General features: G+C 47.4%; 117 protein-coding genes and 3 tRNA genes (2 of these 120 only partly in view). 32 read left to right on the top strand and 88 right to left on the bottom strand.

Annotated features, from left to right (window positions below; all coding sequences use genetic code 11):
• The 4 genes from W04_RS03370 to yacG form a co-directional block, all read left to right on the top strand.
• A protein-coding gene (locus tag W04_RS03370) for an A24 family peptidase (protein ID WP_082342132.1) crosses the window boundary here: on the top strand, positions 1 to 94 show its 3' portion. 779 nt of this gene lie to the left of the window's left edge; only the last 94 of its 873 coding nucleotides appear in the window; its start codon lies beyond the left edge, outside the window; the stop codon is at positions 92 to 94.
• Positions 95 to 101: 7 nt separating this feature from the next.
• A complete protein-coding gene (coaE, locus tag W04_RS03375; protein ID WP_053909805.1) occupies positions 102 to 707 on the top strand; it encodes a dephospho-CoA kinase in 606 nt (201 codons plus the stop codon).
• Between the two features lie 88 nt (positions 708 to 795).
• Positions 796 to 2,475 carry a type IV-A pilus assembly ATPase PilB gene (pilB, locus tag W04_RS03380; RefSeq protein ID WP_053909806.1) on the top strand — a complete coding sequence of 560 codons (1,680 nt, stop codon included), beginning with the start codon at positions 796 to 798 and terminating at the stop codon, positions 2,473 to 2,475.
• A 77-nt stretch (positions 2,476 to 2,552) separates the two neighbouring features.
• Positions 2,553 to 2,792 carry a DNA gyrase inhibitor YacG gene (yacG, locus tag W04_RS03385; protein ID WP_053909807.1) on the top strand — a complete coding sequence of 80 codons (240 nt, stop codon included), beginning with the start codon at positions 2,553 to 2,555 and terminating at the stop codon, positions 2,790 to 2,792.
• 8 nt (positions 2,793 to 2,800) lie between these two features.
• Here yacG and W04_RS03390 read toward each other — a convergent pair whose 3' ends face one another.
• From W04_RS03390 to queA, 9 genes are all read right to left on the bottom strand, one after another.
• On the bottom strand, positions 2,801 to 3,580 hold the full coding sequence (locus W04_RS03390) for a YggN family protein (RefSeq protein WP_373432696.1): 780 nt from the start codon (positions 3,578 to 3,580) through the stop codon (positions 2,801 to 2,803).
• 123 nt (positions 3,581 to 3,703) lie between these two features.
• Positions 3,704 to 4,519 carry an ABC transporter substrate-binding protein gene (locus W04_RS03395; protein ID WP_053909808.1) on the bottom strand — a complete coding sequence of 272 codons (816 nt, stop codon included), beginning with the start codon at positions 4,517 to 4,519 and terminating at the stop codon, positions 3,704 to 3,706.
• 256 nt (positions 4,520 to 4,775) lie between these two features.
• Positions 4,776 to 6,590: a bifunctional diguanylate cyclase/phosphodiesterase gene (locus W04_RS03400; protein ID WP_053909984.1), complete on the bottom strand. Its 1,815-nt coding sequence runs from the start codon at positions 6,588 to 6,590 to the stop codon at positions 4,776 to 4,778.
• 69 nt (positions 6,591 to 6,659) lie between these two features.
• Entirely contained in the window at positions 6,660 to 7,178 is a 519-nt protein-coding gene (locus W04_RS03405) for a hypothetical protein (protein ID WP_053909809.1), read from the bottom strand.
• Positions 7,179 to 7,297: 119 nt separating this feature from the next.
• Positions 7,298 to 8,242 carry a protein translocase subunit SecF gene (secF, locus tag W04_RS03410; RefSeq protein ID WP_022945420.1) on the bottom strand — a complete coding sequence of 315 codons (945 nt, stop codon included), beginning with the start codon at positions 8,240 to 8,242 and terminating at the stop codon, positions 7,298 to 7,300.
• A gap of 9 nt (positions 8,243 to 8,251) precedes the next feature.
• A complete protein-coding gene (gene secD, locus W04_RS03415; RefSeq protein WP_045979228.1) occupies positions 8,252 to 10,111 on the bottom strand; it encodes a protein translocase subunit SecD in 1,860 nt (619 codons plus the stop codon).
• 18 nt (positions 10,112 to 10,129) lie between these two features.
• On the bottom strand, positions 10,130 to 10,468 hold the full coding sequence (gene yajC / locus W04_RS03420) for a preprotein translocase subunit YajC (protein ID WP_045979227.1): 339 nt from the start codon (positions 10,466 to 10,468) through the stop codon (positions 10,130 to 10,132).
• Between the two features lie 78 nt (positions 10,469 to 10,546).
• Positions 10,547 to 11,671: a tRNA guanosine(34) transglycosylase Tgt gene (gene tgt, locus W04_RS03425; protein WP_053909810.1), complete on the bottom strand. Its 1,125-nt coding sequence runs from the start codon at positions 11,669 to 11,671 to the stop codon at positions 10,547 to 10,549.
• A gap of 165 nt (positions 11,672 to 11,836) precedes the next feature.
• Complete coding sequence (queA, locus tag W04_RS03430; protein ID WP_053909811.1) at positions 11,837 to 12,874, bottom strand: tRNA preQ1(34) S-adenosylmethionine ribosyltransferase-isomerase QueA; 1,038 nt, start codon at positions 12,872 to 12,874, stop codon at positions 11,837 to 11,839.
• A gap of 143 nt (positions 12,875 to 13,017) precedes the next feature.
• On the opposite strand from queA, the gene W04_RS03435 reads away from it, so the two are divergent.
• Positions 13,018 to 15,519: an EAL domain-containing protein gene (locus W04_RS03435; protein ID WP_053909812.1), complete on the top strand. Its 2,502-nt coding sequence runs from the start codon at positions 13,018 to 13,020 to the stop codon at positions 15,517 to 15,519.
• Between the two features lie 243 nt (positions 15,520 to 15,762).
• The gene (locus W04_RS03440; protein ID WP_053909813.1) at positions 15,763 to 15,966 is read left to right on the top strand and encodes a hypothetical protein; all 204 of its coding nucleotides are present in this window, start codon (positions 15,763 to 15,765) and stop codon (positions 15,964 to 15,966) included.
• 13 nt (positions 15,967 to 15,979) lie between these two features.
• On the opposite strand, the gene W04_RS03445 is transcribed toward W04_RS03440, so the two are convergent.
• From W04_RS03445 to W04_RS03475, 7 genes are all read right to left on the bottom strand, one after another.
• Positions 15,980 to 16,900 (bottom strand): hydrogen peroxide-inducible genes activator, encoded by a 921-nt coding sequence (locus W04_RS03445; protein ID WP_053909814.1) that lies wholly within the window; start codon positions 16,898 to 16,900, stop codon positions 15,980 to 15,982.
• 107 nt (positions 16,901 to 17,007) lie between these two features.
• On the bottom strand, positions 17,008 to 18,276 hold the full coding sequence (locus tag W04_RS03450) for an inorganic phosphate transporter (protein ID WP_022945412.1): 1,269 nt from the start codon (positions 18,274 to 18,276) through the stop codon (positions 17,008 to 17,010).
• Positions 18,277 to 18,351: 75 nt separating this feature from the next.
• Complete coding sequence (locus W04_RS03455) at positions 18,352 to 19,029, bottom strand: TIGR00153 family protein (RefSeq protein WP_022945411.1); 678 nt, start codon at positions 19,027 to 19,029, stop codon at positions 18,352 to 18,354.
• Positions 19,030 to 19,299: 270 nt separating this feature from the next.
• The gene (phoU, locus tag W04_RS03460) at positions 19,300 to 20,001 is read right to left on the bottom strand and encodes a phosphate signaling complex protein PhoU (RefSeq protein ID WP_022945410.1); all 702 of its coding nucleotides are present in this window, start codon (positions 19,999 to 20,001) and stop codon (positions 19,300 to 19,302) included.
• 63 nt (positions 20,002 to 20,064) lie between these two features.
• Positions 20,065 to 20,889 carry a phosphate ABC transporter ATP-binding protein PstB gene (gene pstB / locus W04_RS03465; protein WP_053909815.1) on the bottom strand — a complete coding sequence of 275 codons (825 nt, stop codon included), beginning with the start codon at positions 20,887 to 20,889 and terminating at the stop codon, positions 20,065 to 20,067.
• Positions 20,890 to 20,918: 29 nt separating this feature from the next.
• Entirely contained in the window at positions 20,919 to 22,568 is a 1,650-nt protein-coding gene (pstA, locus tag W04_RS03470) for a phosphate ABC transporter permease PstA (RefSeq protein WP_053909816.1), read from the bottom strand.
• A 16-nt stretch (positions 22,569 to 22,584) separates the two neighbouring features.
• Positions 22,585 to 24,816 (bottom strand): ABC transporter permease subunit, encoded by a 2,232-nt coding sequence (locus W04_RS03475; RefSeq protein WP_053909817.1) that lies wholly within the window; start codon positions 24,814 to 24,816, stop codon positions 22,585 to 22,587.
• Positions 24,817 to 25,147: 331 nt separating this feature from the next.
• Between W04_RS03475 and W04_RS03480 the strand changes: the two genes are divergently transcribed.
• From W04_RS03480 to W04_RS03490, 3 genes are all read left to right on the top strand, one after another.
• Positions 25,148 to 25,648, top strand: a complete 501-nt coding sequence (locus W04_RS03480; protein ID WP_022945406.1) for a glycine cleavage system protein R — start codon at positions 25,148 to 25,150, stop codon at positions 25,646 to 25,648.
• A gap of 111 nt (positions 25,649 to 25,759) precedes the next feature.
• The gene (gene ppk1 / locus W04_RS03485) at positions 25,760 to 27,835 is read left to right on the top strand and encodes a polyphosphate kinase 1 (RefSeq protein WP_053909818.1); all 2,076 of its coding nucleotides are present in this window, start codon (positions 25,760 to 25,762) and stop codon (positions 27,833 to 27,835) included.
• On the top strand, positions 27,822 to 29,312 hold the full coding sequence (locus W04_RS03490) for an exopolyphosphatase (protein ID WP_053909819.1): 1,491 nt from the start codon (positions 27,822 to 27,824) through the stop codon (positions 29,310 to 29,312). Before ppk1 ends, W04_RS03490 begins: the two co-directional genes overlap by 14 nt.
• On the opposite strand, the gene W04_RS03495 is transcribed toward W04_RS03490, so the two are convergent.
• The 7 genes from W04_RS03495 to W04_RS03525 form a co-directional block, all read right to left on the bottom strand.
• Positions 29,298 to 29,753, bottom strand: a complete 456-nt coding sequence (locus W04_RS03495; RefSeq protein ID WP_026111172.1) for a hypothetical protein — start codon at positions 29,751 to 29,753, stop codon at positions 29,298 to 29,300. The genes W04_RS03490 and W04_RS03495 overlap by 15 nt on opposite strands.
• 109 nt (positions 29,754 to 29,862) lie before the next feature.
• The gene (locus W04_RS03500; RefSeq protein ID WP_053909820.1) at positions 29,863 to 30,585 is read right to left on the bottom strand and encodes a glutaredoxin; all 723 of its coding nucleotides are present in this window, start codon (positions 30,583 to 30,585) and stop codon (positions 29,863 to 29,865) included.
• Positions 30,582 to 33,701 carry an efflux RND transporter permease subunit gene (locus W04_RS03505; protein WP_053909821.1) on the bottom strand — a complete coding sequence of 1,040 codons (3,120 nt, stop codon included), beginning with the start codon at positions 33,699 to 33,701 and terminating at the stop codon, positions 30,582 to 30,584. The genes W04_RS03500 and W04_RS03505 overlap by 4 nt, the downstream gene beginning before the upstream one ends.
• Entirely contained in the window at positions 33,698 to 35,155 is a 1,458-nt protein-coding gene (locus tag W04_RS03510; RefSeq protein WP_053909822.1) for an efflux RND transporter periplasmic adaptor subunit, read from the bottom strand. Before W04_RS03510 ends, W04_RS03505 begins: the two co-directional genes overlap by 4 nt.
• A 65-nt stretch (positions 35,156 to 35,220) precedes the next feature.
• Positions 35,221 to 35,562 (bottom strand): hypothetical protein, encoded by a 342-nt coding sequence (locus tag W04_RS03515; RefSeq protein ID WP_053909823.1) that lies wholly within the window; start codon positions 35,560 to 35,562, stop codon positions 35,221 to 35,223.
• Between the two features lie 31 nt (positions 35,563 to 35,593).
• A complete protein-coding gene (locus tag W04_RS03520) occupies positions 35,594 to 36,220 on the bottom strand; it encodes a paraquat-inducible protein A (protein ID WP_053909824.1) in 627 nt (208 codons plus the stop codon).
• Between the two features lie 44 nt (positions 36,221 to 36,264).
• The gene (locus W04_RS03525) at positions 36,265 to 37,527 is read right to left on the bottom strand and encodes an EAL and HDOD domain-containing protein (protein WP_053909825.1); all 1,263 of its coding nucleotides are present in this window, start codon (positions 37,525 to 37,527) and stop codon (positions 36,265 to 36,267) included.
• A gap of 170 nt (positions 37,528 to 37,697) precedes the next feature.
• On the opposite strand from W04_RS03525, the gene W04_RS03530 reads away from it, so the two are divergent.
• The 3 genes from W04_RS03530 (at position 37,698) to W04_RS03540 (ending at position 39,912) form a co-directional block, all read left to right on the top strand.
• Positions 37,698 to 38,402: an ABC transporter substrate-binding protein gene (locus tag W04_RS03530; protein ID WP_231658011.1), complete on the top strand. Its 705-nt coding sequence runs from the start codon at positions 37,698 to 37,700 to the stop codon at positions 38,400 to 38,402.
• Positions 38,403 to 38,465: 63 nt separating this feature from the next.
• Complete coding sequence (locus W04_RS03535) at positions 38,466 to 39,032, top strand: alkylphosphonate utilization protein (RefSeq protein ID WP_022945395.1); 567 nt, start codon at positions 38,466 to 38,468, stop codon at positions 39,030 to 39,032.
• A 91-nt stretch (positions 39,033 to 39,123) separates the two neighbouring features.
• Positions 39,124 to 39,912: an META domain-containing protein gene (locus tag W04_RS03540; protein ID WP_053909826.1), complete on the top strand. Its 789-nt coding sequence runs from the start codon at positions 39,124 to 39,126 to the stop codon at positions 39,910 to 39,912.
• A 70-nt stretch (positions 39,913 to 39,982) separates the two neighbouring features.
• Here W04_RS03540 and W04_RS03545 read toward each other — a convergent pair whose 3' ends face one another.
• The gene (locus W04_RS03545) at positions 39,983 to 42,175 is read right to left on the bottom strand and encodes an EAL domain-containing protein (RefSeq protein WP_053909827.1); all 2,193 of its coding nucleotides are present in this window, start codon (positions 42,173 to 42,175) and stop codon (positions 39,983 to 39,985) included.
• Positions 42,176 to 42,317: 142 nt separating this feature from the next.
• On the opposite strand from W04_RS03545, the gene W04_RS03550 reads away from it, so the two are divergent.
• Together W04_RS03550 and W04_RS03555 are read left to right on the top strand one after the other, a co-directional pair.
• Positions 42,318 to 42,857, top strand: a complete 540-nt coding sequence (locus W04_RS03550) for an SRPBCC family protein (protein WP_171035370.1) — start codon at positions 42,318 to 42,320, stop codon at positions 42,855 to 42,857.
• On the top strand, positions 42,847 to 43,725 hold the full coding sequence (locus W04_RS03555) for a TIGR03899 family protein (protein ID WP_045979212.1): 879 nt from the start codon (positions 42,847 to 42,849) through the stop codon (positions 43,723 to 43,725). Before W04_RS03550 ends, W04_RS03555 begins: the two co-directional genes overlap by 11 nt.
• Before the next feature lie 43 nt (positions 43,726 to 43,768).
• On the opposite strand, the gene W04_RS03560 is transcribed toward W04_RS03555, so the two are convergent.
• The 7 genes from W04_RS03560 to W04_RS03590 all read right to left on the bottom strand — a co-directional run bounded on the left by W04_RS03560 (position 43,769) and on the right by W04_RS03590 (position 49,347).
• Positions 43,769 to 44,527 carry a TIGR04219 family outer membrane beta-barrel protein gene (locus W04_RS03560; protein ID WP_053909829.1) on the bottom strand — a complete coding sequence of 253 codons (759 nt, stop codon included), beginning with the start codon at positions 44,525 to 44,527 and terminating at the stop codon, positions 43,769 to 43,771.
• 12 nt (positions 44,528 to 44,539) lie between these two features.
• Complete coding sequence (locus W04_RS03565) at positions 44,540 to 45,526, bottom strand: DUF2333 family protein (protein ID WP_022945389.1); 987 nt, start codon at positions 45,524 to 45,526, stop codon at positions 44,540 to 44,542.
• Between the two features lie 8 nt (positions 45,527 to 45,534).
• Positions 45,535 to 46,020 carry a copper chaperone PCu(A)C gene (locus W04_RS03570; RefSeq protein ID WP_053909830.1) on the bottom strand — a complete coding sequence of 162 codons (486 nt, stop codon included), beginning with the start codon at positions 46,018 to 46,020 and terminating at the stop codon, positions 45,535 to 45,537.
• Between the two features lie 132 nt (positions 46,021 to 46,152).
• Complete coding sequence (locus tag W04_RS03575) at positions 46,153 to 46,359, bottom strand: PspC domain-containing protein (RefSeq protein ID WP_022945387.1); 207 nt, start codon at positions 46,357 to 46,359, stop codon at positions 46,153 to 46,155.
• Positions 46,360 to 46,504: 145 nt separating this feature from the next.
• The gene (gene dusA, locus W04_RS03580; protein ID WP_053909831.1) at positions 46,505 to 47,512 is read right to left on the bottom strand and encodes a tRNA dihydrouridine(20/20a) synthase DusA; all 1,008 of its coding nucleotides are present in this window, start codon (positions 47,510 to 47,512) and stop codon (positions 46,505 to 46,507) included.
• Between the two features lie 161 nt (positions 47,513 to 47,673).
• Positions 47,674 to 48,672 carry a substrate-binding domain-containing protein gene (locus tag W04_RS03585; RefSeq protein ID WP_231658013.1) on the bottom strand — a complete coding sequence of 333 codons (999 nt, stop codon included), beginning with the start codon at positions 48,670 to 48,672 and terminating at the stop codon, positions 47,674 to 47,676.
• A gap of 102 nt (positions 48,673 to 48,774) precedes the next feature.
• Positions 48,775 to 49,347 carry a manganese efflux pump MntP family protein gene (locus W04_RS03590; protein ID WP_053909833.1) on the bottom strand — a complete coding sequence of 191 codons (573 nt, stop codon included), beginning with the start codon at positions 49,345 to 49,347 and terminating at the stop codon, positions 48,775 to 48,777.
• Between the two features lie 191 nt (positions 49,348 to 49,538).
• Here W04_RS03590 and W04_RS03595 point away from each other — a divergent pair, with 191 nt between their 5' ends.
• Complete coding sequence (locus tag W04_RS03595) at positions 49,539 to 50,180, top strand: LysE family transporter (protein ID WP_053909834.1); 642 nt, start codon at positions 49,539 to 49,541, stop codon at positions 50,178 to 50,180.
• Positions 50,181 to 50,208: 28 nt separating this feature from the next.
• Here W04_RS03595 and W04_RS03600 read toward each other — a convergent pair whose 3' ends face one another.
• A complete protein-coding gene (locus W04_RS03600; RefSeq protein ID WP_053909835.1) occupies positions 50,209 to 50,817 on the bottom strand; it encodes a MarC family protein in 609 nt (202 codons plus the stop codon).
• Positions 50,818 to 50,932: 115 nt separating this feature from the next.
• Between W04_RS03600 and W04_RS03605 the strand changes: the two genes are divergently transcribed.
• The 4 genes from W04_RS03605 (at position 50,933) to W04_RS03620 (ending at position 53,266) form a co-directional block, all read left to right on the top strand.
• Positions 50,933 to 51,367: a transcriptional repressor gene (locus W04_RS03605; protein WP_022943883.1), complete on the top strand. Its 435-nt coding sequence runs from the start codon at positions 50,933 to 50,935 to the stop codon at positions 51,365 to 51,367.
• Positions 51,368 to 51,440: 73 nt separating this feature from the next.
• A complete protein-coding gene (locus tag W04_RS03610; RefSeq protein ID WP_053909836.1) occupies positions 51,441 to 51,908 on the top strand; it encodes a chemotaxis protein CheX in 468 nt (155 codons plus the stop codon).
• Positions 51,905 to 52,342 (top strand): secondary thiamine-phosphate synthase enzyme YjbQ, encoded by a 438-nt coding sequence (locus tag W04_RS03615; protein ID WP_045979204.1) that lies wholly within the window; start codon positions 51,905 to 51,907, stop codon positions 52,340 to 52,342. The genes W04_RS03610 and W04_RS03615 overlap by 4 nt, the downstream gene beginning before the upstream one ends.
• A gap of 381 nt (positions 52,343 to 52,723) precedes the next feature.
• The gene (locus W04_RS03620) at positions 52,724 to 53,266 is read left to right on the top strand and encodes a DP-EP family protein (protein ID WP_022943880.1); all 543 of its coding nucleotides are present in this window, start codon (positions 52,724 to 52,726) and stop codon (positions 53,264 to 53,266) included.
• A gap of 5 nt (positions 53,267 to 53,271) precedes the next feature.
• Here the strand turns inward: W04_RS03620 and W04_RS03625 are convergent, their stop codons facing one another.
• The 7 genes from W04_RS03625 to W04_RS03655 all read right to left on the bottom strand — a co-directional run bounded on the left by W04_RS03625 (position 53,272) and on the right by W04_RS03655 (position 61,547).
• Positions 53,272 to 55,827 carry a serine/threonine-protein kinase gene (locus W04_RS03625; protein WP_053909837.1) on the bottom strand — a complete coding sequence of 852 codons (2,556 nt, stop codon included), beginning with the start codon at positions 55,825 to 55,827 and terminating at the stop codon, positions 53,272 to 53,274.
• 9 nt (positions 55,828 to 55,836) lie between these two features.
• On the bottom strand, positions 55,837 to 56,820 hold the full coding sequence (locus W04_RS03630) for an FHA domain-containing protein (RefSeq protein WP_053909838.1): 984 nt from the start codon (positions 56,818 to 56,820) through the stop codon (positions 55,837 to 55,839).
• A 111-nt stretch (positions 56,821 to 56,931) separates the two neighbouring features.
• On the bottom strand, positions 56,932 to 58,017 hold the full coding sequence (gene alr / locus W04_RS03635) for an alanine racemase (protein ID WP_053909839.1): 1,086 nt from the start codon (positions 58,015 to 58,017) through the stop codon (positions 56,932 to 56,934).
• A 5-nt stretch (positions 58,018 to 58,022) separates the two neighbouring features.
• Positions 58,023 to 59,402 (bottom strand): replicative DNA helicase, encoded by a 1,380-nt coding sequence (gene dnaB / locus W04_RS03640; protein WP_053909840.1) that lies wholly within the window; start codon positions 59,400 to 59,402, stop codon positions 58,023 to 58,025.
• 130 nt (positions 59,403 to 59,532) lie between these two features.
• Positions 59,533 to 60,486: a DUF4097 family beta strand repeat-containing protein gene (locus tag W04_RS03645; RefSeq protein WP_053909841.1), complete on the bottom strand. Its 954-nt coding sequence runs from the start codon at positions 60,484 to 60,486 to the stop codon at positions 59,533 to 59,535.
• Positions 60,487 to 60,496: 10 nt separating this feature from the next.
• Positions 60,497 to 60,991 carry a hypothetical protein gene (locus W04_RS03650; RefSeq protein ID WP_022945635.1) on the bottom strand — a complete coding sequence of 165 codons (495 nt, stop codon included), beginning with the start codon at positions 60,989 to 60,991 and terminating at the stop codon, positions 60,497 to 60,499.
• The gene (locus tag W04_RS03655) at positions 60,984 to 61,547 is read right to left on the bottom strand and encodes an RNA polymerase sigma factor (RefSeq protein ID WP_053909842.1); all 564 of its coding nucleotides are present in this window, start codon (positions 61,545 to 61,547) and stop codon (positions 60,984 to 60,986) included. Before W04_RS03655 ends, W04_RS03650 begins: the two co-directional genes overlap by 8 nt.
• A gap of 196 nt (positions 61,548 to 61,743) precedes the next feature.
• Here W04_RS03655 and W04_RS03660 point away from each other — a divergent pair, with 196 nt between their 5' ends.
• Together W04_RS03660 and yidD are read left to right on the top strand one after the other, a co-directional pair.
• Positions 61,744 to 62,211, top strand: coding sequence for a hypothetical protein (locus W04_RS03660; protein WP_053909843.1), 468 nt, complete (start codon positions 61,744 to 61,746; stop codon positions 62,209 to 62,211).
• Positions 62,212 to 62,254: 43 nt separating this feature from the next.
• Positions 62,255 to 62,614: a membrane protein insertion efficiency factor YidD gene (gene yidD / locus W04_RS03665; protein ID WP_082342109.1), complete on the top strand. Its 360-nt coding sequence runs from the start codon at positions 62,255 to 62,257 to the stop codon at positions 62,612 to 62,614.
• Positions 62,615 to 62,708: 94 nt separating this feature from the next.
• On the opposite strand, the gene W04_RS03670 is transcribed toward yidD, so the two are convergent.
• The 23 genes from W04_RS03670 to W04_RS03780 all read right to left on the bottom strand — a co-directional run bounded on the left by W04_RS03670 (position 62,709) and on the right by W04_RS03780 (position 84,131).
• On the bottom strand, positions 62,709 to 64,454 hold the full coding sequence (locus W04_RS03670; RefSeq protein WP_053909845.1) for a hypothetical protein: 1,746 nt from the start codon (positions 64,452 to 64,454) through the stop codon (positions 62,709 to 62,711).
• Positions 64,451 to 64,975 (bottom strand): PilW family protein, encoded by a 525-nt coding sequence (locus W04_RS03675; RefSeq protein ID WP_022945630.1) that lies wholly within the window; start codon positions 64,973 to 64,975, stop codon positions 64,451 to 64,453. The genes W04_RS03670 and W04_RS03675 overlap by 4 nt, the downstream gene beginning before the upstream one ends.
• Positions 64,972 to 65,382 carry a prepilin-type N-terminal cleavage/methylation domain-containing protein gene (locus W04_RS03680; RefSeq protein ID WP_022945629.1) on the bottom strand — a complete coding sequence of 137 codons (411 nt, stop codon included), beginning with the start codon at positions 65,380 to 65,382 and terminating at the stop codon, positions 64,972 to 64,974. The genes W04_RS03675 and W04_RS03680 overlap by 4 nt, the downstream gene beginning before the upstream one ends.
• Positions 65,373 to 65,837, bottom strand: a complete 465-nt coding sequence (locus tag W04_RS03685; protein ID WP_053909846.1) for a GspH/FimT family pseudopilin — start codon at positions 65,835 to 65,837, stop codon at positions 65,373 to 65,375. The genes W04_RS03680 and W04_RS03685 overlap by 10 nt, the downstream gene beginning before the upstream one ends.
• 4 nt (positions 65,838 to 65,841) lie before the next feature.
• Positions 65,842 to 66,267 carry a type IV pilin protein gene (locus W04_RS03690; protein WP_053909847.1) on the bottom strand — a complete coding sequence of 142 codons (426 nt, stop codon included), beginning with the start codon at positions 66,265 to 66,267 and terminating at the stop codon, positions 65,842 to 65,844.
• Between the two features lie 659 nt (positions 66,268 to 66,926).
• Positions 66,927 to 67,379 (bottom strand): 50S ribosomal protein L9, encoded by a 453-nt coding sequence (gene rplI, locus W04_RS03695; RefSeq protein WP_022945626.1) that lies wholly within the window; start codon positions 67,377 to 67,379, stop codon positions 66,927 to 66,929.
• A 35-nt stretch (positions 67,380 to 67,414) separates the two neighbouring features.
• Positions 67,415 to 67,642 (bottom strand): 30S ribosomal protein S18, encoded by a 228-nt coding sequence (gene rpsR, locus W04_RS03700; protein WP_022945625.1) that lies wholly within the window; start codon positions 67,640 to 67,642, stop codon positions 67,415 to 67,417.
• A gap of 11 nt (positions 67,643 to 67,653) precedes the next feature.
• Positions 67,654 to 67,983 (bottom strand): primosomal replication protein N, encoded by a 330-nt coding sequence (priB, locus tag W04_RS03705; protein WP_022945624.1) that lies wholly within the window; start codon positions 67,981 to 67,983, stop codon positions 67,654 to 67,656.
• An 18-nt stretch (positions 67,984 to 68,001) separates the two neighbouring features.
• Positions 68,002 to 68,343 carry a 30S ribosomal protein S6 gene (gene rpsF / locus W04_RS03710; RefSeq protein ID WP_022945623.1) on the bottom strand — a complete coding sequence of 114 codons (342 nt, stop codon included), beginning with the start codon at positions 68,341 to 68,343 and terminating at the stop codon, positions 68,002 to 68,004.
• A gap of 235 nt (positions 68,344 to 68,578) precedes the next feature.
• Complete coding sequence (gene rlmB, locus W04_RS03715; RefSeq protein ID WP_053909848.1) at positions 68,579 to 69,316, bottom strand: 23S rRNA (guanosine(2251)-2'-O)-methyltransferase RlmB; 738 nt, start codon at positions 69,314 to 69,316, stop codon at positions 68,579 to 68,581.
• Between the two features lie 9 nt (positions 69,317 to 69,325).
• Complete coding sequence (gene rnr, locus W04_RS03720; RefSeq protein ID WP_053909849.1) at positions 69,326 to 71,728, bottom strand: ribonuclease R; 2,403 nt, start codon at positions 71,726 to 71,728, stop codon at positions 69,326 to 69,328.
• Positions 71,729 to 71,805: 77 nt separating this feature from the next.
• Entirely contained in the window at positions 71,806 to 72,429 is a 624-nt protein-coding gene (locus tag W04_RS03725) for a tetratricopeptide repeat protein (RefSeq protein ID WP_053909850.1), read from the bottom strand.
• A gap of 114 nt (positions 72,430 to 72,543) precedes the next feature.
• The gene (locus tag W04_RS03730; RefSeq protein ID WP_022945619.1) at positions 72,544 to 73,860 is read right to left on the bottom strand and encodes an adenylosuccinate synthase; all 1,317 of its coding nucleotides are present in this window, start codon (positions 73,858 to 73,860) and stop codon (positions 72,544 to 72,546) included.
• A gap of 114 nt (positions 73,861 to 73,974) precedes the next feature.
• Entirely contained in the window at positions 73,975 to 74,169 is a 195-nt protein-coding gene (locus tag W04_RS03735; protein WP_053909851.1) for a DUF2065 domain-containing protein, read from the bottom strand.
• Positions 74,170 to 74,237: 68 nt separating this feature from the next.
• Positions 74,238 to 75,116 carry a protease modulator HflC gene (gene hflC / locus W04_RS03740; protein ID WP_022945617.1) on the bottom strand — a complete coding sequence of 293 codons (879 nt, stop codon included), beginning with the start codon at positions 75,114 to 75,116 and terminating at the stop codon, positions 74,238 to 74,240.
• 2 nt (positions 75,117 to 75,118) lie between these two features.
• The gene (gene hflK, locus W04_RS03745; protein WP_022945616.1) at positions 75,119 to 76,297 is read right to left on the bottom strand and encodes an FtsH protease activity modulator HflK; all 1,179 of its coding nucleotides are present in this window, start codon (positions 76,295 to 76,297) and stop codon (positions 75,119 to 75,121) included.
• Positions 76,298 to 76,444: 147 nt separating this feature from the next.
• The gene (gene hflX / locus W04_RS03750; RefSeq protein ID WP_022945615.1) at positions 76,445 to 77,728 is read right to left on the bottom strand and encodes a ribosome rescue GTPase HflX; all 1,284 of its coding nucleotides are present in this window, start codon (positions 77,726 to 77,728) and stop codon (positions 76,445 to 76,447) included.
• A gap of 19 nt (positions 77,729 to 77,747) precedes the next feature.
• On the bottom strand, positions 77,748 to 78,008 hold the full coding sequence (gene hfq, locus W04_RS03755) for an RNA chaperone Hfq (protein ID WP_022945614.1): 261 nt from the start codon (positions 78,006 to 78,008) through the stop codon (positions 77,748 to 77,750).
• 78 nt (positions 78,009 to 78,086) lie between these two features.
• Positions 78,087 to 79,004, bottom strand: coding sequence for a tRNA (adenosine(37)-N6)-dimethylallyltransferase MiaA (gene miaA, locus W04_RS03760; protein ID WP_082342112.1), 918 nt, complete (start codon positions 79,002 to 79,004; stop codon positions 78,087 to 78,089).
• Between the two features lie 5 nt (positions 79,005 to 79,009).
• Positions 79,010 to 80,824, bottom strand: coding sequence for a DNA mismatch repair endonuclease MutL (gene mutL / locus W04_RS03765; protein ID WP_053909853.1), 1,815 nt, complete (start codon positions 80,822 to 80,824; stop codon positions 79,010 to 79,012).
• A gap of 9 nt (positions 80,825 to 80,833) precedes the next feature.
• Complete coding sequence (locus W04_RS03770) at positions 80,834 to 82,174, bottom strand: N-acetylmuramoyl-L-alanine amidase (RefSeq protein ID WP_022945611.1); 1,341 nt, start codon at positions 82,172 to 82,174, stop codon at positions 80,834 to 80,836.
• The gene (gene tsaE, locus W04_RS03775) at positions 82,167 to 82,637 is read right to left on the bottom strand and encodes a tRNA (adenosine(37)-N6)-threonylcarbamoyltransferase complex ATPase subunit type 1 TsaE (RefSeq protein WP_026111201.1); all 471 of its coding nucleotides are present in this window, start codon (positions 82,635 to 82,637) and stop codon (positions 82,167 to 82,169) included. Before tsaE ends, W04_RS03770 begins: the two co-directional genes overlap by 8 nt.
• A gap of 6 nt (positions 82,638 to 82,643) precedes the next feature.
• Positions 82,644 to 84,131: a bifunctional ADP-dependent NAD(P)H-hydrate dehydratase/NAD(P)H-hydrate epimerase gene (locus tag W04_RS03780; RefSeq protein ID WP_053909854.1), complete on the bottom strand. Its 1,488-nt coding sequence runs from the start codon at positions 84,129 to 84,131 to the stop codon at positions 82,644 to 82,646.
• Positions 84,132 to 84,142: 11 nt separating this feature from the next.
• Here W04_RS03780 and queG point away from each other — a divergent pair, with 11 nt between their 5' ends.
• Positions 84,143 to 85,312, top strand: coding sequence for a tRNA epoxyqueuosine(34) reductase QueG (gene queG, locus W04_RS03785; protein ID WP_053909855.1), 1,170 nt, complete (start codon positions 84,143 to 84,145; stop codon positions 85,310 to 85,312).
• Positions 85,313 to 85,338: 26 nt separating this feature from the next.
• Here the strand turns inward: queG and W04_RS03790 are convergent, their stop codons facing one another.
• The 7 genes from W04_RS03790 to orn form a co-directional block, all read right to left on the bottom strand.
• Entirely contained in the window at positions 85,339 to 86,463 is a 1,125-nt protein-coding gene (locus tag W04_RS03790; RefSeq protein WP_022945607.1) for a PleD family two-component system response regulator, read from the bottom strand.
• Positions 86,464 to 86,491: 28 nt separating this feature from the next.
• The gene (locus W04_RS03795; protein WP_053909856.1) at positions 86,492 to 88,477 is read right to left on the bottom strand and encodes an ATP-binding protein; all 1,986 of its coding nucleotides are present in this window, start codon (positions 88,475 to 88,477) and stop codon (positions 86,492 to 86,494) included.
• A 101-nt stretch (positions 88,478 to 88,578) separates the two neighbouring features.
• The gene (locus W04_RS03800; RefSeq protein WP_053909857.1) at positions 88,579 to 90,690 is read right to left on the bottom strand and encodes a methyl-accepting chemotaxis protein; all 2,112 of its coding nucleotides are present in this window, start codon (positions 90,688 to 90,690) and stop codon (positions 88,579 to 88,581) included.
• A 212-nt stretch (positions 90,691 to 90,902) separates the two neighbouring features.
• Positions 90,903 to 90,978 (bottom strand) — tRNA-Gly (locus W04_RS03805).
• Positions 90,979 to 91,046: 68 nt separating this feature from the next.
• Positions 91,047 to 91,122 (bottom strand) — tRNA-Gly (locus tag W04_RS03810).
• Positions 91,123 to 91,190: 68 nt separating this feature from the next.
• Positions 91,191 to 91,266 (bottom strand) — tRNA-Gly (locus W04_RS03815).
• A 131-nt stretch (positions 91,267 to 91,397) separates the two neighbouring features.
• Complete coding sequence (gene orn / locus W04_RS03820; RefSeq protein WP_053909858.1) at positions 91,398 to 91,943, bottom strand: oligoribonuclease; 546 nt, start codon at positions 91,941 to 91,943, stop codon at positions 91,398 to 91,400.
• Between the two features lie 145 nt (positions 91,944 to 92,088).
• Here orn and rsgA point away from each other — a divergent pair, with 145 nt between their 5' ends.
• Together rsgA and asd are read left to right on the top strand one after the other, a co-directional pair.
• Positions 92,089 to 93,147 (top strand): small ribosomal subunit biogenesis GTPase RsgA, encoded by a 1,059-nt coding sequence (gene rsgA / locus W04_RS03825; protein WP_053909987.1) that lies wholly within the window; start codon positions 92,089 to 92,091, stop codon positions 93,145 to 93,147.
• A 74-nt stretch (positions 93,148 to 93,221) separates the two neighbouring features.
• Complete coding sequence (asd, locus tag W04_RS03830) at positions 93,222 to 94,088, top strand: archaetidylserine decarboxylase (protein WP_053909859.1); 867 nt, start codon at positions 93,222 to 93,224, stop codon at positions 94,086 to 94,088.
• On the opposite strand, the gene W04_RS03835 is transcribed toward asd, so the two are convergent.
• A complete protein-coding gene (locus tag W04_RS03835; protein WP_053909860.1) occupies positions 94,077 to 94,565 on the bottom strand; it encodes a GNAT family N-acetyltransferase in 489 nt (162 codons plus the stop codon). The genes asd and W04_RS03835 overlap by 12 nt on opposite strands.
• A gap of 78 nt (positions 94,566 to 94,643) precedes the next feature.
• Here W04_RS03835 and W04_RS03840 point away from each other — a divergent pair, with 78 nt between their 5' ends.
• The 5 genes from W04_RS03840 (at position 94,644) to W04_RS03860 (ending at position 97,274) form a co-directional block, all read left to right on the top strand.
• Entirely contained in the window at positions 94,644 to 95,183 is a 540-nt protein-coding gene (locus W04_RS03840; RefSeq protein ID WP_157576273.1) for a glutathione peroxidase, read from the top strand.
• A 105-nt stretch (positions 95,184 to 95,288) separates the two neighbouring features.
• Positions 95,289 to 95,570 carry a peptidylprolyl isomerase gene (locus W04_RS03845; RefSeq protein ID WP_022945599.1) on the top strand — a complete coding sequence of 94 codons (282 nt, stop codon included), beginning with the start codon at positions 95,289 to 95,291 and terminating at the stop codon, positions 95,568 to 95,570.
• Positions 95,571 to 95,658: 88 nt separating this feature from the next.
• Positions 95,659 to 96,240: a glutathione S-transferase family protein gene (locus tag W04_RS03850; protein ID WP_053909862.1), complete on the top strand. Its 582-nt coding sequence runs from the start codon at positions 95,659 to 95,661 to the stop codon at positions 96,238 to 96,240.
• On the top strand, positions 96,240 to 96,596 hold the full coding sequence (locus W04_RS03855; protein WP_053909863.1) for a DUF2750 domain-containing protein: 357 nt from the start codon (positions 96,240 to 96,242) through the stop codon (positions 96,594 to 96,596). The genes W04_RS03850 and W04_RS03855 overlap by 1 nt, the downstream gene beginning before the upstream one ends.
• Before the next feature lie 3 nt (positions 96,597 to 96,599).
• Positions 96,600 to 97,274, top strand: a complete 675-nt coding sequence (locus W04_RS03860; protein ID WP_053909864.1) for a hypothetical protein — start codon at positions 96,600 to 96,602, stop codon at positions 97,272 to 97,274.
• On the opposite strand, the gene W04_RS03865 is transcribed toward W04_RS03860, so the two are convergent.
• The gene (locus tag W04_RS03865; RefSeq protein WP_053909865.1) at positions 97,271 to 98,155 is read right to left on the bottom strand and encodes a hypothetical protein; all 885 of its coding nucleotides are present in this window, start codon (positions 98,153 to 98,155) and stop codon (positions 97,271 to 97,273) included. The genes W04_RS03860 and W04_RS03865 overlap by 4 nt on opposite strands.
• 126 nt (positions 98,156 to 98,281) lie before the next feature.
• On the opposite strand from W04_RS03865, the gene W04_RS03870 reads away from it, so the two are divergent.
• A complete protein-coding gene (locus tag W04_RS03870) occupies positions 98,282 to 99,181 on the top strand; it encodes a phosphoribulokinase (RefSeq protein ID WP_022945594.1) in 900 nt (299 codons plus the stop codon).
• A gap of 7 nt (positions 99,182 to 99,188) precedes the next feature.
• Here the strand turns inward: W04_RS03870 and speD are convergent, their stop codons facing one another.
• From speD to rpe, 11 genes are all read right to left on the bottom strand, one after another.
• Positions 99,189 to 99,995 carry an adenosylmethionine decarboxylase gene (gene speD / locus W04_RS03875; RefSeq protein ID WP_022945593.1) on the bottom strand — a complete coding sequence of 269 codons (807 nt, stop codon included), beginning with the start codon at positions 99,993 to 99,995 and terminating at the stop codon, positions 99,189 to 99,191.
• A gap of 96 nt (positions 99,996 to 100,091) precedes the next feature.
• The gene (locus tag W04_RS03880; RefSeq protein WP_022945592.1) at positions 100,092 to 100,499 is read right to left on the bottom strand and encodes an OsmC family protein; all 408 of its coding nucleotides are present in this window, start codon (positions 100,497 to 100,499) and stop codon (positions 100,092 to 100,094) included.
• A gap of 101 nt (positions 100,500 to 100,600) precedes the next feature.
• On the bottom strand, positions 100,601 to 100,951 hold the full coding sequence (locus tag W04_RS03885; protein WP_022945591.1) for a DUF3802 family protein: 351 nt from the start codon (positions 100,949 to 100,951) through the stop codon (positions 100,601 to 100,603).
• Between the two features lie 157 nt (positions 100,952 to 101,108).
• Positions 101,109 to 102,578 (bottom strand): succinylglutamate-semialdehyde dehydrogenase, encoded by a 1,470-nt coding sequence (astD, locus tag W04_RS03890; protein ID WP_053909866.1) that lies wholly within the window; start codon positions 102,576 to 102,578, stop codon positions 101,109 to 101,111.
• Positions 102,579 to 102,588: 10 nt separating this feature from the next.
• Entirely contained in the window at positions 102,589 to 103,605 is a 1,017-nt protein-coding gene (gene astA, locus W04_RS03895) for an arginine N-succinyltransferase (protein WP_053909867.1), read from the bottom strand.
• Positions 103,606 to 103,723: 118 nt separating this feature from the next.
• Positions 103,724 to 104,923: an aspartate aminotransferase family protein gene (locus W04_RS03900; protein ID WP_045979171.1), complete on the bottom strand. Its 1,200-nt coding sequence runs from the start codon at positions 104,921 to 104,923 to the stop codon at positions 103,724 to 103,726.
• 328 nt (positions 104,924 to 105,251) lie between these two features.
• A complete protein-coding gene (locus W04_RS03905) occupies positions 105,252 to 106,409 on the bottom strand; it encodes an HDOD domain-containing protein (RefSeq protein ID WP_022945587.1) in 1,158 nt (385 codons plus the stop codon).
• Between the two features lie 62 nt (positions 106,410 to 106,471).
• Entirely contained in the window at positions 106,472 to 107,053 is a 582-nt protein-coding gene (locus W04_RS03910; protein ID WP_045979170.1) for an aminodeoxychorismate/anthranilate synthase component II, read from the bottom strand.
• A 67-nt stretch (positions 107,054 to 107,120) separates the two neighbouring features.
• Positions 107,121 to 108,125, bottom strand: a complete 1,005-nt coding sequence (gene trpS / locus W04_RS03915) for a tryptophan--tRNA ligase (RefSeq protein WP_053909868.1) — start codon at positions 108,123 to 108,125, stop codon at positions 107,121 to 107,123.
• 19 nt (positions 108,126 to 108,144) lie between these two features.
• Positions 108,145 to 108,804, bottom strand: coding sequence for an HAD-IA family hydrolase (locus W04_RS03920; protein ID WP_053909869.1), 660 nt, complete (start codon positions 108,802 to 108,804; stop codon positions 108,145 to 108,147).
• Positions 108,801 to 109,475 carry a ribulose-phosphate 3-epimerase gene (rpe, locus tag W04_RS03925; protein WP_022945583.1) on the bottom strand — a complete coding sequence of 225 codons (675 nt, stop codon included), beginning with the start codon at positions 109,473 to 109,475 and terminating at the stop codon, positions 108,801 to 108,803. Before rpe ends, W04_RS03920 begins: the two co-directional genes overlap by 4 nt.
• A gap of 253 nt (positions 109,476 to 109,728) precedes the next feature.
• Between rpe and W04_RS03930 the strand changes: the two genes are divergently transcribed.
• Together W04_RS03930 and W04_RS03935 are read left to right on the top strand one after the other, a co-directional pair.
• Positions 109,729 to 110,034: a hypothetical protein gene (locus W04_RS03930; protein ID WP_026111197.1), complete on the top strand. Its 306-nt coding sequence runs from the start codon at positions 109,729 to 109,731 to the stop codon at positions 110,032 to 110,034.
• Between the two features lie 15 nt (positions 110,035 to 110,049).
• Positions 110,050 to 110,229, top strand: coding sequence for a DUF2970 domain-containing protein (locus W04_RS03935; protein ID WP_022945581.1), 180 nt, complete (start codon positions 110,050 to 110,052; stop codon positions 110,227 to 110,229).
• Here the strand turns inward: W04_RS03935 and W04_RS03940 are convergent.
• From W04_RS03940 to sspA, 6 genes are all read right to left on the bottom strand, one after another.
• Entirely contained in the window at positions 110,185 to 111,063 is an 879-nt protein-coding gene (locus W04_RS03940; RefSeq protein ID WP_053909870.1) for a Dam family site-specific DNA-(adenine-N6)-methyltransferase, read from the bottom strand. The two genes, W04_RS03935 and W04_RS03940, sit on opposite strands and share 45 nt — an antisense overlap.
• 69 nt (positions 111,064 to 111,132) lie before the next feature.
• Positions 111,133 to 112,434 carry an SPOR domain-containing protein gene (locus W04_RS03945; protein WP_053909871.1) on the bottom strand — a complete coding sequence of 434 codons (1,302 nt, stop codon included), beginning with the start codon at positions 112,432 to 112,434 and terminating at the stop codon, positions 111,133 to 111,135.
• Positions 112,434 to 113,504 carry a 3-dehydroquinate synthase gene (gene aroB / locus W04_RS03950; RefSeq protein WP_053909872.1) on the bottom strand — a complete coding sequence of 357 codons (1,071 nt, stop codon included), beginning with the start codon at positions 113,502 to 113,504 and terminating at the stop codon, positions 112,434 to 112,436. Before aroB ends, W04_RS03945 begins: the two co-directional genes overlap by 1 nt.
• 21 nt (positions 113,505 to 113,525) lie before the next feature.
• Positions 113,526 to 114,044 carry a shikimate kinase AroK gene (gene aroK, locus W04_RS03955; RefSeq protein ID WP_022945577.1) on the bottom strand — a complete coding sequence of 173 codons (519 nt, stop codon included), beginning with the start codon at positions 114,042 to 114,044 and terminating at the stop codon, positions 113,526 to 113,528.
• Between the two features lie 219 nt (positions 114,045 to 114,263).
• The gene (locus tag W04_RS03960; protein ID WP_022945576.1) at positions 114,264 to 114,752 is read right to left on the bottom strand and encodes a ClpXP protease specificity-enhancing factor; all 489 of its coding nucleotides are present in this window, start codon (positions 114,750 to 114,752) and stop codon (positions 114,264 to 114,266) included.
• Positions 114,752 to 115,343, bottom strand: partial view of a stringent starvation protein SspA gene (gene sspA, locus W04_RS03965; RefSeq protein WP_022945575.1) — the 3' portion only. Its footprint extends 35 nt past the window's final position; the window shows 592 of its 627 coding nt (coding positions 36–627); its start codon lies beyond the right edge, outside the window; it ends in the stop codon at positions 114,752 to 114,754. Before sspA ends, W04_RS03960 begins: the two co-directional genes overlap by 1 nt.

Genomic DNA, 115,343 nt, shown 5'->3' on the forward strand with positions numbered 1-115,343 from the left:
TCCGTTTGGCCCTTATATTGCCATTGCTGGCTGGATAGCTATGCTTTGGGGAGAGCAAATCCAAGGCGCTTATTTCAGCGCTATTTTGGGTTAAAACAACGATGTGGACGCTTGGTCTAACCGGAGGTATAGGCTCTGGTAAATCAACCATTAGCGCCTTGTTTCAGCAGCTCGGCATAACGGTTGTCGATGCCGATGTTGTCGCTCGCCAGGTAGTACAGCCAGGCACTAACGGGTTAGCCGGCATCGTTAGCCGTCATGGCCGCTCGCTGTTGTTGGATGATGGTAGCCTTAATCGCGCTAAGCTACGTGACATCATTTTTGCAGACGAAAGCGAAAAGCAGTGGTTGAATGCGCTTTTGCATCCACTTATCCGCACTGAGATGCTCACCCAACTGGAGCAGGCACAAAGTGCCTATGCAATCCTTGAGGCGCCACTACTTTTTGAAAACAGCCTTGATAAGTATTGTCAGCGCACCTTATTGATCGATGTGCCTGAAACTGTACAAATAAGTCGTACTTGCGCTCGAGACCATATCACTGAGCAACAAGCACAAGCTATCTTAAAGGCACAAATGTCACGCCAATGTAAAGTCGCAAAGGCTAACGATATAATCTCTAATGCTGGAGTAATCGCTGACCTCAGTGCCAAGGTATCCCTGTACCACCAAAACTATTTGCACCTCGCCAATTTGCATTCCCGCTAAGATCGATAACACTTAATTTTACAGCTTGTAATGGCTTAAATCATTGAGCTTGCTATACATTATTGTTATTAACTTGGTTGCGGGACCTATGAATATTAACTCACCTTTGATTCGTAAATTTATTACCTTAGGACGTATCGATAGCGACACGGTAAAGGCGCACCAAGAGCAAAGCCGCTGCGCAGCAGAGACTATAGTCCGTAGCAGCAATATGAGTAATCAAGAACTATTGGCACAATGTGTTGAACTCTTTCGCACTCCGTATATTGATTTGAGCTCCTTTGATCCCAGAAGCATAGACAAGCACTTGCTAAATGAGCAGTTAATTCGTCGTCATCATATGCTGCCCATCTCTGCTAAGGGCAACAAGCTATTTCTCGCCGCCTCAGACCCTACTGACTACGGTGCTTTTGAAAATTACGAATTTAGTACCGGGCTTCAATGTGAAGTGGTGCTGGCTGATTATCGGCAGATTGATAACCTCATCGAGCAGCTATTCGATGCCACCCACACACTGAAGCTATCGCAAGAGGACAGCGACGAACTCAGCCACCTCGCCAAACAAGACTATGATAATCATCATCCGGAACAGGGGAATGAGGATGACGACGCCCCCATCATTGTCTACATCAATAAAATTCTTCGTGACGCCATACGCCGAGGTGCTTCAGATTTACACTTTGAGCCCTATGATGGCGACTACCGCATACGCTTTCGTATTGATGGTGTGTTACATGAGATGGCCAATCCACCTTATGCGCTGTCCACTCGCCTTGCAGCCCGCATCAAGGTAATGTCTAAACTAGATATTTCGGAAAAGCGCAAACCCCAAGATGGCCGCATTAAACTGACGATTTCGCCACGTAATAGCATTGATTTTCGAGTCAGTACGTTGCCAACTATGTGGGGAGAAAAAATTGTTATGCGGGTGCTAGACTCCTCCAATGCCACTTTAGGAATTGACGCGCTCGGTTATGAGGAGGAGCAAAAGCAACTTTATCTGCGCGCACTGCAACAACCTCAAGGTATGATTCTTGTCACCGGCCCCACTGGCTCCGGAAAGACAGTCTCTCTTTACTCAGGCTTAAGCATTTTAAATACACCTGAGCGGAATATCTCTACAGCCGAAGATCCGGTCGAGATTAACGTTAAGGGCATAAACCAAGTACAAATCAACCCTAAAGCTGAGCTGACGTTCGCAAACGCTCTTCGCGCCTTCTTACGTCAAGACCCAGATGTAGTGATGGTGGGCGAAATAAGGGACTTAGAAACCGCTGAAGTCGCCATCAAAGCCGCACAGACCGGGCACTTGGTGCTTTCCACCCTGCATACCAACTCCGCACCTGAGACTATCACACGACTGTTAAACATGGGCGTACCGGCATACAACGTGGCTAGCTCGGTGTCGCTGATCATCGCTCAACGCTTAGCACGCCGTCTTTGCAAATACTGTAAAGAGCCAGAGCAGCTGCCAACGGAAGAACTTATTAAACAAGGGTTTGATGCTAACTCAGTGGCACAAGTAAAACTGTATCAAGCAAAAGGTTGCGACCAGTGTACTGACGGGTACAAAGGCCGGGTGGGCATTTATGAGGTATTAGAGGTTTCAGCGGATATTGCCAAAGTGATTGTTTCCGGTGGTAGCTCGATAGATATAGCTGAAACAGCCAAGGAAGCTGGCTGTGCGACATTGCGTCAATCGGGGCTACGTAAAGCTGCAGAGGGCATTACCTCACTATCTGAGATTAATCGTGTTACGCGACTGTAGGTTGCACTTATAGGCCTTTTAAAGCGCCCTGCTCTCAGTTACACTGCCGCCATGAAAGTTTCACAGCCCCTAATACTATGCCTACCATTGTAAAATGCCCAACTTGCGAAAAGCAGGTGACCTGGTCTGCACAAAGCCCCTATCGCCCGTTTTGTAGTAAACGTTGTCAGCTGATTGATCTAGGCGAGTGGTCTAGTGAGAACAACAAAATCTCTAGCGCAATGAATGGGGATAGCGAAGGCGTCGATAAGGCTGAATTCATAGAAGAAATTGAAGCCATGCTCGCGCAAAATGATGATTCGTTTTTTAAAGACTAACGGCTGAGTTAGCTCGAGGTTTTAATATTCACCAAGTCAAAATCTGCTAATTCAGGTACAATCTGCTGGAGCTTTGATTCTGTTTTATCAAGCGCATTCAGACATCTGCAATATTCGACAGATTTTTGTTCAAGCTGCTGCGCTTTTTTCTGTAACGACTTATCGATTTCCGCTGTGATGATCTCCATGCGCTGACCCATATCGTTAATGCGCTCTTCAATATTTCCCTCTCGCGATTGGAACGCGTCGCCCAGTGACACCAGTATGGCTCCTAAAGAACCTTGGATTGCGGTGTGAATTTTTTTCGATACTTCTTGGGCAAAAAAGTCATCTAATTTGGATAACGATTGCGGCGCAATAAAGAAAAAGTCGTCACCACGCTTAAACTTGTCACGTAACGCTCGTTCCACATACTGTAACTGTGTTTTAAGAATTTCAGGCTCTTTGTCAGAAAGGCCCGTGACCACATCCTCAATGGCACTCAGGCCAATGTTAACGCCATCGGTGGCAAGGTCTACTAACTCAGGAACAGTATCGCGGATCATCATGCTATATTGATGCAGCACCGCTGTCTCTTGCTCGTTCAGTTCAATCCACTGCCCACGCACAACCAACTGCTGGTCTTGGTTTATTTGCACACGGGTTTGGTTGTTATCAACGATGCGGATAATGTCGTCAGTGATGATAAGCCCGTGGGTTAGCTCCACGTCACAATGAGTCTGGGCATGTACCTTGTGTACACCCACTATGGATAACATGACAGACAGACCCAACCAACGCAGTGACATAGCAACTCCCAAATAAGCTGCGCTAAGATTATCAAAGAGTGACCATGAAGCAAATAGGCAAATTTTTTGTTAGCCCTGCGCTTCATAAGTAAAACAGCGAGGAACTACCGCTTGTTCAACATGTTAAGGTGACTCAATGTAAAAAGGGTTGGCCAGCATAATATGTCGGCGTGACGCTAACGACAGCGTCTCTAGGTTGGCTGAGAAGTAGCGTGTAAATAGCGCATCAAACTCACCACGCTGGATAAGCTCATTCAACCCCTGTCGAAGATGCGTCGCTAACTTTGGCCTATTCTTAGAGACAAAGAAGTAAAATGCGCTCGGGTAATTAAGCACAACGTGATCTACAATTTGTAGCTGCATCTGCTGATGAGCTTGTAGTTCATCAACCACTTCAATCACGGAACGAGGAAAATAATCGACCCGCTGCTGCGCTGTTAAGCGAAACATTGTTTGATAATTTGCTACGGGTTTTACCGGTAAATTGTTAGCGGCGAGTATGTTGGTATCTGGCCAATCATGACCTTGCACAGCGCTGAACTGGCGTAGCTGCGACACTGATTCTACGCCACTGAGTGCCCTTGCCAGTTCCGGGTGTGCAACCAGTACTCGCTGACCAATGAGCCCCTTAAAAAGCGGTACCTTAACCGCAATAGCTAACTTTTCTCGTGCTGGACTGGTCATACTCCAGTGCACATCGACACGCTCACCATCCAGCATATACAAAATACGCTGTTGATGCGGATGCACATCAACATAACTGATAGTGTATGGCTTATCACTGATTGCTAATGCGCTTTGCAATAGCTCTTGTAAGTAATAATCACGGGGATACAGAGGCCGCATTTCTTGGGCAACACGAACTTGTTGCTGAGCGTAAACAGGGACACACAGCATAAGTAAAAACAGCAGTGCCCGCGTTAATAATCCCTCAACCATCACTCACCTCCTCAGCTTCTCTGCTTCTCTGCTTCTCTGCTTCTCTGCTTCTCTGCTTCTCTGCTTCTCTGCTTCTCTGCTTCTCTGCTTCTCTGCTTCTCTGCTTCTCTGCTTCTCTGCTTCTCTGCTTCTCTGCTTCTCTGCTTCTCAGCTTCTCTGCTTCTCAGCTTCTCAGCTTCTCAGCTTCTCAGCTTCTCAGCTCAGCGCTCAAACTACCGTCCATATTGACACAGTGCAACACAGAACTAATGTGACTTTATTCATGTAATGACAACGGTGAAAGCGAGTCCCGTGGCTCAGAGTGTAAACGAAATAACGGTGCGGCGGGCCCGCGTCGCTGGCAGCAAAAGAGGTGGCTCCCTTTGTGGCGCTTAGCCTCTTTTTTTGCATCGGTCGCTAATGTCGCAACTTGGTGACTATTATCGCAGCTACGTATATCTGGTGTAACTAACCCCACGGCCAAAGCCAATAACGGCACAAACTGACGCTGCCCTTCACGATTACAGCTCCAATAACCTTGCGCTGCGATATGCTCAGGGCTAAAAAACCGCCGAACCTGAGTATCAAAATCAGCGATCACAGCCTGGCAAGTAGCACTGGCATCCTCACCATCAAATACAACCATAAAGTCATCACCGCCAATATGACCAATAAAGCAGGGAACGGCTTGGCAGTGACTGCGGATGATATCGGCCAATAATTTAATCACACTATCGCCGCTGGCATAGCCGTATAAATCATTGAACTGTTTGAAATGGTTCAAATCAAAATAAGCAATCGAAAAGGCACGGTTGCTGCGCAAACGGTGCTCTATTGCATCGTTAATGGCGATATTGCCGGGTAACATGGTCAGTGGGTTAGCATGCTGAGCATGACGTACTTTTTCTTCGGTCATGTGCTTGAGAATTTGCCGCAGATGCACGACACCTAAATACTTACCGCCTCGAGTTACGATGATATAGCGACGGATATCAAAATCATTGTCGGTAATTTGCCGACTCACTCTATCAAGCTGTTCATTTTCATCAACCACGAGTGGCTCGGCGTCCATCAACGACGCTATCGGCTTTTTGTCATACAAAGCATGACCATAAGGTGAAGCAAACACTTCTGTTAGCTGCTCTTTGTATAGTAAGCCAACGGGCTGGTGATACTGATCAATAACAACCAATGAAAACAGCGCCTTATCGTTATCAAAAATACGCTGCGCCTCTCGACACAAAGTATGTTGGCAGATAGCTTGTTGCTCTATCGCTAACCATCCCACAGCCAGCGATGGCTCAACAAAGTGCTGATGGTGAGTGTGCCCTAAACTTTGCAAGCGTTGCGCCTCAAATTGCTGGCTAGGCTCTGCACTCGGGCGCTCGAATAAATATCCCTGTACCGTATGTAGCTCGAGTGTTCGTAACAATTGAAACTCTTCTTCTCGCTCTATTCCCTCGGCGACCACCCGAGTATGTGTGGCTTTTGCTAGCTCCGTTATAGATTTTAAAAACTCTTTTTTCACCGGACTTTGATCGCAATGGTCTATAAAGTAGCGGTCTATTTTGACAATATCGGGTTGTATTTCTGACCATTGTTTAAGCCCTGAATACCCCGCTCCTAAATCATCTATGGCAATGAGAAAGCCAAGCTGACGATAATGTGCAACCGCTTTGCGTAACTGCTCGGTATTATCCACTTTATCTTGCTCGGTGAGCTCAATGACTACTTGTTGCGCACCGAGGCCGTAATCGCGCAGTAGCTGCAGGGTTTGCCCTTTAGGGTGAGCCGGATCCGATAACGTGTTGGGGCTGACATTGAGAAACAACTTGCCAGCTAATTGCTGCTCAGCGAATGAGGCTATTGCCGTTTCTCGACACAGTAACTCTAATTCGGAAAGACGATGGTGCGCTACAGCACAGCTAAATAGAGCGTCGGGTCTATGCAAAAAGCTATCTTCAGGCCCCCTACTGAGTGCTTCATAGCCAATTATCGCTTCTTGGTAGAAGTCAAAAATAGGTTGAAAAACGCAGGTAACTTGGCGCTTTTCAATAATTTCGGCTAATTCTGCTATTAATTCGGCACTCACAGCTTTGTACACCCAATATTAAAATGGTGGCAAAGCCTAGCAAGGGATTATGACAGCGTCATGAATTGACTACTTTCTCTGCAATTGCTGCTGAATGATATTGAAATGGGCTTGCGCTTTGAGTGCATGTCGACGCGCCGACACAGTATTAACTGCGCCAGTTTGCGACTCTCTCACCATAGCTCTAATTAGCAGCGGAAGAACTGTCGCCTCCTTAATATGATAGCAAATCGGTGCCTCAAAGGTGGGTAAAGCATCGCCATTATGGTATTGCTCACTCAGCTCTACATACGTTAATTGCACTGAGCTATCAAAGCCTTGATATAAGCTCTGTAGGTACGCGTCACACTCGGGAAAGCGCAGCCTTAGATCTGGGATTTGCGCGTACATGGCAACGGCTAAGGCTGTACTTATATGCTCGAGCTCTGGTGCTCGTCCTTGCAAGCGTAACTCACTGAGGAGCTGCTCACTCATGCCTAGGTACACTTGGGCTGCTGAGTTCGGATCAGCAATTGGCTGTGGCTTGCCGACGCTGTCACCGCAAGCACTTATTGTTAGCAAAGCTAAGACCAGTAAAAACAACTTCATAAGACTGGGCCTGTATAACCGCTGTGACAACGAACTACATTCATTATCACAACCAGGGAACTGGATATATAAAAAATGCCGCATTAAAGCGGCATTTTCAACGTATTTACCTTTATTCTCTAAGGCATAGGATCGAGATCTGCGCCCTCTTTCTCTACTTCTACGGGGATCAAGTCCTCTTTACTAACCCCAAGGAATACCGCCACAGAGCTGGCAACATAGACCGACGAGTAAGTACCGATGAATACACCAAAGAGTAATGCCGTAGCGAAACCATGGATAGTTTGACCACCCCATACGAACAAGGCTATCAATACCAAAATAGTGGTAATTGAAGTAACCAAGGTTCGGTTCAATGTCTGTGTAAGAGAGAGATCGATAATTTCCAAGGTGTCGTCAATACGTACTTTACGGAAGTTCTCACGGATACGGTCTGAAACAACAATAGTATCGTTAAGGGAATAACCGATGACCGCAAGAATCGCCGCCAAGATAGTTAAATCAAACTCCAAGCCTAATAATGAAAACAGGCCCATAGTCAAAATAACATCGTGGAACAAGGCAAATACCGCACCTAGGGCGAAACGCCACTCAAAACGTAAGGCAACATAGAGCAAAATACAGATCAAAGCAGTCAGCATCGCTAAGCCACCTTGCTCTTTCAAATCTTCACCGACACTGGGACCAACAAACTCGATACGGCGCATCTGCGCCTGTGCATCGGCCTGTTTTAAGGCTGCCATAACCTGGTTACCAATGACCTCAGCTTTCACTCCCTCACCTTGTGGAGGAAGACGTACAAGTACGTCTTTACTGGAGCCAAACAGTTGTACAGAGGCATCAGCGAAGCCATTCTCTGCGAGCACTTTTCGTACTTGGGAGAGCTCAGCGGGCTGTGAAAAGCCCACTTCTACAGCTGTACCACCGGTAAAATCTAACCCAAAATTAAGGCCTTTAACCACGAAAGACGCCAGCGCGGCAATAATCAATAAAATTGAAAAGCCCATCGCTACTTTGCGTGCTTTCATGAATGGTAAAGTACCTTTCACTTTTAATAATTGCATGCTTCGCTCCTATATCGATAGCTTTTCAATGCGCTTACCACCAACAACTAAGTTGATAACCGCACGGGTACCAACAATGGCAGTAAACATTGAAGTTAAGATACCTATTGCCAGGGTTACCGCGAAGCCAGCTATTGGTCCGGTTCCCACTGCAAACAGAATAATCGCGGCGATTAAGGTGGTAATATTGGCATCAAAAATGGTACTGAAAGCACTGTCGTAACCGAAATGGATGGCCTGCTGTGGACTGCGTCCATCAGCCAATTCTTCGCGGATACGCTCGAAAATAAGTACGTTTGCGTCCACCGCCATACCGACCGTTAAGACAATACCAGCAATACCAGGTAAGGTCAGCGCAGCACCTGGGATCATCGACATCACTCCGACAATCATCACCAAGTTAGCCCCCAAAGCTAGGTTAGCAACCAAGCCGAAGCCTTTGTAATAAAGCAGCATAAAGGCTAAAACAAACGCGAAGCCAAGCACCACAGCGGTCATACCTGCTTCAATATTTTCTTGGCCTAAGCTTGGACCCACGGTGCGCTCTTCCACGATTTGGATCGGTGCAACGAGGGCACCTGCACGCAGCAGTAAGCTCAAGTTATGTGCTTCAGCTGGGTTATCTAAACCGGTAATGCGGAAACTACGCCCTAATCGTGCTTGAATCGTCGCCACGTTAATTACTTCTTCCACTTTGATAGGCGGAAGCGGCTTTCCGTTTTCGTCTACTTCGCCAGAAGGCTTGTATTCAATAAACACGGTCGCCATTGGCTTACCTATGGCGCGTTTGGTAAAGGCATCCATCTTGGCACCGCCTTTAGAATCCAGCTTAATGTTAACCTGTGGACGCTGATATTCATCCATGCCAGATTGTGCACCGGTAATATGGCTACCTTCCAGAATGACTCGCTTTTTCAGTACCACAGGACGGCCTTCGCGGCTCATGATCATTTCAGTACCAGGCGGTGTGCGCCCTTGCATCGCCAATCCTGGATCAGCATCTTGGTCAACCTCACGAAACTCTAGGGTTGCCGTAGCGCCTAAGATTTCTTTTGCACGCGCGGTGTCTTGTACACCGGGTAATTGCACAATAATGCGCTCTGCGCCTTGACGTTGAACATTAGGTTCAGCAACACCGATTTGGTTAATCCGGTTACGAATAATGGTCTCGTTTTGCTTGATCGCATAATCACGCAACTCTTTAATACGCTGCTCGCTCATTGAGGCAATAAAGCCATTGTCGTTGTTGCTGTCATCAACAAACAAGTAACCCGGGTAGCGGTCTTGCAAGAAGCGCTCAGCAGCGTCTTTGTCTTGCTCACTGCGCATCACCACTTGCACGCCATCGCTCCCCGCTACACGGCGGATAGTGCGGTAACGCAGTTTTTCTTCGCGTAAGTCTGAGCGGAAATCTTGCTCCATCTGGTTCAGGGCATTATCCATCGCCGTCACCATGTCAACTTCCATGGTGAAATGCACACCACCACTTAAGTCAAGACCGAGCTTCATTGGGTTACCACCAATGGCTTTTAGCCATTGTGGTTGAGCTGGCGCCATGTTAATGGCAGAGATGTAATCTTCACTTAAGTTGTCGCGCAAAATGTCCTGAGCTTTAAGTTGTTGTTCGACATTTTTGAAGCGGACCAGGATCTGGCCATCGGCGAGTTTGCTCGACTTGGTTTCAATTTTATTATCAGTCAGGATTTTATTTACTGTATCTAGCGCACTGAGATCGGCGTCGGTTCCCTTTGTTCCGGTAACCTGAATGGCCGGATCGCGGCCATAGATGTTCGGGGTGGCATAAAGCACCCCGACTGCCAATACAACAAGTACGAGTAAATATTTCCATAAGGGAAACTTATTTAACACGTATCTTTCCTTTTTGGTTTATAGCGACTTCATTGTGCCTTTGGGTAGTACTGCGCTAATCGCAGACTTCTGCACTGTTACTTCGGTTTGGTCGTTCAGCGAGATAAGCACAAAGTCTTTATCTTCAGACACCTTAGTGATCTTACCAACCATGCCGCCTTGAGTAAGCACTTCATCACCTTTGGCTAAAGCGCTCATTAGGTTTTTGTGCTCTTTTACTCGCTTAGCTTGCGGGCGGTAGATAAGAAAGTAAAAAACCAAACCGAAAATGGCCAGCATAATTAGCATTTCATAGCCACCACCAGCTGGTGCGGCGCCCGCTGTGCTTGCATGTGCGTTTGCAATAAATAAACTCATCAGGTAGTCCCCTTAAGTACTTAACTATTAATTTTAGTGTTGTAAATTACAGGCAAGCCCGCACAAAGCGGGCCGCAATTATTCTGTTTCTGCGAGCTCAGGAACCGCAGTATTACGGCGAGCATAAAAGTCTGCTACAAAAGCGTCAAGCTTGCCGCTGGCAATTGCCTCACGCAACCCTTCCATTAAACGTTGGTAGTAGCGCAAGTTATGAATGGTGTTCAAACGCGCACCGAGAATCTCATTGCACTTATCCAAGTGATGCAAATAAGCGCGTGAGTAGTTTTTGCATGTGTGGCAATCACATTCACTGTCCAGCGGCGCGGTGTCAGTCTTGTGCACGGCGTTACGGATTTTAACCACCCCACCGGTAACAAATAAATGACCATTACGTGCGTTTCGTGTAGGCATCACGCAGTCAAACATATCAATACCACGACGTACCGCTTCAACGATATCTTCGGGCTTGCCGACGCCCATTAAATAACGCGGTTTTTGCTCTGGCATTTTGTAAGCGCAATGGTCGAGAATATTGATCATGTCTTCTTTAGGCTCGCCTACAGAGAGTCCACCGAGGGCATAGCCATCAAAATCAATTTCCTCCAGCCCTGCTTGCGATTGTGCTCGCAGCTCTGGGTACATACCACCTTGAATAATACCAAACAGCGCTGACGGGTTATCACCGTGCGCTTCTTTTGAACGTTTTGCCCAGCGCAGTGACAATTCCATAGAGTCTTTTGCTTGCTTCTCTGTTGCTGGGTAAGGCGTACATTCGTCAAAAATCATGACAATGTCAGAGCCTAGATCACACTGCACTTGCATCGCTTTTTCAGGACTCAGCATTATTTTCTCACCGTTAACGGGAGAGCGGAACATGACGCCTTCTTCCGTTATTTTACGCATGGCGCCGAGACTGAATACCTGAAAACCACCGGAGTCTGTCAAAATCGGCTTGTCCCATGCCATGAAGTCATGGAGGTCACCGTGTTGTTTAATAATCTCGGTGCCCGGGCGTAGCATGAGATGGAAAGTATTTCCCAAGCAAATGTGCGCCCCCGTATCCTTAAGCTCGTCTGGGGTCATCCCCTTTACTGTGCCATAGGTACCTACCGGCATAAATGCGGGGGTTTCAACGACACCGCGTTCGAAAATTAAGCGCCCACGGCGTGCTTTGCCGTCGGTTGTATCTAGTTCAAATTTCATGTGGTCCTCAATAGGTCGGAAAAACAGTCCAACTCGAGCGCAAAATGCGCAGATTAACCGCCCGATTTTACCTGTTTTGTCGCAGCAATACTATGAATTGGGGCGAATCGAAGAAATAAAAGCAACAAATAAAAAAAGCCGCTTCTTGCGGCTTTTTCTTAGTCTTTATTTATCTTGGCGGGTTAAAAACATCGCATCGCCATAACTAAAGAAGCGATAACGCTCTTTGATAGCCTCTTGATAGGCCGACATAATATGCTCCTGCCCAGAGAATGCGCTGACCAGCATAATTAACGTAGACTCCGGTAAGTGAAAATTAGTGATCATGGCATCGACAACATTGAACTGATATCCAGGGTAGATAAAGATATCGGTATCGCCAACATAACTAATAAGCTCACCGCCACCGATTTTCGCTGCCGATTCCAAAGAACGCACCGAGGTTGTGCCCACGGCAATAACGCGCCCACCCTGGGCTTTAGTTTTCGCAATGGCATCAACAACATCTTGTGGTACATCAATGTACTCTGAGTGCATGTGATGCTCTTGAACGCTGTCTACCCGCACCGGCTGAAACGTCCCTGCACCAACGTGTAGGGTCACAAACGCCATAGCAACGCCTTTGTCCTTTAACGCAGCCATTAACGGCTCATCAAAATGTAATCCGGCTGTTGGTGCGGCAACTGCACCGGGTTTTTCACCATACACAGTTTGATAGCGCTGCTTATCTTCATCAGTATCAGGGCGGTCGATATACGGAGGCAAAGGCATATGGCCAATCTGCTCAAGGGTGTCTAACACTGACATATCCCCTTTGAGCTCAAGCTCGAACAGCTCGCCTTGACGGCCAATCATTTCCATCTGCGCTTGCTCTTCAAGAACCATCACCGTTCCCGGTTTAGGTGACTTATTGGCTCTCACGTGAGCAAGCACACGCTTATCATCCAGCACTCTTTCTACAAGCACTTCCACCTTGCCACCAGAGCGCTTTTGTCCATGCATACGGGCAGGGATCACTTTGGTGTTATTAAACACCAACAGATCACCAGGTTCGATGAATTCAATGATGTCCTTGAAGATATGGTGGGTGGTATTACCGCTGTTACCCTCTACTTTTAACAGGCGACTTTGGCTACGTTCCTTTTGCGGAAATCGAGCGATCAATTCTTCAGGTAGCTCAAAACTAAAATCGGCCACGCGCATGGGTTTTCTCCGGGGTGCTGAAAATCGCGCCAATTCTAGTTCCCCCCTTGACTGAAATCAAGCGCATAGCGCTTGTCTCGGGTGACAATTACCTATAATCTAGCGGATTCAATTTAGGTCTTAAACAGTTGGGTTGCGATACCATGGCTACGCCGTTGAGCCTCATGATAGTCAATGCCAGTGCAGTTGAGCGCAGCATCATTAAACGTACTTTGGGGCGTCTCGATATTTTCTCTGTGCTTGAGTTCGCAGACTCTCAAGAAGCATTGCAGGTGCTGAAAGAACGCGCGGTAAGTTTAGTGATTACCGGACTGGATGTAGGCACCATCGATGGCTGGCGCTTTTCACGAATGATTCGCTCCGGATTGCTGAAAACCCCTAAACACACCCCGATTGTACTGACTCCCCCTTTTTATTGTGAACGTATCGCCGAAACCACAGCTCGCAGCTATGGTATTGATGCCGTTGTGCCCATTGAGCGCCAAGATTTACTACCGCAAACACTGGCCAATGTTCTGTCCACGCAACTAGATAAAAGCAGTCGTTTAGGCCTGTTGTTACTCGAGGCCGATAACACCAAAGCAAAAGCGATGAGTGAGGCCTTAGCATTAAACTTTGCTGTTGAAGTATGCAGCTCTGTGCGCCAAGCATTAAGCACGTATTTGCAAGGGCGTTACGCCATCGTGTTGCTTGATGCCAGTATTGCCAATGCCGAGACTGCTAACGAATTGGTACAAAGCATCCTCACTCATAATGCCAGCCAAGCAATTGTCACTATTATAGATAGCCACGACGCTGACTATGCCGAGCGTTTATTGTTGAGCGGCGTCACCGACTTTATTCGTCGCCCTTACAATGACGCACTACTAATGAAAGTGTGTGATCACGCCGCGCGTCGTGAAGACTTTATAGCCAGCTACAGCGAGTTTGAGAAGAAAGTGGCGCAGCTAAGCCAAAGTCAAACACGCTATAAAGAGCTCTATTCAGCGCACCAACGCATTCTTATGCACCTTAATACCATCGTTATGGAGCTCGACGAGCAAGGCTGTATCCGCTTTATTAACCCAGCCTGGGAAGCAAATACCGGGTATGGTTTAAAGCAAAGTATTGGCAAGCCGCTTACCAACTACGCGTTAGCGCATGACCAAGCAAGGCTCCAGCAAGTATTGAGCGCTGTTGCTCAGGGTGAGCAAAAGCGACGCAAGATAGAAGTGCAACTGGTTACACAACAGGGCAATAGCACTTGGTTTGAATGCCGTTTCCAGCATGTAAATGAAGCCAATGCTGGCGCGGTGATCACCGCTTCCATCGACAATATTGAAGAGCGCAAGCAGGCGGAGTTACAGTTACAACACTTAGCATTACACGATACCCTTACAGGGCTTCACAACCGCTATTATTTTGACCAACAACTCTCTCAGTTGTGTCGCCAAACCCGTGCTGATGATGAGCACGCGCTGATTTATATCGACCTTGACCACTTCAAAATTATTAACGACAGCAAGGGCCACCAAGAAGGTGACGTTGTTCTTAAAGAGGTCGCCAACTTATTCCAAAAGCATATCGGCGATAGCCATTTAGTCTTTCGCATCGGCGGCGATGAGTTCGCTATTTTACTTAAAGACACCCCATTTTTAGACGCTCATATGGTGGCTGAAGGGGTATGTATGGCCATTGATAACTACCAGTTCCATTGCCAAGAGCAACTCTACTCTATTAGTTGCTCAATCGGCATTACACAAATATCGGCACAGAACAACGATGCGAACGAATGCCTTAAGCAGGCTGATATCGCACTGTATATTGCCAAAAGTCAGGGCCGTAATTTAGTGCATTGCTATGATGCACGTGACTCGCAAAGTAATACGATGCAAAGCGGCTTGGAATGGGGTCACAATGTGCGCTCGGCACTGCAGCAAAACAACATCGAGTTACACTATCAGGCCGTGTGGGACATTAAGCGCTCGCGTATTGCTTATTATGAAGCCCTATTAAGGCTGGTTGTTGATGATGAGCTTATCTACCCAAACCAGTTTATCCCAGCCCTTGAAATGCTCAATGACAGCTACTTGATGGACCAATGTGTAGTTCGCCGAGCGATTAGCGATCTCAGTGAAAACCCGCAGTTGCAGCGTGTCGCCATCAACCTCTCGGCGCAATCGTTTTTAGATGAACGTTTGTTGCCGCATATTCGCGCCATGCTCAATGATTATCACGTCGATCCCAAGCGCGTTATTTTTGAAATTACCGAAAGTGCCAGCATTGATAACCTGAGTGCAACCAGAGACATGATCTGCGCGCTTAACGAGCTTGGCTGTGACTTTTCCATTGATGATTTTGGCACTGGATTTAGTACCTTTGACTATCTCAAGCGCTTGCCAGCGCAGCATGTCAAAATTGACGGCTCATTCGTGCGCGATATGCAACATGACCCCATAGACTATGCGTTAGTTAAGGCCATCAACGATATTTCACGCTCGCTGAAAAAACATTCAGTAGCGGAATACGTTGAAAATAAAGAAATTTATAACTTACTTAAAGAAATTGGTGTTGATTACGCCCAAGGCTATTTTATCGCCAAACCCGCCCCGATAGCGTCACTGCAAAACAATCAAAAAATAATCTCTGCAAAAACATCTAGCTAAGTAATAACGAACGAAATTTAACAATTTAGCGCTTTTTCTGAGCGCTCATTTAGCTATACTCAAATTATTCAGTGCGCTGTGAGAGAAGCAGGTTAAGCACCTAATGTTAATCATTAACCTGCTGAAAAGACTAAATAAATCATAAAGCCCAACAATGGAATGTGGCATAGCCGGAGAGGTTATATCGGCTTAGAAGACATTGTCTATCAATGACATCAACAAGGCTCGTTAAGGAAAATCAACATGACTGCTTTAGTAACATTACTGCTGAGTATAAACATGCTCATCGCCAGCCAGTGCTACCTTCACGCCAAGCGCAAAGGGTACCCAGTGCGGCTGTTTTTAGCACTGGGTGTTATTCCGTATTTTAACCTTGTGGTCTGGGTCTATTTGCTGTTTTTACCAGCACTAGAAAAGCCCTTGTTTAAACCAAAATCAACCCCATAGCCAGCTAGGTTTATTAAGGCTCTTCGCTGCCCACAGTGCTGCAAGTACGTAGGAAGTCGCCGACTTTATCGCTGAATAGCCGGAAGTCACCGATTCTTCCTGTGGTCTTGCGCCAAATTAAACCAACATCGCGATGCGCATCAGCGCCGGAGCTGGTAGCAATCAGCGGCTTGGCATCAAGTATGCCCGCATTAATCGCCATTTGTGGTAAAAATGTAACGCCCAACTTATATTCCACCATCGACAACAAGGTGTGTAAATTCGCGGCTTCGAATGGGTTGATGCAACTCGCTCGCTCCAAATTACACGCGCTGAGCGCATGCCCAGTCATACAATGCTCACGTTCAAGGAGGAATACGCTGTGCTCTGGAAGCGCGTTGTAATCCACCGACTCATCAATGGGATAGTCTTTGTGTTTCACGAGGTAGAACTTGTCTTTTGCCAATATCTGCGTGTGAAAGCGTCCAGTTTCATAAGGCAGTGCTAGCAGCGCGATATCGATATGGCCATGCTCTAACTTATCGAGTAGGTTATCACTGGTGTCTTCTACCAGCACCAAATCTAAGTCTTTAAACGTTTCTTTGCAGTAACAATAAAGTGGCGCAGCGACAAAGCTAGCAATAGTCGGAATAACGCCAAGCGTTAGCGTACCGCTAAGCGGGTGCAGATGGCTACGGGTCAGCTCTTTCACACTCATGGTGTCGTTAATAATTTGCTTGGCCTTCGCCACAACTTCTTCGCCAATGCTGGTGAACATTAAACTGCGATTTTCACGCTCAATAAGTTGCACGCCGAGATTTTCTTCAAGGTTTTGAATCGCGCTACTCAAAGTCGACTGGCCGATATAACAGGCGCTAGCAGCGCGACCAAAGTGTTGATGCTGATGCACTGCGATTAAATATTGTAGTTGCTTGATACTAGGCAGGTTGGTCATGCTTATTGCTCACAAATAAAAAGACCCCAACACCAGGGGCGCTGAGATCTTTTCAAGCTAAAAGACGGTTCTGTCATGTGTTGCGGGAGGTCACTCCCGCAACGACGTTATACGCCGAATACTGTTCTTAATATGTAGAAGATTACAATAGCAAGAGCAGCACCAACAGGCAATGTTATTACCCAAGAAACCACAATGTTTCTAATCACACTCATATTCAGTGCGGCAATACCCCGTGCCATACCCACACCCAAAACGGCACCGACTAGCGTTTGAGTGGTCGAAATTGGCAAGCCAGTACCAGAGGCAATAACTACGGTTGATGCAGCTGCAAGCTCGGCTGCAAAGCCTCGGCTTGGTGTTAGGTGCGTAATTCCTTCACCAATGGTTTTAATCACTTTCTTACCTAAGATAGCAAGACCCATTACGATACCTAGGCCACCTAAAGGAAGAATCCACCATGCAAGTGCTGCTTTTTTCGCAAGCTCACCGTTATTTTCAACGATATTTACAACGGCAGCAAGTGGGCCTATGGCGTTAGCAACATCGTTCGAACCATGCGCAAAAGCCATACAACAAGCGGTCAGTACCATCAGTACGGCAAACACTTTCTCAACGTTGTTAAACTGCATCGCCTTATCGGCTTTAGGGTCCATTTTTAAGCGTTTAATGGCAAGCATACCAATAATGCCGATAAGCACAGCAATGGCTACCGACAAGGCATAACCTTCAACCGTTCCTAGGTTGATACCAATGTGCTTTAGGCCTTTTTTGATAGTCACCAAGGACATGACAAAACCAGCCAAACCCATATAGATAGGTACGTAGCGTTTAGCATTATCCAGAGGGTTATTGGTATCAAAAATAAGCTTTTGCGCGCTCATAAAGATAAGGTAAGCAATGAAGCCCGATAGCGCAGGCGTCACCACCCAGCTACCCACAATCCCCGCAACCTTGGTCCATTGAATCGCTTCGCTACCTACAGCAACGAGAGCAAAACCAATAATAGCGCCGATAATAGAGTGCGTTGTGGAAACAGGCCAACCTAAAAAGGAAGCAATTAATAACCAGCTACCGGCCGCGAATAACGCTGAAATCATACCCAACACCATCAGTTCGGGGATATCAGCAAACGGAGCGGCGTCAATAATGCCTTTACGTATGGTCGATGTAACCTCACCACCGGCTAAGTATGCGCCAGCGAATTCGAAGATCATCGCAATGATAATCGCTTGTTTAATGGTCAGTGCTTTAGAGCCCACTGACGTACCCATTGCATTGGCTACGTCATTGGCACCGATGCCATAAGCCATGAAGAAACCTACCGCAGCGGCAACCAACACCAGCACGGTACCGTAGGACGAAATAATATCCATCAGAATAACCTTATTGTCTTAACTTTGTTTGAGCCAGCAGTGTGTTCATGTTGTCTTTGCTGGATCTTGGCAATGTTAACGAGCTAGCAATACTTCTAAACGCGAACCAACGCGCTCAGCAATATCGGCTAAATCGCCCACCCACTCGATGATCTTGTACAAGAACATGACATCAACAGGGTTTAGTGTATCTTCAATGCGACGCAATTCTTGACGTAGCTTAATTTGCATATCGTCTGTGTCTTGCTCAATCGCATCAAGTTCGGCGAGCATTTTCTCAACCAGGGTTACTTCACGACCACGGAAGCCTGTTTCAAGTAATTCATCTAGCTCATTAATAGCTTTTGATGCTTGCTTGGTGGCGTCCACACAGCGTGATAGATACTGTAAGAAGTCGCTTTGGATGGTTTTTGGGATTGCCATCTCACGGCCAATAACGCGTCCAGCGATGTCTTTAGCTTTATTGGCTATCTTGTCTTGGTGGGTGATCAGTTCAAGCAAATCGGTGCGCTCAACTGGAAGGAACAGTCCACGTGGAAGATTAAGTCTAATCTCACGTTTAAGATCATCGGCCTCACGCTCTATGGAGCGTATTTTAAGACGTAACTCTTCCGCTTCTTGCCATTGAGACTCAAATACATGCTCAAAAAAGGGAATGAGTAGCGCACTTGCTTTGTGCACTTTTTTAATATGATCTTCAATTGGTTTAATAGGTGATTTTGCAAAAACCCCTAAAAACGCATTACTAGGCATAACTGACCCTTTGAATCTAAGTTTGCAATAAAACCGTCATAAATAGGTCATAAACATAGACTACATTGGTTTTGTAGGCTCGTTTCTTTGCTATTTTCCACGACTTAGTTTAACTATGCTTTCGAGCGCAATTTTACCCTATGTGCAGCTCAAACGCATCGAATTTCATGCCTTATTCAGTAAGCTTTTATACTCAACTGGCAATGATTATTTAACGTCATAAAAAAAGGGCAAATGTCCGTATTTGCCCATCTTTATTTTCTAAAATAATTACAGTGTCTTAGCGATATCTTCTTGGGAGATATGGCGAATATCCTTGCCGTTGACGAAATAAATCACATATTCGGAAATATTCTGACAACGGTCGCCAATGCGCTCCAAAGAACGTACCGACCAAATTAAGTCCATTACTTTGGGAATTGAACGCGGATCCTCCATCATATAAGTCATGATTTGGCGGGTGAGTGCTTCATACTCACGATCCACTTTTTCATCCGCTTTGTGCACTTCAAAAGCCTTCTGCGCGTCCATACGGGCAAACGCATCCAATACGTCATGTAACATGATTGACACTAAGCGACCCATATTTTCAATGTTATTGAGCAACCCTTGCTGATCTTTAGTGAAAGAGTCTAATGCCACTTTGGCAATGCGCTCAGCCTCATCACCAATGCGCTCTAAATCAGCAATAGTTTTGGCAATGGCAACAACTAACCGTAAATCACTGGCCGCTGGTTGGCGTTTAGCGATGATGCGCGTGCACTCCTCGTCAATGTTCACTTCCATGGCATTGACGCGGTAGTCATTAGCTTTGACCTTTTTTGCCAACTCAGCATCGTTTTTACTGACTGCATCAAGGGCACTGTTTAGTTGCTGCTCAACTAACCCACCCATGCTCAGCACATGGTTACGCACACTCTCTAGCTCTTCATTAAACTTGCCGGAAATGTGTTTGTTTATATTGTGTTCCATAATCGCCTTCTCAAAATTCTACTCTAGTAATCATAGCAACAAGCGTTGCAACATGCCGCGAGATTAACCGTAACGACCGGTAATGTAGTCTTCGGTTTTCTTCTTACTAGGGGTGGTGAACAGAGTATTAGTATCGGCATACTCAATAAGCTCACCCATATACATAAATGCCGTTTGATCAGATACCCGCGCCGCCTGTTGCATGTTGTGCGTTACAATCACCACGGTGAACTTGTTTTTGAGCTCACTGATCAACTCTTCAATAACCAGCGTTGAAATGGGATCCAGCGCCGAAGTTGGCTCATCCAGCAATAACACTTCGGGTTCGATGGCGATAGAGCGAGCAATCACTAAACGCTGCTGCTGACCTCCAGAGAGACCAAATGCACTGTCGTGTAGACGATCTTTGACTTCGTCCCACAATGCCGCGCCACGTAATGACTTTTCCACCACTTCATCGAGTTTACGCTTGTCTTTAATGCCTTGTAGGCGCAAGCCATAAACCACATTCTCATAAATAGACTTAGGGAATGGATTCGGACTTTGAAACACCATGCCAACATTACGGCGCAACGCTGCCACATCCACACGCTTGTTGTAGATATTCTCGCCGTGAAGCAGAATCTCACCGTCGATACGGCAGCTATCTACCAGGTCGTTCATACGATTGATACAACGTAGTAATGTAGATTTACCACAACCCGATGGGCCGATAAACGCAGTTACCTGACCTTTGGGAATATCCATACTGACATCACTCAGTGCTTGCTTCTCGCCATAGTAAAGGTCGAGATTTTTAATCTGCAATGCTGTTTGCTCTGGCTTTAGGTTATTCAAATCTAGCTTATCGCTGCTTGATGCATTTACCTGGGGTGCAACTGTAATCATAACTTTGTTACCTATCTCAATTCTTTACATTACTTATCTAGGGCGCGGAACTTTTCACGCAAGTGGTTACGAATACCAATTGCGGTGATGTTCAAGGTGATGATCACCGTCACCAGTAAAAACGCGGTTGCATAAACTAAGGGTCGCGCAGCCTCTACGTTCGGGCTTTGGAAGCCGACGTCATAAATATGGAAGCCTAAGTGCATAAATTTACGGTCTAAGTGCACATAAGGGAAGTTACCATCTAGCGGTAAGGTCGGAGCCATTTTTACCACCCCAACTAGCATCAACGGCGCCACTTCGCCCGCCGCACGCGCTACCGCCAGAATAAGGCCGGTCATAATCGCTGGGCTCGCCATTGGCACCACGATGCGCCACAATGTTTCCGCTTTGGTCGCCCCTAGAGCGAGTGAGCCTTGACGCACTGACCCCGGAATTCGAGAAAGTCCTTCTTCGGTGGACACAATCACCACCGGCAAGGTCAAAATCGCCAGGGTCAACGCCGACCACATTACCCCAGGCGTACCAAACACGGGGCTAGGCGCCGCTTCAGGGTAAAATAGCTGATCTAAACTGCCACCTAACATGTAGACAAAGAAGCCAAGACCGAATACCCCGTACACAATCGACGGTACACCTGCAAGATTAATCACCGCGATACGGATCATCTTCGTCACCGCATTTTTCGCTGCGTATTCGTGTAAGTAGATAGCGGCCACAACCCCAAACGGTGTCACGATCACGGCCATTAGCATCACCATAAACACAGTACCGAATATTGCTGGGAAAACGCCACCTTCGGTGTTCGCTTCACGCGGGTCATCGGCGATGAACTTGCCCAACTGACCAAAGTAATGACCGAGCTTGGCAAAGAAGCCCATGTTGTTTGGCTGCCAAAAATCAAGCACTTGATAAAGCGGTAAGGTCACCATTTCACCGCGCATGTCTCGCACGATCACTTTGTCTCGCTTGGCGGCATCACGCAACGCAAAGAGCTCTTTCTCATAGCCTTTATAAGCTTCACGCAAACGTTTACGCTCGGCTTCAAGCTCAGCCATGTGCTCGGGTGTTAGGTCATTATCAAGCTCATACGCACGCTCTTGCAGGCGTAATTGCTCAAGTTCATAGTTAATGTGACCGATTTCACCGTTTTGTAAATCAAGCGCTTGCTCATTAAGCTCAACCGCGCGCTCGACCAGCTCTTCCAATTTGGCGACCTTGTCGCCTTGTACCAGCTCACCTTGCTCATAGACCTGCTCAATATAACCATAGAAGTTACCGTTTTTAGAGCGTTCAAACACTGCGAGCGCTTTCGGCGTCGACTGTTTTTGGATGTCGGTTTCTAATAACCAACGGAAATCCAAATCAACATACTCACGGTTACCGGTTTTAATTAGGTAACGGGTGATCTCTTCGGCGCCATAGTTTTTTAACTCAACCCCGGAAGCCCGTACTCGACTCGCAGGCACCGCCTCGCGATCATAGATTTCACCAATGACCGTTTGCTGAGGTACAGAGCCTTGCACTTCAAACTGGTGTACTTCTGATGGCCAGAAAAAGCTCAGGCCTCGCCATGCAATTAGCGCTAACAAGCCAATTACAGAAATCAAACTGATGCTTACAGCACCACCGGTCATCCAAATCCAAGGAGAACCAGACTTAAACCACTGTCTTACCATGTCGTGTCTCCTCTAATTACAGTGAGCTGTATTTTTCACGCAGACGCTGACGAACAAACTCAGCAAGCGTGTTAAACACGAAGGTGAAAATAAAGAGCACAAAGGCTGCCAAGAATAGAATGCGATAATGTGAACTACCCACTTCAGATTCCGGCATCTCTACCGCAATGTTTGCTGCTAACGTACGCATACCTTGGAAGATACTCCAATCCATAATCGGGGTATTACCGGTAGCCATGAGTACGATCATGGTTTCACCCACGGCGCGACCTAAGCCCATCATAACCGCCGAGAAAATACCCGGACTCGCTGTCAGCAAGACCACCCGTACTAGGGTTTGCCACTGGGTGGCACCTAGAGCCAGAGAGCCTTGCGTAAGGTGACGAGGAACACTGAATACTGCGTCTTCGGCAATCGAAAATATGGTCGGAATAACGGCAAAGCCCATGGCAATACCTACCACCAACGAGTTGCGCTGATCGAAAGTCATACCCAATTCATTGGTAATAAACTGACGTGCATTACCATCGAATAACCAGTTTTCGACGCTGCCGCTCATAGCAAAGGAGACCCAGCCAACCAGTAGCACAACCGGCACCAAAATAATTGAGTGCGCTCCATCAGGGATGCGATGACGGATCTGCTCAGGCAGTTTTGTCCAAGCAAAGGCGGTGCTGATAATGGCGACGGGCAGCAATATCAACAACGCGACTATGGCGGGCAAGTTTTCCTCAATCAAGGGGGCTAACCAAAGGCCAGCAAGGAAGCCGAGAATAACGGTTGGTAAGGCTTCCATAATTTCAACGGTGGGCTTCACCACTTTGCGTAGTTCGCTAGACATAAAGTAAGCAGTATACACAGCAGCAGAGAGTGCAATGGGCACAGCAAAGAGCATGGCGTACATCGCGGCTTTAAGAGTACCGAAAGAAATTGGGATCAGTGAAAACTTAGATTCAAAGTCATCACTGGCCGACGTTGATTGCCAAATATAATCAGGCTCAGGGTAGCCTTCATACCAGACTTCCTGCCACAACCCAGACCAAGTTACCTCCGGGTGCTCATTCTCAATTTCTATTACCTTCACTTGGTTATCAGCCAAGATCAGCGCCGCATTTGAACGCGGAGCAATGGCAAAGTTTTTGATCATGCCATCGGCCACTTTGCCCTGCCATAGTTTCGCTTCACTGGTGGTGTAATACACCCCTAGCTCACCATTATCACCGGCAGTAAAGAAAGTGCGGCGATAAAATTCAGTGTAAATATCTATGGCTTTTTGCTTTGAGGTTGCAAAGGCGCGGATTTTCTTAAAGGCTTTGCCGTCATCGGTATTCACCTCAAACCACTGCGATACCTCGCCATTGTCGTTTGCCAGCATCAGTGAATTGGCGCCAGCAAGCAGCTGCGCGGAAATAATGTTGGCATTTTCTTCATTGGCAGCAAGTACTTGAGTCAGCTCAACGTCGCTGGCATAACGGCTGTTATAGATATAAATTTGGTTGGCTGAACGCACGAAAACGCGACTGCCGTCGGGCGAGATCAACAGCTCATCAATGCGGCCATCGATGTTAAGCTCGGTTTGTTCAGCCACCCACTCAACCTCGCCGGTCATGAAGTTTTCTTCACCGACATAGGCGTTAAATACCACTCGCTTGTCAGCGGTTAGGGCCACCATCACCACTTTTTCTTCGCTTTGCGAGAACGCAAAACGTGTAATGGCCTGACCTTGTGGGTCAACCTCTAGCGGCTTTTCGCCTAAGGGGTAAGTCAAACGTGGGGTCAACTTGCGCTGATTATTAGGGAAGCTCACCATAAAGCTTGGCTTGACGATAACCGCCTCACCATTGCTTAACCCATAGGCATATAAACCTTGGTGCGGTGCGCTAGACGCAAAGCTGGTCACGTCTGCAGGAAGAGCCGTTTTCAGCTCGGTCATTTGTTGACCAAAGCCTTGCTCTTGAATGTTGTAAAAGTCCACCGCCCCATCACGCTTAAGCAGATAGGCAATTTCGGTTTGTTCTTCAAGCCCTAAGCCGACAACATCCTGTTGTGCAACATCAAAGCTTGCACGCTCTTCGATGTGCGCAGACTCAAAAATAGGTTGCACCACATAGAGGAGATAGAAAAATATCAGCAACAGCGCCACGAGCACCATTACCCCGCCAGAGGTAATGCCAAACTGGGCTATTTTGTCTTTAAATAGACGGCTTCTATCCGTGCTAAATGTTAAGTTTTGCGGATTGGAAGTCATCAACACACCCTTATATCTTTACGATGCGCGGATTATATTTCATCAAAATGACAGTTTTGTTACATGACGGAAAAACTAGTAAGAAATGAGCAAAAAACAACCAATACCACCAAGACTGTTTTTACATCTGGTTATGACCTATAGCAAATTGCCATTGCGAAGAATTGGACAAACCCAGAAAAGGGGTCAATACTTGCTCATAGCGAGCACGTGAAGACCACCTTAACTTTTTAATAATTATACGTTTATCTATCTTATTTTAAGGCTGTGCTCGAAAAAAGCAGCCGCATGAGCTGACTAAATTTCCACAATAATAAAGAGACCGTTATTTATGCAGCAGTTAGTACTGACCGTATTAGGCCAAGATCGTCCCGGCCTCGTTGAAGAACTTTCCTCCGTCATCTTAGATCATCACGGCAATTGGCTAGCAAGCAACCTCTCACATCTCGCTGGTAAGTTTGCTGGTATTGTTCAGGTCGAGGTCGCTGAAGAGCACCTGAAAGAGCTTCAAGACGCACTACAACAATCCCCTCACTTAGAGATCCGTATTGAATCAGGAGATAAACTCGCCAATGACACGCCTGAATGTTTAAACCTTGCGATCACAGGAAATGATAGACCTGGTATAGTGCAAGAATTAGCTGCGGTGATCCGTCACAAAGGCGCCAACATCACGCATCTGACGTCGAAGCAACAAAGCGCGCCCAACTGGGGTTCGCCCTTATTCAGTGCGGTTGCTACGGTTACCTTGCCAGCGGGAATGCAGCGCGATGTCGTGATCGACGCTCTGGAATCAATCACCCCAGATGTTATCGTTGATATAGAAAGCTAAAAACAACTTGTATCTACTAAGAAGATGACAGCGCTGTTATGTCATCTTCTGGTCATACTGCGGTAATAAATTAATACACTCACGCAGACTCTCTTCTACACTGAGTGTATTATGAAACCGGAACACATTGTTATGCAGGCGAGCTACTACCCCAAAGAGCTCAGTTGGCTTTCTTTTAATGAGCGCGTACTGCAAGAGGCAAAAGATAAAAACAACCCTATCATTGAACGCATTCGCTTTCTGGGCATATTTTCCAACAATCTTGATGAATTTTTTCAAGTGCGCGTTGCTGACGTAAAACGCCGCATCCTGCTGAACAAACTTCCTGATGCAAACTTCGATGAAGATGAAGCCCTGATGCAGCAAATTCAGGACAAAGTACTTAAGCTAGGGCAAGACTTTAACGTTATCTATGATGATATCTTAGTGGCCCTCAACGAGCACAATATTCATGTTGTTCGACCCGAGCAGCTCAGTGAGTTTCACCAGCAATGGCTGTTAGCATATTTTAAATCTGAGGTATTAGAGCACCTGTCGCCCATTCTGCTTGATCAGAACAAAAACTATTCCGAGCATATCAACGACACCATGACCTATTTATTTGTCGAAATGCGTCATGAGAAAAGCCATTATGCATTGTTGGAAGTGCCGACCAACCGACTACCACGTTTTGTGCAATTACCTGCGGAAAAGACCCGCCGCCACAAAACTATCGTCCTGCTTGATGACATCATTCTCTATTATCTTGAACAGGTATTTGCCAGCTTTTTCAGCTTTGACGCCATTCGTGGTTTCGCCATTAAGCTCACTCGTGATGCTGAATATAACCTCGACGATGAAATCGAAGAAGGCCTGTTAGATAAAATGTCAAAAGGTCTAAAACAGCGGTTGCGCTCAGAGCCTGTGCGTTTAGTATACGACAGTGCCTTGCCCGGGGAGATGCTTAAAGCACTAAGACGACGCTTGGGGATCACTCGCTATGATGCCCTGATCCCTGGCGGCCGCTATCGCAACTTTCGCGACTTTTTAGCCTTTCCCAATGTCGGCCGGCGCTACCTTGAGAACCGCCCACTGGCAACCATTCGCTCACACACTTTTGATCATTTCACAAGCGTATTTGATGCCATTAGCCATCAAGACATTCTGCTGTATTACCCCTACCATACCTTCAATCACTTTTTGAACTATGTGCGCCAAGCATCTTTCGACCCTGACGTATTACATATAAAGGTCAATATTTATCGCGTTGCCAGTCAGTCGCGGTTAATTGGTGCGCTGGTGAATGCGGCAAAGAATGGCAAGAAAGTAACCGTTATGGTGGAGTTAAAAGCGCGCTTCGATGAACAAAATAATATCCAATGGGCAAAGAACTTGGACGAAGCTGGGATCAAGGTGATCTTTGGCATCCCTTCTCTCAAAGTGCACTCAAAACTGTGCGTGATTCATCGCAAAGAACACGGGCAAATTGTGCAATATGCACATATTGGCACCGGCAACTTCCATGAAAATACAGCAAAAATATACACTGACTTTAGCTTATTCACTCGCGATCCTGAGATATGTGAAGAGTGCGATAACGTGTTTAAGTTTATCGAGCACAGCTACAAACACTTTAAGTTTAAGCATCTGATGGTCTCACCTGTGAATGCGCGTGAACGTATCGATGAGTTGATTGATGAGCAAGTAACGCTAGGAAAGAAAGGTCACATTTTTATCAAGGTCAATAACTTAGTTGATAAAGAGTTAATTGATAAGCTGTATATCGCGGCCCAGGCAGGGGTTAAAATAAGGCTGATCATTCGTGGCATGTGCTCTTTGGTACCCGGCATCAAGGGGTTCAGTGACAATATTAAAATCATTAGTATCGTAGATCGTTTCCTAGAGCATCCTCGGGTGATGGTCTTTGGCAGTGCTGAGCATACCCAGGTATTTATTTCATCCGCTGACTTGATGACACGTAACCTTGATCACCGGGTAGAAGTAGGCGTCCCTGTTTATGATCGCAACTTACAGCAGGTAATCATCGATATACTCGAGTTACAGTGGCGCGATCGCAGTAAAGCCCGTGTGATTGACGCCGAGCAAAGAAATCATTACGTTCGTCGAGGGAACAAGAAAAAAATCCGCTCGCAAATTGCCATTCATGATTACTTAAAGAAATGGGAAAGCAATCGTGCACACCAATGATGTCACTACTTTCGCTGCTGTCGATTTAGGCTCCAATAGCTTTCACTTGTTGCTAGCAAGAGAGGTTGATGGTCGTTTAGAGGTGTTACACAAAGAAAAGCAGCGCGTATATCTTGCCGCCGGCCTTGATAACAACGACTGCCTGAGTGATGAGGCCATAGAAAGAGCGGTCAGCGTTTTACGGCAATTTGCTCGCACTCTCATCGATTTTCCTGCCGCCAACGTTAAGGTGGTTGCGACCTATACCTTACGCCGGGCGCGCAATATCAAAAGCTTCATGCGCCGTGCTCGTTCGGTGTTTCCATTTCATATCGATGTTATTTCTGGTCAAGAAGAAGCGCGCCTCATTTATCAAGGCGTTGCCCAACATATACATCACGAGGGGCTGCGTTTGGTGATTGATATCGGTGGTGGTAGTACCGAGCTGGCCATCGGAGAGCATCACCAACACCTGCGTTTGAGCAGCAGAAATATGGGCTGCGTGAGCTATTCGCAACAGTTTTTTGCTGACGGGCGTATCTCAAAAAAGCGCTTTAAACGCGCAATTGTTAAAGCCGAGCAAGAGTTAGAGTCTATCGCGAATAGCTTCACCCAATTAGGTTGGCAACATGTACTGGCCACCTCAGGCACAGCCAAAATGCTCAGCGCCCTGTGCCATCAAGGTGACTTAACCCAGCCACTTACCCAATCAGCATTGGCAACCTTGATTGAAGCGAGCTGCGACTCAGGCCATATAGAGCGATTGGAATTTGCCGAGCTCAGCGAAGAGCGCCGACCCACTTTTTGTGGTGGCCTAGCGATTCTTTACGCCGTGATGACGTTTTTTGATATTGATGCACTCACCTACTGTGACTTTTCACTGCGCGAGGGCATTCTTTACGAGCTCACAGAGCTGCACGCACACAAAGATATACGTGTTGCCACGATAGCCAATATCTCCACTCGATATGTGGTTGACAGTGAACATGCGGCCAATGTCAGTGCCACCTTGCAATGGCTCTTTCCTCATATTGAGCAGCCTTGGCAGTTAACCCATGAGGATGATCTTCCCGTGCTTTTATGGGCAGCTCAGCTGCATGAGGTCGGCTTAAGCATAAACTCATCTGGATTACATAAACACAGTGCCTACATTATTGCTAATAGCCAACTTCCGGGGTTTACCCAAGAGCAACAGCAGTTACTTGCATGTCTTATTCGCTTTTACAGAAAAAAAATTAAGCTTAAAGCGTTGCCTGAGTTTATTGCGCTTCCTTCACTAACGTTGAAGCGCATGATTGCCCTATTTCGCCTTGCTGTATTAATGAATCAAAAGCGCCAAGCCAAGCAAAAGCCTGACTATAAAATCAGCGCAGAAAGTCATGCGCTCACGTTGCAACTTGGCAAGCAGTGGCTGTCTGATAACACCTTGCTCGCTGCCGACCTTGAGGCCGAGCAGCAACAATGGAAAAAGCTAGGGCTAGATTTACACGTCTTTTAGGCGATTAGCGCTTTGCATCATTTGTTGTAGCGCATTTTGTTCAGTGAGCAGTATTTGCGAAAGCACGTCTTTACAATCTTCAATCTCTGCACGCTCGGTAAGGTACTGATACAGATCGATAACCTGTTGATGTTTTTTGGCTAGGTAGTTTTGTACTTGCTGCTCATCATGGGCCATATCGGCACTTAATGATTCGAAGTCAATCAGCTCTGGATTTTCGGCAAAGTACTCATAGCACCAAGTATTTAACGCGTTAGAGCTGGTTAATATTTTAAAACTAGCAACGTCAGCAGCAAGCTTACCCTCATACCCACTTAGATAATCTAACAGCATGGCACAGCGCTTATCGCTGCTTAAGCCGAGCTGTTCAAAATTGGCAGCAAGTCGGTTGTGAAATTCCACTGTCCAATCCAGTACATGATTAATCTTTTTAACTTGCATATAGCCTCCTTTAGATAGTGTTTTATACACAGCAAGTTTCATGCACAAAAAAAGCCCGCTGTCACACGGGCTTCTTAATACATTGGGCATCCACTGTTAGGTAATTATTTCACCCTAGGGTGTAAAAGATCCAAAGACCCATTACCAACATGATGGCGTTTTCAGAAAAGCTGACGGCCCCTAGAGGGACTGATTGATTACCACCAACACACGCACAGTTGAGGTCACGCTTATCGATATATACAGCTTTAAATACCGATATCCCGCCAATGAGGCCAGCAAAAGTCGCGATCACAGCCGTCGCCCATGGCCATAAGCCACTGAGCATCCCCAGTCCGGCAGCAAGCTCTAAAAACGGATAAATGTACCCATAAGCAGGGAGCTTCATGGTCAGTAGGTCATACTGTTTAAAGCCATTAACAAAACTGCCTATATCCATCAATTTTAACAGCGCCAATAAACACAGTGATGCGCCCATAAAGCTCATCACTAAGGTCGATAATTGCCATCCCATATGCCCAGCGCTTAGCGCAAGGGCGATAGCAAAAGCGGTGCTAAATACTGCTATAACGGGCGTATAGCTTTGCTCATCGTCTTGTTCATCGCTCTGTACACCAAAGTGCTGCTGCAAATCGTCGAAGCCGCCGATACGCTCACCATCCAAAATGATTTGCGGTGTAGTGCCAACATCGAAGCGAGATTTAAGTGCTTGCTCCTCTTCCTTATCGGCAAAAACATGATCTTCATAGTCAACATTCTGGCTATCAAGGAGCGCTATGGCCTTTTCACCAAATGGACAACTCGGTTTGCGATAAATATGATTATTACTCATCTCGACTCCTTGTTTGTGTGTTTTACCCGCCATAAGAAATACACAGCCGGGATAACGATCAGTGTCAGCAACAATGCACTTGCCATGCCACCGACCATGGGCGCGGCAATGCGGCTCATTACCTCACTGCCGGTACCGCTGCCATAGAGTACGGGTAACAGCCCAATAATAATGGTCGCAACCGTCATCATTACAGGGCGCACTCGCAATCCAGCACCGGTTTTAATCGCTTGGCGTAACTGAGCCGGTGTCAATGGCCCATGCTGGAGCTTGGCCTCATCATAAGCTTGATTTAAATACACCAGCATAATCACGCCAATTTCTACGGCGACACCGGCAAGAGCGATAAAGCCCACACCCACAGCCACCGACAGGTTGAATTGCATCAGGTAAAGCAACCACACCCCACCGATAAGCGCCAATGGCACCGTGCCCATGATAATGGCGACCTCAGCAAAACGGCGAAAGTTTAAAAACAACAAAATAGCGATAATAGCGAGGGTCAAGGGCACCACATAACTGAGCTTGGCTTTCGCCCGCTCCATATATTCATACTGACCCGCAAAACGCAGTGAGTAGCCAGGAGGTAACTCCAAAGACTGCTGCAGATAGGCTTTAGCTTCACTAACATAGCTGCCCATATCGACGTTATTGATATCGACAAACGTCCAGCCGTTAATGCGCGAGTTTTCGCTCTTGATCCCCGCAGGCCCCGAAGTGACGCGAATGTCGGCAACATCATCGAGCTGTAATTGCACGCCAGTAGGGGTAATAATGGGCAACCTCCCTAAACTTTGTGGCGAATCACGGTAGCTTTGCGGAAAGCGCAGGTTAATGGGATAACGCTGTTGCCCTTCGATAGTTTGCGTTAGGGTTTGCCCCCCTACCGCAGTGGCAATCATGCTTTGCACTTGCGCCATAGACAGCCCATAGCGGCCAAGCAGCGCGCGGTCAAAACGAATATCTAAATAGCGTCCTCCTGCCACCCGCTCAGAGTACACCGAGGCGGTGCCGGGAAAGTCTTTCAATAAACGCTCAATATCCTGACCAATTTCTTGAATTTTAATTAAATCTGGCCCCGCCACTTTGATCCCTACCGGGGTTTTAATACCGGTGGCGAGCATATCGATCCGGGTTTTTATCGGCATCACCCAAGCATTGGTTAACCCAGGAAATTTAACGAGGGCGTCTAGCTCTTCCTTAAGCTTATCGATGGTCATGCCCTCACGCCACTGGCTCTTTGGCTTAAACTGAATAAAGGTTTCAATCATGGTCAATGGTGCAGGATCTGTGGCGGTATCAGCGCGGCCTATTTTACCGAATACCGATGCCACCTCGGGCACGGTGCTGATCAATTTATCGGTTTGTTGCAGTAGTTCTCGCGCTTTACCGATTGATAACCCTGGATAAGTGGTGGGCATGTACATTAAGTCGCCTTCATCCAAAGGCGGCATAAATTCGCTCCCCAGCTTACTCAGTGGGTAGTAGGTTGCCCCACCCACTGCCAGTACCAATAACAAAGCAACCTTAGGGAAACGCAAAACGCCACCGAGCAGCGGCCGATAAAGCGCAACCAATAGCCGGTTTAAAGGGTTTTTATTCTCACTGACTACCTTGCCACGAATAAAGTAGCCCATAAGCACGGGGACCACGGTAATAGCAAGGCCGGCAGCGGCCGCCATGGCATAGGTTTTGGTGAACGCCAACGGCGCAAACAAGCGCCCCTCTTGGGCTTCAAGTATAAACACCGGCAAAAAGCTGACTGTGATAATAAGCAAGCTAAAAAATAACGCCGGCCCCACTTCGGCCGCTGACTGCGCAACAATACGCCAGCGGTTATCCTTGTTCAGCGGCTCTCGCTCCATGTGTTTATGCATGTTTTCTATCATCACAATAGCGCCATCGGTCATTGCCCCAATGGCGATAGCAATCCCGCCCAACGACATGATATTGGCGTTAATTCCCTGCATATACATGACGATGAATGCCACTAAGATACCCAGAGGTAAGGTGATCACCGCCACCAGCGAAGAGCGCAGGTGAAAAAGAAAAGCCGCGCACACCAATGCCACAATGATGAGCTCTTCAAGCAACTTATCAGCTAAGTTATCAATAGCGTTGCCGATGAGATTTGAGCGGTCGTACACCGGGACAATTTCCACGCCTTCAGGGAGGCTGCCACGCAGTTCATCTAGGCGCGCCTTAACACCATCAATCGTACGCTGAGCATTCTCACCAAAGCGCATCACCACAATACCGCCAACGACCTCACCTTGACCGTTAAGTTCAGCTATACCCCGGCGCATTTGCGGCCCCAGCGTCACTCGCGCCACATCGCGCAGCAGCAGCGGCACACCATTGTTTTGAATCCCCAACGGCGTTTGCGCTAGTGCGTCAGTAGATTGAATATAACCGGTGGCAGTGACCATATACTCGGCTTCGGCTTGTTCTATCACAGAGGCGCCAATCGCCTGATTGTTATCTTTTACCGCCCGTGCCACCATCGCCACAGGAATGTCGTAGGCGCGTAATTTTTGCGGGTCGAGCTCAATTTGATACTGCTTTACCATGCCACCGACCGTGGCCACTTCGGACACCCCGTGCACCGCTTGCAGTTCGAACTTTAGCAACCAGTCCTGAATACTGCGCAGTTCACTTAAATCATGGCTGCCTGTGGTGTCAGTGAGGGCATAAATGTACACCCACCCGACCCCGGTGGCATCGGGACCCAGGCGCGGCTGGGCGCTGCTCGGTAAGTCTCCCTCTACTTGTGACAAATACTCTTGTACGCGTGAGCGAGCCCAGTACATATCGGTGTCATCATCAAAAATGATGTAGACGTAAGAATCGCCAAAGAACGAAAAACCGCGCACGGTTTTTGCCCCCGGCACTGACATCATGGCGCTGGTAAGTGGAAAGGTGACCTGATCTTGTACCACCTGAGGGGCTTGACCAGGGTAGCTGGTTTTGACAATCACCTGCACATCGGACAGATCTGGAATTGCATCAACCGGGGTGTTCTTTAAGGTATATAAACCAGCCCCAGTGAGCATCAAGGTCATTAAAACCACTAAGGCTCGGTTTTTTATCGACCAATGAATAATTGCCGCGATCATGATGCACCTTCCTGCTCGCTTAGGATCTCAATATCGGTGATCACAAATTGCCCTGCGCGTATCTCAAAACGAAAGCGGATTTGCATACCTTCACTGAGAAAATCAGTGGCCAGCCCAGCATCTAATTTGAAATCCATAGTCGTCGCTTCGCGATTCCATTTTGCAATCGGACCTCGCGCGATACGCACGGTACGCTCAGCGTGATTAATGGCTTTTACTTCGCCGTTCACCCTAGCATGGGCATAATCGCGTTTATCTAAGCGGGCCAGCTCAGCTTGTTTATTCGACTCGGAATCCAGTAAGAACTGACCCGAGGTCACTATTTCTTGGCCTGGCTCTAAGCCGGCGAGAATCTCAACCCATGAATCGACCACGCGACCGGTGTGCACCGCGACCGATTTAAAGCGTCCATCGCCAAGAGCCAGCACCACACGCTGTCCTTGCGCGGTATTAATTACCGCTTGCTGGGGCACACTCAAGGTCGGGGCGTTATTGCTGGCATCAATGACAACTTTGGCAAACATATTCGCCTTGAGCGCACCATTTGGATTGGCAAAGCGCAATCTCACTTGGGCTGTGCGCGTCGTCGTATCAAGGCTGGGGTAGACGTATTCAACGCTGCCACGCCAGCGCATTTGTGGTAAGTAATCCAGCGTCATAACCGCGTCTGCGCCTTCGTTTAAATACGGCAATTGACGCTCATGGACATCGACAATCACCCATACTTGGTCGGTTGCAGCGATATCCATTAATGAATTTTCGGGCTTAACGTAAAAGCCTTCGCGCACATTAAGCTGCTCAATCACACCATCTTGTCGCGCATAATAGGTGATATTCTGCTGCACCTTGCGTGTTTCGGTGAGCTCCTCGATAAAGCTGGGAGCAATTTTAAACGCTTTCAGGCGAGCGACTGCGGCGCTGCGCAGCACCTCGTCTTGGCTATTAAGGGCAAGAATAAATTCCTTTTGAGCGTTGACTAAATCAGGACTATACAAAGTATATAAAGGCTGGCCCTGACTGACTCTCGCGCCTGCAGATTTGACATAAAGCTGTTCAACCCAACCAGCCACTCGCGGGTGCACATGAACCATGGCTTCTTCATCGTAGCGAATATTGCCAAATGATGTAATCGAGTTAACCAGTTGCCGCTTTGACACTTGCGCGCTGCGAACACCGAGGTTGTTCTCAACACTGGCGCTAATGGCAATGACGCCCGGCTCATCTTCAGGCTCGTCATAGACCGGCACCAAATCCATCCCCATAGGAGATTTTCCCGGACCATCGCGGCGATAGCTGGAGTCCATTGGCGCGACCCAGTAGAGCGGATGTTTCTCAGCGTTTTGTTGTTCTTCGGTTGATGATGCGGGTGCACCATCGTGACTTACTTGGGTCACACCCCAAGTAACTGCAGCCGCAATACCCATCGCGAGTGCATACTTCACTAATTGTTTCATTTTGCTTACCTAGAAATAGAGATATCAACAGTATGTTGCTGTGCGCCAGACGCACTGGTGCTAGGTCAAGCGATAATAGGGGGTCTAAATAGGCTGGTGGCGAGTCGCGTGGGGGCACGACTCGGTTGTAGATGTGACTTCGTCGCAACAACGGTACTTGCAACAACCATGCTGTTGGCTATGAAAGCTTGGGCATGACACAAACTATCTGGGCAGGTGCACTGCATATCCTGCTCGCAACAGTCATGTTGACTGGGCTGGCTATCGGCCATAACCACGTGATGCGCCATCATCGAACTCATAGCATCATTTTGCTGTTGCATATGAGTACACTGGCTTTGCACCGACGCACTCACCGGCGTGCTAGTTAAAACTAGCAGCAATAAGGTGATGATGTAATGCGTCACTTCGCCATAGTGAATGAAAGCCTTGGTTAGGTTATTTGCTATGTGTTTGCAGCTCGCGCTGCATCTCTTGATTAATCAGTATACTTGATATAATCGACATCAGGCAATACGCGAAAAACAACCAAAAACCAATGTGCAGTTGCGCGTTCATATCCACAAGCTGCCCAAAGTAGTCATCAGCATTACCTCCCAGGTAGGTAATAATTAGCGCTAAAACAAAGACATCGGCCATACTCCACTTACTTAGCAGAGCACTTAGCCAATGTAGCTTTAAACGCCATTGCCGTGTGTTTATCAGCATTGCTAATAATTGTAAGCAGGTTTTAAACAGCGGTATAAGCAGTGAAAATGCTCCCACTAATACTGCGACCAGCACGTTGTCATGGTGATAGAGTTCACTCACCGTCCCCCAAATACTACGCGTTTTGCCGTAGGCGTCTATTTGCCCCTCGAGCTTATCTAGTCCCAGCATTTGTGACAGCATACTGAGCATGCGCCGACTCTGCGAGTCGGATTCAGCTACCAAGGCATCCACTGCGGTGTTGGCTAGTTGTGACTTTTCAATTTTTGCCTCGATAGTCAACGCCGGCTGAGTAACCGCCACCGCAAGAAGCGCCAAGGACCCAAGCAAAAACAATACGATAACAATGCGACCCACAAACGCGCTCCAAATTTATAACTCAAGGTCAGCATACTGTGTCGCTAGTCGCTAAGCAATTCCATGGTTTTATCGCAGTAAATTCGCGATTGTGACAGCGCTGCATACAATACCTGCGGTTCACTGGCTGGGCGAATGGTTAGCAGAATTTCCTCGGCGAGTGGCCACTGGCATTGTTCGCATTCGTACGCCAAGTTAAGAGCTTGGCCCAGCATTCCTTGGGCATTAAGCAAGGCACCGCTGAGCGCCCCATCAAGAGAGAATTCCTTGGCCAAGTTTTCCAGCGACACACCCAACACGGCATCAAGTACAGATAAAAGCCCTAGAAGATAACCCTGCTCTACCATCGCCTTGCCCGCTGGCGACACTAATTCGGCAATAAGCTGGGCACGCATTAGCCCGAGCTTAGTCAGCTCTGCGGGTTTTTGGGCGCCTAGTTCTCCCAATGCGAGAACACGAATAAAGCGACGAATACTTTGCTCACCAAGGTAAGTCACTGCCTGTTGTAGGGAGCTAATATTGGCGCGCGTACCACTGAGGCCATTAGCCATTCTTAATATTCGCGCGGTCAACGAAACGTCGACACTAATGCGTTTGGCGATTTCTTTGAAATCAATTTCGGCGCTCATGGTTAATTGCAGTAATTCAATTATTACACGCTTGGCAGGGCTAATATTTTTAAATTCCAGCATCGCGGGTTTGGCAAAAAAATACCCTTGTAACAGATCGGCTCCGGCCCCCACTACTGCTTTTGCTTGCTCATGGGTCTCAATGCGCTCAACAATAATTTGTGCTTGTGGATACACCATGCGCAATTTTTTTATCAGCATCACTGTACTGATAAGTTTTGGCTCCATTTCAATTTTAATGTAATCCACCAGCTCTAACAGTGGCTGCCACTTGGGATCTTGATCATAGTCATCCAGTGCAAATCGGTATCCTTTTTTCTTCAAGGCACTGACGACATGAACAAGTTCAGAGACTCCTCGGCTGCGCTCAACAATCTCAATCACTGTGTTATCTTTAGGAAGTAGCTGGGGGATTTGCTCAAGTAGTGCGTCTGTGGCCAAGTTTAAAAAAGCAGGTAAGCCGGCACTGACTTTTTCGAGCCCTTGCAACAAAATAAGGTCGAAAAACATGCGACCCGTGGCTTTTGAGTCTCCCATCCCTTGAGGGAAGCAATTTTGTGGCGAATCCCGATAGAGAAGTTCATAAGCAACTAATTCGCCGGTGCTTGAGAATAGCGCTTGCCGGGCGACATATTGCGCCTCCAGCTGTGAAGGGGTCTGGGAGTCTGATTGTTGCATTTACCACCTGTCGCTAAACTCTTCGCTCTATTACTGATATAACGCTTAATCGGTGAGTTGTCACTGTAAACTTTCACTTTCTTCTTTTCACACCTGCGCAATAGTTAAATTACCACTATGCTAGTTAGTAAATAGCTTAATTTCTTAAAACGAATGCGGTTCTACGTAGTTTGCTTATCTGTCATGGCCTTGCTGATCTCTTCATTGGTCAGTGCCCAACCTTTAAAGTACAATGTCAACGCCAGTGGAAGTTGGTACCCCTATGCTACGCAAAGCACCCAGGCATTGTTCGCGAATACATCACGGCAGTGATGAGCGAAGCAGAGATTGCCAGCCAGCATGTCAGCTTGCCACCTAAACGCACCGTTCAGTCCATTCAAGCAAAGCAGCTGGATTTTGAAGTCATCAGTCCCAGTTGGCTTTCCCAAGCGCAGCGCCACGACGAAAAGTTTGTATTCTCTGCACCACTGTTTCCAGTCGATGAGTATCTAGTAGCCCTAACATCTAAAGTACATCAATACCAAACACGCGACAGCATTTTTCGCCAAACAGTGGGCACGGTAAGAGGGTATTACTATCATGATGATAATAGGTTCGAACGTATGGATTTTAATAGCGAACGAGAGTTGATTTTGGCTCTACATCGAGGTCGCATTGATGTGGCGATCGTCGGCGATTTACCGGCTAAATATTGGGCTCATCGTTTGAGCGTTGATATTGCTTTAGGGGCTCGCCACTCAAGCGGACAGATGCATATCCGCTTGCTGCGCGAACATCAGCCGCTATTACCTCGAGTGAATCAAGCAATTGAGGAGTTAAAAAGCCAAGGTTTCTATGAGAAGCTAAAACACCGATATATCGCGCTTTACCTGTAAAACATTACCTTTTGTAAGGTTATTTTGGTTATAATTGCCATTTCTCCCTACCAAAAGTTAACTATGAGTATTGAACAGACCCTCAAACAGCGTAGTAATAACACCTGCGAACTGTGTGCCAGTCAAGATAACCTCAGCGTCTATGCGGTACCACCTGAAGGCGAAGCCCATTCAGATAAAGCTATTTTAGTGTGTGCCACCTGTGCAGCGCAGCTTAATGGTGATGAGCAACTCAGCGCCACCCACTGGCATTGTCTAAATGACAGTATGTGGAGCCCAATCCCAGCAGTACAAGTTGTAGCTTGGCGGTTGTTGAATCAATTAAGTACCGAGCACGGCTGGGCCATGGACATGCTTGATATGCTGTATTTGGATGAGCCTACGCAGCAATGGGCTCAGGCTGCCATTGCTGAAGAAGAAGATGTTATTCACCTCGACGCCAATGGCGTGCGCTTAAATGCAGGTGATACCGTGACACTTATTAAAGATCTAGATGTAAAAGGCTCAAGCTTGGTGGCGAAACGTGGCACCGCCGTGCGCAATATCAGCTTGACCTCTAACCCTGAACACATCGAGGGACGTGTAGACGGACAACGCATAGTCATTGTCACGCAATATGTAAAAAAATAAAAAACCCTCAGTGTCATGGCGATGTACTACATTAAGTACCTATTAATGCATGTTTTCTTACACTTTCGTTAGCATTTAAGGAGTTTATGTAATGAGTATGAATGTCACTTTACCCGCCGTGGCTCTGACCACACTTCTACTTGGCGCTTGTAGCAGCTCAGTTGAGCCGCAACAGCAAAATATAGCTCCTGCGGTGCAGAGCAAAACCATGCAGGTTCAGGTTATGTACCGCGACCGCGGTTTGCTTCCGCCTGGGGCTGAGCTAAAGGTTACCTTGGCCGATGTTTCCTTGATGGACGCACCCGCAAAAGAACTGGCAAGTAAAACCCTGCCCTTGGAGGGAGCGCCTCCGTATAACGTTGAGCTCACCTTTGACTCTTCTGAAGTAATCGCCAATATGCGTTACAGTGTGAGTGCCAAAGTCACGCGTAATGGCGAACTACTCTACATTACCACTGAGCACAACGATCCCTTTGGCACCGTGCAGTCACAAAGCCCAATCAAAGTCATGATGGAAAAAGTTGCGAAGCCCGATGTGTCTCTGACGAATACCTATTGGAAGGCCATCACCTTGAAAGGTAACAAGGTACAAGTAACTGAACGTGAGCCGCATATGCAGTTTCACGATGATGGTAAAGTAAGTGGTTACTTAGGCTGCAACAACTTTACTGGCCAATATGTTAAGGGACAACATTTCGGCTTGCGTTTTAAAGCAGTCGCTAGCACCAAGAAAATGTGTGTGGACTCGATGGCGCAAGAAAGTGCAATGAGTGAAGCGTTAATGAACACGTTCAGCTACGACATCATGGGTGAAAAACTCGTTTTGCGTGACGAGCAAGGGAGCAACTTAGCCACCTTTCAAGCTGTCTATTTCAACTAAAAAAGCTACTGGGTTAACGCTTATGTTTTAGCACAGCGTTAGCCCTAAATCGCGGCCAGCCTAGTGAAGGTTAATTGCTCACCTTTAAGTAAGTATCAAGTTTTTTGCCATCTAGGGGCTGCGCATAGTAATAACCCTGCCCTTCGTGACAGCCAATGGATTTTAAAAATTCCAGCTGTTGTTCGGTCTCAATACCCTCTGCAATAACCCGTAAATTCATTCTGTTAGCTAACGAGACCACTAGCTCGGCGATTTCACCGTTATCCTGTTCGGGGATCCCTTTAACAAAAGCTCGGTCTATCTTGAGCCGATCAAAGGGTAACTTGTGTAAGTAACTTAACGAGCAAAATCCAGTGCCAAAATCATCAATCGCCACGTCAATACCGTAACTTTTGAGCTCATTAAGCATGCGTGTAACCTGCTCAACCTCGTCCATAACAACGCTTTCGGTGATTTCCAACTCTATTTTATCACTGGGTACGGCAAAGCGTGCCAAGGTTTGCGCAACGCTCTGAGCATAATCAGACGCTTTAAACTGTGGCACCGAGACATTCACCGATATTTGCATATCAACGCCATGCTGGGCTAGCTCTCGCTGTTTGGCACAGGCCTGTTCAAGCACCCACTGGCCAATCTCTATAATCATCCCCGCGTCTTCAGCCAAAGGCACAAATACGGCCGGAGAAATGAACTGACCTTGTCCTATCGGCCAACGCAATAGTGCCTCACAACCATAAGGCTGCGCCGTTGCCAAATCTACTTGCGGTTGGTACCACACCTCTAGTTTGCCATCTGCAAAGTCTTCCCGTAGGCGTCTTATCATCGCCAAGCGATGGCTCACCTGCTCTTCCATTTGTTTATCAAAGTAGCAGTAACTATGGCTAATATCGGCTTTAGCATGACTTAACGCGATCGACGCTCGCTTTAAGGTGCCCAGCGCACTGCTGTCAAAATGAGGCTGAGTGCACAATCCAAAGGTAAAATTTAAATGCAGCTGATGCTCAGCCGCGATAAAGGGCGCACGCAACAACTGGTGTAATTGCGCAAAGGGGAGTTGCTCCTCATTACTTACTACAGCGAAGAGATCTGCGCCAAGCCGCGCTACGACTTGCGTCTGTTGATGCTGCCCTTGCAAACGCTGCGCCACAGCAACTAACAGTAAATTACCAATATCGTGGCTGAGCCCTTCATTGATGTCGGCAAACCGGGCAATATCAATCAGTACTAAATAATCGTGGGCGTTGGTGTTTTTTTGTAAGCGCTCCAAAGCGGCGATAAAGCCGTTACGTGAACATAACCCCGTAAGTGAGTCTTTAAACGCAACATTGCGTAACCTATCCACCAACAGTACGTTGTCGAGGCCTACCCCCACATTGGTCAAAAGTAGGTCAATGTATTGCATCAGCGCATGCTCAATGATGTGTTCACCTTCAAGGCAAATGACATACTGCTGTTGTTTGGCACGAAAGAAAAAGCTCACCGAGTGTTCGTTGTGCTGATGCTGAGCTAATTTAAAGCTGGCTTTGATCTGCTCTTTTACAGAGGCCGTTAAAGCGCTTTCTTCGAGATGGTGGTGATGCACATTTTGATACTCACCGGTGCCCCCATAGACAATCTCCACGCCGTCATCATCTAAGCCACACACCACCCCTTGTTGCGGACCCGCTGTAAAATGAGCAAGGTGTTTAATCGCTGCGCGACTCAAAGGCAGTAACTGGCTGAAATTCAGTATTTGCTCGCTTGCCAGCAGCACTTGGGAAAGAGCATGACTTTGCAAAGATAATTGCGTTACCTGCTGGTGCGAGCGCAAGGCCGTTACCATGGTGGTGGCAAGCTTCGAGCGGGTCAGTTCAGTTTTAGTGCGGTAGTCATTAATATCGTATTGGCGGATGATCTGCTCTTCAGGGGCATAACCTGGCTGCCCTGTACGCAACACAATGCGTACCACGTGATTTTTTAACTCTTCACGCACCCGTTTGGCAACAATTAACCCGGCATCGTCGCTTTCCATAACAACATCAAGTAACACCACCGAAATAAGCGGATTGTTACGCAAAATATCAACCGCTTGCGTACCATTAAAAGCGTGATGAAAGCGCAACCCCTTACCGTTGAGCTCAAAGTTAGACAAGGCTAACTCCGTCACTGAGTGTATTTCAGAGTCGTCATCAACAATGAGCACATCCCAAAACTCTTGGGGTTTAGCCGGCTCCTCGTCAAATTCTTCATTAAGAAAAATAAAATCACTACTTGGCGAAGACATAGCCTTCCTTCGAAACCGTAAACAATCGAATATTCACTTACTTAGATGAGCAATATTCACAACTACGGAGATAGAAAATTAAGTTCTAACAGTATAGTCTAATCTTTTGACTATGCTTTTTGTGTTTCTGCGCAGAGGTACTGTGATAACCCTAGCACGCAATGTAATAAAAACTCTAGTTTTACTCGCGCTCATACTGGTGCTGATTGGCCTTGTCGCCAAGCAACATTATCGCGTTGAGCGCAGTATTACTCTGGATGTGCCGAGCGCAGCGATAAAGCCTTGGCTGTGGGATTTAACTCAGTGGCAACAATGGCTAGCGCTGCGCCAATTCGACCAACAAGCTCGTTTAGAAGTCCGTGCGCAAGCCCAGGGAGTTGGCGCTCATTTAGGCTGGCAAGGGCAACGCTCCCAAGGGGAGCTAAGTATTGTCAGCGACAGTGCATCTACTCTCAACTATCAATTACTGGTCAATAACGAATACCTCTCGCATGGCCAGTTTCAATTAATCAGTTCAGGGGAGCGGACCCGTATCTTATGGCAGCAACAAGGTGAAATCACTCTACCCGTCATTGGCCCCTATTTGGTCTGGTTTACCGAACATACCCTCGCTAATACCATGACTCATAGCCTAAATAATTTAAAAACAGTGGTGGAATTGGAGCACAAGGATGAGCAGTAAAACCTTCACTGCGCAAACCAAACTGGCGCAGCTTATTGCCCAACGAGTTGGTTTTAAAATAAAAAAACAGCGCAACTCTTTACCTGTCCCGGCCCAAGAAGGGGGCTATTCCCGCCAAGGAGCTCGCCCCAGTGGGTTTGTATTCGATCAACGAGTGCCTCTTGCAGAGCGAGCTCTCAAACGTGAAGAGCTCAAGCGTCTAAGGCAGCAACACAATATAGAGTCGATACTCGCCCAGGCCATGCAATACTGCCCAGACACTAAAACCGATGGCTATGTTGACCCTGATTGGTTTGAGCGCTTTATGTCGCTTGCCGAAGACTCCGCAACAGCGTCCATGCAGCAGTTATGGGCAAAAATTCTTGCTGGAGAAACGCTGGCTCCGGGGACCTTTAGTATCAAGAGCTTGCAAACCCTAAAGCAAATGACCCAGCGCGAGGCATTGGCTATACAAAAAGCCGCTGCATTGTGTGCTCAGCTCGACTTTGATCATTCTCATATTATTTTATTGGGTTATTACAAGCGCCCGTCGTTATTCGACTTACTGCGCAAAGGCAATAAGGAGCAACTCAACTTGGCCAAGGCGGGACTCAGTTACCCTCAAATATTGACCTTGATGGATTGCGCTGTGCTGTATCGCAAAGAAATTGAGTCAGCGAACTTTCGCGCCAAGCAGCAGCTAAAACTGCGCTTTTACGATACCTCATTAACACTCACAGCCAAAAACAGTGACTTAGTTCTGAGCTACTACAAATTCACCCAAACGGGCGATGAATTAAGGCGGTTGCTGCGTGCCACATTAAGCCCTACGTTTAAGCAAGCAATAGAGCAAGCACTGCAGCGTGACTTCGATTTAGAGTGGTCATAAATACAGAAAAAGCGGCCTGCACCGCTTTTTCAAAGTTTATTATTTAGAAGTGAACTTGTAGCCCTGCAAAGGGGCCTGAAACATCAATGTCAGTATTGATATCATCAACATCATCAAGTTCAATCATCATCGCTCGGTAGCCTGCACGTACAGCCACATCCACCGCTAGATTATCAATAAGTTCCCACTGTACGCCGACTTGGTAGTCATGCACGGTACTGTCGTCTAATGCGAAAAAGCTGCCCTCAGCAAATGCGCTCAAGCCAGTAAAAGGTAAGCCCACTTCACCGCGACCATACACTAGTGGCACAAACCCTGAGTAATCAACGCGCACAGACGAACTGTTGTCGGCCTGGGCAACATAAATATCGCCGTCAAACTGTTTCGCGCTCAAACCTAAATCAATCGACACCGCATCGTTATCAAAAATCTCATAGTAAAGCACATAATCGGTGTGACTAAGCTCTGCATTAGTCATGATGTTGCTGCCTACAGCAAAATCGACTCCCTCAAATTCAAAGGTTTGGTTAAGCAGTGCTCCGCCACTGATGTCCATCTCGGTGTAACGTAGCTTGACGTTAGGAACCAAAGGAACTGGATGCTCCAATGCTGCGTAGTAGCTGGTGAAGGTTTTATCATCGAAGTTGAAATCTTGCTGCGCATAGCCTTTGCTGCCAAAGCTACCTTCTGGCTCAGCCTGCCAACCTTCGGCCCCCACATAAAGGCCTAACACGGTATCGGCATGGGCCATTGGCGCCATCGCTGCAAGCGATAAACCTGCAGCCACAAAGTATTGTTTCATCATCTACCCTTTTTATCCTTGTGCGAGTAACTCGCTTAACTCAATTAGTGCCGCATTAGCACGAGAAATATAATTTGCCATCACTAACGAATGGTTAGCTACAAGGCCAAAGCCACTGCCGTTAAGCACCATAGGGCTCCACACAGGCTCTTGTGTTGCTTCCAGTTCGCGAATAATTTGCTGGACGCTTACCTTAGCATTTTTCTTTTCCAAAACATCGGCAAAATCGTGCTCAATAGCGTGCAGGAAATGCAGCAACGCCCAGGTAGCTCCCCGAGATTCATAAAACACATCGTCAATTTCCCACCAAGAGGTGCGTACCTCTTGCTGCATGGGTGCATATGTCGCTTGATGTGCTTCGCGATCGCCAGCCAAATCGGTATTAACACGCTCTTGTCCCACGCTGGCGCTGAGGCGTTGGCTGAGGCTACCCAAACGCTTTTCAGCCTCTTTTACCCAAGTACGTAAATTATCTGCACGGGCATAAAACTGACTTTGTCTGTCATTACTGTCCGCGATTTGACTGCGGTAGGCAATCAGGTAATCAATGCCTTTTTGATACTCACCTTCGGCACTGGGCCACATCCAAGCAGTGCTACTGATATTAAACTGTGGTTGCGCTTTTTTCAGTGACGGGTGCTCCGTGGATTGCGACTGTGAACGGCTAAAGTCTTTACGCATCGACAACGCTAAATCACGGGTCATCTCCAGCGCTCCGTATTCCCAGGCCGGCATGTTGTCCATCAACACGCTGGGTGGAGCCATATCGTTACTAAGGTAGCCGCCCGGTTTGTCGAGTAATGTTTGCGCGACGTTAATCAACGTCGACGTGGTCACATAACCTGTTACTAAGCGCTCATTTCGTTCGCTAGCTTGCTGTTTTGCCTTTTCTACGACATCGAAGCGATCGGGCTCAATGCTCCAATAAACGGCGATGAGATAAAATAATAAAAACAATGCAGCAATGGCTGCGGCAATCTTTCCTTTATGCTGAGACATAATAACTCCTAGTGATGATGGTGCTGATGTTCATCGCTGTTATTGTCTTGCGACTGTTCAAGCAAGTTATAGATGCGTGCCTGTGTGAACACACGGTCGCCATCGGCAAAATACAGGGTCATTTTCAGTTGCTCACCGACCACCAGTTTCTGACTTGGCGCAAATAGCATTAAGTGTAGTCCACCGGGTTGAAATACCAGGGTTTGGTGCGCAGGAACCTGTAACTCTTCAAGCTTACGCATTTGCATCATGCCATTTTTATGTTCATGAGTATGAATCTCCACACGCCCGAGGGTCTCGATCTCGACCTTTTTCAGTACGCGGTCATGATCGCTGTGGTTCATTAACGTAAGGTATCCCACCGAGCTCTCGCTAGCAGGTAAGAAGGTCCGCACCTTGGCTTCACTCACCATAAGTTCGCCATGAGCAGCACTGTGAAAACTGAGCAGTAACGACACTGCACAGATGAGGGTACCTAGGGTTGTACGCAGCATAGCGCTTCCTTGTTATGTTACTTTAACTGTACCCTAATATAGCTTAATGACGCCTGAGTGTCTGTAATAAAATCAGTGTACTAGCCGCAAATAGAGCGTTATTTGCAGCCATGGTTGTACGTGTTTATATGGCTAAACCACGATGTGCTCGTCAAACACGAAATGACAAATAAGGTAGATAGCTGCCACCAGCACTGGGGCATTTAAGAACAAGATCACCATCGCTACGCGGGTGAGCCAAACAGGTAGGTTATGACGTTTCGCAAACCCGGCACACACACCCGACAACTTCTTATCCAAGGCATCGCGATAAAAGCGTTGATAGCTAGAGTCTCGCATGGGAATACTCCTATTAGTTTAATTCACTAAGTGAGCATCAAGTTACATGCCAAAACTCATCACATTGAAAAATAAAGGGTTCTGATTTGAATCATCTTTATGTAATTAGCAAAATAGCTATTTTTTAGTGTATTTAGCAATAAAGTTAGCGGACAAAGCTCAGTGCTGTGACTAAAGTATCGGCCGTGGCATCTTGCTTGTGGCCATTTTCAGATAAATGACGACGGTAACCACGGGCACCTGGCATGCCTTGAAATAACCCCAACATATGCCGAGCAATATGCCAAAAGCGCGCGCCTTGGCGCATCTCGTCATCAATATAGCTAAGCATTTTTTCTGCTACTTGATGGCGGCTCAGTGTGCAACCCTCTAAGCCATATAATGCGGCATCTACTTCGGCCAGTAAGTAAGGGTTACTGTATGCTTCTCGGCCAATCATTACACCGTCAACATGCGCCAAGTGATGTTCACATTCAGCGATGGTTTTAATCCCCCCATTGATGCTGATATGAAGGTGGGGAAAATCTTTTTTAAGCTGATACACACGCGGGTAGTCAAGGGGGGGAACCTCACGGTTTTGCTTCGGGCTCAAACCTTGCAGCCACGCCTTGCGGGCATGAATGATAAAATCATCGCAGCCGACCTTGTGACTCGCCTCTATCAACGCCAACAAGAACTCGTAACTGTCTTGCTCATCAATGCCGATACGGGTTTTTACCGTCACGGGGACGTCAGTGACCGCCTTCATTGCATCCACCCCCTGTGCGACTAGCTCAGGCTCAGCCATTAAGCAGGCGCCAAAGCGACCATTTTGCACGCGGTCCGACGGACAGCCCACATTTAAGTTGATTTCCGCATAGCCTCGTTGTGCCGCTAACTTCGCGCAATGAGCCAACTCGTCAGGGTTTGAGCCACCCAATTGCAGCGCCACTGGCTGCTCATGCTGGTTAAAGTGCAAATAGTCACCCTTGCCATGAATAATAGCACCGGTCGTGATCATCTCGGTATACAGCACCGCCTCTTTACTCATAATACGATGAAAAGTACGGCAGTGGCGATCAGTCCAATCAAGCATTGGCGCGACACTGAAGCGACGAAAAGTCGATTGTTGCCAAGAAGGGGTGAGTTGAGTCTGTGTTGTCGCTTCGTTCATAAACCTGTGCCTGCATTACCAAGAAAACCAACGGGCTCTTTGCGCCGAGTTGTGGGCGCGCAATTATACGTCAATCACACCCTGATTGGTATTATCTAGGCCAATACCGACTTTCACAGCAACCCGCACCTAAAGAGGTTCACTGATTTTACCTTTGAGTATTAATGGTTTTTCGCGCAGCTCTGCGCGTTATCAGGGGTGCAGTAATGAAAAGGTAAGTAATATTGCTCTTGTTCAGGAAGGTGTTGGTGCTTTACTGCATCATAAAGTAGCTGTGCGCCCTTACGGCCCATTTCATAAGGATTTTGACCTATATTCATGGTGCCAAGGCCGCTCGCTAACGCTTGCAATTGCAGTGTTTCAGTATCGGCAGAGATAATCACTCGTTGCTTCTTAGCTAGCTGCTGTTTAAACTCTGTCATCACCTGTTGATAATCAGGATTAAACTGTGCAAAGCCAGCGACGGCAACAAAGATTGTCGGCTGCGGGTAACTGATAATGGTGCGTAATTGCTTGAGGGCATCATCGCGACGCCCAGCAGTGAAAAGCGGACAACGGGGATGCTCCAGCCAACCACTCTCACCGTTCAAACGTTTGGTACTCCCTGACAAGGCATAACGCACGCCGTCGATGCGCTTGTTTAAGTTCGGCGTAGTGTGATGTCCCGATTGAATACACAAGGTTTGTGGGTGCTCTCGTTTAAACTGCTTTGCCGCCTCACCAAGTGCCACGCCAAAATCAAAGTTGTTAGTGCCCACATAGGCTAAACGGTAAGTTTGATGTTGTGGTGCCAAGTCTGAGTCAAAAGTGATCACCGCAATCCCTTGCTCCTGAGCCTTTTTTAGCGCTCTATTGACCAAGTGCTGCGAGTCGGTGGTAGACACCAATATACCGTCCACACCTTGAGCAACTAAATCTTGCACTACCAGTGCTTGGGTACGAGCGTCTTGGTAGTCATAAGCGCCATCATAAATACAGCGCAAATCAGCTTGGCGCTGGGCAAAGTCTTGGCAACCTTTGAAGGATTGTTCATAAAAGCTGTCGCTCTTGGTTTTGCCTACGACGGCAAAGGTGTACTGGCCATAAGCAACAAAAGACAACATCGCGCAGAGCGCCGAAATAAGCACTAATGCTGATGAGCGAAGATTAAAACAGTGCAAAATAATTCCCAGTACAACTACCCAAGAAACTTTGGTTTAGAGTAGCTCATCCGGCATTAAAGGCAACATTTAGTTCACAAAACAAAAACAACTGCTGATTATTTAAGCCACTGTACTCAAATGTGAATATAGAATCCACGAGCCAATCACGATCAGCACAACACCGCCTAGGGTTTCTGCTCGTTTGCCGATAACCGTTGCTAAACGATGCCCAAGTAAACTGCCCATAGTTACCATCAGTGCTGTGGCTAAGCCTATCATCAGCGCTGCAAGGTAAATATTGACCGCAACAAAAGCTAGGCTCACCCCTACAGTCAGTGCGTCCAAGCTGGTGCCTATAGCAGTCAGTATCACTTTGGCAATAGAAGACTTTTGTGCTGCTTCGCTTTGAGTGTCGTCATCCTCCTTCACACTTTCCACAATCATGTGCGTACCAAGTAGCAATAACAAGATAAACGCCACCCAGTGATCAAATTCTTCGATGTAGTGGGCTCCAGCATTGCCAATCAGCCAACCGATAAGTGGTGTGGTGCCCTCGATAATACCAAATATCAGCCCCATTTTTATGGCACTGAGCAGGCGTGGATGGCGTAGGTAAGCGCCCTTACTGATCGATGCTGCAAACGCATCGGTCGACATAGCTAAAGCCAATAGCATTAACGCGAAAATACTCATAACAACGTCATAACTGTGTATGCATCCGGCTCTAATCTTGCTGTCACCGATATGCTTGCCCCTGAAAGCGCGAATTATGCGCGCTCTCTCAAGCAAGTGCAACTCAGTATCCAGCATAAGCGATGTTAGCCATGCAAACAGGCGTAATTCGAGATACAGTGTCAGGTCTAACCCGGTAAACGGAATAATCTATGGAACTGTCAGCCTATTTACCCCAGTTATTGTCCATCGCTACGCTAGCAACGATCATGGCTATTAGCCCCGGCGCCGACTTTGTCATGATCACCCGCAATAGCCTAGTATATGGACGTCGTGCCGGTGTTTATTCGGCGCTGGGCGTGGGGTTAGCGATTTGGATTCACCTTGCTTATTCCATAGCCGGCGTGGCGCTACTCATTGCCCAATCGGTGGTGCTATTCACGGTGATAAAATACATCGGCGCAGCGTACTTAATTTACCTTGGCTATCAAAGCCTGCAAGCAAAGCACCATATCGCCTCGGAGCTAGCGCACAAGGCAGCGCCCAGCAAAGCGTTATCCGCCTGCTCGGCTCTGCGTCAAGGTTTTATAACTAATGCCCTAAACCCCAAAACCACGTTGTTCTTTTTAAGTATATTTACTCAGCTGGTGAGCGCCGATACGCCCGTTGCCATCCAGCTTGTGTATGGGCTTATTATTTCTTTGGCACACTTACTGTGGTTCGTGTTGGTAGCCATGTTTTTTAGCCACTTTGCATTTGTACACGCCCTACAACGTTATCAACGGCTTATCGAAAAAACCTTAGGTGTCATATTAATGGGCTTAGGCGTTCGCATTGCCACACTCAGCCAATAAGTAGCTTAGTTTTGGCAGCGGCCGCGAGTTACAGCGCGAAGTAGTCTTTAATGCCACCGAGAATATTTGCCACCGCCACGGAGCTCAGGATCAACCCCATGACTCGGGAGATAATACTTGCACCGCCATCACCAATGAGGTTGTGTACGTAGCGCGCCAGCAAAAGTAGCAGTAACACCACACCTAAGACGCTAAGCATCATTGATGAGGTAATGGCCTGCTCGACCCAAGTATATTCATTGTTACGAGTCATCAGCACCGCCCCTAGCATAGCCCCTGGGCTGGCTATTGATGGGATGGCTAAAGGAAATATGGCGGTTTCTGTGGGGTCGCGCACACTTTTAATTTCTGACTCGGGCTTGCCTTCACCAAAAATCATGGTCAGCGCAAACAGCAGCAGTACAATGCCACCGGCAATCTGGAACGCCGCAAGCGGAATACTAATTGCGTTGAGCAGCAACTCACCGACAACGACAAACAGCAGCAGCACTAGCACCGATACCAGCACCGCTTTGTAAGCTACTTTGCGCTTAAATGCGGCATCTTCGCCGCGCGTAATGGCAATATATACCGGCACTGTGCCTATGGGGTCAATTACCGCAAAAAAGAAAATAAAGGTCGCCAGTAATTCGTGCACACTTGCTCCTGAAAATTAAAACAATATGATAACGCTCTCATGCAGACAGAGATAGTAATTTTTATGCGTCATAGTATGCTAGTATAGGTGGCGTTAAGATGAACGAAGGTTAGCTATGAATGTAGATGCGCTTGTCAGTAAAGCTAAAAGAATGTGCGACAGCAAAGGCGCCCGCTTTACTCCCATCCGTGAAAAAGTATTCCGTTTACTTGCCAGCACTAAAAGCGGTGTTGGTGCGTATGACTTATTAGAGCAATTAAAAGTGACAGAAACCAGCGCAAAACCCGCGACGGTCTATCGCGCACTGGACTTTTTAGCTGAACAAGGCTTTATTCATAAAATAGAAAGCACCAACGCGTTTATGTTGTGCCACCATTTTGATTCAATTCATCCGGTGCAGTTGCTTATATGCGATCAATGCGGCCATGTAGACGAGCTGCACTCGAGCGTGCTGTCGCATGAGTTAAGTGAGCTCGCCTCACAAAGCGGCTTTAGTGTAAGCTCGCAAACTATTGAAGCGCATGGCATTTGTAAACGCTGTCAATCTTAGTAACAACTTGCTAGGGTAAAACACGTGCTGCAAGAACAGCAAAATTCACCTTCTGCGAACAAAGGTATGGACAATGAACGTCGAGTTTATTAACCCTTTTCTTTCTTCTTTGGTCAATGTGTTGGCCACGATGGCACAAACTGAACTAAAACCGGGTAAACCTCGCGTTAAAAAGGACGAGGTCGCGGCAGGCGATGTGTCAGGGTTAATCGGTATGGTTGGCCCACAAACAAAAGGCTCACTCTCTATCACTTTCGATGAAAGCCTAGCGCTTACCATCATGGAACGTATGCTAGGCGAGCGTCCCAGTGCCATTAATGAAGACGTGACCGACATGGTTGGCGAAATCACCAACATGGTTACCGGTGGCGCCAAGAACTTATTGGGTGAAAAAGGCTACGACTTTGATATGGCGACTCCAGCAGTGGTATCAGGCACTGGCCACACCATTACCCACAAATGCGAAGGAACCACAATTATCATGCCTTTCACCTCAGGTGATGGCAATGCCCACATCGAGATCAGCTTCGACACCTTATGAGTTGGCAACAACACAGCATTACTTTAAGCGCAAAGCGCCGGGGCTTTCATCTAATTGATGAAGAAATTCTGCGCGCGCTGCCGCAAATTCAAGATTATCAGGTTGGCCTGCTGCATTTAATGCTGCAACACACCTCTGCAAGTTTGAGCATTAACGAAAACGCCGATCCCACTGTGCGCCAAGATATGGAAGCGCACTTTAACTGGGCCGCTCCCGAGCGCCAACCTTTTTATCGCCACACCTACGAAGGTGATGACGATATGCCCGCGCACATTAAAGCCAGTACTTTAGGGTGTGAACTCACCTTGCCAATCAGTCATGGCCAGCTGCAGCTAGGCACATGGCAAGGTATTTACCTGGGTGAGCACCGCGACCAAGGTGGTTCTCGTCGTATTGTTGCCACCTTGCAGGGACAGCTAATAACCTCTAGATAGCTTGTTTTTCACGCTATCTACACTGATATGCATTGGGCGCAGACTTTAGCCAAGGTTGGCATGACATAAAGCGGTGTGGACTTGTCACTGTGCGGCGAAGAAAAACGTCAAGGCTTCCCCAGTAATAGCTCTTCATCCTGAGCCCATAATTGCAACTAGGTGTATGCGTCGCTGTAACAGCGCCCGAAAGTAAAAATCACTCAGTACTTAAGAACGATAACGCCTTGAACCCTATGCAGCATGCGCCTTTCATTGCCTCAATAAGTTGTTGCCTTACAAGCGATTACAAAAACTATACTTTCCTCACTTACGCGCTATAGTTATAGCCATTCCCAGATAAAGTAATCAAAAACGGTCCATTATCTTAATAAGGAAATGATCATGTCTGAACAAGCCCCTGAAATCCAAGTTCCATGTGAGCCTGGTAATGTTTCGGTCCAAGAGCAGCTAGAGCTGATCCCAAGCGTTAACGAGCCTTGGCAAACATATGTTGTGGTTAATGGCAGTAAGCAAAATATCAACGGCCAAGACTACCCTATTCTATTCACTAACAACCCAGCTCATGCAGATTTACAACCGACTCAACATGCTGAATTAGTTGTCACCATCAGCGATAATGACTGGGAGTTTTTTGGCAACGGTGTGGAATACATAAAAAACTACAGCAACTGTAACTACAATGTCGACTCGTCTATCAGTGCCGATAAGAAGCAGCTGACTCTCAAGGTTCATCAAGTAGATACCACGTTTTGTTACGGTAAAGCAGACGACAGCCCTCTTGATCAAGTTATTGAGGTCGCCCCTTCGAGTACTGCTGAGCCATTGAGTATCGGTTTCCGCTTTACTGCGAAAAACACCGCGAACGGTAAGTACTATATGTCGCAAGACCCTCGCGTGATAGTTCGCCGTCCAGATGAAGATTAATTAACTCAGTTCACACAAAGCTGAGAGTGGGAGCTGACCATCGCTCTAAACTTTTCAAAATCGCAAAGTGGTTTAAACCAAGGCTGTAAAAACCAGTTTTGGTGGTAACCACTTTTTAAAGCCTCTTCCACATAGTAAAGGCTGGAGTTAAAGTCTCCGCCCAGTGCATGCACTAATGCCGCTGTATAACTTAACTCTGATTTGTCCTCTGCCAATTTGAAACTATGCTTCAATGACTTAATAGCTTGCTCGTTGTCACCCAATTGAGCATAGGCCTGCGCATTTTCAGACCACGCCAAGGCTGATTCACGCCCGTTATTTAGCTGTAATAAGCGCTGATATAGCTCTTTTGATTCCACAAGCTTACCGTTGAGCATATTTATGTCTGCCATATTGAGCATCATCCCGGTGTTTTTTGGGGAGCTCAACAGCGCTTGCTTGGCAAACTTCTCTGCCATAGGGTAGTTCTGTACCATCATGTAGGCGATAGAGAGGTTTGATAAATCAATACTGTCACTATTCTCATTGAGTGTTTTGCTGTAGCTTTCTATCGCAGAGATGAAGTCACCTTCAATTAAAGCAATATCAGCTAGGTACTGGTGAGTTCTTCTATCACTTGGAACTTTTTCAACTAAATCAGCGAGCAGGTTTTTCGCTGACTGAAAATCACCCAGCCAATACAAAACGAGCGCGAGCTTTCTTTGTAACCGCAAATTGGGCCTCAAGCTCAACGCTACTTCTAACTTATCTCTGGCCTGTTTATCTTCACCCTCAGCAAGCAGAATTGAAGCCTCCAAATTCAAAATAGCAGCTTGGTCATGACTCACTTTGGTTAACATATCCAAAGCATGCTTGGCCTCTTCTATTTGCACCAGCTCTATATTGAGCAGCACTAGGCTTTTGTAGTAGCTGGACAACTTTTTAAATTCACCTGGGGCATTATGGATTGCTGAAATTGCCTGCTTAAGATAAGTTTTTTCATGGGTTGAGTGATACAGCTGCAGCGCAATTTCACGTAGAAGGTTATAACCCTCGACACTGGTTGCACTCTCTTTGACCGTCGCCAGGCTTTTCTCAAACATCTCCGGCGTTGCTACGTTGTCGACATAAAACAACGTATACATCTCAAATAATGGAGTGTTACTTTTCATTGTCGATAGCGAGCGATACTGTTCACTATCAATGCCTGGGGAAATAAGGCGTGCAGTATTGTATTTCGCCACGTCATGTAAATTAGTTGTGCCTGCAATATCTGTCTGCCACTGCATACTCTCCTGCACTTGCCAGTTGGGAGCACGTAGCGTACTTATTTCAACGCTACAGTGGCGTTGCTGACAATCCAACGAGCTGCTAATCAGGGTATCGGCGCCGGTGTAGTCGGCCAGCATCTGAAAGTAGCTTTTAGGGTCTCTAAATTGATCACTATCTCGGCCTTGCGCCAACATATTCATTTCTGCACGGCTAACTAATTGCTGGTCTTGCTGGAGCAACTGCTGCCATATAGCACTTTGTACCGAGCCTTTCAAAGCGCTTTCATAATGCTTAAATTCATCAGGTAGGTTATAGATCTGAGTGGGTAGAATCGCGACCACAGGCTGGTGTAACAGGTAAGGGCGTAGCAAGTAGCCTCCCACCAACACTGCCGCACAGACAAAGGCCATCACAAGGTAACGCCAGCGCAACTTCTTTGCTCTTAATGGTGCGCTTTTCTGCGTGGTATTTGATGGTGTAACCGGTTCTGTTTGCTGCTCTAGAATAGCGGCTTGAACTCGTTGTTGCAGTAACTGCTCAAGCTGTTTGCTAAAAGGGCCTCGGCGCAGACTTAAGCGCGCCGCAGGTTTTACGCTAAGCGCTTGGCCTAATAGTGCTTGCAACTGCTGCGGTAATTGCGTGGTGCTGAGATCTAAGTGTTGCCCTTGCAATATTGCCGCGCTGATATCTTGGCCACCTTGTCCAGCAAAGGGGTGCTCGCCTGTTAGTAATTCAATTGCAACAACGGCAAACGAGAACCAATCGCTGTGGTGACTAAGTGCTTGCCCTTGCAACTGCTCAGGCGACATATAGCCCTTAGTACCTGCGCTTTGACTAACATGGCTGTTACCACCCACGAAGCCAGCAATACCAAAATCAGCCACTTTGACTTGCCCAGCTTCACTGATCAAGATATTGCTCGGTTTCAAGTCACGGTGAATAATGCTGTTGCGATGCGCATGCTCTAAACCCTTAGCAATATCCACCAGCATAGCCAGCTTTTGTTCAAGCGTTAACACATGCTGCTTCTGGTATTGCAGCAGGTTTTTACCGCGACAAAACTCCATCACTAAGTACTGCTGGCCATCGCTTTGGCCACAGTCAAATACTTGAATAATATTGGGGTGATTTAAGCGTGCCAGGAAGCGCGCTTCACTAAGGGCATCTTCGTCTAATTCACTATCACCGCTAGTATTAAGCACCTTGAGTGCCACGGTACGTTCTAGTTTAGTATCAAAAGCTTCGTAGATGGTGCCCATACCGCCCTGGTACACCACTTTATTCAATTCATAATGAGCAAGCGTGCGCATAGAGTTTACCTAGTTGGAGGATGCGCGTTTAACCGACTCTTCGAGTTGGTGGCCTTTATATATTTCGAAATTACTGGCGCTAAAGCGCACCTTACGTAGTTTACGCTCGATGATACTATCGGCATCCTCTATATGCGCAAGGGCATCGCTAAATTGCTTACGGGCGCGGTGAATTTGAATATTTAGATAGCGAGAATCGATACCCAAATCGCGGGCTATTACTTCAGTTTCGACCCAACCTTGACTGAGCTCATGTACCCCGTTGGCGGCATCTTGAGCCTTGTAACGGGCCAAATTTAACGTTAGATAATGATGGCAACGCTCGTGCAAATCAATTTCCTCACCTGGGCCTCTGACCGTGAGCTCTGCAGATTCTTCATCTAGGGTAAGGTGAAAAATAAAGTTTAAGTCGGCTAACTGGGTATTGCTTACATCACGCAGCGCTGTGGCTTCTTCCAAATGGCTTAAATGCAATTGATAGCTTCGCTGGCTATCACTGAGCTGATCGTTCTCTATTAAAATAGTGTGATCAAGCATCGGCCCATCCAGGTGCTCTAAGCACCAAAAACCACTCTCACGTTGGTTAAATACGGCTATTTCTGGGGACTCTTCAGGGATAAGGTTGTAATTTGCTAGGCAAATAAACTCCGAAGTAGGCTTGGCGTATTCATCAAGGACGATCAATAAGTCTTGCGGCTTATCTAAATTCGCAACTTTGAATTGCTTGCCATCATTTCCTGGCAGAGCAATCACATCATGAAGCTTAAGCGTTTGGCTGTGATCTTTATCTAAGCGTTTGCTATTAAGCCAAGTGCCGTTACGGCTGAGGTCACGAACCTGCCATTCATTCCCCTGCCATTCAATGATGGTATGAATTTTCGACACGCTAGGATCGCTGATCAGCGTGTCTACACTGTACTGAAAACGCCCAAAGCTATGGTGGGCGTGCAAATAGATCACATTGTCCGTATCCGCTTCGATAAGGTAAGCCATAATCGCTCCAAGCGCCTTTTGTACCTAATTATTATTATAAGGGATGAGTGGCTTATTCTCTGCTTTTTTCGAACAAAAATAAACAGCTGCTTAACAATTGTGGGAATAGTATCAGCTTGATGCGATATATTGGTAACTAACGCGCGGGGTAATATTGCATAGAAGTTCATAAGCGATGGTGTCGGCGCAGGCGGCAATTTCTTCAATGGCTAACTCGCGTCCCCACATAATGGCTTCATCACCTACTGCAACAGCGCTGGGGTCTGGGCCAATATCAACGGTGATCATATCCATAGACACGCGCCCAACCAATGGGTAACGCTGCGCGTTTATAAGCACAGGTGTGCCGTTTTGAGCATGACGCGGATAGCCGTCTCCATAGCCAATGGCCACCACCGCTAGGTAGGTATCTTTGTCGGCTCGCCAATGTCCGCCATACCCCACCGGCTCACCCTGGCGTACCGGACGCACGGCAATCACTTCGCTACTGAGGGTCATCACGGGGGTCAGCTGCAGTTGCGCAGAAAAAGTATTTTTCACGGGCGAGACACCGTACATCATCAACCCCGGGCGCACCCAATCACCGTGACTTTGCGGATAATTAATGATGGCGGCAGAATTCGCCAAACACAGCGGCTCAGGTTTATCGGCTACCAAGGTTTGAAATAACTGCAGCTGGGTCTCATTGTAGGCATCCTGATTGTCATCTGCACAAGCAAAGTGAGTCATTAGATTTACTTCACCTTGTACATATGGGCAATCTTTTAAGCGGCGATAGAAGGTATTGATGCTGTCTGGGTTTATGCCCAAACGATGCATGCCGGTGTCTACTTTTAACCATACTTTAATGGCCCCTGCTAACTGGGCTTGCTCTAGGGCTTCAAGCTGGTATTCGTCATGCACCACTGTTTGGAAGTTATTAGCCAGCATAATTTCGATATCGCTGGCTTTAAAAAAACCTTCCAGCAGCACGATGGGCTTAGTAATGCCACCGGTGCGCAAGGCCAGAGCCTCTTCAATGCGAGCAACGGCAAAGGCATCGGCATCGGCGAGCTGTTGCGCAATAGGCACTAAGCCATGGCCATAGGCATTAGCTTTAAGCACGGCCATTACTTGGCTATCAGGGGCAAGGCTTTTAACGCGCGCTAAATTAGCGCGCAGGGCACAAAAATCAATGGTTGCGGTTGCCAACGCCATAGTGGTTAATACTCGTCGTCCATCGCCGGGCCAGCGTAATTATCAAAGCGTGAGTATTGCCCTTGGAAGGTTAACCTGACCTTACCAATAGGACCATTCCGCTGCTTACCAATGATAATCTCTGCAGTACCTTTATCTGGACTGTCTTCGTTGTACACCTCATCGCGGTAGATAAACATGATTAAGTCGGCGTCCTGCTCAATTGACCCCGATTCACGCAAATCCGAGTTAACTGGGCGCTTATCAGCACGTTGTTCAAGTGTCCGGTTCAACTGCGAAAGCGCCACAACAGGACACTCGAGTTCCTTCGCCAGTGCTTTTAATGAGCGCGATATTTCGGCAATTTCTAAGGTTCGGTTGTCCGATAAGCTTGGTACCCGCATTAATTGCAGGTAGTCGACCATGATCATGCTAATGCCACCGTGGTCGCGAGCAATTCGCCGCGCGCGTGAGCGCACATCGGTAGGAGTTAGGCCCGAGGCATCATCAATGTACATTTTGCCTTTTTCAATCAACAAGCCCATGGTTGAGGACAAGCGTGCCCAATCCTCGTCGTCCAGCTGGCCCGTTCTCACCTTGGTTTGGTTTATGCGCCCGAGCGAGGCGAGCATACGCATCATGATTTGCTCTGAAGGCATCTCCAACGAGTAAATAAGCACCGGCTTATCTTGGGTCATCGCCGCATGTTCGGCCAAGTTCATGGCAAACGTGGTTTTACCCATGGATGGGCGCGCTGCAACAATGACTAAGTCTGAGGGCTGCAAACCCGCAGTCATCTGATCAAGATCAGAGTAACCGGTACTGACTCCCGTAACCCCATCTTGTGGCGACTGGTAAAGCTCTTCAATTTTATCCACGGTCTTTTCTAAGATAGTGTGGATATTTTGCGGCCCTTCAGTGCTTTTAGTGCGTTGTTCAGCAATTTTGAATACTTTGCTTTCTGCAAAGTCGAGCAAATCATGGCTGCCGCGCCCTTCGGGGTTAAACCCGGCTTCGGCAATTTCATTGGCAACACCAATCATTTCGCGGATCACCGCCCGCTCACGCACAATAGCAGCATAAGCGCTAATGTTAGCGGCACTGGGAGTGTTTTTAGCTATTTCACCGAGGTAAGCAAAGCCACCCACACTGTCGAGTTGATTGTTTTTCTCTAACGACTCGGAAATAGTGATCAGATCGATAGGCTGGCTGTCTTCAACCAAGCGCTCCATAGCCTCAAAAATCAGTCTGTGGGTACGCGTATAAAAGTCCTGAGCCACGACCAACTCAGCAACACGGTCAAAGGCCTCGTTATCGAGCATTAACCCACCAAGCACGGATTGCTCGGCTTCAATGGAGTGGGGAGGAACTTTTAGGCTATCAACCTGTTTATCTATTTTTGCCATACATACTCAAAAGGCGGGGTGAATGGCTTTATTTTATCGGCTTGGCATCGCAGTGCAACAACTGCTTCGCTTTTTTGCTGACTGGTAAACAAGAAAAAATAGCGAGCCCTAAGGGCTCGCCGAGGTTGGGTTAGTTTTTACGTAGGTGGGTGTTGCCACTAATGGTGGTTACTTGCACTTCGGCTTCGCCTTGGCCTAGTGTGAAGTGCAGGCTTTCACCCGTACCATACTTGGCTTCCACGGCTTTATCATCGCTCAGCTCATTGCGAATATCGCCGCCAGCATGAGCTTCTAAATCAAACCGTGCTGACAGATCGCTCGGTAGGTAGAGATCTAAATCACCACTGACGCTCTCGGCGCGGATTTGCCCGTCGGCATGAAGCTTCGCCACACGGACCTCAAGCTCGCCATTGACGGTATTAATTTTTAAGCTACCTAGGGCTTGGGCATTGAGCTGTAGATCACCGTTGACGTTTTCAAAGCGGATATCTTCAGCGCGGGTGCTCGATTCCACGTCGCCATTGACTAAGGTCATTTGTAATTGCCCTTGTGAATCAAGGTCGTTGATATCACCGTTGACGGTTTGATAACGGATCTCTCCAGCTAGGTTTACGCCATCAATATCGCCATTTACGGTCTCTAAATTGAGCTTGCCCTGTAACTGCTTGGCGTCAATATCGCCATTCACCGTTTCCACACGGGTATCATTGTGCAGTTCACTGACCATCACATCAACGCTCACCCCTTCCATCACTAAGGCACTGGCATGGGGCATGTATATGGTTAACTTAGACCCCTCGTCATTGTCATTATTATGCCCCCAACTTTGATTGTAGCGTTTGGGCATATCAACAATGAAATCAGTACGCTGACCACGGTTCTCAAGGGTATAGCCCTCGGCTTTGTCATCCAGCTCGCCGGTCACTTTAAAAGTGTTTTTATCCCAACCTTTGATAATGACTTCGCCACGTTGGTTATCGATATAAATACGGCCATCCTTTGGCACGTCGAGTTGCTCATCAATTTTTTCGCCAGCGAAGGCCAAAACCGGGGCTAGCGCTAATGTATATATAATTGCTTTCATTGTTATGCTCCTAAATACGCTGTAATACTGCGCCCTGCTTGGGCTGGTGTACGTTGTTAATTAAATTCAGTTGTTGTTGATAAACCTGCGCGAGCATATTAAGCAAAGCGCGGTTGTTAGGTTGTTCTTCAAGCGCGGTTTTGATTGCTTGCTCCGCTTGCTCGAGCTCTTGCAATTGCTGTTGCCAATTATCGGTCAGCGCCGGTTGTGCTTGATACTGCACCAGTAGGCTCTGCTTTTGTTGCTCGAATACATCGCTTATCACCGCGAATTGGTTACTCGGTTGCGAGCCTTGTTGGCTTGGTAAATTGAGCCCGATTACCGCGACTAAAATGGCAGCGGCGGCACTACCCAAGGCTGGTTTAAACCAGCTTTTATCGGCTGTATGCGTGTGCGCATTAATCCCCTGCTCAATACCGGGCCAAAGATCGCGCTCCGGGCTGATCTCTTTTTGCTGTTGTTGCAGCTGCTGGTTTAGAAACTGCTCAAAATCAGGTTTACTCATGCTCGTACCACTCCTTTAACAGCCCTCGGGCGCGATGGTATTGTGACTTTGAAGACCCCACCGCCATATTCATAATCTTGGCTATCTCTTCATGGCGATAGCCCTCTACTGCATGCAGAACAAAAACTTGCCGTGCCCGTTCAGGTAGCCGCACTATGAGTTTATCAAGGCCGTTAAGCTCATGGCATTGAGCCACTTGTTCATGCTCCATGCCCTGCTCTTCACTGCTCACGACGCGTTGCAGCCAGTTTTTTTGTTTGCGTAAATGGCTAATGGCAATATTGCTGGTTACGCGATGCAACCAAGTACTAAATTGCGCTTTGCCATCAAAGCTATGTATTTTTTGCCACAACTGCACAAACACCTCTTGGCTCACATCCTCCGCCTGAGTGGTGTCAGCCGCCAAACGCAAACACAAAGCGTAGACTCGCTTGATATGCTGCTGATACAGCTGTGCAAAGGCCTGCTGATTGCCCTTTTTCACCTGTTGTATCAGTTCTGCCTCGCTTGGCGGCGGTGGTGCGGTTACCCTTGCCTCTGCGGCATGACCCTGCATGCGATATATCCTGTTGTTGTTATTCGCTTTGTTAATGTATTAGACGCGCACTAAAGTACAAAGGGTTTAAATGGGTTTTAAATTTTTTTAATTTATTTTTATAGCGTGCACAGAAAGTGTAAGGACATTGGATTTTTAGGGCTTATAGGATAATCTTGTGGTGCAAGGAATACGCAGCAATAACGGAGATTCAAGGATGATAGACGAGATACAGCCCAACTATGCAAGCTATTCAATAGACGAACTTGAAGACGCATTAAGGCACGTGGACAGCGAGGCCTACCCGCAAAGAGTGCAAGCGATTAAGCAAGAGCTACAAATCAAACGCGCACAACATACTGCCGCTAAACAAGCTAACACTGAGCACTCAGATAATGAGCAGTTTTTTAAATGCCCGTCTTGCCTTAAGTCCATTAGCTTTTTCTCTAAAGCGGCAAACTCTTGGGGGAAAACCAAAACATGCCCGCACTGCGGCGCGCACTTCGAAGTTCGCATGAACTATGTTGCTTTAGCTATTGCCGTGGTGCCTTTGGTGTTCGTGCATCGCCTGCTATTCATACCGATTTTAGCGGCGATGGGGCTACCTGGCGCTATCGGCATGGGTATTGTCACCGGCACGGCTATGGCCTTGTCGATGCGCTTTAAAAAGCCCTCTCAGGATTAATTTATGGCAAACGCTCAACGGGAAAACTTATAAAGGTCGACATTTGAATAACATAGCAATCATAGTGATACGCCTATACCAACGCTTTGTCTCCCCTTACAAAGGATTTCGTTGTGCCCATGCGTGCTTACATAAAGGTGCATCTTGCTCTAACGCCGTCCTTGCCATAGTAAAGCAACACGGCTTTTTTCGTGGTTATGCCAATATCAAAGCACGATTGCATGCCTGTAAATTGGCCCACGCCACACTGCAACTCAACGCTCAAGAAGATAGCAACAAACGCAAAAAGAAAGAAAACCGCCATGACTGCTGCGACCCATCCGCAGCATGTGACGCAGCCAGCTGTGCCGGCAAAGGTAAGCATTGCGACTTAGCCGAGCTACCTTGCAGTTGTTGGCCTTAGATGCAAATACTGGCTTTTACCTCGCGCATAGATGCAATGCACTAAAAAGCCCCTTTATAGGGGCTGAGGTTGGTAGTAGGAATAGTTAAACTCGCTAAGGTGATAGCTCCTCAGGGGTTTTATACTGCCAACCAAGGAATATCACCCGGCGCTGACCACCTAAATTTCCACCTTGTGACTTTTTCAGCGCGGTGTCGTAATGAATATCACCATCACCACATACACTGACCCTTTTCCCCCGAATGGCGCCGTACAACTCACCACTGGCACCAAACTTTACATTGCTATAGGGTGCATAAATAGTTCCGTACATTTGTCCCGTGCCCGATAGCTCAACACCAAAGTCGCCCCCGCATTGGGTTGTTGTGGAGTTGTCTTGATACCCAGAATACAGACTGAAAGGCGGTAGCTTGTTGCTATTAAGTGTTTTCTTGAGCACGTTAACGGGTTGCTGAATTTGACTTTTACCTTGAACAAATAACGTCAAACTTGCACCTTCATTGATATTTAGTGCGCTATTACCATTGGTTGTAAGCTTGAAATCGCCATTAATGTAAAAAACGACATCTCCCTTTGCAATCGTCAATTCAGCTCCATTAATAATCAGATCATCTAGAAAGTATACCGATCCGTATTGCCGCCCCAATATAGAAGTTGAGGTTGGCATGTAGATAGAACCAAAAGTATCACGGCCTTGTTCGTCGTCGAACTGTGCATGATTACCCCATCCTGTCACATTGAGTCCCTGACGAGGCAACTTTTGCTGCAGCTTTGCTAACTCAGAGGGCAACGAGTAAGGATCACAGTTGGTGTCTGGGTCTTTAGGGTCGTGGTTAGGATCCTCGCTATTACTGGCAGGAACAGCGGGAACGGTAACAGTTTGGTGATAAGGCGCACCTTTATAATTAGTGCCGGCGATAGAGTCTTTATTATTTTCTTCCGTGGTATTGTTACCACCATACAGAACGGCTAACCCATTATTGTTGATATTTCTAACAGCAAATGAGGGAGTAAAATGAACATCTTGCTCGGCTCTTACCACCCCTAATATATGGCGCCCCTGATAAGTAACACTGCCTTTTGCCAAAATATCACCGCCAATTCGCGTTTTCACAGGAAAACCAGGCGGTATCGTATAATCTCCTGAGCTACCGCCACTGACATCAATATCGCCATTGGCATGAACAGTCCCGGATATAAATCCTGCTCCGGTAATGTTGATGTTTCCTGTTGCACGCACATCACCCCACGTGGAAGAACCACCACTGACAACGATATCCGCATTAGGTGAAATCGTTTTCACATGCGCCTGGGTTGAGGCGTTGTCGCGATCGTACTGGCCATCAAGCTGCTGCGAATCATAGCTATCTATGTTCCCACCCGCTGAATTTAAGACTCCATCACAGCCAACTATGGCGGTGTTAAAAGGCGCATAGCCACCGTTACTGGTAACAGCGTATCTGGCCACTAAATTAGCCTCTGCTTCACCAGCATAACGCTCTCCTAACGCAGCGATTTCCAGCTCACCCGCCCCATTTTTATTTAGTTGTGCACGATACTTTAGGTCTCCCTTATGAATGGAGCCACTGTGTGCTTGCTCAGTTTGCGCTACGAGATCGTCAATATCAGCATCAGGGTTTGCATGCAGTTGCTGCTGCACTTTCTCAGCCTGAGCAAAAACGGCTCGTTCAGACATCATCCGCGCATTAACTTTCTTCTGAAAGTTGCCACTGAGGCGCTCTTGCACGATGCTGTCTTTTAGCGAAGTAAATACCACCACGCCAGCGACCACGGTTAATAACATCACACTGACTAGAGTGAAGCCCTGCTGTTGCTTCATGAACTTGCTCCATATAGTTCACTTAAAATTAATCGCGACGCTGCAATATCGATTTGTACTTGGCCTCCAAACTGCTGCGGCAGTCCCTGAGGAGTAACATTAATGGTGGTGAGCTTGGTGGTCGCATCATAGCTAAAGCTGAGCGCTGTCACACCGGTCAGGATGTCTTCGCCACCAGCGCCCATATCGCACTGTATACGCCCATCAACCAAGCGGTATTGCTCAATATAATCAGCGCTAGGCGTGGTGCCCAAACACGATAAAACGCCCGCCTGTTGCTGAACCCGCAGCGTACTGCCATCAGCACTGACCACAGGCGCAAATGGGGTTTGTTTAAGGCTGCGAGTGAGCACCTGAGAAGTGAAACGAACCACCTCTTGGGCATTTTCTAGCTCTTTAGTCGCACTTACAGTGCCTTTGATAGTGGCGTAAGAAAGCCCAACGCCAGCGATTAAAAAGCTACCTACGGCTAAAGCAACCATTAGCTCAACCAAAGTAAAACCTAAATGAGCGCGTTTCATAAGCCACACTCCGCAGCCGAGAGCGTTGGATATTGAGCAAAAATGCGCAACTTAGATTGCAGGCCATCATCAAGGCGACTATCTGGCCACTGCACTTCAATGGCTAAATCGTCATTAAAGTTGGCGGGAAAGGTAATGCTGTAGTCATCGATTTGCGGTGCCAAGGTGGTGTTTTTGAAGTTGCCGTTAAAACCACCGCCATGCTTGAGCGCGCATAAGTTTGGCCAGATGCGCTCTGCGGCATTGTTAGCCTGTACAATGGCCATGGTGTAGTTGAAGCTGCTCGTCGCATACTGCAATGACTTGAGTTGTGCGCTGCCCAGCCCCAACAAGGCAATGGCTGCGATCGCCACCGACACCATAATTTCTAATAACGAAAAGCCTGACTGTATTGCTTTTACACGCATGCTTCACCTTCCTCAGCTAGCCAGCTTTGGCCGCTGCGTAGTACGCATAAGCGATAGTCCGTGGTACTGGCATCATTGTCAGTGATCAATATATTAGCGGCGTTGTTAAGCTCACCAGTGATAGCAACAATGCGGTTAGGCAGCGCAATCGTTAGCGAGCTATGTTGCTTGGTAAAAGCTCTTAGCACGGCTTCATTCGCTTCACCTGGATTGGCTATCACCTGCCACTGTTCGGCTTTAGCGCGCAAATTAATAGCTCGCTCACGCTTAACAGCTTCGCTGCGAGCGAACTTAAACACACTATGAAGTTGGTTCGCGTGATTGACAATGCGGTCTTGCTTTATGAACTGTATATACGACGGCGTGGCGATAATGGCGGCGATAGCGATGATTGCTACCACCACCATTAACTCAACTAAAGTAAAGCCTAGGGCTGAATATCTTCCTTGATGCATTGGGTTAGTTCCCCCAACAATCGTCGTCATCACCACCGCTAGCGTGTTGCTGACCGACTTCGTTGATACTCAGGGTGCCACACTCGTCGCCACTCTGTGCAGCTTTGGGAATAGCCCGCAAGGTAAACTTTTTAGCATCATAATGTGCGCCGCCGCTACTAGAGATAGCTGGCTGCGGCGCATACCGTAAGGTGTAATAATCAGATGTAGGGAGGGTAAAGTTGCTAGGGTATCCGCCCATACGAGAATATGTACGTTCAAGCACAGCAACAACTTGCAGCATATTTTGTTGCATATCCGCACGGCGACCTCTTTCCATATACTCGCTGTAGGCTGGCATCGCCACTGCATACAAAATACCGATAATAGCGACCACTATCATCATTTCTATCAGGGTAAAACCGCGTTGCAGCATTCCTTGTAAGCGCATTGTTTTGCCTAGAGTTTTATTAAGACTGGGTTAAGATATAATGACAACGCTGTCAAAGTCAACTTGTGCTATCGTCGCACATTGTCTGCCAATATATCGTGATGAAAAACTTTATTGAAAATATTTTTGTTACTAATCATAAGCTTAAATTAAACCTATTAACTTAATAAAGTAATCGGTAACAAGTAAAAGTTCCGGCTATTAATACTTTTCAACTTAATCGTCCCTAAATTAGATATTGGTAATACAATATCACAATAAATATTTAGTGCAATAACTCTAAATATACTTTTACAGGGTAATCATGCTAATTACGTCTAAACAAACAGGCCTTTCCCTCCACTATCACCTTTAAAGGTGGTCGCGGTAATAAATCAGTGTTCATTTTGGCCGAAACGAAAGAAATCGAGTAGATAGGCAGAGCCTGTCAGGTTGACACCTGACCTACAGAAGTCAGTCTTTTTGATTCGCGCTTTCGATCTAGGCTTTTTGTGGAATGCGCTTGAAACAACGAATAGGAGTGAAAGCGGGTATAAGAAAGAACAGCTTCACTGTCGCCGCTTGAGGATCACAAGTTCTGCGAGAAACGAGCAATGTCAACATCAGACAGGCATAAAAAAACCGCGCCTAAGCGCGGTCTTTATAAAGCTAATCGACGATTAAGCTTCAGCAATAACGATCACTTTGATAGAAGCCATCACTTCTGCGTGAACCTGGATTGCTACGTCGAATTCACCTGTTTCACGGATAGTACCGTTAGGTAGGCGAACTTCTGATTTAGCTACTTCGATGCCCGTTGCAGAGATCGCATCAGCGATGTCACGAGTACCGATTGAACCAAATAGTTTACCTTCGTCACCAGCTTTAGAAACTAGCGTCACTTCTGCAAGTGCTTCAAGTTTCTCAGCGCGAGCTGTAGCAGCAGCTAGCTCTTCAGCGATTTTCGCTTCAAGCTCAGCACGACGTGCTTCGAAAGTTTCGATGTTAGCTTTAGTTGCAGGAACTGCCTTACCTTTCGGGAACAGGAAGTTACGTGCGAAACCAGATTTAACAGAAACCTGGTCACCTAGGCCACCTAGGTTTGCGATCTTGTCTAGTAGAATAACTTGCATGTCTCTACACCTTTTAAAAACTGTTAATCCGCTGCTTACTTGTGTAAGTCAGTGTATGGAAGAAGGGCTAGGTAGCGAGCACGCTTGATAGCAGTTGCTAGCTGACGCTGATACTTAGCGCTAGTACCTGTGATACGGCTAGGTACGATTTTGCCACTTTCGGTAACATAGTTTTTAAGAGTAGCTAGATCTTTATAATCGATTTGTTTTACGCCTTCCGCTTTGAAGCGGCAGAACTTACGACGTCTGAAGTAACGTGCCATGAGTATTTTCCTCAATTAATTCTTTCAATTTGCTGAGCATGCAGTACCAGTTGACTGAGACCATTTCGGCCTTGGTGGCGGTTTAAAAACCCCCGCACTCGCACTGACTGCTCAACTTGCAAATATTGTGTTGCTGATTGATGCTCCGAACCACTTGCTACCACCTGAATACGCACATAACTTTGACGGTTTAGTTGCGCTTCAACCTGTATTGAACGGTGCTCTAGCACGAAAATACAGTGGGGTACACCGGCCGGGCTTTGACTGAACTTAGGGGCCTTACAAACAGTGCCACCTAATTCGACTAGATTGAGCGCTTGCTCACTAGGCGTTTCAGCCATTACAACCACGCAGAACGATTAAGCTTCAGCAGCTTCTTTTTTCTCTTCTTTTGCAAGAGGAGAAGCTTCAGTTACTGCATCTTTAGTGCGCATAACTAGGTTACGAAGCACTGCATCGTTGTAGCGGAAAGAAGTTTCAAGCTCGTTGATTACTTCAGTTGGTGCTTCAACGTTCATTAGAACATAGTGTGCTTTGTGAAGCTTTTCGATTGGGTAAGCCAGTTGGCGACGGCCCCAGTCTTCTAGACGGTGAATCTTACCGCCAGCTTCAGTGATAGAACCAGTATAACGCTCGATCATACCAGGAACTTGTTCACTTTGATCTGGATGAACCATGAATACGATTTCGTAATGACGCATGGGTATTCCTTACGGTTAATATAGCCTTCCACCGTTTCGGCCGGTCGGTTTAAGGCAAGGAATTAATGTTAAATGGCCGAAATGAGCGCGTATTCTACGCATTGTTGGCAAATTAAGCAACTTAAAAGAAGGCGAATACAGGCAAATTACACCTGATTGATGTGAGGTAATGACATAGAATATGGAGTCAGGCACACACCTTACAATATCAAGGGGGGTGCATGCCTAACTGGCGTTATGCGCTTCGCTGTCTGAGCACTTCAAACAAGCTAATGCCAGTCGCGACCGAGACATTTAGGCTAGATACCGTGCCCACCATAGGGATTTTCACCAGCACATCACAGTGTTCACGCGTTAAACGGCGCATCCCATCGCCCTCAGCTCCCATGACCATGGCGATAGGGCCGGTGAGGTTGGCATCAAACAAGGTGGTATCGGTCTCTCCTGCCGTGCCGACAACCCACACCCCCGCGTCTTTAATTTCGCGCAAGGTCCGTGCGAGGTTAGTGACTTGCACTAACGGCACCACTTCGGCGGCACCACAAGCGACTTTTCGTACCGTCGCATTTAATTTCGCCGACTTATCCTTAGGCACGATAACCGCGTGCACACCGGCAGCGTCCGCACTACGCAGGCAGGCCCCCAAATTGTGAGGGTCAGTGATGCCATCTAAAACCAATAAAAAGGGCGTTTGCTCTCGGCTGATAATGGCGTCTAAGTCGCGCTCGTTATATTGTTTGCCTTGGCGAACTCGAGCAATAATGCCTTGATGCTGTTCGCCTCGGGCTTTGTCATCCAGCGCTTTACGCTGCATAAACTGCACCGAAATACCGAATTGCCGAGCCTGATTGATCAACGCATTTAGACGCTTATCATCACGCCCTTTTAAAGCATACAGTTCAATGAAGCGCTCGGGCTCGCGGTTGAGGATGGCTTCGACACTATGAAAACCAAAGATTAATTCGTTACTCACTGGGACTCTCTACTTTTTCGTTTTCTTACGAGCATTTTTACCTGCTCGTGACTTTTTCTTGCTTTTACTGGCCTTTACATTTTTGCCAGCTGTTGCTTTTTTGTCTTTAGAGGCTTTCTTTTTACCGCCACTTTTCTTACCACCGGGTGTTGGCTTCTTGCCTTTTCCTGGGATATCGCCCGCTTTAAGCTTATCGCGTACCGAAGGCTTTTTAGCCTTGCGCCGAGCATAACGATCGGGCTCTTGTTGCGCCAGGGCAAGATTAATACGGCGCTCTTCTAAAGAAACCGAAGCCACTTGCACCGATATTTTATCACCCATGCGATACACAGTACGACTGTGCTCACCGACAAGGCAATGTTTAGCGCCATCGAAGTGGAAAAATTCATCACCCAGGTTAGCAATATGAACCAGGCCGTCTATTTGCAGGTCATCTAGGCGCACAAACAAGCCAAAATTAGTGACCGACGAGATAACCCCGCCAAAGTGCATGCCAACATGATCTTGCATATACTCGCACTTCAACCAATCAGCGACTTCACGAGTCGCATCATCAGCGCGGCGCTCGGTCATCGAGCACTGCTCACCGAGTTGATCCGCTTCATCATCGTTGTATTCATACTCACCACTGGTTTGCTGCCCTTGCGCTTTGAGTATGGCCTTGATAGCGCGATGCACGACCAGGTCGGGATAACGACGAATTGGCGAGGTAAAGTGCGCATAGGCAGGCAGTGCCAAACCAAAGTGACCAATGTTGTCAGGCTGATAAACGGCTTGCTTCATCGCTCGCAGCAACATCGTTTGAATCAGTCCCAACTCAGGGCGTTCGGCTAATTTGTCGATGGCAGCGGTAATCTCCGCTGGCTCGGGAGAATCCCCAAAGGGGTTCTCTATGCCTAGCTCACCCAGGAACTGGCGAAAGTGTCCAAGCTTCTCACTGTCCGGTTCATCATGCACACGATACAAGGCGCTGGCCTCGTGCTTTTCTAGTAACCGCGCCGCTGACACGTTCGCTAAAATCATGCATTCTTCGATAAGCTTATGGGCGTCGTTACGCACAACGGGTACTATAGACTCAATTTTGCGCTGCGCGTTAAACACAAACCGTGTTTCCAGGGTTTCAAATTCGATGGCGCCACGCTCCTGGCGCGCCGCTTTTAGCGCCATATACATCTGCTGTAAGTCTTGCAGATGACCCACTAGGGGCGCGTACTCTTCACGCAATTTTTCATCGCCTTCTAAAATTGCGTGCACCTTGGTGTAGGTAAGGCGGGCATGCGAGTTCATCAGTGCTTGATAAAAACGATAGCCTGAGAGCTTACCGGCTGCGGAGACGGTCATTTCCGCAACCATACACAGGCGGTCGACCTTAGGATTCAGTGAGCACAAGCCATTGGATAGTACCTTAGGGAGCATGGGAATAACTTGCTCGGGGAAGTACACTGAGTTACCGCGATTAATCGCTTCTTGATCTAAAGGGGAGCCTTTTTGCACGTAATGGGAGACATCAGCAATCGCCACCCATAGGCGCCAACCACCGGACTTTTTGCGCTCACAAAATACAGCGTCATCAAAATCTCGGGCGTCTTCGCCATCAATGGTGACCAAGGGCAAATGACGCAGGTCAACGCGCCCTTGCTTGTCTTGCTCTGCCACCTGTTCGCCTAAAGGAGCCACCTGCTCCTCAACCTCTTGTGGCCACTGATGAGGGATTTCGTGATTTCGCAGCGCCACCTCAATTTCCATACCCGGTGCTAAATGCTCACCGAGCACCTCTGTGACCTTGCCTACCGCATTCATGTGGCGGCTTGGGCTTTGGGTGATCTCAATTTGCACCATTTGGTTGTGGCGCGCACCTTTTTCTGCCCCAGGGACAATAATGATATCTTGCGTAATGCGTGGGTCTTCTGGCACAACCACGGCCATACCATGCTCAACAAAGTAACGGCCAATGATTGGCGCACGCTCGCCTTCAAGTACTTTCACAATGCGTGCTTCAACCTTGCCACCTTGGCCACGTGAGCCCGCTTTAGCTAACACCACATCGCCATGTAACACGGTGTTCATTTGGTGGCGAGCAATAAACCAGTCTTTAGGTTCACCTTCGACTTGCAAAAAACCAAAGCCATCACGGTGGCCAATGACCTTACCTTTGACTAAGCCACTGTCATCGGGAATAACGTAGCATTTGTGCTTATTGAAATGCAGCTGCCCTTCACGCTCCATGGCGCGCAGGCGGCGCTTAAAGGCAATTTGACGCTCACTGTCATATACATCCAGCTCGGAACAAAGTTGGCTGAAATTAGCAGGCTTAGCGCGTTTTTTAATGTGGTCGAGGATGAACTCGCGGCTGGGGACGGGGTTTTCGTATTTTTGCTGTTCTCTATCGAGGTATGGATCCTGTTTGGTCATTCAATAACTTATACGGTGACTTATGGTGTTATTTTAACCCATATCGGGAAAAGGCAACAGGTAAATACTGTTAAACTTTATTGATCAACGGGTAATCGTGCCCGTGCAACCACGCTATCGGGCATTTTTTGCGCCAATTTACTTAACTGCGCACCAATTTCCTTGTGTAGGTTGCGATCTGCAACTTGGGTATGAAACAGCCAGCGATAAGCATCTTCATAGTCGTGTGGACTGCCGTAGCCCTGATTAAACAGCTTTACTAAACGCATTTGCGCTGGCAGGTTGCCTTGTGCAGCGGCTTCACGCAAATACACGATAGCCATCGCTTTATCGGCCTGAACTAAGCGGCCAATATCATAGTAACGTCCCAGCTGCTCTAACGCCTCGGCTAAGCCCTGCTCAGCGGCTTGGCGCATGTAGTAAACACCTAAGTCCACATCTCTTTCGACACAAACATTGTAAGCAAGCATATCACCGTAGAGGAACTGATAACTGGGCAACTTCATTTTACTCGCGCGCGCGGCAATATCTTGCACAAGTTGGCAATCATCATCCTGCACCCGCTTTAAATGAGCGTTTTTACGTATCAACTTAACCAACTCATCCTGTGTATACAGCTGTACGGCCTCTAACGGCTCTGCCGCATGAGCTGTGGTGCTTAGCGCACTGGTCAGTAATAATATGGTTAACAAATGGCGCATGACGCTCCTTTGACGAATCAACTCTCTCATTAATCTATAGCAAAACCAGTGCCAAAATTGGTATATACAGGCACAAAAAAAGCTGCCGCAGCAGCTTTTTTTCACACCCTACGCTTATTCAGCAAATGGGTTGCGCACAATCATGGTTTCAACACGATCAGGGCCGGTTGAAATAATATCAACCGGAACACCGGTGATTTCTTCAACACGCTTGATATAGTCGATTGCCGCTTTAGGCAAGTCTTCAACACGAGTAACACCGAAGGTGTTATCGCTCCAGCCTGGCATTTCTTCATATACTGGCGTGACTTTTTCGTAGCCTTCAGCAGCAAGCGGTGTGACGTTAGTAACGGTGCCGTCTTCAAGCTGATAGCCAGTACAAATCTTAATAGTTTCTAGGCCATCAAGTACGTCCAGTTTGGTCATACAGAAGCCTGAGATGCTATTGATTTGTACCGCACGGCGCATGGCCACAGCATCAAACCAACCTGTACGGCGCAAACGGCCGGTCGTAGCACCAAACTCATGGCCTTTTTCGCCAAGGTGTTTACCTACTGGGTCTTGCTTATCAACGCCATCATAAAGCTCTGTCGGGAATGGACCTGAACCCACACGCGTAGTGTAAGCTTTAACAATACCCAACACATAATCTAGGTTCAGCGGGCCAAAACCAGCCCCTGTCGCTACCCCACCGGCGGTGGTGTTAGATGAAGTAACATATGGGTATGTACCGTGGTCGATATCCAGCAACGTGCCTTGTGCACCTTCGAACAGGATGTTGTCGCCTTTTTCACGGGTCTGATCCAATAGCTCAGTCACATCAACGACCATCGATTTCAGGATATCAGCCACAGCCATGGCATCATCAAATGTCTTTTGGAAGTCGACTGGCTCAACTTTGTAGTAGTTTTCTAAAGTGAAGTTGTGGTACTCAAGAATTTCGCGCAACTTATTGGCAAACTGCTCAGGGTTGAACAAGTCACCAACACGAAGACCACGGCGTGCAACCTTGTCTTCATACGCAGGACCAATACCACGGCCTGTGGTACCAATCGCTTTAGCGCCACGCGCCTTTTCACGTGCCATATCAAGCTCAACGTGATACGGCAGAATAAGCGGACACGCTTCAGAGATAAGCAGACGCTCGCGCACCGGCACGCCACGCTCTTCAAGCATGGTAATTTCTTTCATCAATGCGTCGGGGGCCAGAACTACGCCATTACCGATAACACATTTTACGTTGTCACGTAGCACACCCGACGGGATCAGGTGTAGAACTGTTTTCTCGCCATCAATCACCAAAGTGTGACCAGCATTGTGCCCACCTTGATAACGGACCACTAAAGATGCTTTATCTGTAAGGAGGTCTACGACCTTTCCTTTCCCCTCGTCACCCCACTGGGTGCCTAGTACAACGACGTTTTTACCCATTGCAAATTCACTTAGAAAAAATTAGGCGCAGATTTTATCAGAAAAGCCGGGGGCAGATCACCCCGTTTTGGTTATTTTTTCCGCTAATAGAAAATTCATTGCTAGCTCAGCAAGCTAGACGAGGTTAATAAGGTGGAATAGAAGCGCGCCAGTAAGGATTAAGATGATACCCACCACTTTCAAGGTGCGTTCATCACTGCCAGCTAGCTGCGCCATGTATGCACGCCACTTTTTTGGAAACAGTGCTGGGCCTAGCCCTTCAAAAATAAGCATAAGCGCAAAGGCGCTTACTAACAATTGCCAGCTCATTAGACTCTCTCAGTGACAAAAAAGCCCCGAGGCGATTGCTCTCGGGGCTATTACTGACTATAACGAGATTACTGTGGTTCTGCGTTCTTCATGTACTTGAAGAATTCACCATCAGGCTCAATCACCATCACGTCTTGCTTGTTTTTAAAGGTTTTCTTGTATGCATCTAAGCTACGCAAGAAACCAAAAAACTCAGGATCTTTGTTGTAAGCGTTGGCGTAGATTTTTGCCGCCTGTGCATCACCCTGACCACGTACAGAACGGGCATTACGCTCAGCATCGGCGAGCATAACCGTCACCCGACGGTCCACTGAGGCACGGATTTCTTCCGCTTTCTCTTGACCTTCAGAACGGTGCTCTTTCGCTACAGCGGTACGCTCAGCACGCATACGTTGGTAAATAGAATTACTCACCTCGTCTGGCAGGTTAATTTGTTTAACCCGTACGTCGAGGACTTCAATTCCGAGCTCGCGAGCGCTTTCAGAGGCTTGAACCAAGGCTTCTTCCATTAACTCACTACGCTCACCAGAAACAATTTCTTTGATCGTGCGCGCACCGAAGTTGGTACGAAGGCCATTGTTTACTTTTTGCTTTAGTAGTGTTTCAGCGTAATTTTTATCGCCACGGGTACGTAGGTAAAAATCACTGAAGTTTTGTACTCGCCACTTCACGTAAGAATCAACGATAAGGTCTTTTTTCTCACTGGTTACGAAGCGATCCGGGGTTCCGTCTAAGGTTTGAATACGCGCATCGAGCTTACGCACTTGCGCCACGAAAGGCACCTTAAAGTGCAAGCCTGGCTCATACACCACAGCGTTGTCGGTATCGTCTTTTTGTACTTTAGAGAATAACAACACAATAGCGCGCTGCCCTTCTGGTACTACAAACACCGAAGAAAACGAAAGTACTACTGCAGCAATAATGAGGATTATACTAAAATTTCTCACTGCTATCTTCCTCCGTTAAAGCGGTCTTTAGAGAAACGATCATTGCCAGAATTTACTTGGCTGTTACGCGATGCATTGGCACCTAACTTGTTACGTAAGTCTTGAATGCTATTAGCGCTAGGCAAGGTGATTTTTTGCCCTGACTGATGCTTATCTAGCAGCTTGTCCAGCGGTAGATACATCATGTTGTTACCACCTTCGACATCAACAAGCACCTTCGTGCTGCTGCCTAGTACTTGCTCCATAGTCTCTAGATACAAGCGTTGGCGGGTCACATCTTTCGCTGCTGCATATTCAGGCAATAGCTTTTCAAAACGAGCCACCTCACCTTGTGCTTCCAAGGTAACGCGTTCACGGTAGCCCTCAGCTTCTTGGGTCATACGCGTTACTTGACCACGGGCACGTGGCTCAATTTCACGGGCATACGCCTCAGCTTCGCGGATAAAGCGCTCTTCATCCTCTTGCGCAGCGATAGCATCATCGAACGCATCTTTTACTTCAGCAGGTGGGCGTGAGTCTTTAAAGTTCACGTCGGTCACTATCAGGCCAAGGTTATATGGTTCGATAATGTCGTTTAGCTCATCCCAGGTATTTTGACGCACAATTTCACGACCTGTGGTCAGTACTTGGTCCATTTGCGAATGGCCCACAACATAACGTAGAGCACTGTCCAATGCCTGCTGCAGGCTGTGATCAGCGTCAGTTACACTGTACTTGTATAGATAAGGGTCAACCACACGGTACTGTACTTCAAACTCAACGCTCACGACGTTTTCATCTTCGGTGAGCATAAAACCGGAAGCAGACAGCGAACGCACTGCCTCAATATCAACAGGGATAACACGCTCGATAAAGGTCGCTTTCCAGCGTAAACCGGGCTGTGCAATACGGTCAAACTTACCGAATTGTAGTACCACACCTCGCTCGGCTTCTTTGACGGTGTAGAAGCCACTTAGGCCCCAGATGATCGCAGCAATTACCAGCACGATAAGCAATCCAACGCCGCCTAAACCGCCGTTTTTATTGTTACCGCCTCCTTTTTTACCACCAAACAAGCCACCAAACTTATCGCTGTACTTTTTCAGTACTTCGTCTAAATCTGGCGGTCCTTGGTCACGACCACCTTTATTGTTCCAAGGATCTTTGTCGTTGCCATTGTTACCCGGCTCGTTCCAGGCCATAGCCATACTCCATAGTTATCAATGTTTGTTGCTAGGGGTAATGCTATCGCAGCATTACCGTTGTTGTCATACTTAGTCGACAGATTTATGCCCCCAAGTTGACGCAAGAAAATCATGGTTGACGCTACTTTAGCGCATTTTCATGCACTACGTAAGATAGCCATCAATTTGTTCACCAATTTCCTTTTTCAATTTATTCCATTCGCTCATTGGTACGTTAACGCTAAGCAGCCAGTTTCCTTGCTCATCGAAGTCCTCTGAGCTAATGCTATTGAGATTGTATAACGCGCCGCGCAGCCGCCCTTGTGAAGGGGGCACACGCAAGTCGGCATTGAGCATTTGCTTCGCGAGTAACTCACTAATAGCCTGCTTCAGTAGCTCCATTCCTTGACCTTGCTGCGCCGATAGCCAAACTCGCATCGGTTTGCCTTCATCATCGCGGTCAATGCGCGCCTCAACGTCTTCAAGCTGGTCAATCTTATTGTAGATGAGTAGCTGCGGTATTTCGTTCGCCTCAATCTCTTCTAGTACTTCTTGTACCTGCTCTATATTCTCTTTACGACGCGAGTCTGCCGCATCGATTACATGCAGCTGTAAATCGGCTTCACGGGTCTCGGTCAGCGTCGCTTTAAAGGCCGCGACTAAGTCATGCGGTAAGTGGCGGATAAAACCTACGGTATCGGCCAAAATAACACTACCGATGTCTGGCACTTCAAGCTTTCTAAGTGTTGGGTCTAAGGTCGCGAACAGTTGATCCGCAGCATATACCTCAGACTCGGTAATGCGATTGAACAACGTTGATTTCCCAGCGTTAGTGTAGCCAACCAGAGAGACACTCGGGATTTCGTTGCGGTTACGTGCACGACGCCCCTGCTCGCGCTGTTTAGCGACCTTATCTAAACGCTTTAAAATACTTTTAATGCGCCCTCGTAATAGCCGTCTATCGGTCTCCAGTTGCGTCTCACCGGGGCCGCGTAAGCCAATACCGCCCTTTTGTCTTTCTAAGTGCGTCCACCCACGTATTAAACGGGTGGAGATGTGCCGTAGCTGCGCCAATTCAACTTGTAATTTACCCTCGTGGGTGCGGGCGCGTTGAGCAAAAATATCAAGGATAAGTGCAGTTCTGTCGAGCACACGACATTGACACAACTTTTCCAAGTTGCGCTCTTGTGATGGGCTTAATTCGTGGTTGAATATAATGACATCTGCGTTGTGGGATTTGACAATCTCAGCTATCTCTTCTGCCTTCCCCGTGCCGACGAAAAGCTTCGGGTGTGGTGCCTGGCGACTGCCTTGCACAACCGCCAGACTGCTAACACCTGCAGAAGATACCAACATTTCCAACTCATGAAGATCTTCTCTATCGCCTTCATGGGGAAATTCGATGTGAACTAAGACTGCCTGTTCGCCGGCTTCATAACGGTCAAACAAGCATTATGCTCCTACTGATTTAATAATTCCCTTCTTCTGACTCCGGTGCGTCGAGTCCTTGCGCACCATGAAAATTCACTGCTCGGGCTGGCACAACAGTGGAAATTGCGTGCTTATACACCATCTGATTTACAGTGTTCTCTAACAAAATGACAAATTGGTCGAAAGACTGAATCTTGCCTTGCAGTTTTATGCCGTTAACTAAAAAAATTGAAACAGGAATACGCTCACGACGTAGCGCATTCAAAAATGGGTCTTGTAACGATTGGCCTTTTGCCATTGTTATTTTCCTTCGTTTTAGGTGTTATTATGTATCTAGTTTAGGACTGACTCTAAAGAAAAAAACGTCCCAATAATACTAGCTTAGCGAACTTACTATACGTTGCAAGTTTTCTTGGTCCCCGCTTTCAAGCCACGTTAGGTTCTGCCAACCTCGAAGCCAGGTTAACTGCCTTTTCGCCAACTGACGCGTAGCAGCTACTCCACGAAAAACCATTTCATCATAATCAATTTCACCCGCGATGTAATCCCACATTTGTCTATACCCTACGCAACGAATAGAAGGCAGATCCGGGTGCAAATCCTTCCTGTTATATAGGGACAAAACTTCGTTTTCAAACCCCTGCTCGAGCATTATTTGGAATCTTTTCTCTATACGCTGGTGCAAAACGCGACGATCGCTTGGCGCAATAGCAAATTGATGAACAGGAAACCCTAAGGATTGTGCCTTAGTTTGCTGTAGTTCAGTCATGCTCTTACCACTGATACGGTATACCTCTAAGGCGCGATTAATTCGCTGTGAATCATTGGCGTTAATTTTCGCCGCTGCCTGCGGGTCCACCTGTTGTAACTGCTGATGTAGCGCCGGCCATCCATGCTCTTTTGCTTCGACTTCGAGGGCAGCTCGAATGTCTGTATCAGCTTCAGGTAGTGGCGATAGCCCTTCGAGCAAGCCTTTGAAATACATCATAGTACCACCTACTAACAAGGGTACTTTGCCTTGATTGTGTAGCTGTTCGATGTGCGCCAGGGCGTCGCGGCGAAAGTCAGCCATGGAGTAGCTCTGTGCTGGGTCAACAATGTCAATAAGTCGATGGGGTGCTAACGCACGCTCTTGCGCATCAGGTTTGGCGGTGCCGATGTCCATCCCTTTATACACCAAGGCGGAATCGACGCTGATCACTTCGGTATCGAAGTGTTGGCATAAATCAATGGCTAAGGCGGTTTTTCCTGAGGCGGTAGGCCCCATTAAACAGATAACGGGCAATGAACTCACAAGGCTTAAACACTTAATTGACTGACGTATTGGGATAGCTCTATTTTAACGGCTTTTTGCTGTAATTGCTGAACAATTTCTGGAGTATTCTGTAACTGTGTCTGCCAAGTTGCAAAGTCATTACCATTGAAATAATTACTCGGCGTAGATGCCGCAAGCCACATGAGAAAGTCCTGCTGTGAACTTTCAGCCGTCAACTGCGCGCTGAGTATCTGTTCAATCACTCGCTTGGCATCGCTGGCATATAAGCTGCTGGGTAGACGCTTTACCATGGCAAATTGTTTTTCAAGCTGGATATCGAACCCTAACACCGAGAGCCAGGATTGCAGTCCCTGCAAACACGCCAACTCCTTATCTTGCAAGGCCACACGCACAGGCAACAACAATGCGCGACTACTTAGCTGCGCTTCAGCTTCGAGTTGCTGCTGCCAAGCCAGCGGTAACACCTGACGCCAGTGGCTAAGGTGCAACTTCCCTTGCACACTCACTGCACAGTGGCCATCTGTTAAGGGCAAAAGTGACACACTCTCAGCGGCTAACTGCAGCGCAGGGGCTGACTCAGCCACATGATTAAACTCATGAGCCTGTACTTCACTGATCCCTTGATAAAACTGATTCGCTTGAGCAATACGTTGGGCATCAACAGGGTGCGCACGCGTGCTCGCTGGCGCTGAGTCTCGATAGCTTGCACCAGAGCGACTAGCCGTTCCCATAAACTGCCCAGTTTGCTGATTATCAGGACTAGGACGCAATTGCGACTTGGGGTAAGCAGGACTGTCACTGTGAGCTGCGGTTGCTGGAGGTATCGAGGGTTGCGGTATGAGTGTTTGCTCACTAGCCACCAGCTGTTGCACCGCCTGTAAAATAAAGTCATGGACTAATCGCGCCTGATGGAAGCGCACCTCATGCTTGGCCGGATGCACGTTAACATCAACCTGGCGGGGGTCGACTTCTAGATAAAGTACAAATGCCGGCACTTGCGCTTGTTGGGTATGTTCTTCAAAGGCTTGGCGAATAGCGTGTAAAATCAATTTGTCGCGCATCATGCGGCCATTAACATAGGTATACTGCGGCTCTGTTTGCGTGTGCTGAGGCATAATCCAGCCATGCAAATACAGCCCTTGGTCACCACTTTGTAAATGCATACCCTGGCTGGCAAAGCCTTTGCCCGCGACCTGAGCAATACGCTTTACTGCACCCGCGTCGTCGGCCGACACTGGCCGATATTGGCGCACTACTTTAGCGTTGTGGGTTAAGGTAATGGCAATATCGAAGCGGCTTAAGGCAATGCGTTTTAGCAGCTCATCAATATGGTTGAACTCAGTTTTTTCGGTTCGTAAGAATTTGCGCCGTGCGGGGGTATTGAAAAATAAGTCTTTTACTTCAATGGTGGTGCCATCAGGATGCGCTGTTGGTTGCACCTGCACGGCCATATCGCGTCCCTCAGCAAAGGCTTGCCAAGCTTCATTTTGCTGGGCAGGCTTAGACTTCAACGTTAATCGCGATACCGAGCTTATGGAAGCCAGCGCCTCGCCACGAAAGCCCAAGGAGTTAATACATTCTAAATCATCCAGTGTTTTTAATTTACTGGTAGCATGGCGTGAGAGCGCGAGGGTAAGCTCATCTTTGACAATACCCGAACCATTGTCGGTAATGCGGATCAGTTTATGGCCGCCGCGTTCAATATCAACGCGAATACGTGTCGCTCCCGCATCTAAGCTGTTTTCAACCAACTCTTTCACTACAGAAGCGGGACGCTCAACTACTTCACCGGCAGCGATTTGGTTAGCTAATCGCGCCGGTAATATCGCTATACTCATATACGCTCGTTAGGTATTAGGAATGGTTAACACTTGGCCAATATAGACAGTGTCTGTTTTTAGCTTATTGACGCGTTTAATAGCCCCGACAGAGACGCCATAACGACTGGCCACGACACTTAACGATTCACCGCGACGAATTTTATGTCGTGTTGGGTTTTGTGCCTTAATCGTTGCAAATAGCGAGTCATCAGGGGGGTTATTACGGTAATAACCACGAATTGATCTGAACACCGCTTTCGCTAGTTTTTCTTGGTGCGCCGCTGTTTTCAGCAACCGCTCTTCTTGAGGATTGGATATAAACCCCGTTTCCACCAAGATAGAGGGAATATCTGGCGATTTCAGCACTGCTAAACTCGCCGCTTGCGGATAGCGTTTATGCATTTTCGCCACTTTTCGTAATTCTTTGATGGCCTCTTCAGCCACTTTAAAGCCGGTTTTCATGGAGTGATCCATGGACATGTCGAGTAGCGTCTGCGCTAAATACTTTTCGCTGGCCGTGTCGCGAATGGCATCCGCAGCCCCCCCAAGTAATTCAGAGTGCTTTTCCCTATCCTCAATCCATTTACCTATTTCTGAATTAGCCCGGCGCAGAGACAAGACCCACACCGACGCTCCTCGCGGCTGTGGGCTGGTAAAGGCATCAGCGTGAATTGACACTAAAAAGTCAGCTTTGCGTTTGCGCGCTTTGGTGCTGCGGTTATTGAGTTTGACGTAATAATCTCCGCTGCGCACCATATAGGCTTGCATGCCCCGCTCGGCATTAATCAATCGCTCTAAGCGTTTAGCTACTTGCAACGTGATGTCTTTCTCATAGGTGCCGCTTGGACCTATAGAGCCGGGGTCTTCACCGCCGTGACCCGCATCGATCGCGATAACAATGTCACGATTGGTTTCTAATACTCTATTTTTTGGTATGTTTTGGGCTTGTTGACCGTCACTTTTATCGTAAAGGTCAATGACTAATCGGTCTTTATACGGCCCGGTAGGAGCCAAAGAAAAAATAACCGGCTTAGTGGCTTTGAGTAACTCAAACACCACTCGCGTAGAACCCGACTTTTTCGGCGTGCTAGGACGGATTTTATCAACAATTTGGTGCTTCTTTTCAATTGCCGGGTAGTCTTTACGGTGCGCAGTATTATTGATATCAACGACTAGGCGTAATGGATTCTTCAGCATGAAATAGCTGAAGTCTGGCTTTTCTTGCATATCAAACACCACCCGCGTGCTATCGGGTGATGGCCATACACGCACGTTTTCTATGGTGTTTTTAGCTGCCGCCACTGTTGCCCATACGAGCAACATGGCGCACAAGGTTGCCTTGCTTGCGGTTATGATTATTTTAAGCATTGCCTTTTAACTTTGTTACTACATCAGCGCCACGCTCAGATTTTGCGTCGATACTGATCTCACGCGCTTCCCCTGTATACTCTAGCGTGATTTCTAAATCAGCGCGAGGAATTACCCCCTCACCTTTACTAGGCCACTCCAAAATACACACCGCGCGGTTATCGAAATAATCCCGAATGCCCATGAATTCGAGCTCTTCTGGGTCAGCTAATCGATATAAATCAAAATGATATACTTTGACCTGCGCTAGCTCATAAGGTTCAACTAAGGTATAAGTTGGACTCTTAACCTTACCTTTATGACCCAGCCCTTGCACGATTCCACGCGTGAGCGTGGTTTTCCCCGCCCCTAAGTCACCGTACATATAGATCACCGCACCGTCAGCGATGAGTGGAGCTAGTTGCGCCCCGAATGCGACGGTTGCTTGCTCATCCGCTAAATATTGGTCAAACCGCATGGTCATTATTGCTTACCCTATTAAAGCTCGTACTACTGGAAATAAATCACTGGCGAGCAACCCTTTGCTGCCCTCACTGCTTGCTTGCTGGGCTGCTAAGCCGTGCACATAAGCCCCCACACAGGCACTGTCATGTGGGCTAACGCCCTGCGCTAGCAACGCGCCAATTATACCAGATAATACATCACCCATGCCGCCACTCGCTAGTGCGTTACTGCCACTGCTGTTAATTGTTAATTTATCAGCGCTACAAATAAGTGTACCCGGACCTTTCAATAGTGCTGTTGCTTGGTATGAACGCGCCAACTCCTGCACCTTGGCAAAGCGATTGGCTTCCACCTCAGTAACGGAGCTTTGCAATAATCGCGCAGCCTCTTTGGGGTGCGGCGTCAAAACACAATCAGTGAGTCGCTGTGGATTCTGTGCCAATAGGTTTAATGCATCCGCATCCAGCACTTTTAATCGTTTATGTTCATAGCCAAGAACCGTGCTGAGCATCTGTTGCGCCCACTGACATTGCCCTAATCCAGGTCCAATAACGACGACGTTGGCTTTTTCCAATAGTGCTGTGAGTTGCTGAGCAGTTGTTACCCCGTGAACCATAAGCTCATAGCAACCTTGGCTTATGGTTTGCACATTCTCTGGATGGGTCGCCACACTCACCAAACCGGCCCCTGTTCGTAGTGCCGCTTCACTGGCTAATCGCGCTGCGCCCGCCATTCCTAGCCCCCCTGCGACAACTAAGACATGACCGGCATTGTTTTTGTGACTGCCTTGGCCTCGAACTGGCCGCTTGCGCATCATCGATGCATGATCATTCAAGCAAGCCACTGCACTACATTGGCGGTAAAAAGCCTGTTCTATTGCCAATGGCGCAAACCATAAGTGACCACATTGGGTTTTAGCTCGACCGCTCAATAGACCCTGTTTTAGGGCAATAAACGTCAGTGTATGGTGGGCATTAAAGGCATTATTATGTACCTGCGCACTGTGAGCATCGACCCCGCTGGGGACGTCAATGGCGATACGCATCACCTTAGCGGCATTCACTTTCGCCAATACATCAGCAATAGGCTCCGGCAAAGCACGATTAAGGCCAATGCCAAAGATAGCATCCACCACTATATGATAATGATGTAGACTTGGGTCCTGAACACACTCCCCACCGCTTTGTTTAAAGCGCTCATACATGGTTGCGGCATCTCCCTTTAGAGTATGCACAGCGACCAGCGGCCAGACCTTAACATCATAGCCTTGTTGGCGTAATTCAGTGGCGACCACAAAGCCATCACCGGCGTTGTTACCGCCTCCACTAAGCACAATAACGCGTTTTTTTTTGTCGTAGTGTTGTTGTATCCAATGAGCCACGGTGCTGCCCGCTCGGTGCATTAGCTCCAGCATACTCACTCCGCTGTGCTTGGCAGCGGCACCTTCATATTGCTGCAATTGTTGGGGAGTAAATACCTGCTGTGGTAAATTAGTACTGTAATGACTATCCATGGTTTTCACTTTTGCCGAATAACACCATTAATTATCCTGAACTAGCACAGCAAATTAAGCAATGGGCGAGCGAGCTTGGCTTTGCCGATGCAGCTATTTGTGACATAGATCTCAGTGCTCATGAAGCACAATTACAACGTTGGCTTGAGCTTGGCTATCATGGCGAAATGAACTTTATGGCCGAGCATGGCACCAAGCGGTCGCGCCCAGACGAACTGGTACCGGGTACCCAGCGCATCATCGCGTTAAAGATGCACTATTTACCCCCAGACGCGGGCTTTGCCCGCACCCTGAAAAATCCTCAGTTGGCTTATATCAGCCGTTACGCTCTGGGCCGCGATTATCACAAGCTGATGCGTAACCGTATAAAGAAGCTCGGCCAGCGTATTGCACAAGTTGCTGAAGGTTTGGGGTTTCGCCCTTTTGTTGACTCCGCCCCGGTGCTCGAGCGCCAGCTTGCGGCGAAGGCTGGCTTAGGCTTTACCGGAAAGCATAGCTTATTGATAGACAAACAAGCGGGGTCATGGTTTTTCCTCGGGGAGCTGTTTGTGGATATTCCGCTGCCAGTTGATGACCCTGACACCCGACAAGCCACCCAAGGAGAGTGCGGCAGTTGCGTCGCATGCATGACCATGTGCCCCACTGGGGCTATCGTTGAGCCCTATGTGATTGATGCGCGAAAATGTATTTCCTATTTAACCATTGAGCTTAAAGGCGCTATTCCTGAGCAATACCGAACAGCGATGGGCAACCGTATTTATGGCTGTGACGACTGCCAGTTAATTTGCCCATGGAACCGTTATGGCGAGATCACCGCAGAGTCTGACTTCCATGCCCGCGCCCAGCTTAAAGATCAGCCACTATTGACGCTATTTAGCTGGGATGAAGAGACGTTTTTAACTAATACCGAAGGCAGCCCCATCCGTCGTATTGGCCACCAACGCTGGCTTCGTAATATTGCCATTGCCTTAGGTAACGCGCCCTACGATAGCGCTATTGTTGAGGCGTTAATGGCTAGGTTGAAAGGGGCTAGTGACTTGGTTGCAGAGCATATTCATTGGGCACTTGCGCAGCAACAACAAAAGCGTGAGGCATTGAGCGTGACAGTTACGGCACACACAAAGAAAACTCAGCGATTGATCCGCGCCGTACAAAAAGGGCTTCCCAGAGACGCAGAGTAATCTCAGAGCGCTCACTTTTTACCACCTTAGTTGAGCAATTTAGCGAGATCTTGCTCGATGCGAGAGAATGCCGCCTGCAAGTTCTCCACCGACTCCTCTCGGGCCACCGAGCGTTGGATGGTGTCGTCTACCTTTTGATAGATAAAGGCTTCTTGGTCATCGTCTAAGCCCATAGTGGGAATACGCTCCTCAAGCTCCTCTTGTAACGCGCGAAACACTTTTTCATTATCGCTGCGCGTTTGATTCACCGCACTGATGAGTTCACGGAATTGTGCTTCAATACGCGATACCGCCTCCCCCAACTGCGCTTGGCGCTTTTGCAGCGCTTGTTTGGTCATAATGGCGGTGAGTTGCTGCTCAGTCACACTGACTAGAAAACATACATGATCGCGAATGCGACCATGCTTCTCGGGTTCTTTCTCTGGCATATTCAGGATCAGTAAGCTCACTTTCTCATAGTTCACCAACAATCGCTGCGAGAACTCGTGTAAGCGCCCCCGGGTTTTTAGCATGTCAAAAAGCTCAACAACAATGGGGGAGCACCCTCCACTTAATGAGAAGTGCTGTACGCCGTCATCCAATCGCAACTCAGCATTACTCTGTAAGCCAAAACGATTTAAACAGCTGAGCAGTTCTTTGCCTAACTCTTGGGGCTCCCAAATTTGCCCAATACGCTCAACAAAGTTGACGATTTCGCCCATTTCGCTGCTATTAGCCATAGCGTTAAAAGCGGTGGATGTGGCATCGTCAACTTGCTTTTGTAGGTCTTCTTGCTCATCAAGATACCCTTTGAGCTTCATCAATTTTGATTTGAGTTCATCGTGACTGAAAGGTTTAACAATGTAGTCCTCTGCGCCTACAGCGTAACCCTCCATGCGCTCTTCTACCGTGCCCCGCGCAGATACAAACATGACCACAATATCTTCGGTTTCTGGGTTCGCTTTAAGTTGGCGACAAACATCATAGCCGTTCATATCTGGCATACTGACATCAAGCAAAATAATATCCGGCTTAAACTCCCCCACCACCGCGAGGCAGGCTGGCCCACTGTCTACCATTTTCAGCTCAAACCCTTGATCATCGAGAATTTCTTCAATGATTTCTAGATTATATTCTTCGTCATCTACTGCTAATACCCGTTGCACTGTCATCGTATTGACCTTCCCTTATTCAAGCTTGTTATTCTACCGGCTTATGCGGCGGCGCCTGAGTTTCTTGTGCTTGCTGAACTTTTGGCAAGCTTATTTCTATAATAGTGCCTCCTTTAGGATTTTGCTTAGCATGAATGCGGCCATGATGCAGCGCCACAAACTCACGGCATATCGCCAATCCTAAACCTGTTCCCCCGGCCCCTCGATTGGTTTGGCTACTTTGGGAGAATTTATCAAAGACATGTTCTAGCTCGTTTTCTGGGATACCCACTCCATGATCAACCACTTGAATTGCCAAGTTGTCACTATCCTCATGTAAGTAAATGTCTATGTCACTTCCCTCGGTGCTAAATTTAAGCGCATTTCCTAAGAGATTAGTTACTACTTGAGTTATTTGCGCACCATCGCAGTCAATGTGACTATTCACATCGTTATCATGGAGTTTTATGTTGATGTGTTTTTCCATCGCCGTGCCAGACACATCCGTAATGCTCGATTCAATCAACTTACAAACATCAGCTCGGCTCGGGCAAAAAGGAAATTTGCCAACGTCTAATTTCGACAAATCAAGTAAGTTATTAAGTAATGACAGTAAGCGCTCACCGCTGGTATGAATACGGTTGAGATACTTGCTTAACTTATCAATGGGCGTTTCGCCATTGCTCAACTTGTCGAGCCCAAATCGCGAAAAGCTGAGTATTGAATGCATCGGGGTGCGCAGTTCGTGGGACATATTGGCCAGGAACTCTGATTTACTGCGGTTTGCGGCTTCCGCCTGGTCTTTTGCTAACTTCAGCTCCCGAGTGCGCTCCTTGACGCGGATTTCGAGCTCATCTCGCGCCTCTTCAAGTAATACTTGGCGCTCTTTTAGGTTAGTCACATTTTTAAAGATTACGGCGTAGGCAATCGCACCGTGATAGTCAATTTCACTAAAGGAGCCGACCATAGGGATCAGCCCACGCTTCGAGGTTTGCACTTCAAGCTCACAGCTATGTTGGTTTAAGCTTGTTGTCGAACGCATCGTTTGCAGTAAAGTTTGCTCTGAGCTTGAGCTCAAAAATTGAAACAAGGTATGCTTTGCGAGCTCAGTTTGATTTAAGTTCAGTAACTTCGCCGCTGCATCATTGGCGTCAATCAAGCTGCCATTACGGGCAAACAAAATGACTGCGTCAGGGGTGTTTTTGAATACTACGCGTAACAAACTGTCTTTTTCAATGAGCGCATCGACGGTGTCTTGTAACCGCTCAAGTAGCTGCGCGTTGTTACGTTTGAGGAGCTCTGTCTGCCATGCTTTATGCACCGATTTAAGGACAATACTTTGATCCGCTGGCAGCTCAATGACATCATCCACACCGCTGCGGATCACCTCCAGTAAATTTGCTTTATCTCCTTGGTTTATAAGCAAGATACAACGGCAATGTGATTGTATCCTCTTAACTTGTAAATACACATCACTGCCACTATCCCCTTGCACTTGGTAATGACAGAGCAAAATATCGATATGTGTTCCGTTGGCAATTTCCAACGCCTGAGTAAGAGAGTGAGCTCCTAGTACACTAATGTGCGCGCCTGTCAGCCACTGCTGGATATGTGCCTGGCTATCTTGCGGACTCACATGAAGCACTTGCGGCAAGGCGATCGACTGCGGTCCGTCAATCTCTAAAATGCTTTCTAAAAGCGCACTGATTTCTTTGTTTTCGTAAAAGGGATAAATAACTTGAGCTTGTATAAACAGCTTATTAAGCTCGGCGAAGCTTGCAAATACTTCACCTTGTTCAGCCTTAGGCGCCAACAGCGCGACATTACAGCCGCTGAGGGCTTGTTTGAGGTCACAAGCAAGCGCCATAGGAATGCCATGGGCAAGGATATACATATCATAGTCACTGGGCTCAATGGCCTCTAAATTAGCAAAGTGCAGCAGCTCGACCTCACAATCGAGCAGCTCTAGCAGTACCTTAATGCGCATAGCAAGTACTGTTGTCGCATCTATGATCAATATCCGTCGCTTCACCATGCTTTCACCAAGCCCTCTACCCTAGTTTAAACGTAGACGTACTTTTGCCTAGTTGGCAACTTTATATTCAACTTAAGCCATTGAACCTAAAGAGGAAACGCTTAGGTTTTCAAACGACTCAGTTGCGAATCTTGCTCTTCAACCAAGGCAATAAGCTCTTTCGATCCCGACCCTGTTTGCTGAGCCAAGTCGGCCAGGTGCGAGGCAGCATCGGAAATGAGCGTCAAATTACGATTGATTTCTTCAGTGACCGAGCTTTGCTCCTCAGCAGCTGTGGCTATGTGAGTCACTTGATTGGTAATTTCATTCACTTTTTCGACCACTTCATGAAGCGCATCAAACGCGGATGAAGTTTGCGATACAGCGGTATCGGCGCGTGAGACACCCTGCTCTATGATGGTTGATGCACTGCCCACTTCTTGCTGCAAGCGGGTAATGAGCTCGCTGATGTCGTCTGTGGAAGCACGTGTTTTCGACGCCAGTGCACGAACTTCGTCAGCCACCACAGCAAAGCCTCGTCCTTGTTCACCCGCTCGAGCCGCTTCGATAGCAGCATTCAGTGCAAGCAGATTCGTTTGCTCGGCAATGGTGCGGATCACATCGAGTATCTGGTTAATGTCATTACTGCGTGAAGCGACCTTACCTACCGCCACATTGGCATCATTGATCTCCGTAGACATGGTTTGTACTTGGTCAACAGCTTGCGACAAACTGTGCTCACTGGCTTGCACTAATTTATTAATTTCTTCCGTTTGTTGTGCTGATTGCTCTGAGGCGCGGGCCACTTCCAACGCCGTGGAGCTCATTTCGTTCATTGCCGTCACCACACTCTCAATTTCAGCAAACTGTTTCTCTACATTTTCTTGGGTTTGTGTGGCCACTTGTGAGGCACTGTCGGCCTGCTCCATGGTTTGTGATGAGAGTTGCTTAAGCTGAGAGATAAGAGTACGTAATTTGTCGATAAAGGCATTAAAACCGCTCCCCAAAGCGATAAGTTCGGCGTGCGTATCGACATTCAGCGACTGTGTTAAATCTCCCTCGGCGCTGGCCAAGTTTTCCATACGCATACGAATGGCATCAATAGGGCCTACAATGGTTCGGGTAAGCCAGTACATCATGGTCGCAGCGCCTGCAAGTACCACAATGGCAACGATAATAAGTACTGACTTCAGCGCATCAGCATTATCTTCCAAGTTCTGCTGTAACTCTTGAGCGCCCGCCATAGCCAGTGACTCAGGTACTTCGACGACCAAACGCCAAGTAGAGTCGGCTAGTTTTACATCCAGGGGGTAATTAACAACGAATGTGTCATCCACCAGCTCAACGCTTGCTGTGCTGCTCTTTATAGCCGCCATCAGTGGTTTATCCACCACCTCAGCAAATGGTTTTCCTAACTGTTCGGTGTAATGGCTACTGCCCACCACCAAGCCCATTGAGCTGATTAGCGACACCTTGCTTTGGCCTTGATAGAGGTTCGCCGAGAGCTGCTCAGTGATTTTCTGAAAAATAGGTAGGTTTAAATCAACCCCGGCTACGCCTAAAAAACGTCCTTGGTGAACGATGGGAGCGGTCAGCGAGGTCATCATCTCGGAATACCCTGGCGAAATCTCATAAAGATAGGGCTCCATTAAACAGGGTTTGAGTGTATCTTTCGCACATAGATACCATTCGGCCTCGCGCAGCCCCATATCATTGATAGTATCGACATGCTTTTCGCTTGCATCTTCCACCACTTGTTGTTCAATAGAGCCGTCTTCATTGCGGATCATGTAAATCTCTAAAGAACCATGTCCGGGTACGGAGTGCTGGTGGCCGCTGGTAAATTGATTATCTAAACCATCATAAGCGTTATCTTCAAACTGCGTGTAAATGGATGATACCAGTTCATTTTGAGCCAATACCGCTCGGTCTATTTGCTCGACTGCACTTCGATCCAAAGGCTGATTTTTGGTGCGCCCAAGGATCCCAGCTAGGGTATAAGGAATTCGATAGGCTTCATTGATAAAACCGAGGATTTTCTCACCATCTAAGCCGGCCTTAGCCAACAGCTTATCCTCAACCTCTTGGCGCACAAGCACCCTGGATTCACTGGAAACGGCGCTATTACTTTGCTCCAACTGCCACCATAAAATACCAATAAGCAGCAATACAGTGACCAATAAGGCACCACAACTAGCAAGTAAGAGTTTTTTAGCAAGGGACTGATTTCGCATTACTTCTTTACCTTTTGAACGAACCTGAGATAAAGCTTAGTCGAGCCAGCCAAAATAGGAAACCGCCATCACGAGGTGATGCACAAAAGAGCACCAAAATACATGCAGTCATGGCCACTGCGGTTTAATACATCAACAATGCCAGCTTGGCTGCATGCTTTATACGCGATACATGTGGGAATAAAACTGAGTTTTGAGAGTGTTCAGTGAATTGGAGCGGCACACGAGGTTCGAACTCGTGACCTCAACCTTGGCAAGGTTGCGCTCTACCAGCTGAGCTAGTGCCGCTTCATAGTTTGCTCGGGGTTGCGCAGCTGAGCTTGGGCTGCAAACTGTTAGTAACAACAGTAAAAGTTTGGAGCGGCACACGAGGTTCGAACTCGTGACCTCAACCTTGGCAAGGTTGCGCTCTACCAGCTGAGCTAGTGCCGCTTCATAATTTGCTCTGGATTGTGCAGCTGAGCTTGGGCTGCAAACTGTTAGCAACAACAGTAAAAGTTTGGAGCGGCACACGAGGTTCGAACTCGTGACCTCAACCTTGGCAAGGTTGCGCTCTACCAGCTGAGCTAGTGCCGCTTCATATGCAACAGCGAGACTGCTACACAGCGCTTAGTTTAAGCACACCGACTAGTGCGGGGTGTTCGTCTTAAGCGGGGCAGGATTTTACAAGAATACCTTGTCTTTGCAAGCCCTTTTTTGCTGTTTTTTTAAATTTTGAACACTTCTGTACGATAAACCTGCAATTCCATAATTGAGTCTTTGATATCGTCCAATGCTAAGTGCGAGCCCTTTTTCTCAACTTTATCCAATACCTCAGGCTGCCAACGTCGGGCCAACTCTTTAATGGTACTGACATCGATGTTGCGGTAATGGAAGAAATTATCGAGCTCAGGCATGTAACGCACTAGAAAGCGACGGTCTTGACCAATGGAGTTCCCACATAAAGGCGATGCGCCTGCGGGGACCCACTGCTCTAAAAACGCCAAAGTCTCAGCCATGGCTTGATGCTCGCTAACCTCGCTTTGTTGGCAGCGTTTAGTCAATCCCGATTTACCATGTTGGTTAGTACACCACGCGTCCATACTGTTGAGTAACTCGTCGCTTTGGTGAATAGCAATCACTGGGCCCTGAGCGAGGATGTTTAACTCGCTGTCGGTAACAATGGTGGCAATTTCCATAATGCGGTCGTGATCGGGATTCAAGCCGGTCATTTCCAAGTCTAACCAGACCAGGTTTGTTTTGCTTACAGCCATAGTCGTGCGCCCTGCTTCTCTTTCGGTTTGCTGCGATTAGTTATATCATATTAGCTTCATACGCAGACCTAAAGCCTTTTTTACACCGTCCTTATTTACTGCAAATAAGGCAGTGCCAAAGATGGGCATGAACGAAAGAGATTCCGTGGCCAAAAAACAGAAATTGTCGAAAGGGCAAGCGCGACGTATACGCGCTAATCACCAGAAACGCTTACAGCGGGTAAAGTCCGATGCCAACAAGGCGGCTGAGCTGGAACTTGATAGCCAGAATTTAGGCGCAGCTGAACCGGCTCTCGTTGTCAGCCGCTTCGGTCAGCATGCCGATGTGGAAACAGCGGATGCCGAAGTATTACGCTGTAATATTCGCCGCACGATATCTAGCTTGGTCTGTGGTGACAAAGTGATGTTCCGCCGCGCAAAAGTCAGTGAAGGCGATATCGCCGGAGTGGTTGAGTTAGTAGAAGAGCGCCATTCGCAACTAACCCGCCCTGATTTTTACGATGGTGTCAAAGTGGTGGCTGCCAATGTCGATCAAATTCTGATGGTCTCTGCGGTGGTGCCGGAATTTAGCACACAAATAATCGACCGTTATATCGTTGCGTGTGAGGACATGGGTATTCCCCCTGTGCTGCTTTTGAATAAAGTGGACTTACTCGATGATGAAGACCGTGAGCTATTTGCCGATTACCTCGCTGAGTACGCTCATTTAGGCTATCAGGTGATGATGGTCAGTAGCGAAAGCGGTGAAGGCATGGATACACTAAAGGCAATGTTGGCGGATAACAACAGCATCTTTGTTGGCCAAAGTGGGGTCGGCAAATCAAGCTTAGTCAATGCCTTGTTGCCTGATGCCGATATCCTTACCAAGACCGTATCGAGCAATAGCGGGTTAGGTCAACACACCACAACCGTGTCTCGTTTACATCACCTCCCCAGCGGCGGCAATTTAATCGACTCCCCAGGGATCCGCGAATTTGGCCTTTGGCATTTAGAGCCCGAGCGCGTCGCTTGGTGCTTTAAAGAGTTTCGTCAATATTTAGGCGGCTGTAAGTTCCGTGATTGTAAACATTTAGATGATCCGGGCTGTCTACTGCGAGAGGCTGTAGAACAAGGCGAAATTGCCGATTTTCGCTTTGAGAACTATCACCGCATAATAGAATCAATGGCCGATGGCCGTGCTGGCGCTCGTAATCCACGAGTGTAGCACCCAAAGGCCGGTAACTGGCCTTTAGTCTTTGGTTTCGTTACCATTTAACAAATTACAGTGGAATCTACTCAGTGAATTTAGACAAAGTAAAAATCGCTTTTCAATATGCGCTACCAAAACACGGCGTATCACGCTTAGTTGGTAAATTAGCCGCAGCAAAGGCGGGCAAGCTTACCACCTCGCTCATTAAGCTTTTTATCAAGCAATATAAAATTGATATGAGCGAAGCGCAGCATGAGGACCCAAGTCACTACCAAAGCTTTAATGAGTTTTTCACTCGCCCACTCAAAGCCGGTATCCGCCCGCTTTGCGAAGACGACAATATTATCGCTCACCCCGTTGATGGGGCCATTAGCCAACTTGGTGATATTAATGAGGGTCAATTACTGCAAGCTAAAGGCCATCATTATAGTGTGCAGACTTTACTTGGCGGCAACCAAGCCGATTCCGAGCCCTTCTTAGGCGGTAAGTTCGCCACCATTTACCTTGCACCGAAAGATTACCACCGCATCCACATGCCAGTAGACGGTACGTTAAAACGGATGATCTATGTACCTGGCGATTTATTCTCTGTAAACCCATTAACGGCGCAAAACGTGCCTAACTTATTTGCTCGCAACGAGCGCGTAGTGGCGATATTTGATACAGACATTGGCCCGCTCGCGATGGTGCTGGTAGGCGCCACCATTGTTGCCAGCATCGAAACTGTTTGGGCTGGGACAGTCACGCCACCAGCAGGTAAAGATGTATTCAGCTGGGATTATCCAAGCGAAGGAAACCGCGCAGTGAAGCTGAAAAAAGGTGAGGAAATGGGGCGCTTCAAGCTTGGCTCCACTGTCATTCTAGCGTGGGGTGCTAACCAAGCTGACTTTCTTGACGATCAAGTTCCCGAGGCCACCACGCGCATGGGCACAGCGTTTGCGAAACTACGTGACTAGCGACTTACCAAGGATGGTCAAGCTGTATAATTGACCATCCATTCTCGCTACATCTGGCAGTTGCCCCCACACCGAAAATCCCGCCGAGGTGAAAAGCCCGATACTGGGTTTATTATGACTGAATATAAAAGCTAAGAGGTTCTCAATTGCCAGTGTATGGGCATGAGCTTCAACGAAGTTAAGCGCTTTTCGCCCCAACCCCTGTCCTCTTACCGATTCACATAAATAAATAGCAACCTCTACGGTGCCGTCGTAAGCGGGGCGGCCATAAAAAGATTTAAAACTCAACCAACCCACAACTCGCTCACCTTGTTTGTAAACGAAAATGGGCCGCTTAGGCGTATGACCTAGAAACCACGACCGACGCTCTTCAACAGTGACCGGCTCAGTGTCTGCGGTCACCATGCGACTGGCGATAGTCTGGTTATAAATATCTACGATACGAGGCAAGTCACTTAATTCAGCGGTTTCAAACATAAATAATGGTTGCTAAAAATGATCATTTACATTGATAGTATCGTACTCTGCGAGACAAACAATGAAAAGGCGATGGTCATGATCCGATTCACTCTCAGTACCTTAAGCGCTGCGTTATTACTGCTTAGCTCTACAGTCCAAGCCAGCGAATGTGGCGATTTCACCGATGTTGAAGTGCGTAAGCTACGTTCAGAGCAAAGCATTGATCTTTGCCAATTTAAAGATAAGCCTTTGCTTATTGTTAATACGGCCAGCAACTGTGGTTTTACACCACAGTTCAAAGAGCTCGAGCAGCTGCATCAAAAATACAAAGACCAAGGCTTGGTGGTGTTGGGGTTTCCATCTGACGATTTTTTCCAAGAGGAAGATGACGAAAAAGACACTGCTGAAGTGTGCTACATCAATTATGGTGTAACCTTCACTATGCTCGCACCCACGCCGGTGAGGGGCGACGATGCTCATCCGGTTTTTCAATTTTTGAACGAGCAAACCAGCTCTCCAAATTGGAATTTTTACAAGTACTTAGTGTCAAAGGATAGACAACAGGTGCAACGCTTTAACAGCCGCACAAAACCAATGTCAGAAACGCTTACCCAAGCTGTTGAGCAAGCGCTATAATGACAAATCATTATGTTTGTCTAAACTTAATGGCAGTAAAAAAGGTCCGGCTCACCCACAGCGAAGGGCCTAACAGAATCATGATATTAACAAATGGAGTAACTTATGGCTTTGGCAAGTGCGCGTCATATATTGGTGGATAACGAGGCCCTGTGCCTGGATTTAAAAGATAAGATTGAACAGGGAGAAGATTTCGCAGAACTGGCAAAACAACACTCCATGTGTCCGAGCTCACAAGACGGTGGAGCGCTTGGAGAGTTTGGTCCAGGAATGATGGTACCAGAGTTTGATAAAGTGGTGTTTTCAGCCCCATTAAACCAAGTACAAGGCCCGGTACAAACGCAGTTTGGTTATCATTTACTCGAAGTGACCAGCCGCAGCGATTAAGCTCGCCAAATTTCTATTGCATTGCTTGTAAAGCCTGCTATTTTGGAGCTCAGTTATTGAGATTGTTGCTCACAAGGCAGGTTTTACAATGCAATTGTATGGCTCTGATACCTCCCCCTACGTACGCCGCCTGCGTATTTGGTGCGCCCAGCATACACTTGATGTTCCTTACCAACATATAGATATTTTCTCCCCCGCAGGGCGAGAACTGCTATTACAGCACACCCCAGTGGCGAAAATTCCAGTATTGGTCGATGGGCAGCAAAGTGTATATGACTCCACTGTAATTTTTGAATACTTAAGCCAAGCCCATCAGCTCAAACCATTACATTGGGATGAGCGTAACCAACTAACAACTATCAACGCGGCTAATGATTCCGGTGTTGAGTTGCTTTTATGCCAGCGTTCAGGGTTTGACACTACACAAGATACGTTATTTTTTAACCTGCAACATCAGCGCATTAGCCAATGTTTAGGGGTGTTAGAAGAATTACTTAGCAGTGGTAAAATAACGCATGCTTATGTACTGACTAGCCTGTTTTGCCTGTTAGATTGGTTGGCGTTTCGTCAACTCACCGATTTTAGCGTTTATTCGCAATTACATGCGTTTTGGCAACAGTACAGCCGTGAACAACTGGCCCAACAAACCGATCCAAGAAAGGCCGAATAATGAATGATAGCAACGATATAGAAATAGAATCACAACTTGATAGCTTTTGTGAGCAGGTCCGTAAGCAGCAAACATTATGGCTATTGAGCGCCCCTGACGGCGGTGTAGCCAGTGTGACCTCGGCATACGATGATAACAAAGATGTGCTGCTACTATGGCACAGCGAAGCGCTGGCACAGCAACAATGCATCAATGAGTGGCAAGACTACACAGCCATTGATATATCGCTTAGTGAGTATCTTGATGAATTAGCTCCCGCTTTACATGATGATGGCGTGTGGGTAGGTGTTAATTGGGCTGAAGGTGCTTGCAGTGAGTTAAGTGCCCAATCATTAGTGAATGCACTGACCGACTAAGCTGTGAAAACCCATTTAGGACGGCGGCCATTTTCTGCTATGGAATTACACACCCTGTTTTCAGGATATGTGTACGGCGACGAAAAACAACCACGCGAGCAAGCCAAGCATTGGCATTTCTGGCTGCCTCTACTGGCTTATTATACCGGCGGCTTTAGTGATGAACTTGGCAGCCTCACTTTGGAAGATGTGCATTTAGGCACTGGCACCGCTTACTTACATGTGCATACTCATGGCAAAATCAAAGCGCGTAAAATCCCCATCCATCCACACTTATTCTCCTGTGGATTACATGAATATGTACAATGGTTGAAAGATCATGGACATCAGCGTTTACTGTTTGATTTACCTGCAAAATCTGGTCGTTACAGTGAAAAGGCACGAATTTGGTTTTCCGGCGAGGGAGAGCGCGCTGGCTACCTACAGAAATGTGCTCTGCCCACCGTGGATCAGCACGGTCATAAAACCGCTTTGAGTAGTTTACGTCTAAACTTCGAGCAGCAGGTCCGTATTAGTGCCATGCAGTTAGGCAGTAAAGCTGGGTTTTGTTATCTGCTCGGCCTCAAAGAATACCCACAACGAGAGTTCGCCGATATGCGCTTATTGCAAAAGATAGTCCGAGGGGTGCGCGTTGTGAATACCCACACCCACTGGCAACGCTTTTGCAATCGCCATTAACTCTCTTTAGCTTTGGCATTACATACCCATGCCAAGGTCTTCTCTGTAGCTAGGTAGCTCACGCGTGTAATGGTGCCTTGGCAATGAGTGCTTAAGTCGTGCCATAGCTGCGCTGGCTGAGCATTACCCAACTGTTTCTTATATAATCGATTTTGATTTGCATAAATCACCGTCTGCGCGTCAAACCAGGTGTAATCTTGGACACCTTGTGGCAGGCGAAAGGCTTTGCTCGATACATCATCATCAACTGCATAGGTGGCGAACCAACTCTGCCCTTGTTCCTCAAAGGTGTAAGTGTAAACCCGCAGTGCCGAGTTATAGCTCAGTGTGCGACCAGGGTTATCAACGATGTGCTTGCCCTTTTTGGGGTCTTTAAGAGGCAGATAATGAATGCTATGTGGCTCGCCTAAGGCAAAGACCAACACGCCTTGCGGCCCCCAAGCGTGATAGCCTATGGTCATGCCGTTGTCGAAAATTCGCTGTGGCGCCGTGCCATCTAACGGATAATGCCATAACTTTTGTGCCGCATTCGCCTCGACTACCACGGCAGAGATTGCATCGCCATCGGGCATCATCGTTGGTGAATACTCACTACGATTTTTGCTTTGTGTAACGTTCACTCGGCTGTTGGTGGCAAAGTCGTAAAAGAAGATATCTGTTTGTGATTGCTGTGCTTGAGTCACCGCTTGGGTGTAATACACCCCCTCGGCGGTAAGCCAAGGTTGATTACTGTACCCTGCTTTATCACTGATGGCGGAAACATCAATACCTTGCGAGTGCTCTCGCAAAAGCAATACTTGGCTATCTAACGCCCAAGCTGGCGCCGAGGCAGTGGCGATAAGAGCGGCACTACCAAGCAGTAGATTTTTGAATTTACGCATAATTTTTTATTGTTATTGGCAATCTCCCTATACTAACGTGAATTCACCGTCTCGCAAGTAACTAGGCTTGATTTCACTGCACTGCACCTTTATAAAGGGTATTCTAATTAACAAACGGTTAATCTTATGTCGGCGAAACACCCTATTGTGGCAATTACTGGCTCTTCAGGCGCAGGCACAACCACAACAACCAATGCAATCAAGCACATTTTCCGTGCACTAGACATAAATGCCGCGTTTATTGAGGGTGATAGCTTTCATCGCTATACCCGCCCAGAAATGGACAAGAAGATTCGTGAAGCGGAGCAACAAGGACGCCATATTAGCTACTTTGGCCGTGAGGCCAATGACTTTGAAGCGCTAGAGTCGCTGTTTGCCAATTACGGCGAGACCGGTAATGGTAAGGTCCGTCGCTACCTCCACACCTTTGACGAAGCCGTTCCCTATAATCAGTTACCAGGCACATTCACCCCTTGGCAAGAACTTGAGCAAGGCACAGATCTGATGTTCTACGAAGGCTTGCACGGTGGGGTTGCTGATGAAGACTACGACGTTGCCAAGCATGTGGATTTGCTCATTGGCATGGTACCGATCATTAACTTAGAGTGGATCCAAAAGCTGATCCGAGACACATCAGAGCGCGGTCATTCTCGCGAGGCGGTTATGGGCTCGATTATTCGCAGCATGGATGATTACATTAACCACATCACCCCGCAGTTTTCCCGCACCCATATCAATTTTCAGCGAGTACCAACGGTAGATACCTCTAACCCCTTTAGCGCCAAAGATATTCCATCTTTAGATGAGAGTTTTGTGGTGATCCGTTTTCGCGGCATAGACGATGTCGACTTTCCTTATTTTCTGCAAATGATTGAAGGAAGCTTTATGTCACGCATGAACACGCTGGTCGTTCCTGGTGGCAAAATGGGCTTGGCCATGGAGTTGCTTTTAACGCCTCTGATCAAGGACCTGCTAGTGAAAAAGCGGGCCCTTGAACATTTAGCGCCGGTGGATTTACCTATCTGAGTTATCGCTACGCGTCAGGCAGGTTACGACCGTAAAAGATTTCTTGAATCTCACGGTTAAGACGCGTGCGGATCTCTTCAGTCTCTTGTTGCTCTAACTCATCGGTGGTAACGCCGAATAGATAGGTATTCAGGTCTGTCTCTTTAAGCATCATTTTGGTGTGAAACAAGTTTTCTTGATACACATTCACATCCATCATCTGATAGAGCTCTTTGGTATCCTCTGTCATGTAATTTTGGATAGAATTAATGGCATGGTCGATATAATGCTTCACACCATTAACGTCGCGAGTAAAGCCTCGGACGCGATAGTCTATGGTCACAACATCGGATTCTAACGAATGGATCAAGAAGTTGAGCGCTTTTAATGGCGAGATCACGCCACAGGTCGATACTTCAATATCGGCCCTAAAAGTGCAAATCCCATCATGAGGATGAGCTTCCGGATAAGTGTGTACACATATATGGCTTTTATCCAAGTGCGCCACGACAGAGTCCGGTAACGGGCCCGGTGTTTCCTCGCTATCAAAGCTTTGTTCATGCACTGGCTCTTCAGAAACCAAGATAGTCACACTCGCGCCCTGTGGGTCATAATCCTGACGCGCCACGTTAAGAATATTGGCGCCGATTATGTCTACGACTTCACCTAAAATATCAGTGAGGCGGTCAGCACTGTATTGCTCGTCAATGTACTCAATGTACTCTTTACGCTGCTGCTCTGTTTTGGCATAGCAGATATCGTATATGCTGAAGCTTAAACTTTTGGTTAAGTTATTGAAACCATGAAGTTTAATTTTATCGAAGGGTTTGTTCACTATAAACCAACCTTAAAACCTAGTCGCTAAAAGCCGCATCGGGGCCATAAAAGAGCGCGGATTTTAGCCCAATTTGGCCCCTTGAAAAAGCACTTTTTAAGCGATTTCTTGTACTTCAAAACTATGCGTGATTTGCACTGATTTTTCCAGCATCAATGCTACCGAGCAATACTTTTCCGCAGACAGTGAAACAGCACGCTCAACATGCTTCTCACTGACCTCTTTGCCACTTACAACAAAGTGTAGGTTAAGCTTAGTGAACACTTTTGGGGCTGATGGCGCGCGCTCGGCACTGAGCTGAACTTGTACGTCACTCACTTGCTGTCGGGCTTTTTTTAGAATACTCACCACATCAACCGAAGAGCAAGCTCCAGCTGACATAAGAACCATTTCCATCGGTGAAGGGGCATGGCTATCACTGCCAGTATCGAATACTACATTGTGGCCAGAGTCAGATGTGCCGATGAAGGTATCACCCTCTACCCATTTTACTTTCGCTTGCATGTAAACCTCTTATTGGTAATAAGTTTACAGCGATTGTAAATGAGGCTACCGGCAATGCAAAGTTTAAACGATGCTTGCCCTTGGTACGTAAAGTTGACGGCTTAGGCCGATACGCGAGCGACGGCGTTATCAAATAAGTTTTTAATCAACCCGGCAAACTCGTCAATAAACTCGCGCTGCTCTTTGGTTACAGGTTGATTAGTGACACTACTGAGAACTTCTTGAAGGTCGTACACAATGCCGTCGACTTCACGTACGATTTGACTGCGCTGCTCGGTATCGAGCTCGGTGTGCTGCTGACAGATGAGCATTACATGCTCGGCGATCACATCTTCTATAAGCTCCATGACCGTCGGCGCATCAGGAGCGACCTCACCGGACTTCTCAAACAACGAGAGGTTTTGCGTGAGGTACATGATGAGATCATCATAGCCTTGTCTGTCGAGAACCATTAAACACCATTAACTTCTTATAAATCTTTCTAGATTTAAGCAGAAACTTAGCCGAAAAGCTAGGACTTACGATGCTTTTATAGCCACTTTGAAGTGCTTGCTTAGCACTAAAAAAAGCAGCCGAAGCTGCTTTTTTATGACCCAAATAAAGTCGCTATTAGTCGAGACTCAGCCCTGGGCTCAACTTTTCAGGAAGCGTTACTTTCTCAAGCTCCACAGAAGAAACTGGGTAGGCGCAGTAATCTGCTGCGTAGTAAGCACTTGCACGGTGATTGCCTGAAGCACCAATACCCCCGAAAGGTGCAGCGCTCGATGCGCCCGTAATTGGGCGGTTCCAGTTAACAATACCGGCACGGATGCGACGCAAGAAGTATTCATAGTCTTGCTCACTGTCGCTTAACAAACCAGCAGATAAGCCATAGGCAGTATCATTGGCTTTGTTAATGGCGTCATCAAACTCCGTGTAACGGAACACTTTCAAAAGTGGTCCGAAATGCTCGTCGTCAGGGAAATCACTCACATTGCTACATTCCAAGATTCCTGGAGTCACAAAGCCCGTGCCCGCTGTATGTTTAAGCTCGACTAACACTTCTGCACCAAGCTCAACCAGCTGTTGCTGCGCTGCAACCAGGCCCTTTGCCGCTGCTTCGGAAATCATCGACCCCATAAACGGCTGCTCTGGTGCGTCATAGACGTCCACTTTAATGTTCTTAGTCGCCGTAATTAACTGAGCAAGAATCGCATCGCCTTGCTCACCTGCAGGCAAGAATAACTTACGGGCACACGTACAACGCTGTCCAGCAGAGATATAGGCTGATTGCAAAATATCATGTACTGCTGCTTTTTCATCGCTTACATCCTTAACAATGAGAGGGTTATTACCACCCATTTCCAACGCTAAGATTTTACCTGGCTGACCTGCGAATTGCTCATGCAGCACGTGACCTGTGCGCGATGAACCGGTGAAGAATAGACCGTCGATGCCTGGGTGAGAAGCTAAGGCTTTACCCGTTTCAACTTCACCCTGAACGAGGTTAATCACCCCTTGTGGTAACCCAGCTTGCTGCCATAATTTTAAGGTGAATTCCGCCACTGCTGGGGTCAGCTCTGACGGTTTAAAGATCACCGTGTTACCCGCTAACAGTGCTGGGATGATATGTCCATTTGGTAGGTGACCCGGGAAGTTATATGGGCCAAATACAGCAACCACGCCATGTGCTCGGTGGCGAATAACAGCCTTACCTACTGGCATTGGGTTTTCTACTGTGCCAGTGCGTTCATGATAGGCGCGCTCTGAGATGCCTGCTTTGCCAATCATTGCGGCTGCTTCTGTGCGCGTTTCCCACAATGGTTTTCCGGTTTCTTGAGCAATAATCAGTGCCAGCTCTTCGCTGTTTTCTTTAAGTTGCTCAACGAAGGCTTTAACCACCTCTAAGCGCTGCTCTACGGTTTTATCTGTCCAAGGAATAAACGCTTCTCGCGCCGCCTTTACCGCTGCATCAACTTGCTGTGGTGTGGCACTGTTCGCTTGCCAAATCACGTCGTTGTTCGCTGGGTTAATGGAATTGAAGGCCTGACCTTCACCTGCTGTCCATTGACCATTAATGAATTGAGCTAAATGAGACATTGCTTGCTCCTTATAATGCTGCCACGCTAACGTGCTCGCCTGCTTTAACCTTTAAAGCATCCGCCGTTGCTTGGCTTAGTGTGATATGTTGTTCGCCGTCGTTGTATTCACATTCAATAACCACAGCACGATAGTCTTGCAGGCCTTGGTTCGCTACTAATACCGCTTGTTCACCTGGTTTATCTGCAATAACCACTTCACGTAACGAGCTGTTTGCGATAGTACGAATGTTATCAACTTTCGCTTCAACCGTCGGTCCGGCATCGAAAATATCGACATAACCATTAAAAGTGAAACCTTCACTTTTTAACAACTCAATGGCAGGGCGAGTATTGCTGTGCACTTCCCCTACCACCTGTTGTGCCTCTTTACTCAATAAGTTGACGTAAATCGGATATTTTGGCATCAACTCAGCGATGAATACTTTCTGGCCAATGCCGGTGAGGTAATCAGCAGTCGGAAAATCCATTGAGAAAAAATGCTCTTCCAACCACTGCCAAAATGGGCTATCGCCATTTTCATCAGACACGCCGCGCATTTCTGCAATAACGGTATCGGCAAAGCGCTGTCTGTGCTGATTAATAAACAGCATACGTGACTTCGATAATAGTTTGCCGTTGTATTTTTGTCGGTATTTTTCCTTCAAGAACAGCGTACACAGCTCTGTTGCACCGGTATAATCATTACATAAAGTAAGAATATCAACGGCTTTATACACTCCCAAAGTGCGTGAAGAATGAATCACTTTGCTGAGATGGTAGTGGTAAAATGCATCGTCTAGGCCCACTGCAGCTTCAATGCCACAGGTTCCCGCAATTTCACCGGTTTCACTGTCTTCCAATACGAATAAATAGCCCTCGTCTCCAGCCTTTTCAGTCGGCTTCGCGAATGACTGTACGGAGCGTGCGATTTTATTCTGCAGCAACTCTTCATTTAACGGCAAGGATGTAAAACCATGGCCCGACTCTTCGGCCATGATCAATAAATCCTGATAATCATCTTGTTGGATTGGGCGAAGAATCATCATCGACTCGCTTACTCCCTAAAGGTTAAATACCAAAGGAGCCCGCAACCTCACCGAGAAGGCAAAGTGGAACTCCAGCAATTTACTTACTACAGGATGGGGCTTTGCAGCCCCAGGCAGATTAGACTAGGCTTGCTACCGCTTTTTCAAAGCGCGCCATACCTTCACGGATATCGGCTTCAGGGATCACTAAAGACGGAGTGAAGCGTACAACATCGGCACCCGCAACAAGCGACATCAACCCCTGCTCCATACTCGCAACTAAGAATTCGCGTGCACGACCTTTGAATTTATCGTTAACAACTGCACCTAACAGCAAGCCCTTACCACGAATTTCAGAAAATACGTCGTATTTAGCATTGATGTCGTTAAGTAGCGATTTGAATAACGCTTCTTTTTCTTTAACACCGGCCAGTACCGTGGCGTCGTTTACGGTGTCAAATGCCGCTTCGGCTACCGCACAAGCAAGTGGGTTACCACCATAGGTAGAGCCATGTGTACCCGGCTTAAGGTGCTGTGCAATCTCTGCCGTGGTTAACATTGCGCCGATAGGAAAACCACCACCGAGCGCTTTTGCTGAGCTTAGAATGTCTGGCGTCACGCCAAGACCTTGGTAAGCGTAAAGCTCGCCGGTACGACCTACACCTGTTTGTACTTCATCAAAAATAAGTAAAGCATTGTGCTGATCACACAGTTCACGCACACCCTCAACAAATGCTTGCTCCGGCGCGATAATACCGCCTTCACCTTGCAACGGCTCCATCATCACCGCACAGGTATTATCGTCAATCAGCGCTTTGAAGCTTTCCAGGTCGTTATAGTCGCAGTGAACGACGTCACCCGGTTTCGGGCCAAAGCCGTCAGAATACGCTGCCTGACCGCCTACGGTCACGGTAAAGAAGGTGCGCCCATGGAAACCTTTGTTGAAGGAGATAATTTTCGATTTGTGCTCACCGTGCACATCGATTGCCCAACGACGTGCCAGCTTTAGTGCGGCTTCATTGGCTTCAGCGCCAGAGTTAGCAAAATACACTTTGTCAGCAAAGGTGTTGTCGGTCATTTTCTTTGCTAAACGCAAGGCTGGTTCATTGGTCCAGATATTCGACAGGTGCCAAATCTTTTCACCTTGCTCTTTCAAGGCGTTGACTAAGGCAGGGTGACAATGGCCCAAACAGTTAACCGCAATACCACCAGCGAAGTCGATAAACTCTTTGCCTTGCTGGTCCCACACCCGCGAGCCTTCGCCGCGTACAGGGATAACCGCTGAAGGGTTGTAATTAGGTACCATTACCTCGTCGAATAAAGCGCGATTAACTGTCATTTCATTTCCTCACTGAGTATTACTTTTGTGTCGCATCTAAAGCACGCCGACAGGCGGGACACGAAAAGCGATAAATACGGCCTACTTTTAAGTAGCGCAGTACACTAGTTGATATCCCATTATTTCAGAAAAAGACCTTAAAGTCTCATGCAAAGCTTTCATGCAGCCCTTGAAAACAAAGGCTTTGAGGATAGTTTTTCATAATCAGTGAATAACTATCTTGGTATTCTTTTAGGAAATTGAACTATAGCTTATGCGCAGCACCGAAAGAGCCCAAGGAGTGAATAATGAATGAATATACGCAAAAAAATTTACAAAAAATTTTCAGTTAGCCGTCAATTTGCAGTGCTAAATTGTGCAAATTGGTCTTTTCTAGGTGTTGGACATGGTCACTTTGCAGACCCACATAATTGAACCACAGGGTGCGCTCGTCATCTTCAATAAGTTGATGCTCGTGCAGCATCAAATATTGACTGTAGCAGCTAGCATGCACCAAAACCTGCGCCAAGCCAGACTGCTCACTGGCTTCGACCAAAGCAAAATCATCCAGCAATGCGTTAAGGCCAATATAGCGAAAGCCCATTTTCTCGACCAATGAGCGGGTGATCTCCAACGAGCGCTCAACGAAAAGGTTACGTAAATACAGTGGATCAGGCTCGATAGCAATGAGCGCATCATGGAGGCGTTTGTTGCCTTCATCTCGTGCCAACGTCACCTTACGTTGCCAAATCTGTTGGAACAAACGTAAATACAGTCGTGTTAGCGCGACCCGGCCTAAGTCCAAGAACAACGCAGCGATATACGCACTGTATGGATTAAGACCCTGTAGTTGAGCTAGCTCATACGCCGCTATCGCTCGACTCATTGCTGATTCGCGTAACTTACGCTTCAATAAACTAAAAGGCTCAGTGCTGTGTGGCAACCAATGGCGCATAGCGTAAGTAGGAATGGTTAGGCGGAGGTTATCTAAACCCAAATAGCGAATCGCCAACGCGGGGGTGTCAATCTTCACACCACGATTGGCTCGCTCTTGGCGATACTGAGGTAAGTTCACTAAGGTAACGAGTTCTCGCCCGAGCCAACTCAAATCATTAACGAGCGGCTCTAAGCGGCCAACGCTCGCCGCTTTTGCGCCTAGGATATCTAAAATAGTGGGGACCGCATCTTGGATACCTAACACTTCGGAATATAGGTTATCAGCATTGTGGAGCTGCTCATTGATTGCATTCTCAATGATCGCGTGTAATTTGGTACTGACTTTGGCGGTGAACTGCAGCTTTTCTGAGCTTTGTTTTTGCCGTTGACTGTGCGCCGCCTGCTCAACCTCCAATAAGGTCCGCTGCTTAAGAGGTTTACCATATTGAATATCAAAGGTTTTAATAAAACCTATTTGTTGCTGCGCAAAGCTATGCCCTAACAGCAAGTCATTAAAACGCTGTTCTAGGGCATCCACACGTTGGCGAATTTGCTCTGTTTTAGTCACCATAATTACTAAGTTATACCGCTTCTATATGTTTGCTGCGTTGAGGCTGCTAACGCTTATAAGCCCTAGTACCTGTGAATGAAGTGCTGCAACATCGTGAGCCCATGTTCAGTTAGAATGGCCTCAGGATGAAATTGAATGCCCTCCAATGCCTTAGAAGTATGAACCAAACCCATGATTTCATCCATGTTTTCGTGCTCATCTTGTGTCCACGCCGTGATTTCTAAGGATTCTGGCAGAGACGCTGGGGCCACCACTAAAGAGTGGTAACGACATACTTCGAAATGCTGCGGCAACCCCGCAAATACGCCCTGTTGCTTAGTATAGATGGTTGACGTTTTTCCATGCATAACTTGCTTGGCACGCACCACCTGCGCCCCCATAGCTTGGGCGATACTTTGATGCCCCAAGCAAACTCCTAAAATAGGAATATGTCCGGCAAAGCGACGCACCACATCCACACATACCCCCGCCTCATTGGGACTACAAGGGCCCGGTGAAAGCACGATATGTGCTGGGTTTAACGCACGGATATCAGCTAACGTGAGTTCATCATTGCGCTTTACCAGCACTTCTTGGTCAAGGCGCTGGAAATACTGCACCAGGTTAAAGGTGAAGGAGTCGTAATTATCTATCATCAATAACATGGAATCTTCCATTAAAAAGCCAAGCTTTCGCGCTTGGCTTTTGTGGTCATTTACACTGACAAGCCATCTATGGGCGTGGGATAAACCCTAGTGCGTCATACACCGCTTTCAAAGTGGGGGCGGCTTTAGCACTGGCCTTCTCGGCCCCCTCTTTCATGATCTTTTCAAGCAGTGGCTGATCTTCACGGATCTCCTTGAAGCGCTGTTGGATTGGCTCAATCATACCAACCACCGCTTCAGCAGTATCTTTCTTCAAATGCCCATACATTTTATCTTCATATTCAGGGACTAACTCATCAATGCTACGCTTGGTCGCCACTGACAGTAAGGTCAACAAGTTAGACACCCCGGGCTTTTCTTCACGATCGAAATAGATACGCGCCTGTTCATCGGAATCGGTCACTGCTTTTTTCAGCTTCTTCTCAATTTTCTTAGGTTCATCCAACAACATGATGTAACCATTGGGGTTATCATCCGACTTTGACATCTTTTTCAATGGATCTTGCAAGCTCATTACCCGAGCCCCAAATTCTGGGATATATGGCTCAGGAATTTTAAAGACCTCACCATGTAGGTTGTTAAAGCGGGTCGCGATATCACGGGTTAACTCTAAGTGTTGCTTTTGGTCTTCGCCAACAGGCACTTGGTCAGCCTGATATAAAAGAATATCAGCCGCTTGTAATACCGGGTAAGAAAACAAACCAACATTGACATTGTTAGCATGCTTGGATGATTTATCTTTAAATTGGGTCATGCGGTTAAGCTCACCCATTTGTGCGTAGCAATTTAGCACCCATGCCAATTGGGCATGCTCTGGCACTTGTGATTGCACGAATAACGCTGACTTCTGTGGGTCGATACCACATGCGGTGTACAGAGCAATGCCATCTAATACTCGCGATTTTAACACCTCTGGCTCTTGGCGAATGGTGATGGCGTGCAAATCAACAAGCATAAAGTAACTTTCATGATGCTCTTGCAAGCTAAGCCACTGGTTAATGGCGCCAACGTAATTGCCTATTGTCATACCACCGGTTGGCTGAATGCCACTTAACACTACGGGTTTACTCATGATGTTCCTTTATTACTGATCAATTAATGGTCGTGATTATATCTAAGAATTGGTCACAGAGGTACTGTGGATTGTATTGCCTTAAATCTTCGCCTTGATGATAGCCATAGGTAAGAGCAAGGCAATCCATTGCGGCTGCCTGCGCAGCCAATAGGTCAGATTTGGAGTCTCCGATCATAAGGCAGTCCTTAGGTGCAACGGCTAATTGTTCGCTCGCACTCAAAAGCGGTGTCGGGGCCGGTTTCTTGTCGCCGTCATCGCCACATACAACAACATCGAAATGGCGGGCAATGGCCATTTTCTCTAACAGCGGCAAGGTAAAGCGACGCGCTTTATTAGTCACCACAGCTTTGGGAATATGTGCAAATGCTGCAAGTACCGTTTCTACATGGGGATAGAGCGCGCTATGCTCAGCGACTACCGCTTCATAATGGCTGAAAAACAGCGAGGTCGCTCGCTCTATATCTGCAGCGCTGAGGTGAGGATTCACCGCCATGTCACCGCTCAGGAGTCGTTTCACTAGCATCTCAATACCATTGCCTACAAACTGACGCACCATAGTTTGCGAGACGATGGGCCGTGCTAAATCAGTTAGCATCAAGTTGCTAGCAATATACATATCCTCAGCGCTATCCACTAAGGTGCCGTCTAAATCAAATAGCAGCGCTTGATACTTCACGCCTGCACCTTTGCCAATTGGTCGCGCATTTGCGTAATCACCGCTTTATAATCGGGTTGGTTGAAAATCGCCGAACCAGCCACAAACATATCGGCGCCGGCTGCTGCAACTTCAGCAATGTTATCTACTTTTATGCCACCATCCACCTCTAAGCGAATATCACGGCCGCTGGCGTCAATCAATGCACGGGTCTGGCGCAGCTTTTCTAGTGTATGGGGAATAAAGCTTTGGCCACCAAAACCTGGATTCACCGACATCAGAAGAATAACGTCCAGTTTATCCATCACATGCTCTAAAATATGCAAAGGTGTTGCAGGATTGAGGACCAGCCCGGCTTTACAGCCCTGCTCTTTGATAAGCGCTAAGCTTCTATCAATGTGCTCACTGGCTTCGGGGTGGAAAGTAATAATACTGGCACCGGCTTGTGCAAACTGCGGAATTAAACTATCAACAGGCTTAACCATTAGGTGCACATCAATCGGTGCACTAATACCAAAGTCCCGTATCGCTTTGCACACCATAGGGCCAAAAGTAAGGTTGGGAACATAATGGTTATCCATTACATCGAAATGAATCACATCGGCTCCACCCGCCAATACGCGTTCTACTTCATCACCGAGGCGAGCAAAGTCGGCTGCTAAAATAGACGGCGCTATCAGGTAATCTTTCATATTACGGCTCCTTTGAACTTAGCCGTTACTTTAACGGAAAACAGACGAGCGTGTCAGCTTAGTAAATTAAGTTTGCGAACTTTGCTGCACAGATAAGTGAAAAGAAACAATAATTTAAAAACAAAAATTAACATTAATTAAACATAAGACCCTTATTTTTAAAGAAAAAGTTTTGTTTCTCAGTTAATATTCAGTTGTTTTTTTAATCAATATTGAGTAAGCTCTGGTTAATACTAATGGACTGGAGATGGATATGTTTGGCCTTAAAACTCGTACACTGCTTGTAGCAGCCGCTGCATTGGGTGTTACAGTCGCTGCCTTCAGCATAAACAGCTCAGTACAAGCGCAACAAGTGGCGTTAGAACAATGCCAATGTAACGGCTCCGCCTCTACCTACGACATCGATATGAAGCAAGCCTGTAACCACCAAGCCCAACAGTCTTGGTTCGCATGGTTAACTGGCGACAGCCGCAGCGCACAATTTCACTACCTCGATTTACTCGAACTATTGACCCGCGACGACAACAAGTCTCGCCAATTCTCAAGCAAATCTTACTAAGTCACGACTCTACTTATGTGGTCGCAACTGCAAAGCGTTATCGCCGCATTTTTTGGGGTTCAAAGTAATGCCAAGCGTGAGCATGACTTTAAGCACCATAATCCAAAAGTGCTTATTGCTATCGCTATCGTATTATTTATCGCGTTTATTTTAGGCGTGCTTGGTTTGGTTCAATTGGTATTGCCGGCCAGATAAATACATCGCCATCAACTCACTTACCTTATTGCGAGCATGTCCCTTGGGGCTAATTGTGCGCTTTACATTCAGCACATCAATACTCGCTTGCTCATATATTTTGCGCGTCCAAAGGGTATCATGGTTAGAGATCAACACCGAAGTGTTACTTACTCCCGCAGCTTGCTCCGCTAAATTGGCAAGGTTAGCCTGATCATCAAGATTAAAGCCACCTTTTGCATAAGAGGTGAAGGATGCGGTTTTACTTAATGGCACATAAGGGGGATCGCAGTACACCACTGCATTTTTTGGCAACTGGGCAAAAACATCTTTATAGCTCAAACAAGTGAATGTCGCTCGCTGCGCCTTTTCAGCAAAGAAGTACATTTCCTTCTCTGGAAAGTAGGGCTTTTTGTATTTGCCAAATGGGACGTTAAAAATGCCTTTTAGGTTATAGCGGCACAGGCCATTGTAACCATGACGATTCATGTACAAAAATAATATGGCACGCTCGTAGGCATCGCGACTGGCATTAAACTGTTTGCGCAAATCATAGTAAATATCAGCATCATTATTGACCGCACTGAATAACTTACGAGCGTCACTGATAAACTCATCAGGGGCGTGGGTTAATTCACGGTAAAGGTTAATAAGATCAGCGTTGATATCATTGAGCACATAATGATCAAAGTGCGTATTAAGAAACACCGAACCGGCGCCGACAAAGGGCTCGACCAGTGTCGTAGCGCGATTGCCCGTCAGCGCCTGTGCGGTATCTAAGCGCTTGGCAATATCATCTACCAAGCTATATTTGCCGCCCGCCCACTTCAGGAAAGCACGGGTTTTCTTTTGCATTAAATCACTTGCTCATCGGTTATGAATTAAATATCACAGCATCGCGGCGGGCGATGTTAACGCAAGATTCTACCGCAACTCAGGGTTAGGTTGCGAGTCTATCTCTGCTTTTATCTTACTGATTTGCTTTGCGTAGGGCTCTAAACTAGGCAGTAGCTCTGCAATTTCTGTAAGCTGTGCATCAATTGCGCTACGACTAGCGGGCTGTGCCCAAGTCAGAATATGCCATCCTTTATCAGCGCGTTGATAATGACGTACTTTTTTCTCGAGATTATGGCGGGCAATATACGCCTTTACCTGCTGCTCGTTAGACATCACAGTTAGTTGCCATAACCATAAATTATCATTTTGGCGGTTATACCAGTGATGATCATATGGCAGCATGTGGCTATTGGTCGGTACGCTCTGTCGCTGTTCAGGCTCTGCTTCCTCTACTGGCTGTGCCTGCTCTGTAGCCGCCTGCGTGGCTGGCTGTTGCAGTGCTGCAACCACAGCTTGAGTATCATTTTCTAGCTTTTCAGTGATGAGATTATCGTCACTCGCTTGCTCAGGCTGCGGCATGTTGCCCTCATGTGCGCCCTGCGAGGGTTGTTGCTGCTTTGCAAAGACCGCATCGTTAGCAACCACCGGCGCATTCTCGCTTTGTGGCAGCATGACCGTTAGTTCATCACGTTGATAAACCAAGCCAATAACAATCAAAATAACAACAATCATGGTCGGCACGAGCCACCATCGCCGGGTTGGCTTTGCCGTGTGTTTTGGCATCTGCTGTTCTTGGTGCCACTGTAACAACAATGCTGGATTGCCGTGGCATTGACGCACGAATTCAGCAAAAATGGGGTCTTCTGCCGGTGGTAAGGTCTTATAAAAGCTTTGCATAAGACGTATGCTTTCCGAGTCGGACAGCGGTTCAAGATGAATATCTACGGCGTTTTCAAATAGTTCCGCGCGAGAAGATGCACAGAGGATATACAGAACGCCTGGCGCTGTTTTCGCAAGCTTTTCTAACTCAACGATCAGTTCCTGCGATAGCTGTTTGGCGTTATCTATAACCCAAAGTAACTGTCGCTCCCCCTGCTCCTTTACTAACCGATAGAAGTTATCACTGAGGGTCTCGTTTACATCCACCAAAGGATAAGAAAAGCTATGCTCCAACAGGTGAGTCACCACATCTTCGTCCCGTGTCTTAGCGCCAACCTCAATATAGGCCTTACTAAAGGGTTCGTAGTGGTCGGTTACAAAGTGCTCTAAAAGATAGCTCTTACCGAATCCTGGAGCGGCAACCAAATGAATAAGGTTTTGCCCATAGCTAAATTGCAGCGCGATGCGCTTGGCTAAGGCTGCTCGCGAGGGAAGTATTTGCGATTGCATTAGCGTGAAAACAAAGTATCTAACTCGGCCTCTGATACATCATCGATAAGTTCACAGCGACCAAAAGCCGTAGGAAGGATAAAGCGTATGCGGCCCGCCTTATTCTTTTTATCTTTTCTCATATGCGCGATAAAGTCTTGGCAGCTCATTTGCTCTGGCGCGCTGGTTGGTAAATCATAATTCGCTAATAAAGTCACAATGCGCGTTAATTCTTGTTCACTAAGCCAACCACGCAGCACGGCTAACTTCGCGGCTAATACCATCCCGGCGGCTACGGCCTCACCATGTAACCACTGGCCATAGCCCATGTGTGCCTCGATAGCATGGCCGAAGGTATGACCGAGATTGAGCAGAGCACGCAGGCCCGCTTCTTTCTCATCTTGGGCAACAATTTGTGCTTTAATTTCACAGCAACGATGGATAACTTGAGGTAACAACTGCGGGTGCTGTGCCTTGATTTCATCACTGTGCTGTTCTAGCTGTGCAAATAAATCGGCATCATAAATTAGTCCATATTTGACCACTTCCGCCATTCCTGCAGCAAATTCCTTGCTCGGCAAAGTGTTGAGCACACGATTATCAATAAATACCGCTTGCGGCTGGTAAAAAGCGCCAATCATATTTTTCCCAAGAGGATGATTAACGGCTGTTTTACCACCAACAGACGAGTCAACTTGCGATAACAGAGTCGTTGGAATTTGTATAAAGTCGATGCCGCGCTGATAACACGCCGCAACAAAGCCGGTAAGGTCGCCAATGACACCTCCGCCTAGCGCTAGCAGGCAAGTGTCACGCCCACAATTATGCTCAAGCAAAAACGCATTTAAGCGCTCGAACCATTGCAGCGTTTTAAATTGCTCACCATCAGGCATCACGAACACTAATGGTTGGTGTTCATGCAAGGTATTTATGAGGATATCTAGATACAGCGGGGCGATGGTTTCATTGGTGACAATAACTGGTCGATTTTGACCTAAGAATGACCCTAGACGCTCAGAATCGCGCAGTAAATTATCACCAATGAAAATGGGGTAACTGCGCTCACCTAGTTCAACATTAAGTTCCAGCATGCGCAATTCTCCCTGGTTTATTTAGAAATCAAGCTTCTCAATGATTTGGTTAGCGACCACTTTGGCGCTTTGCTCGTCGGTGCGAACCGTGAAGTCAGCCACTTCTTGATAGAGCGGGTTACGCTCCTCAGCTAGACGCTCTAACACGTCTTGTGGATCTTCTTTAGTTTGCAGTAGCGGACGACGTTTGTCGCGCTGGGTGCGAGCCACTTGCTTTTCGATTGGGGTTTCTAGGTATACCACGATACCACGTGCAGACAGTTTGTTGCGTACTTCTTTACTGACTACAGAGCCACCACCCGTTGCAAGTACAATACCTTGAAGCTCGGTTAAATCAGTGATCACAGTCTCTTCGCGACGACGAAAGCCTTCTTCGCCCTCAATATCGAACACCCACGCAATATCGGCACCAGTGCGGCGCTCAATTTCGTTATCTGAGTCATAAAACTCAAGGTGTAGTTGATCTGCGATGTGACGACCAATTGTGCTCTTGCCGGCCCCCATTGGGCCTACTAGAAATATATTACGTTTCTCAGCCATATTTTTTAGTACAAACGAACTCTAAAATTTGAATTAAAAACCCCGCCTCGCGACTGGCCCCAAAATCAAGGGGGAGATTATCTCAGTAATTTATGCCTGTTTTCAAGCATAATACAGTAAATAATTACAGTAGGCGGTCGGTCACGGAAACAGCCCTCGGGAAGTAGTGTAGATGACCTTCACCGAGAGTGAGCTGTTTTAGCCAAAGGTGTAGCTAGGCTATTTGATCACTTTTAAGTGACTGCCTTTTTTGCCCTTACTCTTGTCTTCCTGACTGGTTTCACGGCTAGCTTGTGGGTTTGGATTGTCAATGGCCTCCAGTCCAGGCTGCGGTTCAGGCAACTCTTCAGACTGTGGCTGTGAAGGCGTTACACCTGAGCGTTCTTGCTCTTCGTAGGTTTCATCCTGAGTAAACACCGTCCCTTCACCGTTTTCCCGTGCATATATCGCTAACACAGCGCCCATTGGCACATAGACCTGCATCGGCTGACCGCCGAATCGAGCATTAAATGTCAGCAAAGCGTTGTCCATTGAGAACTGAGTAACCGCGCTTGGGCTTATATTCAACACAATTTGTCCATCTTGAACAAACTGAGTAGGCACTTGCACATTGGGAAAATCGGCGTTAACAACCAAGTGCGGTGTGCACTGGTTGTCAACAATCCAATCGTAAAAGGCGCGTAGCAGATAAGGTCTGTTAGGCGTCATTATAGACGAATCTCACGTTCGGCTTCGGTTAGTGATGCTTGGAATGACTCACGCTCAAACAAACGAATCATGTATTCTTTCAGCTCTTTGCTACCAGCACCTTCTAAGCTAATGCCTAGTTCAGGTAAACGCCACAATAGTGGCGCAAGGTAACAATCAACAAGACTAAACTCTTCGCTCATAAAATAAGGCGCTTCGTTAAAGATAGGAGCCACAGCAAGTAATGCTTCGGTCAATTCTTTACGCGCTTGTTCAGCATCACTGCCACCGGCATAAATTTTCGCTGCCAGTGAGTACCAGTCTGTTTCGATGCGGTGCATCATCAAGCGACTACGACCACGCATGACTGGGTAAACAGGCATTAATGGAGGATGTGGAAAACGCTCATCCAGATATTCCATAATGATGTTCGCTTGGTATAAACCAAGTTCACGATCAATCAGAGTGGGTACAGTGCCATATGGGTTAATCTCGTGTAACGCTTCTGGCAAGTTATCCTTCTCCGCCAAGTGGATATCCACGCTAACTCCTTTTTCCGCCAAGACAATACGAACTTGGTGGCTGTACATACAATTAGCACCGGAAAACAGC

Source organism: Pseudoalteromonas sp. SW0106-04, from assembly GCF_001293805.1.
In the GTDB taxonomy this organism is placed as follows: domain Bacteria; phylum Pseudomonadota; class Gammaproteobacteria; order Enterobacterales; family Alteromonadaceae; genus Pseudoalteromonas; species Pseudoalteromonas ruthenica.

What these genes read in the sequence shown, in the direction of transcription:
- coaE (WP_053909805.1), top strand. Translation starts at nt 102, where the DNA reads ATGTGGACGCTTGGTCTAACCGGAGGTATAGGCTCTGGTAAATCAACC.
- pilB (WP_053909806.1), top strand. Translation starts at nt 796, where the DNA reads ATGAATATTAACTCACCTTTGATTCGTAAATTTATTACCTTAGGACGT.
- yacG (WP_053909807.1), top strand. Translation starts at nt 2,553, where the DNA reads ATGCCTACCATTGTAAAATGCCCAACTTGCGAAAAGCAGGTGACCTGG.
- W04_RS03390 (WP_373432696.1), bottom strand. Translation starts at nt 3,580, where the DNA reads ATGTCACTGCGTTGGTTGGGTCTGTCTGTCATGTTATCCATAGTGGGT.
- W04_RS03395 (WP_053909808.1), bottom strand. Translation starts at nt 4,519, where the DNA reads ATGGTTGAGGGATTATTAACGCGGGCACTGCTGTTTTTACTTATGCTG.
- W04_RS03405 (WP_053909809.1), bottom strand. Translation starts at nt 7,178, where the DNA reads ATGAAGTTGTTTTTACTGGTCTTAGCTTTGCTAACAATAAGTGCTTGC.
- secF (WP_022945420.1), bottom strand. Translation starts at nt 8,242, where the DNA reads ATGCAATTATTAAAAGTGAAAGGTACTTTACCATTCATGAAAGCACGC.
- yajC (WP_045979227.1), bottom strand. Translation starts at nt 10,468, where the DNA reads ATGAGTTTATTTATTGCAAACGCACATGCAAGCACAGCGGGCGCCGCA.
- tgt (WP_053909810.1), bottom strand. Translation starts at nt 11,671, where the DNA reads ATGAAATTTGAACTAGATACAACCGACGGCAAAGCACGCCGTGGGCGC.
- queA (WP_053909811.1), bottom strand. Translation starts at nt 12,874, where the DNA reads ATGCGCGTGGCCGATTTTAGTTTTGAGCTACCTGAAGAATTGATCGCT.
- W04_RS03435 (WP_053909812.1), top strand. Translation starts at nt 13,018, where the DNA reads ATGGCTACGCCGTTGAGCCTCATGATAGTCAATGCCAGTGCAGTTGAG.
- W04_RS03440 (WP_053909813.1), top strand. Translation starts at nt 15,763, where the DNA reads ATGACTGCTTTAGTAACATTACTGCTGAGTATAAACATGCTCATCGCC.
- W04_RS03445 (WP_053909814.1), bottom strand. Translation starts at nt 16,900, where the DNA reads ATGACCAACCTGCCTAGTATCAAGCAACTACAATATTTAATCGCAGTG.
- W04_RS03450 (WP_022945412.1), bottom strand. Translation starts at nt 18,276, where the DNA reads ATGGATATTATTTCGTCCTACGGTACCGTGCTGGTGTTGGTTGCCGCT.
- W04_RS03455 (WP_022945411.1), bottom strand. Translation starts at nt 19,029, where the DNA reads ATGCCTAGTAATGCGTTTTTAGGGGTTTTTGCAAAATCACCTATTAAA.
- phoU (WP_022945410.1), bottom strand. Translation starts at nt 20,001, where the DNA reads ATGGAACACAATATAAACAAACACATTTCCGGCAAGTTTAATGAAGAG.
- pstB (WP_053909815.1), bottom strand. Translation starts at nt 20,889, where the DNA reads ATGATTACAGTTGCACCCCAGGTAAATGCATCAAGCAGCGATAAGCTA.
- pstA (WP_053909816.1), bottom strand. Translation starts at nt 22,568, where the DNA reads ATGGTAAGACAGTGGTTTAAGTCTGGTTCTCCTTGGATTTGGATGACC.
- W04_RS03475 (WP_053909817.1), bottom strand. Translation starts at nt 24,816, where the DNA reads ATGACTTCCAATCCGCAAAACTTAACATTTAGCACGGATAGAAGCCGT.
- W04_RS03480 (WP_022945406.1), top strand. Translation starts at nt 25,148, where the DNA reads ATGCAGCAGTTAGTACTGACCGTATTAGGCCAAGATCGTCCCGGCCTC.
- ppk1 (WP_053909818.1), top strand. Translation starts at nt 25,760, where the DNA reads ATGAAACCGGAACACATTGTTATGCAGGCGAGCTACTACCCCAAAGAG.
- W04_RS03495 (WP_026111172.1), bottom strand. Translation starts at nt 29,753, where the DNA reads ATGCAAGTTAAAAAGATTAATCATGTACTGGATTGGACAGTGGAATTT.
- W04_RS03500 (WP_053909820.1), bottom strand. Translation starts at nt 30,585, where the DNA reads ATGAGTAATAATCATATTTATCGCAAACCGAGTTGTCCATTTGGTGAA.
- W04_RS03505 (WP_053909821.1), bottom strand. Translation starts at nt 33,701, where the DNA reads ATGATCGCGGCAATTATTCATTGGTCGATAAAAAACCGAGCCTTAGTG.
- W04_RS03510 (WP_053909822.1), bottom strand. Translation starts at nt 35,155, where the DNA reads ATGAAACAATTAGTGAAGTATGCACTCGCGATGGGTATTGCGGCTGCA.
- W04_RS03525 (WP_053909825.1), bottom strand. Translation starts at nt 37,527, where the DNA reads ATGCAACAATCAGACTCCCAGACCCCTTCACAGCTGGAGGCGCAATAT.
- W04_RS03535 (WP_022945395.1), top strand. Translation starts at nt 38,466, where the DNA reads ATGAGTATTGAACAGACCCTCAAACAGCGTAGTAATAACACCTGCGAA.
- W04_RS03540 (WP_053909826.1), top strand. Translation starts at nt 39,124, where the DNA reads ATGAGTATGAATGTCACTTTACCCGCCGTGGCTCTGACCACACTTCTA.
- W04_RS03545 (WP_053909827.1), bottom strand. Translation starts at nt 42,175, where the DNA reads ATGTCTTCGCCAAGTAGTGATTTTATTTTTCTTAATGAAGAATTTGAC.
- W04_RS03555 (WP_045979212.1), top strand. Translation starts at nt 42,847, where the DNA reads ATGAGCAGTAAAACCTTCACTGCGCAAACCAAACTGGCGCAGCTTATT.
- W04_RS03560 (WP_053909829.1), bottom strand. Translation starts at nt 44,527, where the DNA reads ATGAAACAATACTTTGTGGCTGCAGGTTTATCGCTTGCAGCGATGGCG.
- W04_RS03565 (WP_022945389.1), bottom strand. Translation starts at nt 45,526, where the DNA reads ATGTCTCAGCATAAAGGAAAGATTGCCGCAGCCATTGCTGCATTGTTT.
- W04_RS03570 (WP_053909830.1), bottom strand. Translation starts at nt 46,020, where the DNA reads ATGCTGCGTACAACCCTAGGTACCCTCATCTGTGCAGTGTCGTTACTG.
- W04_RS03575 (WP_022945387.1), bottom strand. Translation starts at nt 46,359, where the DNA reads ATGCGAGACTCTAGCTATCAACGCTTTTATCGCGATGCCTTGGATAAG.
- dusA (WP_053909831.1), bottom strand. Translation starts at nt 47,512, where the DNA reads ATGAACGAAGCGACAACACAGACTCAACTCACCCCTTCTTGGCAACAA.
- W04_RS03590 (WP_053909833.1), bottom strand. Translation starts at nt 49,347, where the DNA reads ATGAGTATTTTCGCGTTAATGCTATTGGCTTTAGCTATGTCGACCGAT.
- W04_RS03595 (WP_053909834.1), top strand. Translation starts at nt 49,539, where the DNA reads ATGGAACTGTCAGCCTATTTACCCCAGTTATTGTCCATCGCTACGCTA.
- W04_RS03605 (WP_022943883.1), top strand. Translation starts at nt 50,933, where the DNA reads ATGAATGTAGATGCGCTTGTCAGTAAAGCTAAAAGAATGTGCGACAGC.
- W04_RS03610 (WP_053909836.1), top strand. Translation starts at nt 51,441, where the DNA reads ATGAACGTCGAGTTTATTAACCCTTTTCTTTCTTCTTTGGTCAATGTG.
- W04_RS03615 (WP_045979204.1), top strand. Translation starts at nt 51,905, where the DNA reads ATGAGTTGGCAACAACACAGCATTACTTTAAGCGCAAAGCGCCGGGGC.
- W04_RS03620 (WP_022943880.1), top strand. Translation starts at nt 52,724, where the DNA reads ATGTCTGAACAAGCCCCTGAAATCCAAGTTCCATGTGAGCCTGGTAAT.
- W04_RS03625 (WP_053909837.1), bottom strand. Translation starts at nt 55,827, where the DNA reads ATGCGCACGCTTGCTCATTATGAATTGAATAAAGTGGTGTACCAGGGC.
- W04_RS03630 (WP_053909838.1), bottom strand. Translation starts at nt 56,820, where the DNA reads ATGGCTTACCTTATCGAAGCGGATACGGACAATGTGATCTATTTGCAC.
- alr (WP_053909839.1), bottom strand. Translation starts at nt 58,017, where the DNA reads ATGGCGTTGGCAACCGCAACCATTGATTTTTGTGCCCTGCGCGCTAAT.
- dnaB (WP_053909840.1), bottom strand. Translation starts at nt 59,402, where the DNA reads ATGGCAAAAATAGATAAACAGGTTGATAGCCTAAAAGTTCCTCCCCAC.
- W04_RS03645 (WP_053909841.1), bottom strand. Translation starts at nt 60,486, where the DNA reads ATGAAAGCAATTATATATACATTAGCGCTAGCCCCGGTTTTGGCCTTC.
- W04_RS03650 (WP_022945635.1), bottom strand. Translation starts at nt 60,991, where the DNA reads ATGAGTAAACCTGATTTTGAGCAGTTTCTAAACCAGCAGCTGCAACAA.
- W04_RS03655 (WP_053909842.1), bottom strand. Translation starts at nt 61,547, where the DNA reads ATGCAGGGTCATGCCGCAGAGGCAAGGGTAACCGCACCACCGCCGCCA.
- W04_RS03660 (WP_053909843.1), top strand. Translation starts at nt 61,744, where the DNA reads ATGATAGACGAGATACAGCCCAACTATGCAAGCTATTCAATAGACGAA.
- W04_RS03670 (WP_053909845.1), bottom strand. Translation starts at nt 64,454, where the DNA reads ATGAAGCAACAGCAGGGCTTCACTCTAGTCAGTGTGATGTTATTAACC.
- W04_RS03675 (WP_022945630.1), bottom strand. Translation starts at nt 64,975, where the DNA reads ATGAAACGCGCTCATTTAGGTTTTACTTTGGTTGAGCTAATGGTTGCT.
- W04_RS03680 (WP_022945629.1), bottom strand. Translation starts at nt 65,382, where the DNA reads ATGCGTGTAAAAGCAATACAGTCAGGCTTTTCGTTATTAGAAATTATG.
- W04_RS03685 (WP_053909846.1), bottom strand. Translation starts at nt 65,837, where the DNA reads ATGCATCAAGGAAGATATTCAGCCCTAGGCTTTACTTTAGTTGAGTTA.
- W04_RS03690 (WP_053909847.1), bottom strand. Translation starts at nt 66,267, where the DNA reads ATGCGCTTACAAGGAATGCTGCAACGCGGTTTTACCCTGATAGAAATG.
- rplI (WP_022945626.1), bottom strand. Translation starts at nt 67,379, where the DNA reads ATGCAAGTTATTCTACTAGACAAGATCGCAAACCTAGGTGGCCTAGGT.
- rpsR (WP_022945625.1), bottom strand. Translation starts at nt 67,642, where the DNA reads ATGGCACGTTACTTCAGACGTCGTAAGTTCTGCCGCTTCAAAGCGGAA.
- priB (WP_022945624.1), bottom strand. Translation starts at nt 67,983, where the DNA reads ATGGCTGAAACGCCTAGTGAGCAAGCGCTCAATCTAGTCGAATTAGGT.
- rpsF (WP_022945623.1), bottom strand. Translation starts at nt 68,343, where the DNA reads ATGCGTCATTACGAAATCGTATTCATGGTTCATCCAGATCAAAGTGAA.
- rnr (WP_053909849.1), bottom strand. Translation starts at nt 71,728, where the DNA reads ATGACCAAACAGGATCCATACCTCGATAGAGAACAGCAAAAATACGAA.
- W04_RS03725 (WP_053909850.1), bottom strand. Translation starts at nt 72,429, where the DNA reads ATGCGCCATTTGTTAACCATATTATTACTGACCAGTGCGCTAAGCACC.
- W04_RS03730 (WP_022945619.1), bottom strand. Translation starts at nt 73,860, where the DNA reads ATGGGTAAAAACGTCGTTGTACTAGGCACCCAGTGGGGTGACGAGGGG.
- W04_RS03735 (WP_053909851.1), bottom strand. Translation starts at nt 74,169, where the DNA reads ATGAGCTGGCAATTGTTAGTAAGCGCCTTTGCGCTTATGCTTATTTTT.
- hflK (WP_022945616.1), bottom strand. Translation starts at nt 76,297, where the DNA reads ATGGCCTGGAACGAGCCGGGTAACAATGGCAACGACAAAGATCCTTGG.
- hfq (WP_022945614.1), bottom strand. Translation starts at nt 78,008, where the DNA reads ATGGCAAAAGGCCAATCGTTACAAGACCCATTTTTGAATGCGCTACGT.
- mutL (WP_053909853.1), bottom strand. Translation starts at nt 80,824, where the DNA reads ATGAGTATAGCGATATTACCGGCGCGATTAGCTAACCAAATCGCTGCC.
- W04_RS03770 (WP_022945611.1), bottom strand. Translation starts at nt 82,174, where the DNA reads ATGCTTAAAATAATCATAACCGCAAGCAAGGCAACCTTGTGCGCCATG.
- tsaE (WP_026111201.1), bottom strand. Translation starts at nt 82,637, where the DNA reads ATGACCATGCGGTTTGACCAATATTTAGCGGATGAGCAAGCAACCGTC.
- W04_RS03780 (WP_053909854.1), bottom strand. Translation starts at nt 84,131, where the DNA reads ATGGATAGTCATTACAGTACTAATTTACCACAGCAGGTATTTACTCCC.
- W04_RS03790 (WP_022945607.1), bottom strand. Translation starts at nt 86,463, where the DNA reads ATGACAGTGCAACGGGTATTAGCAGTAGATGACGAAGAATATAATCTA.
- W04_RS03795 (WP_053909856.1), bottom strand. Translation starts at nt 88,477, where the DNA reads ATGGTGAAGCGACGGATATTGATCATAGATGCGACAACAGTACTTGCT.
- W04_RS03800 (WP_053909857.1), bottom strand. Translation starts at nt 90,690, where the DNA reads ATGCGAAATCAGTCCCTTGCTAAAAAACTCTTACTTGCTAGTTGTGGT.
- orn (WP_053909858.1), bottom strand. Translation starts at nt 91,943, where the DNA reads ATGGCTGTAAGCAAAACAAACCTGGTCTGGTTAGACTTGGAAATGACC.
- W04_RS03835 (WP_053909860.1), bottom strand. Translation starts at nt 94,565, where the DNA reads ATGTTTGAAACCGCTGAATTAAGTGACTTGCCTCGTATCGTAGATATT.
- W04_RS03840 (WP_157576273.1), top strand. Translation starts at nt 94,644, where the DNA reads ATGATCCGATTCACTCTCAGTACCTTAAGCGCTGCGTTATTACTGCTT.
- W04_RS03845 (WP_022945599.1), top strand. Translation starts at nt 95,289, where the DNA reads ATGGCTTTGGCAAGTGCGCGTCATATATTGGTGGATAACGAGGCCCTG.
- W04_RS03850 (WP_053909862.1), top strand. Translation starts at nt 95,659, where the DNA reads ATGCAATTGTATGGCTCTGATACCTCCCCCTACGTACGCCGCCTGCGT.
- W04_RS03855 (WP_053909863.1), top strand. Translation starts at nt 96,240, where the DNA reads ATGAATGATAGCAACGATATAGAAATAGAATCACAACTTGATAGCTTT.
- W04_RS03865 (WP_053909865.1), bottom strand. Translation starts at nt 98,155, where the DNA reads ATGCGTAAATTCAAAAATCTACTGCTTGGTAGTGCCGCTCTTATCGCC.
- W04_RS03870 (WP_022945594.1), top strand. Translation starts at nt 98,282, where the DNA reads ATGTCGGCGAAACACCCTATTGTGGCAATTACTGGCTCTTCAGGCGCA.
- W04_RS03880 (WP_022945592.1), bottom strand. Translation starts at nt 100,499, where the DNA reads ATGCAAGCGAAAGTAAAATGGGTAGAGGGTGATACCTTCATCGGCACA.
- W04_RS03885 (WP_022945591.1), bottom strand. Translation starts at nt 100,951, where the DNA reads ATGGTTCTCGACAGACAAGGCTATGATGATCTCATCATGTACCTCACG.
- astD (WP_053909866.1), bottom strand. Translation starts at nt 102,578, where the DNA reads ATGTCTCATTTAGCTCAATTCATTAATGGTCAATGGACAGCAGGTGAA.
- astA (WP_053909867.1), bottom strand. Translation starts at nt 103,605, where the DNA reads ATGATGATTCTTCGCCCAATCCAACAAGATGATTATCAGGATTTATTG.
- W04_RS03900 (WP_045979171.1), bottom strand. Translation starts at nt 104,923, where the DNA reads ATGACAGTTAATCGCGCTTTATTCGACGAGGTAATGGTACCTAATTAC.
- W04_RS03905 (WP_022945587.1), bottom strand. Translation starts at nt 106,409, where the DNA reads ATGGTGACTAAAACAGAGCAAATTCGCCAACGTGTGGATGCCCTAGAA.
- W04_RS03910 (WP_045979170.1), bottom strand. Translation starts at nt 107,053, where the DNA reads ATGTTATTGATGATAGATAATTACGACTCCTTCACCTTTAACCTGGTG.
- trpS (WP_053909868.1), bottom strand. Translation starts at nt 108,125, where the DNA reads ATGAGTAAACCCGTAGTGTTAAGTGGCATTCAGCCAACCGGTGGTATG.
- rpe (WP_022945583.1), bottom strand. Translation starts at nt 109,475, where the DNA reads ATGAAAGATTACCTGATAGCGCCGTCTATTTTAGCAGCCGACTTTGCT.
- W04_RS03930 (WP_026111197.1), top strand. Translation starts at nt 109,729, where the DNA reads ATGTTTGGCCTTAAAACTCGTACACTGCTTGTAGCAGCCGCTGCATTG.
- W04_RS03935 (WP_022945581.1), top strand. Translation starts at nt 110,050, where the DNA reads ATGTGGTCGCAACTGCAAAGCGTTATCGCCGCATTTTTTGGGGTTCAA.
- W04_RS03940 (WP_053909870.1), bottom strand. Translation starts at nt 111,063, where the DNA reads ATGCAAAAGAAAACCCGTGCTTTCCTGAAGTGGGCGGGCGGCAAATAT.
- W04_RS03945 (WP_053909871.1), bottom strand. Translation starts at nt 112,434, where the DNA reads ATGCAATCGCAAATACTTCCCTCGCGAGCAGCCTTAGCCAAGCGCATC.
- aroB (WP_053909872.1), bottom strand. Translation starts at nt 113,504, where the DNA reads ATGCTGGAACTTAATGTTGAACTAGGTGAGCGCAGTTACCCCATTTTC.
- aroK (WP_022945577.1), bottom strand. Translation starts at nt 114,044, where the DNA reads ATGGCTGAGAAACGTAATATATTTCTAGTAGGCCCAATGGGGGCCGGC.
- W04_RS03960 (WP_022945576.1), bottom strand. Translation starts at nt 114,752, where the DNA reads ATGACGCCTAACAGACCTTATCTGCTACGCGCCTTTTACGATTGGATT.